General features: G+C 53.1%; 88 protein-coding genes, 6 tRNA genes and 1 pseudogene (2 of these 95 running past the window's edge). 38 read left to right on the top strand and 57 right to left on the bottom strand.

Annotated elements, in window-relative coordinates:
* On the bottom strand, positions 1 to 224 hold the 5' end (the start) of the coding sequence (locus tag HOV93_RS12040; protein WP_207396748.1) for a proton-conducting transporter transmembrane domain-containing protein. The gene continues 1,216 nt to the left of window position 1, outside the view; the window shows 224 of its 1,440 coding nt (coding positions 1–224); it begins with the start codon at positions 222 to 224; its stop codon lies off the left edge, out of view.
* Positions 221 to 3,307, bottom strand: a complete 3,087-nt coding sequence (locus tag HOV93_RS12045) for a DUF2309 domain-containing protein (RefSeq protein ID WP_207396749.1) — start codon at positions 3,305 to 3,307, stop codon at positions 221 to 223. Before HOV93_RS12045 ends, HOV93_RS12040 begins: the two co-directional genes overlap by 4 nt.
* A 339-nt stretch (positions 3,308 to 3,646) precedes the next feature.
* On the opposite strand from HOV93_RS12045, the gene HOV93_RS12050 reads away from it, so the two are divergent.
* The 4 genes from HOV93_RS12050 (at position 3,647) to HOV93_RS12065 (ending at position 7,625) form a co-directional block, all read left to right on the top strand.
* Positions 3,647 to 4,315, top strand: a complete 669-nt coding sequence (locus HOV93_RS12050; RefSeq protein WP_207396750.1) for a carbonic anhydrase — start codon at positions 3,647 to 3,649, stop codon at positions 4,313 to 4,315.
* Positions 4,316 to 4,597: 282 nt separating this feature from the next.
* Positions 4,598 to 5,818 carry a sensor histidine kinase gene (locus tag HOV93_RS12055; RefSeq protein ID WP_207396751.1) on the top strand — a complete coding sequence of 407 codons (1,221 nt, stop codon included), beginning with the start codon at positions 4,598 to 4,600 and terminating at the stop codon, positions 5,816 to 5,818.
* A 4-nt stretch (positions 5,819 to 5,822) separates the two neighbouring features.
* A complete protein-coding gene (locus tag HOV93_RS12060) occupies positions 5,823 to 7,184 on the top strand; it encodes a sigma-54-dependent transcriptional regulator (protein ID WP_207396752.1) in 1,362 nt (453 codons plus the stop codon).
* Positions 7,185 to 7,292: 108 nt separating this feature from the next.
* Positions 7,293 to 7,625 (top strand): zinc ribbon domain-containing protein YjdM, encoded by a 333-nt coding sequence (locus tag HOV93_RS12065; RefSeq protein ID WP_207396753.1) that lies wholly within the window; start codon positions 7,293 to 7,295, stop codon positions 7,623 to 7,625.
* A 253-nt stretch (positions 7,626 to 7,878) separates the two neighbouring features.
* Here HOV93_RS12065 and HOV93_RS12070 read toward each other — a convergent pair whose 3' ends face one another.
* The 4 genes from HOV93_RS12070 to HOV93_RS12085 all read right to left on the bottom strand — a co-directional run bounded on the left by HOV93_RS12070 (position 7,879) and on the right by HOV93_RS12085 (position 10,493).
* On the bottom strand, positions 7,879 to 8,268 hold the full coding sequence (locus tag HOV93_RS12070) for a DUF202 domain-containing protein (protein WP_207396754.1): 390 nt from the start codon (positions 8,266 to 8,268) through the stop codon (positions 7,879 to 7,881).
* Positions 8,261 to 8,506, bottom strand: coding sequence for a hypothetical protein (locus tag HOV93_RS12075; RefSeq protein ID WP_207396755.1), 246 nt, complete (start codon positions 8,504 to 8,506; stop codon positions 8,261 to 8,263). The genes HOV93_RS12070 and HOV93_RS12075 overlap by 8 nt, the downstream gene beginning before the upstream one ends.
* Positions 8,503 to 9,939, bottom strand: a complete 1,437-nt coding sequence (locus tag HOV93_RS12080) for a YeiH family protein (protein WP_235990248.1) — start codon at positions 9,937 to 9,939, stop codon at positions 8,503 to 8,505. The genes HOV93_RS12075 and HOV93_RS12080 overlap by 4 nt, the downstream gene beginning before the upstream one ends.
* Positions 9,940 to 10,016: 77 nt before the next feature.
* Positions 10,017 to 10,493: a MarR family winged helix-turn-helix transcriptional regulator gene (locus HOV93_RS12085; protein ID WP_207396876.1), complete on the bottom strand. Its 477-nt coding sequence runs from the start codon at positions 10,491 to 10,493 to the stop codon at positions 10,017 to 10,019.
* A 193-nt stretch (positions 10,494 to 10,686) separates the two neighbouring features.
* Here HOV93_RS12085 and HOV93_RS12090 point away from each other — a divergent pair, with 193 nt between their 5' ends.
* Positions 10,687 to 12,111 carry an FAD/NAD(P)-binding protein gene (locus tag HOV93_RS12090; protein WP_207396756.1) on the top strand — a complete coding sequence of 475 codons (1,425 nt, stop codon included), beginning with the start codon at positions 10,687 to 10,689 and terminating at the stop codon, positions 12,109 to 12,111.
* A 70-nt stretch (positions 12,112 to 12,181) separates the two neighbouring features.
* On the opposite strand, the gene HOV93_RS12095 is transcribed toward HOV93_RS12090, so the two are convergent.
* The 20 genes from HOV93_RS12095 to HOV93_RS12190 all read right to left on the bottom strand — a co-directional run bounded on the left by HOV93_RS12095 (position 12,182) and on the right by HOV93_RS12190 (position 37,302).
* Positions 12,182 to 12,961, bottom strand: coding sequence for a HoxN/HupN/NixA family nickel/cobalt transporter (locus tag HOV93_RS12095; RefSeq protein WP_207396757.1), 780 nt, complete (start codon positions 12,959 to 12,961; stop codon positions 12,182 to 12,184).
* Between the two features lie 28 nt (positions 12,962 to 12,989).
* On the bottom strand, positions 12,990 to 14,951 hold the full coding sequence (locus tag HOV93_RS12100; protein WP_207396758.1) for a heavy metal translocating P-type ATPase: 1,962 nt from the start codon (positions 14,949 to 14,951) through the stop codon (positions 12,990 to 12,992).
* Positions 14,948 to 16,033 carry a protease modulator HflK gene (gene hflK / locus HOV93_RS12105; protein WP_207396759.1) on the bottom strand — a complete coding sequence of 362 codons (1,086 nt, stop codon included), beginning with the start codon at positions 16,031 to 16,033 and terminating at the stop codon, positions 14,948 to 14,950. The genes HOV93_RS12100 and hflK overlap by 4 nt, the downstream gene beginning before the upstream one ends.
* Positions 16,030 to 17,058, bottom strand: a complete 1,029-nt coding sequence (gene hflC, locus HOV93_RS12110) for a protease modulator HflC (protein ID WP_207396760.1) — start codon at positions 17,056 to 17,058, stop codon at positions 16,030 to 16,032. Before hflC ends, hflK begins: the two co-directional genes overlap by 4 nt.
* 21 nt (positions 17,059 to 17,079) lie before the next feature.
* Positions 17,080 to 18,876 carry an SPFH domain-containing protein gene (locus tag HOV93_RS12115; protein WP_207396761.1) on the bottom strand — a complete coding sequence of 599 codons (1,797 nt, stop codon included), beginning with the start codon at positions 18,874 to 18,876 and terminating at the stop codon, positions 17,080 to 17,082.
* A complete protein-coding gene (locus HOV93_RS12120) occupies positions 18,873 to 20,447 on the bottom strand; it encodes a permease (RefSeq protein ID WP_207396762.1) in 1,575 nt (524 codons plus the stop codon). The genes HOV93_RS12115 and HOV93_RS12120 overlap by 4 nt, the downstream gene beginning before the upstream one ends.
* Positions 20,448 to 20,450: 3 nt before the next feature.
* On the bottom strand, positions 20,451 to 21,365 hold the full coding sequence (locus tag HOV93_RS12125) for an AAA family ATPase (protein WP_207396877.1): 915 nt from the start codon (positions 21,363 to 21,365) through the stop codon (positions 20,451 to 20,453).
* 62 nt (positions 21,366 to 21,427) lie between these two features.
* Positions 21,428 to 23,737, bottom strand: a complete 2,310-nt coding sequence (locus HOV93_RS26400; protein ID WP_207396763.1) for a transglutaminase-like domain-containing protein — start codon at positions 23,735 to 23,737, stop codon at positions 21,428 to 21,430.
* Positions 23,730 to 24,995 carry a DUF58 domain-containing protein gene (locus HOV93_RS12135; RefSeq protein ID WP_207396764.1) on the bottom strand — a complete coding sequence of 422 codons (1,266 nt, stop codon included), beginning with the start codon at positions 24,993 to 24,995 and terminating at the stop codon, positions 23,730 to 23,732. The genes HOV93_RS26400 and HOV93_RS12135 overlap by 8 nt, the downstream gene beginning before the upstream one ends.
* A gap of 1,239 nt (positions 24,996 to 26,234) precedes the next feature.
* Complete coding sequence (locus tag HOV93_RS12140) at positions 26,235 to 26,726, bottom strand: hypothetical protein (RefSeq protein ID WP_207396765.1); 492 nt, start codon at positions 26,724 to 26,726, stop codon at positions 26,235 to 26,237.
* Between the two features lie 49 nt (positions 26,727 to 26,775).
* The gene (locus tag HOV93_RS12145) at positions 26,776 to 27,672 is read right to left on the bottom strand and encodes a DUF1559 domain-containing protein (protein ID WP_207396766.1); all 897 of its coding nucleotides are present in this window, start codon (positions 27,670 to 27,672) and stop codon (positions 26,776 to 26,778) included.
* 98 nt (positions 27,673 to 27,770) lie between these two features.
* Positions 27,771 to 29,216, bottom strand: a complete 1,446-nt coding sequence (locus tag HOV93_RS12150) for a Gfo/Idh/MocA family protein (RefSeq protein WP_207396878.1) — start codon at positions 29,214 to 29,216, stop codon at positions 27,771 to 27,773.
* A 74-nt stretch (positions 29,217 to 29,290) separates the two neighbouring features.
* Entirely contained in the window at positions 29,291 to 30,289 is a 999-nt protein-coding gene (locus HOV93_RS12155; protein ID WP_207396767.1) for a dihydrodipicolinate synthase family protein, read from the bottom strand.
* 363 nt (positions 30,290 to 30,652) lie between these two features.
* Positions 30,653 to 31,390, bottom strand: a complete 738-nt coding sequence (locus HOV93_RS12160) for a GntR family transcriptional regulator (RefSeq protein WP_207396768.1) — start codon at positions 31,388 to 31,390, stop codon at positions 30,653 to 30,655.
* A gap of 445 nt (positions 31,391 to 31,835) precedes the next feature.
* A complete protein-coding gene (locus HOV93_RS12165) occupies positions 31,836 to 32,009 on the bottom strand; it encodes a hypothetical protein (RefSeq protein ID WP_207396769.1) in 174 nt (57 codons plus the stop codon).
* Positions 32,010 to 32,329: 320 nt separating this feature from the next.
* Positions 32,330 to 33,910: a hypothetical protein gene (locus tag HOV93_RS12170; protein WP_207396770.1), complete on the bottom strand. Its 1,581-nt coding sequence runs from the start codon at positions 33,908 to 33,910 to the stop codon at positions 32,330 to 32,332.
* A 48-nt stretch (positions 33,911 to 33,958) separates the two neighbouring features.
* Positions 33,959 to 34,561 (bottom strand): sigma-70 family RNA polymerase sigma factor, encoded by a 603-nt coding sequence (locus HOV93_RS12175; RefSeq protein ID WP_207396771.1) that lies wholly within the window; start codon positions 34,559 to 34,561, stop codon positions 33,959 to 33,961.
* A 67-nt stretch (positions 34,562 to 34,628) separates the two neighbouring features.
* The gene (locus HOV93_RS12180) at positions 34,629 to 34,910 is read right to left on the bottom strand and encodes a hypothetical protein (protein WP_207396772.1); all 282 of its coding nucleotides are present in this window, start codon (positions 34,908 to 34,910) and stop codon (positions 34,629 to 34,631) included.
* 235 nt (positions 34,911 to 35,145) lie between these two features.
* Positions 35,146 to 36,201 carry an alpha/beta hydrolase family protein gene (locus HOV93_RS12185; RefSeq protein WP_207396773.1) on the bottom strand — a complete coding sequence of 352 codons (1,056 nt, stop codon included), beginning with the start codon at positions 36,199 to 36,201 and terminating at the stop codon, positions 35,146 to 35,148.
* Positions 36,202 to 36,294: 93 nt separating this feature from the next.
* On the bottom strand, positions 36,295 to 37,302 hold the full coding sequence (locus tag HOV93_RS12190; protein WP_207396774.1) for a DUF1559 domain-containing protein: 1,008 nt from the start codon (positions 37,300 to 37,302) through the stop codon (positions 36,295 to 36,297).
* Between the two features lie 430 nt (positions 37,303 to 37,732).
* On the opposite strand from HOV93_RS12190, the gene HOV93_RS12195 reads away from it, so the two are divergent.
* Complete coding sequence (locus tag HOV93_RS12195) at positions 37,733 to 40,168, top strand: PSD1 and planctomycete cytochrome C domain-containing protein (RefSeq protein WP_207396775.1); 2,436 nt, start codon at positions 37,733 to 37,735, stop codon at positions 40,166 to 40,168.
* A gap of 26 nt (positions 40,169 to 40,194) precedes the next feature.
* Positions 40,195 to 41,685, top strand: coding sequence for a DUF1501 domain-containing protein (locus HOV93_RS12200; RefSeq protein ID WP_207396776.1), 1,491 nt, complete (start codon positions 40,195 to 40,197; stop codon positions 41,683 to 41,685).
* A gap of 88 nt (positions 41,686 to 41,773) precedes the next feature.
* Here the strand turns inward: HOV93_RS12200 and HOV93_RS12205 are convergent, their stop codons facing one another.
* The gene (locus tag HOV93_RS12205; protein WP_207396777.1) at positions 41,774 to 42,790 is read right to left on the bottom strand and encodes a hypothetical protein; all 1,017 of its coding nucleotides are present in this window, start codon (positions 42,788 to 42,790) and stop codon (positions 41,774 to 41,776) included.
* Between the two features lie 730 nt (positions 42,791 to 43,520).
* Between HOV93_RS12205 and HOV93_RS12210 the strand changes: the two genes are divergently transcribed.
* On the top strand, positions 43,521 to 44,120 hold the full coding sequence (locus tag HOV93_RS12210) for a carboxypeptidase-like regulatory domain-containing protein (protein WP_207396778.1): 600 nt from the start codon (positions 43,521 to 43,523) through the stop codon (positions 44,118 to 44,120).
* 61 nt (positions 44,121 to 44,181) lie between these two features.
* The gene (locus HOV93_RS12215) at positions 44,182 to 47,100 is read left to right on the top strand and encodes a thioredoxin family protein (RefSeq protein WP_207396779.1); all 2,919 of its coding nucleotides are present in this window, start codon (positions 44,182 to 44,184) and stop codon (positions 47,098 to 47,100) included.
* Positions 47,101 to 47,342: 242 nt separating this feature from the next.
* Here HOV93_RS12215 and HOV93_RS12220 read toward each other — a convergent pair whose 3' ends face one another.
* The 3 genes and pseudogenes from HOV93_RS12220 to HOV93_RS12230 form a co-directional block, all read right to left on the bottom strand.
* Entirely contained in the window at positions 47,343 to 47,705 is a 363-nt protein-coding gene (locus HOV93_RS12220) for a DUF1559 family PulG-like putative transporter (protein WP_207396879.1), read from the bottom strand.
* Between the two features lie 35 nt (positions 47,706 to 47,740).
* Positions 47,741 to 48,399 (bottom strand): annotated as a pseudogene (locus HOV93_RS12225) (IS3 family transposase); the annotation flags it as partial.
* A gap of 279 nt (positions 48,400 to 48,678) precedes the next feature.
* Positions 48,679 to 48,752, bottom strand: a tRNA-Arg gene (locus tag HOV93_RS12230).
* Positions 48,753 to 48,942: 190 nt separating this feature from the next.
* Here HOV93_RS12230 and HOV93_RS12235 point away from each other — a divergent pair.
* The 6 genes from HOV93_RS12235 (at position 48,943) to ndk (ending at position 53,669) form a co-directional block, all read left to right on the top strand.
* Positions 48,943 to 49,419: a 6-pyruvoyl trahydropterin synthase family protein gene (locus HOV93_RS12235; protein WP_207396780.1), complete on the top strand. Its 477-nt coding sequence runs from the start codon at positions 48,943 to 48,945 to the stop codon at positions 49,417 to 49,419.
* Between the two features lie 104 nt (positions 49,420 to 49,523).
* Complete coding sequence (locus HOV93_RS12240; RefSeq protein WP_315853397.1) at positions 49,524 to 50,099, top strand: GNAT family N-acetyltransferase; 576 nt, start codon at positions 49,524 to 49,526, stop codon at positions 50,097 to 50,099.
* A gap of 111 nt (positions 50,100 to 50,210) precedes the next feature.
* Entirely contained in the window at positions 50,211 to 51,467 is a 1,257-nt protein-coding gene (locus HOV93_RS12245; protein ID WP_315853398.1) for a M16 family metallopeptidase, read from the top strand.
* Positions 51,442 to 52,677 (top strand): M16 family metallopeptidase, encoded by a 1,236-nt coding sequence (locus HOV93_RS12250; protein WP_207396781.1) that lies wholly within the window; start codon positions 51,442 to 51,444, stop codon positions 52,675 to 52,677. The genes HOV93_RS12245 and HOV93_RS12250 overlap by 26 nt, the downstream gene beginning before the upstream one ends.
* A 127-nt stretch (positions 52,678 to 52,804) precedes the next feature.
* Entirely contained in the window at positions 52,805 to 53,119 is a 315-nt protein-coding gene (locus HOV93_RS12255) for a hypothetical protein (RefSeq protein ID WP_207396782.1), read from the top strand.
* A 91-nt stretch (positions 53,120 to 53,210) separates the two neighbouring features.
* Positions 53,211 to 53,669 carry a nucleoside-diphosphate kinase gene (ndk, locus tag HOV93_RS12260; RefSeq protein ID WP_207396783.1) on the top strand — a complete coding sequence of 153 codons (459 nt, stop codon included), beginning with the start codon at positions 53,211 to 53,213 and terminating at the stop codon, positions 53,667 to 53,669.
* A 267-nt stretch (positions 53,670 to 53,936) separates the two neighbouring features.
* Here the strand turns inward: ndk and HOV93_RS12265 are convergent, their stop codons facing one another.
* The 3 genes from HOV93_RS12265 to HOV93_RS12275 all read right to left on the bottom strand — a co-directional run bounded on the left by HOV93_RS12265 (position 53,937) and on the right by HOV93_RS12275 (position 58,706).
* Positions 53,937 to 55,331: a DUF1501 domain-containing protein gene (locus tag HOV93_RS12265; protein WP_207396784.1), complete on the bottom strand. Its 1,395-nt coding sequence runs from the start codon at positions 55,329 to 55,331 to the stop codon at positions 53,937 to 53,939.
* Between the two features lie 18 nt (positions 55,332 to 55,349).
* Complete coding sequence (locus HOV93_RS12270) at positions 55,350 to 58,256, bottom strand: DUF1553 domain-containing protein (RefSeq protein ID WP_207396785.1); 2,907 nt, start codon at positions 58,254 to 58,256, stop codon at positions 55,350 to 55,352.
* A 258-nt stretch (positions 58,257 to 58,514) separates the two neighbouring features.
* Complete coding sequence (locus tag HOV93_RS12275) at positions 58,515 to 58,706, bottom strand: hypothetical protein (RefSeq protein WP_207396786.1); 192 nt, start codon at positions 58,704 to 58,706, stop codon at positions 58,515 to 58,517.
* A gap of 214 nt (positions 58,707 to 58,920) precedes the next feature.
* Here HOV93_RS12275 and HOV93_RS12280 point away from each other — a divergent pair, with 214 nt between their 5' ends.
* Complete coding sequence (locus tag HOV93_RS12280) at positions 58,921 to 60,000, top strand: peptidase (RefSeq protein ID WP_207396787.1); 1,080 nt, start codon at positions 58,921 to 58,923, stop codon at positions 59,998 to 60,000.
* Here the strand turns inward: HOV93_RS12280 and HOV93_RS12285 are convergent.
* From HOV93_RS12285 to HOV93_RS12300, 4 genes are all read right to left on the bottom strand, one after another.
* Positions 59,997 to 62,216, bottom strand: coding sequence for a tetratricopeptide repeat protein (locus HOV93_RS12285; RefSeq protein WP_207396788.1), 2,220 nt, complete (start codon positions 62,214 to 62,216; stop codon positions 59,997 to 59,999). The genes HOV93_RS12280 and HOV93_RS12285 overlap by 4 nt on opposite strands.
* Before the next feature lie 8 nt (positions 62,217 to 62,224).
* Positions 62,225 to 62,584 carry a DUF2304 domain-containing protein gene (locus HOV93_RS12290; protein ID WP_207396789.1) on the bottom strand — a complete coding sequence of 120 codons (360 nt, stop codon included), beginning with the start codon at positions 62,582 to 62,584 and terminating at the stop codon, positions 62,225 to 62,227.
* A complete protein-coding gene (locus HOV93_RS12295; RefSeq protein WP_315853399.1) occupies positions 62,581 to 63,237 on the bottom strand; it encodes a glycosyltransferase family 2 protein in 657 nt (218 codons plus the stop codon). The genes HOV93_RS12290 and HOV93_RS12295 overlap by 4 nt, the downstream gene beginning before the upstream one ends.
* 269 nt (positions 63,238 to 63,506) lie before the next feature.
* Entirely contained in the window at positions 63,507 to 64,961 is a 1,455-nt protein-coding gene (locus HOV93_RS12300) for an outer membrane protein assembly factor BamB family protein (RefSeq protein WP_207396791.1), read from the bottom strand.
* Positions 64,962 to 65,165: 204 nt separating this feature from the next.
* Between HOV93_RS12300 and HOV93_RS12305 the strand changes: the two genes are divergently transcribed.
* The 4 genes from HOV93_RS12305 to HOV93_RS12320 are packed head-to-tail and all read left to right on the top strand — an operon-like array spanning position 65,166 to position 68,926.
* Entirely contained in the window at positions 65,166 to 66,065 is a 900-nt protein-coding gene (locus tag HOV93_RS12305) for a metal ABC transporter solute-binding protein, Zn/Mn family (protein ID WP_207396792.1), read from the top strand.
* A gap of 19 nt (positions 66,066 to 66,084) precedes the next feature.
* A complete protein-coding gene (locus tag HOV93_RS12310) occupies positions 66,085 to 66,591 on the top strand; it encodes a hypothetical protein (protein ID WP_207396793.1) in 507 nt (168 codons plus the stop codon).
* Complete coding sequence (locus HOV93_RS12315) at positions 66,588 to 67,388, top strand: metal ABC transporter ATP-binding protein (RefSeq protein ID WP_207396794.1); 801 nt, start codon at positions 66,588 to 66,590, stop codon at positions 67,386 to 67,388. Before HOV93_RS12310 ends, HOV93_RS12315 begins: the two co-directional genes overlap by 4 nt.
* Positions 67,388 to 68,926, top strand: coding sequence for a metal ABC transporter permease (locus tag HOV93_RS12320; protein ID WP_207396795.1), 1,539 nt, complete (start codon positions 67,388 to 67,390; stop codon positions 68,924 to 68,926). The genes HOV93_RS12315 and HOV93_RS12320 overlap by 1 nt, the downstream gene beginning before the upstream one ends.
* Positions 68,927 to 68,955: 29 nt before the next feature.
* On the opposite strand, the gene HOV93_RS12325 is transcribed toward HOV93_RS12320, so the two are convergent.
* From HOV93_RS12325 to HOV93_RS12345, 5 genes are all read right to left on the bottom strand, one after another.
* Entirely contained in the window at positions 68,956 to 69,645 is a 690-nt protein-coding gene (locus tag HOV93_RS12325; protein WP_207396796.1) for an ankyrin repeat domain-containing protein, read from the bottom strand.
* A 241-nt stretch (positions 69,646 to 69,886) separates the two neighbouring features.
* Positions 69,887 to 71,203 (bottom strand): sulfatase family protein, encoded by a 1,317-nt coding sequence (locus HOV93_RS12330; RefSeq protein ID WP_207396797.1) that lies wholly within the window; start codon positions 71,201 to 71,203, stop codon positions 69,887 to 69,889.
* Positions 71,204 to 71,250: 47 nt separating this feature from the next.
* Positions 71,251 to 72,813: a sulfatase family protein gene (locus HOV93_RS12335; RefSeq protein WP_207396798.1), complete on the bottom strand. Its 1,563-nt coding sequence runs from the start codon at positions 72,811 to 72,813 to the stop codon at positions 71,251 to 71,253.
* Between the two features lie 225 nt (positions 72,814 to 73,038).
* A complete protein-coding gene (locus HOV93_RS12340) occupies positions 73,039 to 74,358 on the bottom strand; it encodes an APC family permease (RefSeq protein WP_207396799.1) in 1,320 nt (439 codons plus the stop codon).
* A gap of 17 nt (positions 74,359 to 74,375) precedes the next feature.
* Positions 74,376 to 75,143, bottom strand: a complete 768-nt coding sequence (locus HOV93_RS12345; protein ID WP_207396800.1) for an AraC family transcriptional regulator — start codon at positions 75,141 to 75,143, stop codon at positions 74,376 to 74,378.
* 197 nt (positions 75,144 to 75,340) lie between these two features.
* Between HOV93_RS12345 and HOV93_RS12350 the strand changes: the two genes are divergently transcribed.
* The 5 genes from HOV93_RS12350 to modB all read left to right on the top strand — a co-directional run bounded on the left by HOV93_RS12350 (position 75,341) and on the right by modB (position 83,648).
* Entirely contained in the window at positions 75,341 to 76,717 is a 1,377-nt protein-coding gene (locus tag HOV93_RS12350) for a DUF1501 domain-containing protein (protein ID WP_207396801.1), read from the top strand.
* A 24-nt stretch (positions 76,718 to 76,741) separates the two neighbouring features.
* Positions 76,742 to 79,261, top strand: coding sequence for a DUF1549 domain-containing protein (locus HOV93_RS12355; RefSeq protein WP_207396802.1), 2,520 nt, complete (start codon positions 76,742 to 76,744; stop codon positions 79,259 to 79,261).
* A 6-nt stretch (positions 79,262 to 79,267) separates the two neighbouring features.
* Positions 79,268 to 82,075 (top strand): c-type cytochrome domain-containing protein, encoded by a 2,808-nt coding sequence (locus HOV93_RS12360; RefSeq protein WP_207396803.1) that lies wholly within the window; start codon positions 79,268 to 79,270, stop codon positions 82,073 to 82,075.
* Between the two features lie 68 nt (positions 82,076 to 82,143).
* Positions 82,144 to 82,950 (top strand): molybdate ABC transporter substrate-binding protein, encoded by an 807-nt coding sequence (gene modA / locus HOV93_RS12365; RefSeq protein ID WP_261358596.1) that lies wholly within the window; start codon positions 82,144 to 82,146, stop codon positions 82,948 to 82,950.
* Positions 82,951 to 82,952: 2 nt separating this feature from the next.
* Positions 82,953 to 83,648, top strand: coding sequence for a molybdate ABC transporter permease subunit (gene modB / locus HOV93_RS12370; protein ID WP_315853400.1), 696 nt, complete (start codon positions 82,953 to 82,955; stop codon positions 83,646 to 83,648).
* 65 nt (positions 83,649 to 83,713) lie between these two features.
* On the opposite strand, the gene HOV93_RS12375 is transcribed toward modB, so the two are convergent.
* A complete protein-coding gene (locus HOV93_RS12375) occupies positions 83,714 to 86,014 on the bottom strand; it encodes a glycoside hydrolase family 2 protein (protein ID WP_207396805.1) in 2,301 nt (766 codons plus the stop codon).
* 565 nt (positions 86,015 to 86,579) lie between these two features.
* Between HOV93_RS12375 and HOV93_RS12380 the strand changes: the two genes are divergently transcribed.
* The 8 genes from HOV93_RS12380 (at position 86,580) to HOV93_RS12415 (ending at position 91,171) form a co-directional block, all read left to right on the top strand.
* A tRNA-Phe gene (locus tag HOV93_RS12380) sits at positions 86,580 to 86,651 on the top strand.
* 311 nt (positions 86,652 to 86,962) lie between these two features.
* On the top strand, positions 86,963 to 87,589 hold the full coding sequence (locus HOV93_RS12385) for a hypothetical protein (protein WP_207396806.1): 627 nt from the start codon (positions 86,963 to 86,965) through the stop codon (positions 87,587 to 87,589).
* Positions 87,590 to 87,751: 162 nt separating this feature from the next.
* Positions 87,752 to 87,836: transfer RNA gene (locus HOV93_RS12390), tRNA-Ser, on the top strand.
* 11 nt (positions 87,837 to 87,847) lie between these two features.
* Positions 87,848 to 87,921: transfer RNA gene (locus HOV93_RS12395), tRNA-Leu, on the top strand.
* 9 nt (positions 87,922 to 87,930) lie between these two features.
* Positions 87,931 to 88,004 (top strand) — tRNA-Leu (locus HOV93_RS12400).
* Positions 88,005 to 88,119: 115 nt separating this feature from the next.
* A tRNA-Ser gene (locus tag HOV93_RS12405) sits at positions 88,120 to 88,206 on the top strand.
* Between the two features lie 159 nt (positions 88,207 to 88,365).
* Entirely contained in the window at positions 88,366 to 89,862 is a 1,497-nt protein-coding gene (locus HOV93_RS12410; RefSeq protein WP_235990250.1) for a sulfatase family protein, read from the top strand.
* A gap of 169 nt (positions 89,863 to 90,031) precedes the next feature.
* Positions 90,032 to 91,171 (top strand): pyruvate kinase, encoded by a 1,140-nt coding sequence (locus HOV93_RS12415; RefSeq protein ID WP_207396807.1) that lies wholly within the window; start codon positions 90,032 to 90,034, stop codon positions 91,169 to 91,171.
* Here HOV93_RS12415 and pstB read toward each other — a convergent pair.
* From pstB to pstS, 4 genes are all read right to left on the bottom strand, one after another.
* Positions 91,168 to 91,962 (bottom strand): phosphate ABC transporter ATP-binding protein PstB, encoded by a 795-nt coding sequence (gene pstB, locus HOV93_RS12420; protein WP_207396808.1) that lies wholly within the window; start codon positions 91,960 to 91,962, stop codon positions 91,168 to 91,170. The genes HOV93_RS12415 and pstB overlap by 4 nt on opposite strands.
* 26 nt (positions 91,963 to 91,988) lie before the next feature.
* Complete coding sequence (gene pstA / locus HOV93_RS12425) at positions 91,989 to 92,915, bottom strand: phosphate ABC transporter permease PstA (protein WP_207396809.1); 927 nt, start codon at positions 92,913 to 92,915, stop codon at positions 91,989 to 91,991.
* Positions 92,915 to 93,946, bottom strand: a complete 1,032-nt coding sequence (gene pstC / locus HOV93_RS12430) for a phosphate ABC transporter permease subunit PstC (RefSeq protein ID WP_207396810.1) — start codon at positions 93,944 to 93,946, stop codon at positions 92,915 to 92,917. The genes pstA and pstC overlap by 1 nt, the downstream gene beginning before the upstream one ends.
* A gap of 71 nt (positions 93,947 to 94,017) precedes the next feature.
* Positions 94,018 to 95,058 carry a phosphate ABC transporter substrate-binding protein PstS gene (pstS, locus tag HOV93_RS12435; protein WP_207396811.1) on the bottom strand — a complete coding sequence of 347 codons (1,041 nt, stop codon included), beginning with the start codon at positions 95,056 to 95,058 and terminating at the stop codon, positions 94,018 to 94,020.
* A gap of 495 nt (positions 95,059 to 95,553) precedes the next feature.
* On the opposite strand from pstS, the gene HOV93_RS12440 reads away from it, so the two are divergent.
* The 3 genes from HOV93_RS12440 to HOV93_RS26705 are packed head-to-tail and all read left to right on the top strand — an operon-like array spanning position 95,554 to position 97,660.
* Positions 95,554 to 96,654, top strand: coding sequence for an NAD-dependent epimerase/dehydratase family protein (locus tag HOV93_RS12440; protein WP_207396812.1), 1,101 nt, complete (start codon positions 95,554 to 95,556; stop codon positions 96,652 to 96,654).
* Complete coding sequence (locus HOV93_RS12445) at positions 96,651 to 97,307, top strand: vitamin K epoxide reductase family protein (RefSeq protein WP_235990252.1); 657 nt, start codon at positions 96,651 to 96,653, stop codon at positions 97,305 to 97,307. Before HOV93_RS12440 ends, HOV93_RS12445 begins: the two co-directional genes overlap by 4 nt.
* A gap of 2 nt (positions 97,308 to 97,309) precedes the next feature.
* A complete protein-coding gene (locus tag HOV93_RS26705; RefSeq protein WP_449243556.1) occupies positions 97,310 to 97,660 on the top strand; it encodes an SPW repeat domain-containing protein in 351 nt (116 codons plus the stop codon).
* A gap of 109 nt (positions 97,661 to 97,769) precedes the next feature.
* On the opposite strand, the gene HOV93_RS12450 is transcribed toward HOV93_RS26705, so the two are convergent.
* Positions 97,770 to 97,979 carry a hypothetical protein gene (locus HOV93_RS12450; protein WP_207396813.1) on the bottom strand — a complete coding sequence of 70 codons (210 nt, stop codon included), beginning with the start codon at positions 97,977 to 97,979 and terminating at the stop codon, positions 97,770 to 97,772.
* 193 nt (positions 97,980 to 98,172) lie between these two features.
* Here HOV93_RS12450 and HOV93_RS12455 point away from each other — a divergent pair, with 193 nt between their 5' ends.
* Positions 98,173 to 98,685 (top strand): general stress protein, encoded by a 513-nt coding sequence (locus HOV93_RS12455; protein WP_207396814.1) that lies wholly within the window; start codon positions 98,173 to 98,175, stop codon positions 98,683 to 98,685.
* Positions 98,686 to 98,750: 65 nt separating this feature from the next.
* Here the strand turns inward: HOV93_RS12455 and odhB are convergent, their stop codons facing one another.
* Together odhB and HOV93_RS12465 are read right to left on the bottom strand one after the other, a co-directional pair.
* On the bottom strand, positions 98,751 to 99,971 hold the full coding sequence (odhB, locus tag HOV93_RS12460) for a 2-oxoglutarate dehydrogenase complex dihydrolipoyllysine-residue succinyltransferase (protein ID WP_207396815.1): 1,221 nt from the start codon (positions 99,969 to 99,971) through the stop codon (positions 98,751 to 98,753).
* A gap of 18 nt (positions 99,972 to 99,989) precedes the next feature.
* The gene (locus tag HOV93_RS12465) at positions 99,990 to 102,866 is read right to left on the bottom strand and encodes a 2-oxoglutarate dehydrogenase E1 component (RefSeq protein ID WP_207396816.1); all 2,877 of its coding nucleotides are present in this window, start codon (positions 102,864 to 102,866) and stop codon (positions 99,990 to 99,992) included.
* A gap of 778 nt (positions 102,867 to 103,644) precedes the next feature.
* Here HOV93_RS12465 and HOV93_RS12470 point away from each other — a divergent pair.
* A complete protein-coding gene (locus HOV93_RS12470) occupies positions 103,645 to 104,688 on the top strand; it encodes a LacI family DNA-binding transcriptional regulator (RefSeq protein WP_207396817.1) in 1,044 nt (347 codons plus the stop codon).
* A 30-nt stretch (positions 104,689 to 104,718) separates the two neighbouring features.
* Here the strand turns inward: HOV93_RS12470 and HOV93_RS12475 are convergent, their stop codons facing one another.
* From HOV93_RS12475 to HOV93_RS12505, 7 genes are all read right to left on the bottom strand, one after another.
* A complete protein-coding gene (locus HOV93_RS12475; protein WP_207396818.1) occupies positions 104,719 to 105,162 on the bottom strand; it encodes a GNAT family N-acetyltransferase in 444 nt (147 codons plus the stop codon).
* Positions 105,163 to 105,221: 59 nt separating this feature from the next.
* Positions 105,222 to 108,281 carry an efflux RND transporter permease subunit gene (locus HOV93_RS12480; RefSeq protein WP_207396885.1) on the bottom strand — a complete coding sequence of 1,020 codons (3,060 nt, stop codon included), beginning with the start codon at positions 108,279 to 108,281 and terminating at the stop codon, positions 105,222 to 105,224.
* A 56-nt stretch (positions 108,282 to 108,337) separates the two neighbouring features.
* Complete coding sequence (locus tag HOV93_RS12485) at positions 108,338 to 109,567, bottom strand: efflux RND transporter periplasmic adaptor subunit (protein ID WP_207396819.1); 1,230 nt, start codon at positions 109,565 to 109,567, stop codon at positions 108,338 to 108,340.
* Positions 109,560 to 111,005: an efflux transporter outer membrane subunit gene (locus HOV93_RS12490; RefSeq protein ID WP_235990254.1), complete on the bottom strand. Its 1,446-nt coding sequence runs from the start codon at positions 111,003 to 111,005 to the stop codon at positions 109,560 to 109,562. The genes HOV93_RS12485 and HOV93_RS12490 overlap by 8 nt, the downstream gene beginning before the upstream one ends.
* Positions 111,006 to 111,227: 222 nt before the next feature.
* Positions 111,228 to 112,814 (bottom strand): glycosyl hydrolase, encoded by a 1,587-nt coding sequence (locus HOV93_RS12495; protein ID WP_207396821.1) that lies wholly within the window; start codon positions 112,812 to 112,814, stop codon positions 111,228 to 111,230.
* Between the two features lie 215 nt (positions 112,815 to 113,029).
* A complete protein-coding gene (locus tag HOV93_RS12500) occupies positions 113,030 to 114,325 on the bottom strand; it encodes a glycosyltransferase family 4 protein (RefSeq protein WP_207396822.1) in 1,296 nt (431 codons plus the stop codon).
* Positions 114,326 to 114,337: 12 nt separating this feature from the next.
* Positions 114,338 to 115,343 carry the 3' portion of an oligosaccharide flippase family protein gene (locus HOV93_RS12505; protein WP_261358597.1) on the bottom strand. It continues 548 nt past the right edge of the window, so only the last 1,006 of its 1,554 coding nucleotides appear in the window; its start codon lies off the right edge, out of view — the gene reads right to left on this strand; its stop codon occupies positions 114,338 to 114,340.

Raw genomic sequence — 115,343 nt, forward strand, 5'->3', positions numbered from 1 at the left:
CCAAATTCGATTGGGACATGACGCGATCCTGAAGCCAGCATTACCACCAGAATGCCGATGGCAGCTGTTAATCCGGCGATCACGCTGATTTTTGTTAGCCACGACTGACTTACTTCACTTAAGCGTATCCCAATCAAGAGCGGCAGACCGAGTACGATCAATAAGACGCTCGGACTAGCTACCACAATCACGCCCAGGGCATGTAAAACCGATTCGACGTTCATTCCCGACTCTCTGTTTCTGCAATCGAGAAAAATGGTAGGTTCACACGTGATCCTCGATAGCACTCCAGAGAAGATGCCGCTTGAGGTAGATCGGTAGCGCCAACTTCATACGGTTCGAATTGACCATTCCTATAAAGTTGTACTTTGGACGTGTCTGCATCGATAACCGCCAAATGGATCCAATTGCCTCCGCACAGTCGGCCGATGTTCTTGTTACGATGCAGAATCGAAAGCATGGCCTCCGGGGTTGATTCAATCACGAACAGTATTCGTAGCGGCTCGTGGATTTCCACCATCTGCTGATAGAGGCCGGTTCTTAAATCACTGACAGAGCCTTCCATAACGCCTAACAGCGAAACAATATTGTGAGGCAACTTCGATCCGGAACCGTATACTTCATGATCAACCCTTGAAAAGTAATACTCTAGGTTGATGCCAGCACAAACAGGAATCGCCGCCGCAAGAATACGGGCAAGAATGGAGTGTTCTTCGTCGTCCTGGGTCGGGTCGTACGAGGTAAGGAATGCGCGGCGATCGAGGAACATCCCTCGTGACCAGTCGCGTCTTCCCACAATGCAAAGGGCGTTGGTGGCGTGATTGTATTCTGGTCGAGCTTGCGAGATATCTTGCGTACGAGATTCGACGTGCCGAATGGCCTCTCGAGGGGAGATGGATAGCGGTGCGGATATAAACCGTCGGCAGCGTTCATGAGCATTTCGACCACGCGCCGCCTCGATGGCTTCACGAGCGACCTCGAAATCACGACGATGCGACGAGGGCATCGTGTCCAGATCAAAGAATATGACAGAGTCATCGCACGTGTTGTGATATGCACCAACGAACACGGTATTATCTGGAATGGAGATTCCCATTTCCTGAACTTTGGTACGTACTCGCCAGTCATTAGCCATCCGTGCAAATGCTCTGGCATTCGGGCCACCTCGCTTACCCGCGCATGCCCCGCAGCAGTAGGCCGACTCGTGGGGGTTGTTGAGGCTAGATGAGCCATGCCCGCAGACGATAAATAGTCGTGAAAACGCTTCTGGTTTGGTTACCCCGATATCCTGCAATAATCGGACAACGACATCAGCCATTTCGTCGCAAGTGAACCCAACGTGTCCGTTTTCCGGGCCGGGATCTTCCTCGTAACGCTCTAATTGAAGTGTCGTAACAGGAGGAGGCTGAACAAACCTCCCCAAACGATTTCTAATTCGAGCCGTCAAATGGGGAAAAAGAACGCCGGTGACCAGTGGAGCAGTGGCCAGCGATCCGACGATGCCGGCAAAAATGCCCCCGAGAAATGTTCGGCTGCGGGTATGGAAGGCGTGGCTCGCCAGTCCGAGTCTTCGTCTTAACTCGGCCCGCTCTCGATGCATTCCTTCAAATGTGTATCCAACGTCTTCCCGAACGTAGTGACTCGGAGTAATTACGTTCGGACACAGCGGATTGTAGAAACTATCTGCTGCCCCTCGATAGTAGATGGCCACTGCGAAAAATCCTGCGGCGCCAAATGTTTCACAAGCAGGATGAACTTCTTCAAGGTGTCGCCGAAAGGACTCTTCTCGATCGTCAATGCAAGTTAGGACCTGGAAATCTGGACGATGATGCTTTGGTTCAGCATCTAGTTTGTTAAGGGCTTGCGTGTGGTTCACGAAAGCATCTAATGCCTCGCGACGGTATTTTCGCTCGAATGCCTCGTGATAGATCCGACGTCGCTCAATGGAGGTAAAACCATCGACTTCATCATGCAGTTCTCGCCACTGGTCTTTTGTCAGTGTCCTTAACTGCCGTGGTTGCCAACCTAGCTTCTGAGCTACTTGAAACAAAAGAAACGAACGGCCTTCCACGCTCATCGACCGAGGTAGTGACGATTTTGTTCGAGCAAGCTGCAACACTTCCGAAACGCTTCTGCGTACCCCAGTTAACTCTCGACCAACATTGATGATGGCAAATCGCTCAAGAAGCAGTTTAATAGCAAATAACCCGAGCAAAGAATCTTGGGGAATTGAATGAACCATTGGTCCAACTCCCGACTCCAACTGCCAAATCATTCCGGCCCATCCCCGCAGGCTGAGCAATGTCTGGATCACGAATTCTTCGCGCTCGTCGTCAAGAATTCCCATTTCGCCGAGCGACTCTTCGATCGATGCTTCCGGTGTAACACCAGAACTTTGCAATCGACGCAACTCTACCGAGAGCTCTTGTAACCATTGATCGGCAAAACAGTGCTTTTGCGAATACAGTATCAGGAATGCTTCATAAAAGCCCTTTTCACGATTAGGCAATTCCCAGTCGGAATACCCCTGATCGATGTAGGCCGCACAAAATCGGATTAATAGATCTTGCTCTTCGCCATCAATGTCATAACCCAATGCTTTTAACAGCAGGTCGCGTGGGCGTACATAATTATGGAGTGCAAAAGGCGGAGGAGTGGATTGGACGGCGTCACGGCAGATTTGCCACAGCAGGTGTAAGGAAAACGTCTCCCACCGAGAATCTTCCCATAGCGTAAGGTTCTCTCCGAACTTGGCCATCAAGTGAGTCAGGATCTTATTGGGTTGGCTTTCAGAGTGTTCCTCGTGATGTAGCCACTGACGTGTACCGGCGATAATGTGATTGCGAAGGTTTATGGGGACTTCCGCGCGAAACCGATCTAGCACATCGGTTTCCTTGAGAACCCACTGTAATTCCGCATCGGCTCCGACGGGAACAGGATGGCAAAGAATCGCGAAACGAATTTCCCCGCGGGTTCCTAGCCCATTGATTCGTTCGTAATCGTGTTCGCCGAGATCTTCCTTCAAAACGGCTTGGATGTCTTCAGTTGTGATGCGACCATCCTGAAACAACTGCCGATATTCTTGCTCCGGCAAATAGGGGTGAGCACCGTATCGTACCGAGCCCGCTTTGACAGCTTCATGAAAGTCCAGATCTTCAAACGCGTGGAGCGTATTGTGATGGACAAAGACTTCAATCGGTCCTTGAGACGGTAAAAGGTGAGCGGCATGCTCGACCAACGAACGTATCCCGGAGTATCCAGAATGGTCGTCGACCGTCTTGGTCGTAGATTCAATGGTGCGTTCCAAAGCGAAATCGGCCCTGGGCTAACATGTCTATACAAATTGGAGGTGGGGCTAGGCGATCCATGCCTCTAGTGGGGAGGTGGGGCAATCGCAAGGATCGTTGATCAGATATGCAATGGGCATGCCGGAAGAAGTGTGGAACGCTTGCTGCAGGGAATGTGATCAACAAGAATCTTCTGCTAAATAGAGGTTAGACTAAACTTTTGCCCCCAGAAAACGCAAACAAGGAGGCCAATCCTGACTTGAATGGATAGAATCTGAGTACGCGTATCACGCAATATTCTGCAGGTCGAGTGCAAGTATTTGCACTTGACCGACTTTTTGGAACAAAGGAATCGACCGATGCAGCAGTTAGTCCAAGGAATTCATCGTTTTCAGCGAGAGCAATTCAGTCACGACAAAAAGCTATTTGAAACGCTTGTCGAGGGGCAGCACCCGCTGGCATTATTCATCACTTGTTCTGACTCACGAATTGATCCTAGTCGCCTTACTCAAACCAAACCTGGCGAGTTGTTCATTCAAAGAACCGCCGGAAACATTGTCCCCCCCTATGGGTCAATTCTTGGCGGTGAAGCGGCAACAATTGAGTATGCGGTCACCGCGCTCAAAGTTCGCGACATTGTCATATGTGGACATTCTCACTGTGGCGCAATGGCCGGTCTCCTGTCACCAGAAGCGGTCAGTAATATGCCGGCGGTGCGGGCCTACCTTCAGCACGCGGAAGCGACGCGTCGAATCGTTGAAGAAAACTATTCCCACCTACTTTCCGACCCCGCCAAAAGGCTTACCCTTACAGTAGAAGAAAACGTCTTGGTTCAACTAGAGAGTTTGAGAACCCATCCCTCAGTTGCGGCGGCAATCGGTCGAGGAGACTTAAAACTGCATGGCTGGGTCTATAAGTTTGAGACCGGCGACGTTTTTGCTTTTGACCCCGATCAGAGTCAGTTTTTACCTCTTCAAGATGTCGCTTCTCCTGTTAGCGAACAGCAACGAATACTTCCGCCAATCTAGAAGACGGTCTCTTAAACTTTGAGATCGCCCAGTTGCTTGGCCGCGTGGAGTTCTTGTGGAATATTGGCTACTGCATTGCTTGGGACTATTGGCACCAATGGTTGAATTGTTGTCCTATAACACGCTGCCCTACCTGCTTTAATGTTTCGAAATAAACCAGCAAGTACCGTTAAAACTTACCGACTCCTCATTGCGGGATTATTGCTTCTCAGTTTGGCTGCCTTAGCAATTACCCTTTGGACAATGGCAGACTTTCTCCGGGAGCAGGAGATCGTCGAGGAGTTGACACGAAAACTGCCTCGCGATTCGACAGCTACCGCTAAAGAACTGGTGGTGGAATTGGGATGGCAATTTCGTCTTTCCATACTCGTCGTTCTCAATTTGATTGCCACAGGAATGGCATTAGCTTTGTTATCTCGTGCATATCGCACTTCCCAAGAGTCATTACGTGATTTCAAGGCCCTGACAGGGCACATACTCAGCAGTATCGATCAGGCCGTAATCACAACCAATCTTGATGGCATCGTAACCAGCATTAATCGTCAGGGGTTAGAACTGCTCGATTCCAAACTCGACTACGTGAATCGGCACATAGCAGCACTCTCGACAGAATTTGCTCTCGATCAGTTTTTAGCGGACTGGCAACTGGAAAAATCGGCATCCATGACCTGCGATTTTCATTCAATCAAGAACGGAAGAACGGTTCGGGCAGCATGTCAAACATTGAATGACTTTGAGGGAAAGGAGATTGGAAATGTCTTGCAGCTGCGTGATGTAACCGAACGTGTCTTGATGGAAGAGCGAATGCGGCGAATGGAACGCTACATGGGGCTTGGGTCTTTAGCAGCGGGGCTTCATCATGAAATTCGAAACCCACTCGCGGCTCTGTCATTGCATGCACAGCTGCTAGAAGAGCAACTTGAAGAGGACCAAGTATCCGAAGAGATACAGCAGATGTTAGCGGTTATCAAAACGGAAATGACACGAATTGGAGGCGTTTTAGAGGGCTTCCGCGACTTTGCCTCTATGGATAATCTAAGGCTCGAACCGGTCAACCTCGTCAAGCTTATTCAGCGGCAAGTTGATTTGGCAACTCCCCAAGCCAGACAGCAAGAGATCGATGTTTGCTGTCACCTGCCGGAATCCCCTTTGCCAAATCTCTTGGCAGATCTTGTACGTTTGGAACAGGTTTTGCTGAACTTGCTGGTCAACGCGATGCAAGCCATGCCTAGCGGAGGTACGCTTTCCATCGCAGTGTCGGAAACGCCCGACTCCGTCCGTATCGAAATATCGGATACAGGCGGTGGTATCCCCGAAAACCTCCATGATCGCGTGTTCGATGCCTATTTTACGACCAAGAGTGAAGGAACCGGACTGGGACTTGCCTTTTGCGACAAGATCGTCCGACAGCATAGCGGTAGCATCGATTTTTATTGCAACAATAGTGGAACTACCTTCGTGGTGACGTTGCCCATCCAACAAGTTCCTTCTCTTCCGGACTAGTACCATGCAGGAAGCATTTCGCATTTTGATCGTCGAGGACGAACCGAATATCCGCACCGGTTTGGCCAAGGGGCTCGAAAAAGAAGTGGACGGCATCAGCACCGTTGGCAGCGTCAATGAGGCGCTCGAAGAATTTGACGCCGGGAATTTCCAGATCGTAATTGCCGATGTTCGATTGCCAGGAGATCGCGATGGATTGGAGCTTTTGTCTCTGATCCGGCAGCGGAAACCTGATACGACAATGATCATGATCACCGCTCACGGTACGGTCGAGATGGCGGTCGATGCGATGCGAAGAGGTGCCTTCGACTTTATTACCAAGCCGGTTGACCTAAACCTAATTCGCCACCAGATCGCCAAGGCTGTCGAACATCACCGCTTGCAGACCGAAAATAAGTTTCTGAAAGATCGGTTGGCTGAGGCTGGCGAACTACCGAATATCATCGGGAACAGTCGCTCTCTGAACGATGTGCTGCTTCAGATCCGACAGGTTGCAGATACCGATGCCACAGTTCTCATTCAAGGCGAAAGTGGTACAGGCAAAGAATTGATTGCCAGGGCCATCCACGATCTGAGCAAACGTTCCCTATTTCCATTCGTGCCAATCAACCTTGGTGCATTGCCAGAAACTTTGCTGGAAAGCGAACTGTTTGGGCACGAAAAAGGAGCATTTACAGGGGCCTCTCGCCAAAAACCTGGCTGCTTCGAACAATCCATGCAAGGGACTCTGTTTCTCGACGAGATAACCGAAATTCCGATGAAGAGTCAGGTCGACCTGCTGCGTGTACTCGAAACGGGACAGTTCACAAGGGTAGGCGGAGAAGCAACACTTTCGTCCGATGTGCGTATCGTATCGGCCACGAACAGGGACATACCTCAACTTGTGGAAGATGGAACTTTTCGAGAGGATCTCTTTTACCGGCTGAACATCATTCCTATTGAAGTGCCGCCTTTGCGACAGCGTCGCGAGGATATTCCTCTTCTAATCGACCACTTCCTAAATCACTTTTGCGTGAGACATCATCGATCACCCAAAGCCGTCGACAACGAGGCTCTGCAGGTTCTCATGTCATTTAACTGGCCTGGGAACGTTCGCCAGCTTCGCAATGTGATTGAACGCTTGGTCGTCACCGTAAGCGGTAATAGCATCTCTTCAGCGAATCTCCCTGCCGAACTAAGTGCGATCGAGAGGAATTCGTCCACTGGCGAAATACTCTCATTGGCAGAGGTTACGGAAACTGCCGAAAAGGAAGCAATCCTGATTACTCTAGCGGTAAACGATTTTCACCGAGAGCAAACCGCAAAAGTACTTGGAGTTAGCGTTCGTACGTTACATTACAAGATGAGTCGTTACGGTTTGCATTAACGAATAAGAATCGCTTAGCAGACATCAACCTTGGCATTCGATCTCGATTCCAGTGACACGTATCTTCAATAATCGCGAAACAAGGCGACATTAACGAGTAATCAATTCATGAGTGAACTGCCAAATTGCCCTCAATGCGATGGTGAATTTACCTATCAAGACGGACCAATTCTCGTCTGCCCGACGTGCGCCCATGAATGGACGCCGGCCGACGATGCGGCGGACGCTGCCGATGATGGAACAAGAGATGCAAACGGAAACATGCTCCAGAGCGGTGACACAGTTATCGTTATCAAAGACCTAAAATTTAAAGGAGGTGTCGTGAAAGGCGGCACCAAGGTGAAGAACATCCGAGTTGTCGAAGGAGACCACGACATCGACTGCAAGATCGAAGGAATAGGCGCCATGGCTCTGAAGTCCGAATTCGTGAAGAAGGCGTGAACTGCCTGATTCGTTCGGTTGTGCCCATCATTGCCACACCTAGAGGGGCCAATTGTGAGACATTATCCGACACCACTCAATCGCTTCAGGGGCGTCAGTCTAAGAGGGTTTGGTTCAATCGCATCACATAACTTTCCTTGGCAGAACCACTTGCCGGAGGGCCATTCTAAAAACAGATTTCACGGAAAGCACTTATGTGATTGGGTACGGATTACGCAGGCATGAAAGAGTGACATATTCCCCGTGGTGAAGATCAAGGTATCGGCGCGTCTTGCAAAATAAACGAAGCGGTCAGGACGACGGCAACAGCAAGTAGATTGCAGAAAATCATTAGCACCCACCATGGTAGCGAGCTTCGGGCCGAAGACTGACAGTGTTTGGTTCCGCGAGCGTAGCCTGCGAATCCGACCGTGAATGAGAGCATGGCGACAAAAACCATCGTCATTCCTAGGCAAGCCACTGCCCATCTTGGCTCGGCGTTCGGCATTACCTTGGCGATTGCCAGACCTGTCGCCATGGATGCTAAGCCGGTGCGGATCCACGCCGAGCAAGTCCGTTCTTCTGCCATCAGCGCCCGATCAACTCCTGTCATCGGACCTTGGTCTCCTAAAGGACTGGTCAGAGTGTTGTTATCACTATTCATGCGTCGCATCATCCAAAAGTTGTTTGGTTCGCTGCCGCTGCAATATCTCTTCCATGACTTCGAGCTCAGTGTAATACATGGCGCTGGGATCGATACCTTGCTGGTCGAGCCATTGCAGATGCTTGCTCATCTCAGACTGACGGGCGTATGCTGGCAAAATTACCAGCCACACGACCGCCACCGAGGCAATGGCAAGCCCCAGATACAACCACTTTTTCGTTTGGGAACTGAGCATCATGGTGCCACTGACGTTGGAAAGATCACTTTGAACATCAAGTAGGCCATGATTAGGGTCAGGCACAAGTTCAACGTTTGTCCGCACACGTACAGAATTAACGGCTTGCCACCCTGAAGTTGCGGAAGAAGTTGTTTGAAATTTGTCTCCAGACCGATACACACAAACGCGAGGCAGAACAGCCATCCTCGCATCGTTTTAGTGGAGTCCTTAATCATGGCATCGACCAATTCTGGGCCGGCGGTCAATACAGAGTAGAGGACGGAGAACAGGATGGACATCGCTACAAAGCCCAACACAAACTTTGGGAACCGATACCAGATTTCTGAGATCCCTACACTCGGTGCCGATGCGTCACGTTCGACATACGTGACCCAATAAATCGCGACACAAAACGCGGTCACGCCGATCAAGATATTCTGGATCATCTTTACGGTCGCGGCGACCTCTAACGCTTCGTCTCCTAACGCGGCACCCGCGGCGGCAACCGCGCCGGTAGAATCGATCGTGCCGCCTAGCCAAGCACCACCTAGAATCGGATCCATGCCTGTCGCTTTGATGATGGCCGGAAGAACGATCATCATGATCACCGTGAAGCTAAGTGACATGCCGATTGCCAGCGATAGCTCTTCCTTCTTGGCCTTACAGGCAGCCGCGGTTGCGATCGCCGCTGAAACGCCGCACACCGACATATCGGCCGAGATTACCATGTTGAGCGACCGCGACGGTAACTTCAAATACTTCTGTCCAAACCAATAGGTTGTAATCAGAACGATAGGCGTTACGACCCAGGCAACAAACACGCCGGGCAGACCGAGGGCCAACAATCGGCTCATGAGAACCTCCGCACCCAGCAGCACCAATCCAGTTTTGATGAAAAACTCGGTCATAATTGCCGGTCGAAGAAAAGCTGGCGTCCCAATCGTGTTGCTGACAATCAGACCGACCAATAGTGCCCACAATGCATACTCCAGATTGTAGGCCTTGAGAACGCTTTGTCCTGCCATGACGTAAGCGAGAGCGGCGAGCAAAAAGACGCTAGGAAACCCAATCAAAAATCCTTGAACCGACTTGCCGCGAATTCCCATTGCGGCCGCGAAAAGTGCCAGCAAGACCAGAAAGATTCCGCCAATGCCAATCAGCTTTCCGCTGATCGAATTCAGTGGATTCGTATCCCAGGATCCAGGCTTAGCGAGATACGATTTCAATGGGCTTACGACCTTCAGCGGTTCACCCAGCTCAATGCTTTCGATCAGGCCCGTCGGGCGACCGAACCAGACGGCGGCAAAGGCGAGCGATAATAAAAGGGCTCCGCACCATATTGCCCACCAATCTTCGTTCGTTCGCATATCTGTCCACAGACTAGGACGAGAAGGTGGGAGGTCTAGCGAGTCTTCTTCGTTTTCAGGTGGTATAGAGGCTGGGGGAGTGCTCATCGTGATACTCTCTTATTAGGCGGGGGAGACAAAGGCTATCGTTCGGTCGGGCTTCGCGCTACCGGCAAAGGCGTTTATTATTTGTCAGCATTCTTGATGCTTTCACGAACTAGCTGCAACAAATGGATCAACTCCTTTTTGTCCTTCTGCTTGAGACCTTTGAGCAATGTGTTCTCAAAGTCGCGAAGTTCCTCGCTGGCGGGTCCCACTAGATCGCGGCCCTTCTCAGTGATTGCGACATAAACAGTACGTCGGTCCGTTTCAGAGCGACTGCGGGTAACCAGGTCACGAATTAACAAGCGATCAACCAGCGCTGTCACTGCAGGCACGATCTGAACTAGACGCTCGCCGATCTCTCCACATGTTAGCGGGCGGTTTTCCATATCCAGGATCCGCAACAGGTTGTACTGCGAAAAAGTCAATTCGCGTTGGCGAAAGAACTGAGAAAGCTGATTGTCTAATTGGTCGCCGGTACGTGCTAGGCTAACAACCACCTCTTGAGAAACGCTGGCAAATGGTTGGCATCGTTTCAGTTCGTGATAAAGATTTTCCATCAAATTGAGCTTGTCTGAAGGTGGGGCGGAATAAAGGGGCAGGAGACAATACTTCCGTTGACGGATAATAATCTTATGCATAAAATAAAAACCGATCAAGCGATCCTGGATCGTTTTTTGAAATTCGCAATGGTGAATTCCCTCGCATTGCGGGTTTCTTCTTTTTTTCTCCCCTGCCTTCAATTGGCCTGCCATGCAAACCATCGCTATCATCGGAGGCGGCTTCAGCGGAACGTTGGCAGCCGTTAACCTCACTCGCTTTGCCAACTCACCACATCGCATTGTCATTATCAACTCAGGCCGCCCATTCGGTCGGGGTACGGCGTATGGTACGACCCGCGACGAGCATTTGCTGAATGTTGCTGCTCGAAATATGTCTGCTTTTCCAGACCATCCCAATCACTTCGTTGAATGGCTGAGATCTCGGTGCGACTTCGATAATCTGAAGGACGAGGTCCTTCGCGAGAAGTTCATTCCCCGCCGTATCTATGGCGACTATGTTCGCGGACTCGCCACGCACTACTTGGGAGGGGCTGATCCTCGTAGTCAGGTCGAGTGCCAGGTCGTCGAGGATTCCGCGATCGATATCGAGCCCCGTGGCCAAAATGGTGGCATAGTGGTTCTGGCGCAAAGGGGGCCTATCGAAGCTAATGCGATCTTGCTGGCCACCGGTAACCAACCACCATCAGGGCTTCCGGGTAGTGCAAAACTGGCCAGCGATCGTCGTTATTGTGCCAATCCTTGGATGAATTGGCATGAAGAAATTCCCAGTGACGACAAGCATATCGTGATTCTCGGAACCGGTTTGACTGCCGTTGACGTTATCGTGACTTTAAGAAACAAAGGATGGAACGGCAAGATAACCGCGATCTCCCGCAACGGCATTCTGCCCCAGCGTCATTTTCGCGGCATTGAATGGCCGACAGCGATTCCCGACGATGGTCAAACGCGAACGTTGAAGGAACTAGTCAAGCTGATTCGGCAAGATTGCGAGCGATTGCGAAATGCCAGCCAAAATCCCGCCATTGCGGTCGACAAACTCCGGAGCCGAACGCAGGAACTATGGCGTGCTCTGTCAGTTGAGGAAAAGCGTTTATTCCTGACAAAATACGCTGCCGACTGGAATGCGATCAGGCATCGCATCGCCGGGCCGATCCACGATGCGATTACCGATGCGTTGGACTGCGGACAGTTAACCATCACGTCGGCACGAATCGAGTCACTTGCTGCAGGCGAATCTTCTATCGAGGTTCGTTTGGCCACCGGCGAGAATGGTCCTGCAGTGATCAACGGTGATTTTGTAATCAATTGCACCGGCCCTAAGTCGCGGTTTTCCGACTCGCAGATTCCGCTCTATAGCAACCTTTTCAATCGTGGCTTGGCCAAGCCGGATGGGATGGACATGGGCATCGAAATCACGGATGACTTTGCCGTTATTGTTGGCGACAGCCTTCCCTCATCCTGCCTTTACGCAATCGGACCAATTTTAAAGGGAACCCTTTGGGAAACCGTTGCCGTCCCGGAACTCCGACAGCAAGCAATGTCGGTCGCTCAGACTATCCTGAAACAAAAACCGATTCGCTGGTCCACCCAAGACACGATCGAGTACTGTATTTAATCTACTCCCATCTCACGGCGATTCTTAGCGTGATACACCCGCCAGGGACGATTTTGTTGCTTCGTTTGTGTTAGTGAATATGACCCCCTGGATTGGGATCATTCAACAGGCAGACAACGTAGTAGAGCCCTATGCCGAGGATTAAGAACGCACGGATGTGTGACCAAGGTAGATGTTTTGCTTGGTGGGAATACTTTGCCAACCGATCTCCGAATAGCTGAAGACAAACGCCTACGATGGAGAGCGATGTCGCAATTCCAGCTGCGAAGAGGGCGATAATTAAATAAGAAACCCAGGGCTGCCCAGTAGAAAGGCCAGTGAAGTAGGCAGCCAAGGCCGACGGACAAGGAAGTAGGCCCACAGCAATCCCCAAGATGGCCGTTGCCGAAAAACTGCTTTTGGGTTCGACTTCAGTATAGGTGGGTTCCGACGTAACGTTCGCAGGTGCTTCCAGGCTAACCAGGTTATTAGAATCGCAACAATGGTCGTGTTCGTGGTGATGACAGCAGGTTGACTTCTTGCCTGTCACTGCTCTCCACAGCATCCAAGTTCCCACGCTGAGCACCAATACCGCGCTGATCCATTGAAGAACATCTGAAACAAGGGTCTCGTGATAGTGATCGCCTGCCACGATGTGGTGTGCCAAGTGAACGGCGAAAGCGATCGCTATTAACGAACAGGAGTGCGACAATGCGGTACTCACTCCCATGATCACCGGATGCCAGAGACTCCGCTTGCTTTCCGCAAGGTAGACAAGCATTGCTGTCTTGCCATGGCCAGGTTCTAGGGCGTGAAAAGCGCCCAGCATGAATGCCAAGCCAAGCGTCATTTCGTGGGTGTGGTTATGCATACTGTGATCCAATAAGGGAAAGTATCGATCAACCGTTCTTCGGACTTGGGCAGGACGCAACAGTGGCAACAGGTGGTTGCCACTTCCAACGTAAGATGGCGGCGCTATTGATGATGACAAATGCCTCCCCAATATTTTGAAGTGTGGCGCCTGCGACTGGCGTAATTGTTCCTGCGGATGCAAGTCCCAACATCACAAGGGTTAGCCCAGCACCAATCAGCACGTTTCGGTGAATGGTCGCTTTCGTTTTGGCGGCTAGAACCATTGCCATGGGAAGTCGGTCCAATTGATCGGTCATCAAGACAATATCGGCGCTGCGCATCGTGATATCGGCTCCCCCAACCCCCATCGCGATACCAACGTTGCCTGCGGCCAGGGCGGGGGCGTCGTTAATTCCGTCTCCTACGACCATAACGTTGTATCCAGCTCGCTTCTCGAGTTCGACCACTTGAAGCTTTTCAGAGGGGAGCACCTCGGATACGATTTCGTCGACACCCACTTCCAGGCCAATGTTTTGGGCAACGGCTGCCCGGTCGCCTGTCAGCAGAACGGTTCGTTCGACACGCAAGTCTCGAAGCTGTCGAATTACCTGGGGCGAGTCAGCACGCGCACGATCGGACAAGCAGATACAGCCGAGCGTGCGTTTGTTGGTTCCGCTGATCTCAGCGGCCCACACCATCGGCCCCGAATGTTCGATAGACTCGGTCGCGATCCCCTCCTGGTTGAGCCAGCTTTCACGTCCCAAGATGACAATCCTGTCGTCGGCGAATTGAATGCGAATTCCCAGCCCGGGAACCTCCTCAACGTCTTGCACTTCTGGAATAGACTGCCCTTGTTGTTTTCCAAACCGGGCAATCGCCTTGGAAACAGGATGCTGGTTAACTGAGACTCCGGCGATCACCGATTGCAGGACGTCTTCCTCTCGGCACGCCATCGGTATCACTCGACAGACGTCCAACCGCCCTGTCGTTACCGTTCCGGTCTTATCGAATACAACGCAATTAATCTCGCTGAGCGCCTCGAGAAACCGAGCGTTCTTCACAAGGATTCCATGCCGTGATGCGACTGCTAATGAGGCAACCATCGCCGCAGGACCGGCAATCAGAAACGGCCCGGGGCAGCCGACCACCAGCACAGTGATCGCTCGCGTGACATCATGAGTTAGAAACAGCGTGATCCCCGCAATCAGTAACACGCCCAACACGAAGTATTTGGCATACTGCTCGACCAATCGAAGGACACGGGTTTTGGATCGCTCTGCTTCTTGAAACAGGTCGAGCACTTTGGCCAGGGTCGTATCGTCTCCAGCGGAGGTGACTTTGGCCTGCAGCAGGCCGTTCAAATTCATCGAACCGGCAAAGATCTTGGAACCAGGGCTGACTTCTTCAGGCGTCGATTCGCCGGTAATAGACGATTGGTCGATAGCCGCATGGCCGCGTAGCACGACAGCGTCCGCTGGAATACTTTCACCTGGTGCGATGGCAATCGTATCGCCTACCATCAGGTCGGCGGCCGCGATGGACCGTTCAGCACCATCCGAATCGATCCTGCGTGCAAGGTTGGACTGCAAGGCCTGAAGACCGGCGATCGCGGAGTTCGCACCCAGAATACTGCGTTCCTCCAGAAAGAAAGCGACACTCAAGATCACCGGCACAATCACCGCTGTTGCAAAGTCACCCACAGCAAAGGCCGCTAGTGCGGCCACGCTGACTAATTGGGCGCTGTAGTATTCCGGCGACTCACGGAAGAGCCCCACGATGGCTTCCCACAAGATCGGAGCGATCACCAGCAACGCGGCCCCTGCTTGAAACGCGGCCGCCAACGCTCGTTGTTCCATCGGCATGAGACGCTCGATCAGTATTCCCACCACCAGCAGCGACGCCGCGATCAAGGCTGTGCTGAAACGGATACTCATCCGCCACTTTTCGAACGAGGTAAGCCCTGCATCGAGATCGCTATGAATTCTTTTTGATACCGAAACCGAACTCATTGCTCTTGACCTTTCGTCGACTGGCTTCCGGGTGGAATGTCAGTGTTGGTCGTATTACCCGGCGAGATCACAATCCTCGTACCTGGGGCGACAAATTTGAGTTGCCCAACGTTCTGCATGATCTGTTCCATCGCCTCCAGATAAAGTCGTGACCAGACAAGCTCAGGGTTGGCTAGATATTGAGCGTACACCTTGTCGAAGAGCGTCACTTCCTGATCTGCGTTAGTCGTGATTTCAGTTTGAAATCGAGTCGCCTCGTTGACGAGTGTGTAACGCTGCGCCTCGGCTTGAGGGATCGTACGCGCGACGAACCCTTCCGCTTCGCGTTTTCTGGTCTCGATATGAATTTGTTCACTCTGAACATTCTCAAACGCCTGGGCCAACTGGGGCGTAGGGGTGATTTCGCGAAATTCCACGGCATTCACCTCAATACCCAGACCAAGCAGATCAAGACGATCTTGCAAAGTCTGACGAACCACCAGGGGTAAACGTTCAACTACTTCGTTATCAGAGGTGCGCTGCAATCTGAGGGTGTCCATCGCATTCCAACTAGCGACCGTTTGAACGACCGATGCGGTTGCCGCTTCCTCCAAAACACGTTCAGGCCGATCCGCTTGAAAATGATAGGCAACCGGGTCAGCGATTCGGTATTTCACGCGAACGCTCGTCTGCAAGATGTGCTGATCGCCGCATAACACGTATCCGTCGCGAATCGGATCGAGTACCGAAGTCTGATTGCTTGCCTCGCTCAGTTGAAGCCGTCCGATTGCTACTTCGCGTTCCTCTTTGACCGGAATGCGGATGACCTCATCAATGGGGTAAGGCCAAGCTAACAGCATGCCCGGCTGTTTGACTTGATCGCTCGGGGTTGAGCCGACAAGCTTCCCGAAACGAGTCACCAAGGCAACTTCGTTCGGTTGCACCATCGTGATCCCGGAGCACCAGAACAAGATCATGAGCAGGATCGCCATGGCTCCAATGATTCGCATCCCCGCCCCGACTCCAGCACCGATCTGTTCGGCACGTTGAGAGCGATTGTTCTTGGGAGATGGCGGCTGGGGGAACGTTCGCTTTTCACTCATGGTTGCCCCTCGATGTTCGTTCGCGGATCCACCTGAGGTAGTCTTACAGTGCGGTCATTGGAAGTGGTTGGCTGCGTGGGCGGAACTGCGGCGTTGGGTACCGGAGGAGGCGTGGTCAGCAGGTCCATGAACCCCTCGTTTGTACGCAGAATCACAGTGGAATCGCTGCCCAAACTTCGCTTAAGCGACTCAAGTGATCGCCAGTAGCGATAGAACTCCGGATCACGCATATGTGCTTGAGCGTAAATCTCGGAAACCTTTTGCTCTGCATTGGCGCGAATTTTACCTGCTTCCAACCTTCCGTCCCGTAATATTTCTTCACTGCGAACCAAAGCATCGTCACGGATTGCGTTCGCATCTTTGTCACCCACTGCTCTAAGCTGCTTGGCTGCTGATTCCCGTTCCGCTTTCATTTGGGCTAAAACGGCCGAAACGTTCGAGGCTTCGTAGGCAATTCGGTTAATGCCAATTTGTCGAATCTGGATTCCGAACTTGTCGAGTGCGTTTTGCTGAACGTCTGCCAATAGTTGCTGTTCGATACGCACGGTCTGCACTTGGTCTGAGTTCGTTGAGACCAACGCAGATAGGTCATAGCCCCCCATTCGGTTATTTTTGGCGGCGGTAACCATCCCATCGATTTTGGCTGATACTGCCTCTACGCTTCCCGAAGACTGCAAAAACAGAAGCGGATCGGAAACATCCCAAACGACAAACGTTGAAAGAACCACGTTACGTCGATCGCGAGTTAATGTCGCTGTATACGGCGTGTTGAAGACATGCTGCCGCAGATCCACCACGCGAGCGTCCTCGATCGGCCAAGGCAACTTGAAGTATGCACCTGGCTCCATCCATTGACGCGTTGGTTTTCCAAATCTCGTTACGACGACCGCTGTTCCTTCAGATACCTGGACATAACAGGGATAGGCAATCAAAAGCAAAAGAATCGAAATGCCTAATCCAATTCTGACAAATCGGGTCCATAGTGCTGTCGGCGGTATCGGTTGGTTATTGGTTACGTTATCCATGAGGACTTTCAATTCGGCAGGCTACTGTGACTGCAATGAGAGCGGTGGAATCATGTTGGGCGAGATCGCTGCGTTCGGATCAGTCAACAAGACATCCTGGAGTTCGGTATCGATGACATACACTCGACGACCTGGCAGTGCCTTTTCAAAAGTGTCAAACCACAGCCGAGCACGATATGTTTCCGGGGCGGCTTGGTACGCTTTGTTGGCCTCGGCGAAGTGCGATGCTTCCTGACCGGCAAGTCCCACGCGTCGTGCGGCTTCTTGCCGGGCGGTGGCCACCAATGCAAACGATTGCTTTTCGGCAGCAAGAAGTTTAGCGGCCGCGTTTCCGCGAGCTTCGATGATAATTCTTTGGGCGTCGCTTTCCGCATTGCTGACATCCAAGTAAGCATCGGCAGCTTCGACTGGAGGATGCAAGCTAAGCAGGCTTACGTCGACGAGATCAATTCCTAGTTGCATCTGCTGAGACTTTTGAGCGACCTTGGCAGCGATTCGATTCGCGAACGCCTGACGATCTTCGGTGAGAACCTGATCGAGTGACGCGTTTTCCGTTTCTTCACGCAAAACTTGATATGCGATTGCCTCAAGTGCTGCGACAGGGTCGGCATGCCGAATCAAGTAGTCCTTCAACTGATCGACTTGCTTACCTACCTGAAAGTAGATCTGGGCATTCACGGCCACAAGTTCCGATTGTGTTCCTAGAACCAAGGCAAACTCGTTGGCGTGTGGTTCCGTCCAAAGCAACGAGCGAGGCTGGTCCGCTACAACTGCTTTTTCGTCGACGGTCTGCGAAAATCCAATCTGGAGCGTTCGGATCTCACCCACCGATACACGTCTCACCTTGCCAAAGGGCCAGGGTGCGTTCAGATGGACGCCCGGCTGTAGCGGTTCCGCTAGGACGGTTCCTAGTATTTCCGAGAGGGCCAATTGATCAGGCTGGACAATCACCAGTGAGGTCGAAAGCCAGAACAGTAGACACGTCAAGACAATCGCTACTGGTGTCGTTCGGCGAAAGAAGCGAATCGACCAGGAAGAGCGGAGACTCAGTCCAAAACGCTTCTCGGCGATCTCAAAGAGTGTATCAAGTGGATTCCACGAGGAGAGCAACAGCTCTCGAAACAAGGAATCGAATGGGGTAGTCGTGGTCAGGTCATCGGTCTGAGTTTTCTGTTCCAACTGAAACCATGCGACCAACAATCTCAGCAGGCTTTCGCTGATTATACAGATCAAGTAGACATGGAGCACGACTGCCAGCCATTGTGGCGTCTGGGGCAATACCGACGAAGTCAACTGGGCTATAGCGGCCAAGAACCAAGCAACGCGCGTTTCATGAAGCGTTAATTGGATCGTCGATAGCGTACCCGTGTCGCCATGAATTCCCTGCGTCATCTTTCCCAAGGCAGTCCATAAACTGGCAGCCAGAATCGCTAGGATTGCCGAGGTCGCAATCTCTTGCGGGGATAGGGGGCGTGCGACTTCTACCCGGCCGATTAAAAGTGAAAATACGACTCCGATCAACAGGACGACCAATGGTCCCGCAATGAAAATACATTGAAGTGACCATCTCTCGACGACCTGGCGATGGTCCGAAGACGGTATCGCCTGTAACTTGAGTGAGCGGCGGGTCGACCATAGTAGCACACTGGTCAGTAACAACTGGATACTAAGACCGCGAAACAGTGCCGATTCACTGAAGAATGCGTAGCCGAATGAAAGGGCCGCACTTACTCCCACAATCCATAACAGTTGCCCTAGCCAAGCATTGACTTCGGGGGATACCGGTGAGGAATGATTTTGCTGGGATGGTTCACTCATGGCTGCTCTCCCGTGCACGCCTTCTTGCACGTATGAAATTGATCGATGAGATCGGCTCCCTTTTGTCTTGCTTCCACTGCGGTTAAATCGGTTTGGGTCATCTGTTGGCTTGTTTCCCAGAGCAAAGCACGTAACTGACGAATCTGGCTAGCCTGTTCGTTATTCGGAACACTGAGGCGTAATACCCAGCCGACTGGAAGTCTGGCAGCGACGGTATCCCATTCGGCCAGTTTCTGCCGAGCGGCTATTGGGCGATTCGTTTTCACGGCGATCGCCGCATCGGCCGAGATCTTCTGCATTTGTGCGAAAGACTCGTCAACGCTCGGAAACAGAGAGTACAACAGCATGACCGATCCTAGGGCAATCATCCCGACCATTGCCAATCCGATCTGGCCAGGCGTCAGTTCGACATTCCAGCGACTCGGAGTGGCTTCCACCTCATTCGTTGGCTCTGGATCCTCTCGGAAAGACAGTCTTTGCCAGCGAACGACAACGCCCCACAACATAAGGATCACCAAAAAGGTTGAACCTGCCAGCATGATGACATCGGTGTGTTTTAGCTGTTGGTCTCGTGCCATATTGAATTGAGAAAATGTTGCGTGGTAGGGCTTGGCAAGCGTATCGAGACCATGGGTTTCTTCTTCTTCGCCAACAGACGGGGGAAATACCGTATAGGTTCCATAGCTGAGCGTCGCAGAGAAGATCAGTGTGGCCAGCAGAAGTGCTATCGTTCGCTGGGACCCCCAGATTGTTCTCATCGCGAACAACGTTCCCCCACACCAGGCGACACCCAGTAGTTGCAGCGCAATTGCACACGCAAACGCGAGATGCGTATGATGAATGGCGGATATGGCCATCGTAAATGTGATCGGAGTTACTATCTGAGGCCCAGTCAACGCCATCGTCTTGAGTGGACCACTCACATTCTGATAGGAAAAGATTTGTTCGAACGCACCGGAAGGGATCATGCCAATCACCATGCCAGCGATCACTGTTCCCAGCATGATATAAACCGCCGACCAACCCGTAACAATGCGCCCTGCGGCAATAGTGGCATTCCACAGCCGCGTTGTACCATGCGTCGCCACCGGCACAGCCTCGATTGAACTCGCTGCTGACTCGTCTTGAAAACGACCTGCGACTTCCGCGACCAAAACGGCATAGAGACACGCTACCAGCAGAAAGACCCCACATTGCCAGATTGGCAACACGCTGATCGCGTATAAGATCGCCAATGGATTGACCAAAGGGGCTACCAGCCAGATCACGGCTATGTCACGTCGTGGTAATCCTCCTTCGTAAAGTTCCTTTACGATCGGCAGTACTCCGAAGGCGCATACCGGCACGCAAAGGCAGCCTGCAATCAAGCGAAACGTACGCCCAATCCTTCCCTCTGCTCCAAGCCAACGCTTGAGAAATTCGACTCCTCCAGTTACACGAAGTCCTGCGGCACAAAGGACACCGACAAGGATCGTGGCAGATGACTCCACAAGCACGCGGATGATCGTTATCAACAGCGTGACGACCCATTCTTCCGGAGAAAAAGTGTTCCAGAAATATGCCAGCGTCATCGATTAATCTCGCGTCACAGGAACAGGGACTGTGCTCAGCATTTCGTTAATCAACTCCCGAGCATCATCGAACTCACCCGACAAGCGAACGTTTAAAACGGGGTAAGCCATCTCTTGAATATCGTCCGGGGTTACGAAGTCGCGACCATTGAGGTGTGCCCAGGCCTGGGCAACACGCTGCAGTGTCAAAAGCCCGCGCGGACTAACGCCAAGGGTGACCTCGCTACGCTGCCGGGTGAATTCCGCCAATTCCACCATGTATCGCAGCAGATTTGTTTCAATATGCACCTGAGACACGTGGTTCTGAAGTTGTTGTAATTGCCGCGTCGTCAGGACTGGTTCGATCGCAGTTCGGTCCCGATCAGAGTGTCCGATACTAGAGGCCAGCATCTCGATCTCATTTTGCTTGCCAGGGTAACCAATGCTCAGCCGCATGGCAAAGCGATCGAGCTGAGCTTCCGGCAAGGGGTACGCCCCATGACTGTCGATCGGGTTCTGTGTCGCAATGACAAAGAAAGAGTCTGCCAAGCGGTGGGAATGCTTATCGATAGTGACCTGACGTTCGGCCATCGCCTCGAAAAGCGAAGATTGGGTTCGTGGCGTGGCACGATTGATTTCGTCTGCCAGCAAGACGTCTGAAAAAACTGGCCCAGGGACAAACTCGAACTCGCGGCTCTTCTGATTGAACATATTGAACCCGGTTACATCGCTCGGCATCAGGTCTGGCGTGCACTGAACCCGAGCGAAGTCGCCACCAATCGAAGTAGATACGGCCTTGGCCAGGGTTGTCTTTCCTAGCCCAGGTAGGTCTTCCAGCAATATGTGCCCTCGGGCCAACACGCAGGCAATAACCTTCTCGACAACGTCGGATTTACCCTTAAGGGTTTGGTTCAACGCCTTACGGATGCCGTCGATCATTGGCTGAAACTCGCACTTCCCCTCATGGTCAAGTACTTGTAGTTCAGTTTCGGGCGCAGTTTTCACGATGGCTCCTTGGAAGCAAATTCAGAAGTCTTAGGGGATTTCGAATGGACAAAGACCGTGAATGCTTCGTCGCAAACACGGCTGATATCTAGTTGCGAAATAGGGCAATGGACGGCCGCCGAATAGAGTGCCCAGTTGATGGCGACAACAAACTCTTGTGATACCGATTGACGATCTGGCGACTGACAACGGGCAACAAGCCACCTGGTGAAGGTCTGGCCTTGGGGACGTTTTTCGCCGCGTAGCCAAGCTCGCCACTGCATCAGATGAGCCGTCCACAATATTCGGTTTCGCTCGCTACCCTGCCAGGGAAGTCGATTGGCAAATCGCAAAGCAATGTCTGTCAGACGCGCGAAGAACATCAATAATGCTGCCATACAGTCTACTGCGATCCCAAGCGACACCCAGTGCCGTACACACCAGTTTGCCACTGCGGCACAGGCAGCTTGAAGTTGCTGCCATACCGTGAGTCGTGGTGCCAATAGTTCGTAGCCAGGCGTTGGTTCGAGTGGATGCCAAACCCGACCATCCCACGAGACTTCCACCCAGAAGTGGACGCTGTCTTGGAATACCGGGGTTTGATACGTTCCTGCATCGAAGTGCTGAGGGTCGGCATAGAATCCGCTCACCACGCGCGACGTGTAGCCCAGCTCTCGCAGCAAGAGGGAAGTCGCCGTGGCAAAGAGAAAGTCGGGCCCTTGCTTCGTTTCAAAAAGAAACTCTTCAACTGGAAACTCGGTCTCTTCATTCATTAGGCTATTAGGCGAATGTGTGTAGTCGCTTTTTAGGCGATCTCGGATAGCACTAACTTGCGCCCAGCCAGGCGGCAGCCCGGCGGTCCATTCCAATGCCAATTCCCGAATTTTCGGAATGGACATGTCTTCTTCAGGAAGGGATAGACTTTGCCGAAACTTTTTAGTTGCGTATTCATCCTGCAAAGTTGATTGGCTTACTAAAAATGACTGTGTTCGCATCACCGTTAGTTGCGGAATAAAGTCAACGGTAATGCGAGGATGACCGTCGTTGGCCAGTGCGAACATGTCCTCGCGATCGACATCTTTGATCTGAAAACGAGCCATTCGCGGAGGTGAAGGGACACGGTCAGTCTTCAGGTTAATGAACTTCAGCAGGTGCTCTTCGGTTGAATGTATGTGCTCGTCCGACAGCGGACACGAGAGGTTGTACCAGGGCTTGCCATCTTCCTTGATCAGCTGAATAGGAGGTTCCTGGTGACCATCGCGGGCCAGGAGGTTGACGCCGTCGAATTGATCGTAGATGGTAGTCCGTAAATGAAGGGGCACCCTACCTTTGACGTAGAACAAAGCAGGAGACTTTTTATCGTCGAGCCGCTTTTGCCGACGGGCTTCGTTTCGTCGCAAAAGGCTAAAGTCGTTCCCTTTGGATTTGCTCGTGGCGACCCGCGAGTGGCGATGCTCAAGCTTTGAGGGAGGAAGACTGACCGCTTTTTGGAGAGACCTCTTTTTCACGACAGGCGCATCGTATGTGTCGTCAAATACGTCAAAGAGGCTCGGCATCTTAGATTCGAGAAAGATCTCGCTCTCGGTCGGACCGAAACTCATCGCATCCTTGGTGCCTTGAACCAGGTCATCTCCATCCCCCACGCCCCCTTGCGAACGAACATCCGAAACGCGATTTCCCCCAGAACTGGGCATGAATCCAGCCAATGCGCGGGTAGCATGGTCGGTACCGGCGAGACCTATCGCCGCTGCGGCTACGAGTATGGCCAGAACAAACGCGATTCCAACTGCGTCACGAGGAATCTCTGACTTGGTCCCTTCTGGGAATTTTCCTGCAATACGGTCCCAATACGAAGTGACCAGCCAACCGACACCCAGTACCGCATACACAATCCCGCAAATGGTGACCGACCAGTAAACACTCATGAAAACACTGAACGCCATCAAGGCCAGGCTTATTAAAGTGCTCAAATTGGCGATTCGTTTTTCGTATCGGAAGGCCAATGAGGCAATCATCAAGTTACGTAGAGCGAGTGAGAACTGTCCCTCAAGCAGCTGACCTGACCTGGGCTGTACCTGGTAAATAACCTGTTCGAAGATAAAGTGCCCTACGACAACCCCGACCAGCAACGTGATTACGCGATGATCATGTGAAGGATAGGACGGTGAGAAGTAGCGGGCACATTGCCACGCCAAAGCGCCAACAACGGCTACCTCGATCCACTGCCACCAGAAGCCAAGGCCACCGTGACTGATTGCCAATTGCATGCCTACTGCGGCCGTCAGCACCATTGTCAGATGGAGTTGTTTTGTAAATTGATCAGTCACCGCACCAGGCCTCTCTACCTCGAGAATTCCACTGAGAAAGCAACTGGCGGGCCGCCGTATGAGGATCTTCGATGTGGATCCAGGATCGACATGGCTTCAACGTTTCGGACGTGCTAGGTTCGCTCGGTGCCGTCAAGAATCCGTCGCTTCGCAGGATGACTGCACGCGGGGTCGGCATCTCGGACGTGCTCAGATCTGTTGTGATGGCAACCGACCAGTCGCAACCCGCATTGGCTCGCAGCAACGGAGTGGCGGAAGCAATCGGGCTTAGACGTGCCAATCGATCCATCGTCTTATGGATACTTGATTGAGCGCCCGTCATATGCTCTTCGTGGGTACCAAAATCGAGGACCACGACGTTGTGCTGCTGGACAAGCTCCAATGCAATACTCGCGGCAATGCGAATAGCCCACTCAAAGGTTCCTTCGGGACCCTGACCAGAGTGCGAATCGCGCCGAAGATCGACGAAAATACGAGCTCGCGTTTGAGCGCAGCCTTGACGTTCCGATACGATAAATCGTCCATGCCGAGCGGTTAGCGACCAATGGATCGTGCGGAGCGAATCGCCTTGGCGAAAGGGACGTACCCCATTGCGTTCCCCTTCCTGACCGATCCGTTGACTGCTGGGCGAGGTGATTGTTTGATGTTTACCTTGAGGCAACGGAAAATTAGAGAGCCGAAAGGTCCTCGGCCAAACCGTCAAATCATGCTGCACGGATACGGGTTTCTTGGCCTTCCACAAGCCAAAAGGAAACTCGGTCACTATCCGGGGTGATGAATGTGGATAGACACCACGTTGCGGGGGGTGAAACTGCCAGACAAACTGACAGCGAGACCAGCCAGGAATACGTGCCAGGGCAATGGCCGAATGCTCCTCGCTACTGTTCCGCATCTCGGCGAAGAAACCGTTCTCGATAGCCAGCCCCCAAACAGGAATCGGCCAGCGATTGATGATCTCTACGGTGACTTCGGCCTTTTCCCCTTCGCGACAACGGCGGGTGCGAAACTTCAGCTCACAGGCAATCCCACGCAGTCCGACCCACGGCCAGACTATTCCGAGGCCCACAACCGACAGAATGGTCAACATCAGCACGTAACCTTGCGGCGTGACAAAAATGCCCATCGTCAGGGCGACTGCGGCTAGGGCCAGCAGAACTCCGATGGGTGTCTTCAGCCAGTACACATACCGATTCGCCCACGGCGTGTAGTCGGTCGTCAACCAAGCCCAGCGGTTGACAGACATTTGATCGTTGCTCATATGCGTTGATTCCCAAGCAAGCAGCGCACAGCGTCAACGCCGTTGCGCCAACTCCTGCTCACGACTTGTTCTCACCTATTTAGAGTTGCATCACCACTTCGCAAAACTGATCGCAGCGGTTTCTCTGAATGGACAGCAATTGCTTCTATGTCTCCCTGCTGCCGTGCGACTCAGAATGAGCCAGAACAGTGAAAGAGTGTCTTCAATCGCTAGTGGAGAGACCAAATAGATATGTCGTTAGGACGTACGTCTCGCGCACGAAAAATTCGACACACTTATCTGACACGGAAGCCTTAGCAGATGGGCGGCCCGCGCGGAGAAGGAAGCCCGTGTGGGCTCTGAGATTGTTGCGATTGTTCGCAAACATGAAGCTGATTGGAATTGCAGAAAGAGGAAACAACCGGCTGATCAAGTAGTAGCGTTCCCTGGTGAAAAACCGCAATGATTTCGCAAAGAGCACAATCATGCCCAGTGGTCCACTGGCTCTTGCCTAAGTCGACATGCCCAACTGAGTGAGTCGAAGCGATCTCATGCGTGTGCTGATGATGTTCATGAGCGTGCCCACATTGAGAGTGCGTATGTGCATGGCAGCCCGTCGAGACATGACCGTGCGAGGAGCAAGTGTGATTGTGATGCCCCAATCCAGGAATCGCGTGCAGCACATGAGCCCCACCAGATCCAAACAGGATCACGGTCAGGCAAAGCCATGCGGCAATGCTTCGGATTGAGGGAACCTGTTTCACAAATATTATCCTAGCCAGGCTGACTTATCTCACAGAAAGTATTTGCATTTTGCTTTGCCGTGCCGCTATGCGTCAATTGTCGTTTTGCCGGAGAACCAAAACTTCACCGACTCATCACAACGCTTAACCATGCAAGTCAGGTTAGACGAATTCACTACTACTTCTCTTGGGATTATAGTCCACAGGAAGCATAAAAGGCAATAAACTCGCTTATGCGAATAGGTTGCATCTCCGAAACTCGCCGAAGACTTAACCTGCCATTTACGCTTCTGCATGGTCACTCTCAGCTGAAAAGGCCTTGAGGGCCGCATGGCCGCACTCCCCCCGTTGTGGTTGCGTTTCTCCGCCATGCGTTAGCCAATCAGCCGACGATTCTCAAAACGCCTGTGCATGTTGTTCCGCAATCACGCGATTCGCTAGGCCGTAAGAAGTCTAAAAACGTTCGCTTTGAGCTTCGATAAAGAGAGCATCGTCAGAAGAAATAATAGAAGGCCACTTATCTTCCAGATGGTCGCTGCAACTCGTCGCTCGTAATTGCAAAGTCATGCGTGGCGTCTTCCATCGGCAGGTCAACCTCGGTTTTGTAGTTATCCACCAGCACCTCGATGCTACTCGACTCCGACGGGTCGGCTGATTCAGGATCGACTACCTCACCACGGTAGCCTTCAATTCGGACCCGATGCGGCCCACCAATGATGCCTCGTCCCCCTTCGGTGTTGGTATCAAAACGGCCGTCACGGATCCTTGCGATTCCCTGCGGGCCGGTGTGGCCTTTATTGAAATCGGGTTCAAAGGTGATCATGCCATTGGGAATCGGTTGCCCATCGAGCGTCACCGTACCCGAGACACGATTTCGTGCGGTGCCATCCCCCCCGCTGCAACCCACGCACAAAGCGAACGTTGCCAGGATTCCGAATGTGGCAATTATCGAGGAGCACGCTCGGCCCACACGATGAGAAGCGGGCTCAAGCGAATTGGTTTCCACCATCGTCCAGTCTTTCGTAAAGTTAAATCGCAGCCAGGGTATCGAAAGCGGGTTATTCGGAGGTGACCGTCTCGCCGCCATTGCGGCTCGCCATCGCCCGATAGACGGTCATCGCGACACTTTCCGATACACTGCGGACGGAACCGTCACCCAGCAGAAACTGTGCGACACCTGGATGCTCGCTGCCGAAACTGGCATCATTCCAGTTTGTACTGGCCGAGACATAGCCGACCGCATTGATCGCGTTGAAAACATTTTTGGCAGAAGCGGAATGCACGCCACCACTCTGTGTTTCACCACCACGGGTCCACGGGCGATGACAGCCAGCATCCTTCCAGCTAATTTCGCCAATGGCCAACGTGTTGCTTGTGCCATCGGTAATATCAGCGAATCGCATTTCTTTCTGCCATTGAAAGAAACCCTGAAGCGATGCACCACCTTGACCGCCGAGGGTATCCAATTCGTAGTCGTCCCCCGTCTGCACGTTTTCACCTTTGGGACCTAGCACACCATAGTAATGATTGGTGTATCGATCACTTTGTCCGCTGTAGGTCGAATTCTGAATGGTGCCGCTTGGGCACAGCAGCGCATCGATGCGATTAGTGGCACGCACGTCGTTAGACGACGTGATCTGCAAGTTACCCGAGGCATCGCGTGGGAAGAGATCGTAAAGGTTGTCCTGCTCAATGAAAGGCAACAGGTGCACGACATAGCTAATGTTGATACTCCCGGCGGTGAACGTTGGAAAGTTCCCATAGGTATCGTGATGATTGTGGAGGGCTAAACCCAACTGCTTCAGATTGTTCTGGCATTGCATCCGTCGGGCGGCTTCGCGAGCCTGTTGAACGGCCGGCAAAAGCAGCGCGATAAGAACTCCAATAATCGCAATCACGACCAGCAATTCGACGAGTGTAAACCCTCGTGATTTGCTCGAATGAACGTTCAACATGGTGATTTCCTTTTACGATCCAGAAAAGTTAAATGGAAGGATGAGAATCAAATTAGTAAGAGCTGAGTAATTTGTGCTTTTACACACAATGAAATGTGCTAACTGTTGACATTCGGCAACTCGAAACCACTGCGCGAAGGTCTGGCAAGCAGTTGATTCGCTTCGGGCGAGTCGTGGAACTGTTCGGTCTGGGGGTTGAACTGCAACGTCGGACCAAGTTGATACGTGGCGTTCGATAAATTTATGCCGGCTGCGTCGACCAGATGGCGCTTCATCTCGTCGAACGATTCCGCAGCTATCTGGTTTTCGGATAGACCTTTAGGTGAGTTGTTGAATGAAGTCTTCTCGCCCAGGCGATAAGAAATATTGCCCAGGTGAGCCACCACACCTGTACGATGCCCATCCAACATGTCCGAGGCCAGGTCTTCGCTTTTGCGGCTACGGACACAATCGACGAAGTTTTGAAAGTGAGCGCGGGCGTAATTTTCGGGAAGTCCGCTTAGAGGGGCTCCCTCGATCACTTCCCCGGTTTTCTTTCCGCGAGGGTAGAATTTTCCATCTTTGATCGTCCCTTCGTCGGTGTGAAAATCAATGCCCATTCTCAGCGGCTTGTCGAAGTGCAGTCCCCGTTGTTGGCAAACCAACTTGGCGTCACCGAAATCGTAAAGCGTTAGCTGTGTATTAGGGGTTTCGGCCTGGTCTTCGTATCCGAAGCGACCGCCAAGACTAACAACGGACTTCGGGTCGGCGTTCTCGGGCATCGCCCAACGTGCCATCTCAAATTCGTGAGCACCAAGATTGCCGATCTCACCGGCACCATAGTCCCACATCCAATGCCACTGATAGTGAACCAAATTTGTCCGAAAAGGCTTCATCGGGGCCGGCCCAGTCCACAGGTCGTAGTCCAACTCGCGGGGCGGCGGGACCGCAGCCTTGAATCCGATGCTCGTTCGAGGACGAAAGATTTGAATGTTGGCCGTCTGCAACTTGCCGTACTTGCCTTCGCGGATGTCGGTTGTGTAGGCCTGCCACTTGGGATCGGAACGCCACTGCGTACCGTGCTGCACGATACGGTTGTACTTTTGGGCCGCTTCCACCATGCGGCGGCCTTCCACGATGGTGTGGCTACAAGGCTTCTCGACGTAAACGTCTTTGCCTGCCTGACATGCCCAAATGGTCATCAGGGCATGCCAGTGATTGGGCGTCGCGATTGAGACCGCGTCTAAGCTCGCATCATCAAGTGCCTCGCGGATGTCTTGCACGCAATGCGGCTTTTTTCCTGTCTGTTGCTCTACTAACGCGCTTCGCGATTTGAAAAGACGACTGTCGGGATCGACGAGGTGGGTGACCTCAACATCCTTCATTCCCCCGAAGACAGCCATATGGATTTTTCCACGACCGTTGATTCCGGCCACGGCAACACGAACCCGATCATTGGCTCCGAGGACTTGGCCGGAAGACTTGGTTCCGGAAATCGTTATCGAGGCAGCAACGCCGCCGGCAGCCACCTGCTTCAAAAACTTGCGACGGGTAGGTCGATTCATGGTCGATCACTTTGAGGAGTTTTATGCTGGCGAGATTCGAAAAGGACTTGTTTTCTTAACGACGACACCACCGGCTAGGAAAGATCAGGCGTCACTTCTTTGAGGTAAGGATGTAGAGCCTCGAAGTGCTTTTCAGCTGCTGCAACCTGTTCATCGCTAAGCTTGAGTTCTGAGATTTTGGGTGTGGTAGGAGTTGACTTGCCTGGCCCGTAATTGCGCGACACTAAGTTTTTAAATACGCCTCGCTTCTTCCAGATGTACAAGTTGGCACCGCGAAGACTACCAGGCTTCACTTTGACCATTTGAATGAACTTATTAAATATGTCCTTCAAAGTCTCCGAATCTTCACCACTTTGCTGTAGTTCCCAGATTTGGGTGAGAACGTCCGCATAGGCAGCGCGTTCTGTAATCACACCTTCCGAGCCGAGGTCCGATTCTTTGAGCCAATGAAGCCCGCCACGCGCACTAAACACACGACGAACCGGAGGCATCTCGGCAAGCGAGGCCCGCATTCGCCCTAACACATCGCCGGCCTCTTCCTTGATATAGCCAAAGTGCGGATGCTCCTTAGCCAAATCAATCATCAGTTGCGGCGAAGGAAGTGGCCCTTTGTAGGCAACACCACCGGTTGTCTGGAGAATCACCGGACGCTTGGCCACTTCCGCCAAGGCGTTCCAATATTGACGCAAATCGTCTTCCGTTTTCCCAGAGTCAGGCGGTCGAGAGATTATCGCCTCGGGCGCCAACTTTTCAGCATGCTCGGCAAATTCGAGCATCTCTGCGGTATCCTTCCCCTGGACGCCGAGGCATAGCGAAGTAGGCAGACTTCGGGCAGTTTCGGCCAACACCTCCATCCCCTTCTTCTTCTCGTCCATAGTCAGCAGATCGACGCTATCTCCTGACTGGGGCCAGATCATCCCTGGGCAGCCACCCCAAGCAACGAACTTGGCCTGCTTAGCCAAGACATCGTAATCGACCTCTCCTGACTCTGTGAACGGAGTGGACAGAATCGGAAACGGTCCCCGAACCTTGGGGTCGGCCTGAGCAGCGGTGTCGTTTTGTTCAGCAAACAAAGGTTTTCCCGGCAGAACCGCGCTGGCCACGACCCCAGAAAAACCAGCTACTGCGCCTTTAATTACCGCCCGACGGGATATGTTCTGCTTAAACACCATGGTGCTCCTTGGAGTTCAATTTAAATATTGCATATTGCATATTACAGTAACAGTGCTCGGCCTAATGAGCAAGAGAAAGCTCTTGGAAATCATTAAAAACAAAAAGATTCCCTTCCATAAGTTTTCTCAGATGGAAGCTCGAGGGCCGAATCGTATTTCCACGATAATCCAAGGTTGGCATTTGGTGGGAGAACGCAGGACTCTAATGAAAAAGGCAAGCGGCCCAGTAGCGGGACGAGGCGTATTACCTAAAGAGATGCCCGCTTAACCGGCTTCTTCTTCCGGGAAGTGATTTTGAATGAAGTCTTCCAGGAAGGTGTCCAGGTGTGACTCGATTGCTTTTTGTGAAGCGTCCGAATCCTCGGAAAGAAGGGCTTCGACGATCACCAGGTGTTCCTGGTTTTCTTCTATTCGGACAAAGCGGTCCGAAGCACGCAGCAAGATATAATAAGCATCCGCCATTGCTTTGCAGATTGTCCAGCAGCGAGCTATTTCTTCTTGCAAACGTCGATTTTGGCAATATGCAGCAATCATCGTATGCAAGCGAATATCGAGCTCTCGAGTTGACTCGCTGGATGTCGCGGTCGGAGCTTCACTGATGACTTGTATCAATTCGTCGTGCATCAGCTCCAGTTGTTCTCGTGGTATTTTTCCACATGCACAACGGATCGCTTCACGTTCCAGTATTTTCCGAAATTGGATTAGGTCCCGTGCTTCTTGAGGACCAAATTCGCGAACCAATGCTCCTTTATGCGGAAGGACCTCCACCATTCCCAGCGATTCCAGCTCCATCAGGGCTTCTCGAACCGGCGTTCGACTCACTCCGAACTGCTCTGCGAGTGGCTGTACGGTGAGTTTCTCGCCAGCTTTGAAGTGACGCGCAAAAATACCAATGGCCAAACGCTGGCTGACTTGCGTTCGCAAACCGCCACGTTGAAGGGGTTTCGTAATGTCGCTCACCGAAGCAAGTGACAATGGCTGAAGGTCCGTTGCAGATTTCATGCTGTATATTGTATACAAAAAGCGATTTGATTTGCCAGTCGATTTACGAGTGGTTGCGCTATCTTAACCAGGAGCGGCCAGCGACGCATATTTGGAATGCAAGAGAATCTCTTTCACGACCGCTTCGCGAAATGCTGCAGTGTCGGGGAATCGACTTTCCAGTAATAAGAGCGGAGCGTACTGCAGATAGAAGACGAGCAACTCAGTGATCTACAATGGGAGTGTCTCGGCTGGTCCCGTTACCGCCAGAGGCACGAGACCCTGCTGACATGTAAAGCCGGCCAGGTTATTTGAGTGATCCGATCCGAATGTCACTCATCGGAGCCATTCGGGCTTAAGTAGTGGCCATCTTATAGCTTTCGCGAATACGGTTCGTTTGACAAAGCAGTTGGCGTAACGCAGACGCACGAAACTATGAAACCTGCGGAAAAGTTTTCTCGTTGGACTACGGAGATACGACCGGCACAACAACATAAGGCGTTTCAATCTGCCAGTTGGGCCAGAACTCGCCTCCGGAGTCATGTCGCGCTTCGAGGTAATATTGGAAATCGAATTTGGGGTCGAGTTCCTTGGCACGGATAAACGCGTGGTAATTTCCGTCCGGAACATGTTTGATCATCGAAATGCGTTTCCACGCGTTCGTTTGATTGAGGGGGCGATAATATACCGACACGTTGTTCAGCGGCCGATCACTTTCTATTTAAACACTTAGCGTGAGATTTTTCCCCGGCAAGGCTGTTTCAATTCGCTTTCGGTCACATTTCGATCTTCTATCGCATTCTGGTCCCACTGTGAGGTAGATCTCGGTAAGATTCGAAATAATAAGCTGAGGCCCAATTACTGTTCATTACTTTGTACTAAACATGTTTTCAGGCTAATGGTTCGCCAGCAGGCAGTCAGGGCTCTCTAGCCTTACAGATTCTTAATTTGTGCTCACCCTTAGGGACGCAGACCGACAATTAGCACGGGATCGATTCCGCCGGTTGCTTCAAGGAACTCGAGTTTTCTCAAGGACTCACCTTCGTCGTAGCCTAGGTCACTCAAGTCAATGGAAACGGCTAATGCACGCGCGTCAATGTTGACTTGGCGTCCGTGCATGAATTGATTGTTCTTCAGATCGTCCACGGAACGTGTTACTTCCTGCGAGCGATAGGTGCAGTGTGGAAATAAGTCCAGCGCGAACGGAGAATTTAATCCGATATCGAACTGCTCGACGGTTAGAGTGCGCTTGTTGGTACGTTCGTCGCCGGATCGTAAGATCAGTTTATCTCCATTGGGATCGTATACCAGAAGCTGCAAATCGAAGATGACGATATCTGGTCCAGGTGCATTTACGATCGGTTCGTCGAATTCCACACGCATTGGGACTTCATGAGTCGAATGGGCGATCGGGTTGATAATTCCCGTCACCAGACTAAAGTCGCCGTGCAGTAACTTCAGACGATCTTCGCCCTCCGGAAGTGAGTCGCCCATTCGGGTACAAAAGGTTGCTACGTTCTTTCCCGATTCAAAATGAACAACGCGAGCTGGGATCAACGCATCTCGTTCGATCGTGCTGGTGACTCCGTTTCGCTGAACGGTAAGGCTAACCAATTCGTCCGCGTATGAGTCGCTCATAGTTGCTTCATAACGGATGACACGGTCTGGTAGCCGGTCCATGTAGGAATGCGAGTAAAGAGGATCCTCTAAGCGGCGTGGAGGTAAACCAGGATCAACCTGTGCGGTATCACCGCTGCGAAGATGCATGATTGGGCGTGTGCCCGGCTCAAGGGTCGACATTGTGGCTTCTCCCTCGATCACCGCTAGATGTGTTTCACCGGTTTCTGCGATGTTCACCACGAAGCGTGTTCCCAGGTCGATAATCTCCGCAGAAGGACTAAGCAGTTCAAATCCCTCAGCTCCGGGAGGAGCGTATACCGAACATTTCCCAGACCGCACGAGCAATGATTCGGTTCCCTTGGCTGTGAATACACTTGGAGCCTGAATGACAGCACGGGCACCGGATTGAAATTGAAGACTTAGGTATCCTTGGGTGAGGACATATTTTTTACCAATGGTCACCTTCTGACCGGGACTTGGGTCGCCTCCTTGGCCGAAGAGACTTGCGTTGGCTACCTCAACAATCACCGGAGAATGATCCTCATGATTTCGCTGTGGAGCAACTGCTAATGGATCCTGAGATGCTGTCACGAACAAGATAGATCCGATCGAGAGCAGGGCAAGAATGCTTGCCGCTAAGCCTGCCAGGAAGAGCCTATTCCGCCACCCCTTGCCATTGCCAGATGCCAGGATAGATCGCGAAGCCGAAGCCGAAGCCTGAACCGTTTCTAATATGTCATCATCCGAGCGACTCAGTTGGTCCAAATCGAGGTGTACACTCATGGCTTGTAAATAGGCGATGCGGAGTGCCTCCGATTCAGCGAGGGCACTTTCCAGATCTGCTTTTTGCTGTGGAGTCAACGTGCCAGCGAGACTCGCCTCGAATAACGATGAAACACGTTGATGTTCAGATTCGCTCATAACGCCCTCACTTTGGGCAAGCCTTTGGGACTCAATGGGAAGTGGAAATTACTCAGCTTTTAAACGTTGTGCGACACACTTGGACAGGCGACGCCTTAGCAAGTACATCCGGTTGTAAAACGTGCGGACCGAGCAGCCAAGCGTTTTCGCAATCGAATCGAAGGAACGACCTTCCCAGTAAATCTGACGAATGAACGATTGCTCTCGCTCGGGCAGCGCTTGCAGGCAATTCCGCAGGGCCGCCAACCGTTGCTGGGAAGGGTCTTGATCGAATTTCTCGAGCGTGATCGCTAAGAGTTCTGATAAATCGTTTCGCGAAAGCATGCGATCCGCCACGCGTGCCCGGCGAAAGTTATAGGCCTCAAGTCGTGCAATACCACATGCCCACGATAGGAAACTGCGGTCGCGATCGTATTCAGAGTACTTTTGCCACATCACTAGGCTAATTCGCTGACAAAGGTCTTCGGCATCAGCGACATTACTCACCAGCGCGACCAGATAGAGCATGAGTTTTTCGCGAGTAGATTGCAGCATCTGATCAAATTCCTGGCGCAACTCCATCTCACGGGCTTCAGGGTCATCGTTCAATTCTTCTACTTTTCGATTCAATCCATCAGCATCCTTTGTCGCCGACAAATCAAGCTCGGACATGGCAACTCTCCGATCGCGTGTCGACAACGTCGGTCAATACTCTGTAATCACCGTACCCAACGTTCTGTTACTCACTTAGGGTGAACTCATAAACATTGGAACCAGAGCTTACGGAATACGTTTCGTTACTAGTCATCGGATTCCAATATTTTCGTGGTACCATATTCCATTCCGGGGGCACTGTCTCTGGCGTGATCTTCAACACATCATCATCAATCTCTCCAGGAGGACGGATGTTGACGACATAGTCACCGACGAGAACGTCCGGACCATCACGCATGGTCATTGTGAACTTGCCGGTCGAATCGGTGATCCCCACAGCGGGGATTCCCGTTCTTTTGTGAAGCATTACGATTGACGAACCTTCCGGAATGGTTCCAGAACCGTAAAGGACGCGTCCTTCTACTGTTCCTGTTTCTCCAGGAAGATTATGCGCTCGGGTACATCCTAAGAGTAAGCAACAGGTCGTAGCAATCAGAAAATAAGAGACGAAGCGATTTGATTTCATGACACTAAATCACCTAAAGAAGCGGATGAGATGAAGGGCAATAGGTAAGTGTTGACTTCTTGAATACATAAATGGGTCATTCGTCGACAGACGATTTTCGTGTTGGCCGTCGATGATTGTCCAGCCAAGCACAAGCCGCTTCGGCAAGACCTTCATGACCTCCGTCGAAGATGGTCAGGCGGGCATTGTCTGTCTTCCTACGCAGCTTGATATCTCGTCCATAAGTTGAATCCTTTGCCGTGTCCAGCGGTTGGGGATTCGAGAGTTTTGCCTGATCCCATAATTGCTGCATTTCTAGGTTGCTTACGACCTCGGCGTTCTGGCTCTTGGCAATTTCGTTATAGAGTCGTACTGAATGCTGAAAAGGCACCGAGCCTGTCTGGCCATCGTGAACTCCGGCTGCGATGTCCAATGGTAAATCACCCAACTGCGTGATCCAGTGAATGGGAGATCGCTGCAAGTACTCGTTGTCAACCGTTCGACTGTCGCCGGGAGCCCCGCCACAACATTTGACAATCATCTTGGCATAGTTCTGGGGATTTCCGTTGGGGGAATGATCTTGATACCATTGACCCAAGTCGCTGATTCCTACCCATGCAGAGGCTGCGGTAAATCGTTCCGGATGACGCCCTGCCATCAGCATGGTCATGTGACCACCGCCCGAAGCACCCGCGAGGTAGATTCGGCTGGTGTCGGCATTCAATTGTGTGATGGCGAAGTCGACCGAATCTAAGACATCGGCGCGCGCGGCCGCCGAACCACACGCCTGGGGATGATTATTGGGACCGCGGAAATTAGGCTCGATGAAAATCCAACCGCGATCCAGAGCAGCGTTAAGCCAATCCTTTTTATGTAAATGATAAGTGCTACTCCATGAGTGTAAGAAGACTAAGACAGGCCGTTTTCCAGTTTGACTAGTCAGGGGTAACGCATAACGCAAGGGCTGCTTGGTCTTGTCGAATGAGCTGACAAATTCTGTTTCAACGTATCGCTGACCAACCGACGAATCGGGCACCCCGGCAGATGTTGGATCAACTGCTTCTACTTGGTTCTTTATCACAACAAGTACGACGACAAGTCCAAGCAAGCAAGTAGAAATGTGGCGAGTTGCGAGCAAAGTAAAGCGTGGCATTAGGAAAACATTCAACAAAGGAATATGGATGTCTCAGAGTCAGACATAAATTTGCGTGTACTGACTCCGAGTGTAGCATTTTCTGGTCAACGACTAGAATTCGCCTAGCACTTGGCCATCATCGCGTGTCGCCAGGAGCTTGAGCGTTCGCAGCTCTAAGTTCTCGCTCAAAAAGCGAACCGATCCATCACTGATAGCAACTTGGGCCCCGCCTGGGTGAGCTGCAAAGATCCCATTGTTGGTTCCATCGTTGTTCTTTACGCCTGTTAGGCTCAGGGTTGCTCCATTGATCGGATACATAATGGTGGTGGTGTTGAAGGTCCGTTCCGTAAAGCCAAACGATGTTTTGTTGATGCCACACATGAACCCTTGATGATTGTTGATGGTGGCAGTTTTGTTTCCATTGGTATCGACAACGAAGTCCGATTGTTCGCCAACAATGATGGTATTGGTCAGGCCATCGGTAGCATCACGCATCTTGACCGATTCAAGAGGAGTCAGCATACCCCCTAGGGAAACGATCCCACTTTGGTAGCCTTCCCATTCCCGGTTGGCTGGATTCAGGTTAAAGCCCAGCGAATCGTTGGCAGCACCCGAGATGCCGGTGTACTGCGGACAGGTAATCGTGTGGGAATAACCCGAGCTTCGAACGGCCTGCAGGGGACTCGAAGGACAGATCATCGCGCTGATTTCATTATCATTAACGATTGGGCCATTCACGGCATGTCCGTCGTAGGCACCACCCCCACCGCTAGAAAGACTGCCAGGGTGATTTCCATCAACCGTTAATTGGTCGGACAGATTACCTTGTTCGATAAAGGCCAATAATCCCAGCCACCAAGAAACACCAAAACCAGGATTGGCAAGAGTACCGACCGCGTGCCTCGAGCCGATAGGAAACGATTGGTAAGTATCGTGGTAATTGTGCAGTCCCAATCCAAGTTGTTTCAGGTTGTTACTGCAAGACATCCGCCGGGCTGCTTCGCGGGCCTGCTGCACTGCGGGAAGTAGTAGTGCGATCAATACGCCAATAATGGCGATCACAACAAGTAGCTCAACCAGGGTGAAACCACGTGGGCGGAGAGGATGGAAGCGCAACATAAGTTACTCCTCGAGAATAGTAATGAAAGATGGAATAGAGTCAGGGTGCCGAGCACTTCGGCGAAGGAAGAGAAAAAATAAACAGGCATTCGTTACCCCTAAGTCGTCGGGATCTCATCAGGTTCACGGCACAATCCGCAGTTTTTTTTATTTTTTTCTAGTCTGTCCGCGTGTGCAGTTTCCTTCACCTTTCATCGACGTTCTTTAAGTTACTACTGTCAAAGGTGTTGCCGTGTTTTTAGGAGGTACGCGACGGCACATGCCCGTTCCTATCCTTACCGTTCGTTCGACAAAAATGCGGTGTTTTTGCCATGAAGTAGGCGCTGGTCAAAACGACCTATAGGTGTAGCCCGCCTGAAATTCGTCGCTGGACTTAACCTTGGCGACCTTGTTCTTGAACCTCATGCGATTTTGCAGAATTACCGCCCTCATGGATCTTCGAGCTGTAATTGTTCCGATTCTGATTCTTTCTGCGCATTCCGTGTGTGCCGAGGAGACGCCGGACTTTGCGAATGATGTTCTTCCAATTCTCTCCCAGCATTGCTTCGCCTGTCATGGGCCGGATGAAAGTGTACGCGAGGGGGGACTTCGTCTCGATATCCGCGATCACGCTATCCAGGAACTCGACAGCGGCAGTACGGCTATCGTTCCGGGCAATGCCGAAGAAAGCGAATTAATTGACCGCGTTGTCTCGAATGACGAATTCCTGCAAATGCCTCCACCCGGGACAGGTAAATCCTTGAAGGCCGAAGAGAAGGAAGTTCTTCGGCGATGGATCGAGAGCGGAGCAGGTTATTCCGTGCATTGGGCATTTCAATCGATCCAAAAACCAGAACCACCGCGAGTTGAAAACGGTGCCTGGCTACGTAACGAAATCGATTCGTTTGTTTTGTCGAAACTCGAAGAGGGCGGTCTGTCACCTAGTCCGGAGGCCTCGCCCGAAGTTCTTGTGCGTCGTCTGTATCTAGATTTGAACGGTCTCCCACCGACGTATGCAGTCGTCCAACGTTTTGCAAACGATCCAACCGAAAAGGCGTACGAGAAGATCGTCGACGAACTCCTCGCGTCTGAGCATTTCGGCGAACGTTGGGGGCGACACTGGCTGGACCTGGCCCGGTATGCCGACAGCAACGGCTACTTGGGGGATGAGTTGCGGCCTGATGCGTGGCGATACCGAGACTGGGTAATCGACGCCATCAACGACGACATGCCTTACGATCAGTTTACGATAGAACAAGTCGCAGGAGACCTGTTAGAAAATCCGACGACTTCCCAACGTATCGCTACCGGCTTCCACCGCAACGCCATGGAGAACACCGAAGCTGGTGTCGATAAAGAAGCCGATCGTGTTGTGCGAACGGTCGATCGGCTCAGTACGTTCGGAACGATCTGGATGGGTATGACAGTCGGTTGTGCCGAATGCCATACCCATAAATATGACCCTATCACGCATCAGGAATTTTATCAGCTATACGCGTTCTTCAACAATCTCGAGGCCGACAAGGTCGTGCTCGGCTATCACGATCATGTTGCCGAAGATTCCCAAGAAGCTAAGCAGCGAGAAGAAAAGATCGAAGAGATTATCTCGAAAGTCCATCTCGACGGTGGTTCGCTGAATCCCACAGAAAAAGCTTTGGTCGATCAACATTTGGAAGTCTTGGCCCAACCCGTTAAACGCCGAAGTGAAGAAGACAAGGAATCGCTCGAACATTGGCTGGCAGATCTTCCGGATGATACGCGATCGCTTTTGAGTAAGTACGAAGAACTCACCAAGAAGCGACCGGCTCCCAAGCAAATCGTGGCGCCTGCGATGGAGGAACGCCGTAAGCCGCGCAAGACATTCATTCATTATCGCGGAGACTTCCGGCAACCGACCGTCCAGGTTCAACCTACAACGCCTGGGTTTCTTCCCTCTTTAGAATCACGTGACCAAAACGGAGACCGTTTGGACCTGGCTCATTGGTTATTTCGTCCCGATCACCCACTTACCGCGCGAACTGCGGTAAATCATCTTTGGCAGCATTTATTTCTGGAGGGGCTGTTTCGCACCGAGGACAACCTTGGCATCGCGGGCGAACCCCCTTCCCATCCTCAACTGTTGGATTGGTTGGCGATCGAACTTCAAGAGAAGCGTTGGCATCGAAAGTCGCTGATCAAGACGATTGTTCTATCGTCCACCTACCGGCAAAGCTCTCGCCAGACCGACCAATTAAAGCAAGTCGATCCAGAAAATCGTCTGCTCGGACGGCAATTTCGCTATCGTCTGGAAGCGGAAATCGTTCGTGATCTAGCACTTTCTACTAGCGACTTGATCAGTAAAGAGATTGGTGGACCCGGCATTCGACCGCCGATGAACAAACGCCTTACCTCGATCAGTCGAAATCAGGATTGGGATATCAGCAGCGGCAGCCAAAAGTACCGTCGAGGAATGTACATACTGTTTCGTAGGGCTACCCCCTTCCCGATGCTTTCCACGTTCGACAGTCCCGACTCTACCTCGGCTTGTGCTTCTCGCGAGATTTCGAATTCGCCTCTTCAGTCCCTCACCTTATTGAATGATCCCGTCTTTTATGAGTGTGCCCAAACGCTAGGGCAGCTGGTCGGTTCATCGAAATCCACTTCGAAACAACAGTGGATCACAGAAATGTTTCAGCGCACCCTCTCGCGAAACCCGACCAGTCAAGAGCTAGAAGTATCCCAGGAGTTCTATCGAGAGTTGGTCAAATCTCTACAGGATATCGAGCCATCGGCGTTGAACGATATTTCTGGAGAGGTGAGGTCTGATTTGTCGCTCACACAGCAAGCTGCTCAGGTTCTTTTCGTACGAAGCCTGATGAACCTGGACGAATTTATCACGCGCGAATAGCGAAAGAATTGGAACTTACAATCAGCATGAACGAACAAGCATTGCAGGCAGCCAGTCAGACGTCGCGACGCAATTTCCTATTCAATTCGTTGTGGGGCATGGGGGCAATAACATTATCGAATTTGCTTGGCACCGACGGGATCACCTCTTGTGCAGCGGCCGAGGAGAATGTCGATCCCTTGGTCGTGCGAAAATCGCACTTTCCGGCTCGAGCTAAGAATTGCATCTATATTTATCTCGAGGGTGGTCCTAGTCAGATGGATCTTTACGATCCGAAGCCCACCCTGAACAAATTGGATGGCCAACCACTGCCTGATTCGATGCTAGAAAACATGCAGTTTGCATTCCTGCAAAAGGATACTGCACGCATCATGGGAACGCCGCGCAAGTTCACTAAGCACGGCGAGTGCGGTATGGACTTCTCTGATCTACTTCCCAATTTGGCAACTTGTGCCGATGAACTCTGTATGATTCGTTCGGTACACACCGATCAGTTTAATCATGTCCCGGCGCAACTGTTGATGAACTGCGGATCGGCGATCGCCGGACGTCCAAGCATGGGCTCTTGGCTATGCTATGGACTAGGTAGCGAATCGCAAAACCTACCTGCCTACGTTTCGTTGGCGACGACAGGAAGGGGAATTCCTGGAGGATCTTCGAGTTGGTCTAGCGGGTTCTTGCCCTCTTCGTTCTCTGGCGTGCTATTCGGCCGAGAAGGTCAAACTGTAAACAATATCCAAAACCCCAAGGGTATCACGCAAGAAATTCAACGCTCATCGATTAATTTTATCAACGCATTGAATCGCCAAAGGATTGAGGAGACAGGCGACACCGAGCTTATTAGCCGAATCAAGGCCTACGAGCTTGGATTCCGACTGCAGTCCTCTGCGCCGGAACTAACAGATCTTTCCAGCGAGACGCAAGCGACGCTTGATATGTACGGTTTCAATCGGACTGAGCCTGACATTAAGAGCAATCGAGGAGGAAAGGGCCTATTTCGGGATTTCGCCTACGACTGCCTGATGGCACGACGTTTAGTGGAACGTGGTGTGCGAGTGGTCAACATCATTCACTCGTCGTGGGACCATCATTCGCGATTGGAACCAGAACTGGCGCATAACAGTTTGATGGCGGATCAGCCGATTGCGGCACTTATCAAAGACCTGAAGCAGCGAGGCCTTCTCGACGATACGCTGGTAATCATCGGATCGGAATTCGGGCGAACACCGTTGGGTGAGAACCGACCTGGGTACAAAAAGGTAACAGGCCGTGACCATCACCCAGGGGCATTTACCATTCTCATGTCCGGCGGAGGTGTGAAGCCAGGCTTTACTTATGGCGCCTCGGATGACATTGGTTGGAACGTAGAGAGGGACCCGGTTCACGTCCATGATCTTCACGCTACCGTGTTGCACTTGTTTGGTCTTGATCACACTAGGCTTACCCATCGCGTCCAGGGACGCGACTTTCGCCTTACAGACGTGGCCGGACGCGTTGTTAACGATATTATTTCGTAGGACCTGTGGGAGTAACCGAATGAAACGCAGGGCCACCGCCTAGCCTCTTTCTGTGCGAAGCAATCACAAGTTTTCAAGCGATGCGGAATCAGTTCGCGTATTTTGCTTCGGTCAAAGCATTAAACTTTTCGAGAGCCTTGTCGTAAGTGTGGTTCTCGAATTCATAGTTCCACGGTTCGATGTACCGCATACCAAGTTCTTCCACCTGCTTGAAGACGGCGGTGTAGTCGCCTTTTGGGAAGCGATGTTTCTGGTCGGAGCGGCCGATGACCTGACCGTACAGGTCGCCATCGTAATTTTTCAATAGAGCGATCAGGTTCCCCTGATAATCCGTCTTACCCGAGATCCACCATATGCCGATACCAACTCGGTTTTGGTACTCTGGCTTTTGAAACTCGGCAATAGTACGTGCCGGAATCTCGGTACTACGAAACAGTTCGTGCACTTCAAACGCGACCGCTTTGTCGGGAAAGGCTTCCAGTACGCTTTGGGTGGTTTCGGCGGAAGCTTTTACCCAGAGATCGCCGAACATCTTTTCTGCAGTTTGTCCACGATGATTGATGCCGGCGGCTTGTAGCAGTGATTCGGCTGGGACGCCGTTGAAGTGCCCTTCCAAGCCGTTGCTCGTCATCTGTGGAACGAAAACGAGTTTCAACCGTTGGTCCGATGCGTATTTCTTGCCTATTGCCTGCAACATTTCTTTCAGCCTAGTTTGCACCACCGGGTCCCAATACTTGGGCATCTGCACCGGGTTGCCACGAAAGTTCATCGAAAACGTTTTGACGTGCAGATCGGAAACTAACCACTCAGGAGAAAGCGATAGCGTCCGTCGCCTACCCCGGGGAGCTCTCTCCTGCTGTTGCTTCGAAGTCCAACCGCCGTGAATAGCCAGCGTCCAGTTCATCTCTGGCTCGAGCAACCGTATCTGTCGTTCGATCGCGGCGAAATCGAACCGCCCTGGCTTCGGTTCGATCTCTGACCAGGTAACGCGCACCAAGCCCCCCTGCATCTGCTTATTTTGCACGGCCCGAGGCGTGATTTGGCTGGCAAACGTTCCCGTCGGTTTCTCGACTTCCTTACCCACAACAACCGAGGCGAGGACCATACAGAACAGCAGCGGCGATAGTAATTGAGGAGTTTTCAGGGTGGTTTTAACTCCGCATGTAGGAACAGGTTTCGGTTCAAACCCGAAAAGCCAAGCAAACTAGGACGAATCACCTTCGTTCGACGAATTTTCCGCTTCCCTCTTCTTGATCCGAGACTGCCTGCGTAAAGTGCCAAGCGACCATCAGCCACAGCCCGTCACGCTCCAAACAAAAACAGCGAGCGAAACGGACGAATTGAAAGTGTTAAAACACCAGTGGAAAATATTGCATTGGCAGGCGAATTCAAGTGGTACTTGGTGAGTCACACAGCAGATGGAATTTAATGCTAAAACCGCCACGACTGCGGCCTAAGTCTACTAATGGCCTACTCATACCCCCTTTCACGGCTCTGGCAGCAGCACACTTGTCGGCCTCAAACGGTCGTTTCATGGGGCGGTGCGGCCAGATCGTTGTCAGGCAGTTGGACGGTCGAACTTTAGTCAACAGAGGCAAGCGGTAAGGAAACCCCAGTTCTGCGGCTTAGGTATGCTCATTTCTTAAATTGCCCTGGCCGTTTCTCGTTCCGATCCACGATCTTGGATCGGTCTGTTGCATCGCGCGGCCTAGTAGGAAAGAGTTCGCTAAAAATACTCGCATGGGGGATCGGACCCGCCTATACTGCCGGGTATCGAACGGTAGTTAGCTAATGGTTTCAGGCTGGATTGGGTCATGTCTGGAAAGGATTGTCTCATGCGACTAGCAGCTTGCTTGTGCGTGTTTATGTTGGTTTGGACTTCGTCAGTATCGGCCCAAACTCGGCCGGACGAGAAGTTGGCAACGATTGTCGGCAAGGTGATCGACCAAGATGGGAATGGGGTCGAGAGTGTCGCTGTTACCGTGCAAGGCTACGACCACTCCGCTCACGCAACAACCGACCAAGAGGGCCAGTTCCGCTGTGAATTCGAGGAACGAAAGCTGCGAATTGCCCGGATTTTAGCCGACGACCAGCAAGCCGATCGGCTAGGCATCTTCACGGTCGCTTATCGTGATCCGCCTACGGCCGACAAACCGATCACCATTACCGTCGAGCCATTGGCCGGCGTGACGGTAAGTCGATATCGTCCGGTCTATCGCGATGGCTCGCAACGGTTTACACCGGCCTGGGGTGATTCAACGACAACCAATGAACAAGGAAAGTTTACTCTGACAGACTTGGTGGTTGGACAGAAGTATTTCCTCTCTTGCCGAGACGAAGAACAAGAGGTCCATTACCAAGGCCTTCCCAACTACATCCCCGTTGAGTCTGGCACCCACGACTTAGGCGAAATCAAAGTCACCCCTTCCCGGTAGGACCGATAGCGACGCGCGGCCGCCTGCTTCTGCTGCCCAAACATGAATGAAAGGTTATTCCATGCGACGCTTTTCGATGGTATTGAGCGTGCTACTGTTAACCGCCTCGATGGCTTGGGCCGCTGAGCAGAAAGAGGATAAGAAGAAAGATCCGCCGAAGGTGTCGCTGCATGGCGAGGTGGTCGATGCAATAGGGCAACCGGTCGCAGATGCGAAGGTGACTTGCCTGACATATCTGCCTAATGGCAAGAGCGAAGCAACGACCGACGCCGATGGCAAGTTCACGCTAAACGTTTACGAAGGTCAGCTTCAGTATCTGCCGCTGCTAGTCGATGATTCAGCTGGCGATCGGATGGGCGTGCACAAGCCCGAGTATAAAAATCCGCCCAAACCTGGGGACTCGGTCAAGATTTCGCTCGAGCCCAGTCGTACCGTCACATTGCAAGTCACCGATGCCAGCGGTAAGCCTTCACCGGAAACGAAGGTTGGGGGCATGGCGATGAACTTTATCGCTTACGATGCCACGACCAACGAGCAGGGTGAAACAACGCTGCGGTGGCCGATTAGTTATCCGCCGGATAGACTTTTCGCGTTTAAGGAAGATATCGGTTTCGACTACCGTGTGGTGTCGACACGGCGAGATGCGGCCCATGTAGCGCCTTGGTTCGACGAACCGATTATCACGCTACAGTTGGCACCATCGCAGACAATTCGGCTTCGTCTGATCGATCGGGATGGTCAGCCAATCCCCGGCATTCAGGCTTACAATTGGCTGCTACGAAAACCGGGCGAGCCAGACAGTTTTAATTTGGGAATGACGCAGGAATTCTACCGCAGTACGTCGAATAAGGACGGCGTGGTTTCATTTCCTGGTACGCCAACATGGAATGAGCACCCGTTTATTTTATGGCCTAGCTCTCCAGACCATATCCATCTGCGTATTACCTACGACACCGAGCAGCATGCGGATGGTCCTATGGAAGTGGTCCTGGACAAGTACGAGACCATCAGCGGTCAGGTGGTCGATGTCGGTGGCAAGCCGGTCGCTGGGATTAAGGTGGTCGGCTATGGCAGCGGAGGCACGACCGACCGTCTCAGCGGTAGTTGTCAAACGGACGACGAGGGAAAGTTAGAAATGAAAGTCCCGCCTAATGCGGTCTACGCTTTGGTAGCGACCGACGACAAGAAACGACTCGCCTCGAAAGTAGTGAGCGATATCGTCGTTAAGCCGAAAGCGTCCGTCCAAGACGTGACCATTACCGTTGGTCCGGCCACACGAGTTTATGGCAAGGTTGTCTCCAACGAAGATGCTACGCCCATTCCCGATGCCTCTGTACAAATTTATGCCTCCGATCTTAAAGCGCCTGACTTGGAAGCTTTAGGAATTCCGACATCCGAAGAATCTCGCTGGTCCAGCCCACCTCCGTTGCGATGGTATGCGCGAACTTCGGAAGATGGTACTTACGAAGTCTTCGTCGGCCCCGGAGGATACAACGTGGAAAGTACCGGGACTCCCTCGCGTCACCGTTTCACCGTGACCGATCAAAAGGAACTTGAATTCAACTTCGTCAAAGAGATACCCAGATCGGGGTCAATTCAGGGTAATGTCGTCAACAGCGAGACCGGCGATCCGGTAGCGGACGTGGTGGTGGATGGTGTTTATCGCAACGAGCGGCACGTGGCCGACTTTCGGGCACGCACCGACGACGATGGCCAGTTCAACGTTCAGCGGCAGCTTTATCCGATCACCATGTATGTGGCGAGCAAGGATGGGAGCTTAAAGGGGATCGTCGAAGTGACGGCCGATCAAAAGAGCGTCACCATACCAATTAGCCCGGTTGCTTCTGTGAAAGGACGCATGATCGACCGAGATACGAAGGAGCCTAAAGGCAACACCGAGATCGGCTGGGGCCGCCGGATTTACCTCGGCTACGAAAGCTCACTCTCTCGCACGTCCTGGGGCGGTAAAGTCACCACCGATGCCGACGGGAATTTCACGGCAACCGGCCTCGTCGTGGGGCAGGAATATCACTTCACCGTTGAACAGGTCAAGCATCGCTATTCTCGCCTGACCGACTTCACTCCTGAGACGCCTGGGCTGACCGATCTGGGAGATCTGTCATTGGCACCACCCTACAAGCCACCGACATTCGAAGAGCGTGTCGACCGATTGTTCGCCAACAAAAAGACTCTTGAAGTACGAATGGCGGAAGCCAAGGTCAAAGCCGAGCAACGACGGCAGAATATCTTGGTTCTGTTCGTAGATCGTAAAGTCCCGTTGGCAAAGCAAGTGTTCGAATTGCGGCTCGACAACCATGAAGCGATGTTGCAGCTGTTTAACTATCAGCACCTTTTCGTCGACTTGGATACCGAAGGAGCTGGCGTTCTGGCTTCTACGCTCGGAATTTCATTGGACGAAGCTGAACTGCCGAGCGTGTGGATTGGCGATCCGAGTGGTTCTAGGATTCATTCCACCTCCCTGCCCCGCACGGAAAAGGGAGACGAGATCAACGTCGCCGCGACGATCGAACTGATGAAAGAGTACACGCCGGAGCCGCTCGATGGACGAGATCTTTTACGCGAAGCTTTGGCCGAAGCGAAAGCCTCGAACAGACGCGTCATTGTGCAGGAAACGGCTACCTGGTGCGGACCTTGTCACATGCTTGCCGACTACTTGGAGAAGCATCGCGAGACGTGGGAGAAAGATTACATCTTGCTGAAGATGGACGACCGCTGGACTGGTGCGAATGAGATTATGGACAACATTGAAGATCCCAAAAATCGAGGTGGCGTTCCCTGGGTTGCCATCCTCGATAGCGACGGCAAAATGCTAACCAACTCGAACAGCTCTGACGGCAACATCGGTTTTCCTTCTAGCGAAAAAGGAATCGCACACTTTATGACGATGCTCAACGATTCCAAAATTCGTTTAACCAAGGAAGACCTGCAGACGTTGAAGATAGGACTGAAGAAGAAGTAGGAAGCGTCAATAAATCCCCAACATGGATGGGGCCTGTCATCTGACCGAATTGCCGGGACCTTTGGAATAGACGGCTTCCCCATTTCCAACTGCTCATCGTTGAGCAGCACCTCATGCTTACCAACCATAGAAGCACTCCTGTCGATGGTTGGTGTAGCTTAAATCCTTCGTGACGCAAGCTTATAACGTCGAGGTTTTGAAACAGCCTCTAACAAACTGCAAAATCCTTGTGCGGATCGAGATTAGTATTCGCCGATAACCTGGCCATCAGCCCTGGCTCGCAGCCACTTATACTTATTGACGTTTATGTTCTCGGGAATGAACCGTACCGAGGCATCGCTAAGAACCGTCATAATGCCGCCGGGATGGGTGCTGCTGTTGGTCCAGTCGTCGCCCCAGGCCTGATTCGATCTACCAATCAGGTAGGTCGAATTGCCGCCACCATAGGTGAATACATCTGTGGCAAGAACGCCCGGGTGCCAACCGACTGAATTGCCCTGGTGTCGACCGCCAATCCACAGCCCACCTTTGAAGTCACAAACCGTTCCTCCGCAGTTCAATTGGGTACTCGAATCGGCAGTTGCTGAGCTTTCGACGACCATCATTGTGTTCGAGGTACCATCGGTAATATCTCGAAACTTCGTTTCGGAACGCCGTGCATCGGGAACAGTTCGGCCAGCGTGTCAATCGCGTCCTCGCTCGTAATGCTGCGGCCCACTTTGATCGCCAGGCACTGACGCGTGTACTCGTCGACGATGTTCAAAAAGCGAATCGTCCTGCCGTCGATCGTCGACGACTGAATAAAATCCCACGTCCAAACATCGTGCGTGAATCCCGCTGGCTGCACGTGACATGCGTTCGTCGAGACGCCAGTTGCCCGCTTTTTTCGGCGTTTTTGCGGAACTTTCAGTCCGGCCGCCTTCCAAAGTCGGTACATCTTTTTCATGTTCAAACTCTCCCCCTCGCGCCGCAATAGTTGACAGATCTGACGATAACCCCAACGCGGTCGCTCGCGCACCAGCTCCAAAATTCGCTTAGTCAGGCGAGCGTCTTCGTCTTTCGGCTTCCCCTCGAATCGTTGACTTGAACGAGGTTGATCAAGCACGCGACAGGCCCGTGAATACTTCTCCTGAAGTTGCTTGACCGCCTCCCGCCGCAACTGAGGGGTAGTCAGTTTCCCTTGGCGATATCCTTCAGCATCGAGATGTCCAAGGCCTGATCGGCAACGATCTTTTTCAGCCGGGCATTCTCTTCTTCGAGCGACTTCAGGCGTTTCGCCTCTTCGCTCTTCATGCCGCCGTCGCTTCTTGCTCATGAAAAATTCCTTCGCCAAAATCGGCTCTAGATCTTTCATAACAACTGGATCAGGATTTGGGGAGCACTCCACAATGACGCGAGCGAGCTCAGACGGCTTATGTAGACGGTACTGTGGTGGTGATTTAGGGCGGGCCAAGACACACTTCTCCTATGTCCCGAGAAGTTAAGTGGTAAAATTACCACTTAACTCAGGTTTTGAGGAGACGCGATCCGTCCAACAGGGCCGCCAAAAGCGTCGATATTGCAATAAGTTAGGTCAAGTATCCCCGGGTGGGTTCGAACCACCAACCTTCGGCTTCGGAGGCCGACACTCTATCCAGTTGAGCTACGGGGACTTGGCTTACCTGTCATATTAGAAGCTCGATTCTTTCGTTGTCAATGTTCCTTATGCTGGAAGTTAAAAGCTGGCAACCAGTACGGTCAATTGCCGAAGATATTTCTTTCCTTGGGGGATTGCTTGTCCTTAAGCAGGAAAAGCGAAACAATCGTCTGTATTGAAAATTAAGGTCGCTGGTGGAGTTCGCGATGATTATCCGCAAGGAATACAAGTTTTACGCCGCGCATCGAAATGAAGAGTTGCAGGACAAGTGTCGGAATTTACACGGGCACCGGTACGGGATCGTTTGTCATTTTGAGGTGCAACGGACCGGGTCTTATTCGACCCTGTTTTCTGATTTCGATGACAAGATTGGTCCTTTTCTTAAGGAAAATTACGATCACGGAATGTTGATCAACGTGAACGATCCTCTGTTCGCGACGCTCAAGAGTCACATGGCGACCCATGGCGAAGAGTTCAAGCTTTGCGAATTTCAGGGCCCTACTTCGGTCGAAAACCTAGCCTACAAGCTCTTTACCGAGATTACTCGCATGGGGTTCGATCTGAGCCATTTGGAAGTTCAAGAGACCGATACTTCGGTTATCAGCTACAATCGAGAGGATTGGGCTCGGGATAACGAGGCCCAGGTATTTTCCGCAGCGCATACCATCGATACTGCGCAATAACACTCATATCCCGGAAACGTTCGTCGCTTTTTTGGGCGTAAACGTATACGATAGTTGGTGATAGCGAGCATTCTCGCGCGGTCACACTCGTGGAAAGAGATCCGGTGGCGCTAACCTATTTCAAACGATTTCGGATGGAGATCTCGCTGGCAGATCTTCCTGAGGAGCCGCCCCTTCCTCCAGATTTTCGCTTTCAGCCCTGGTCTGGCGAGATCCTGAAACGGCACGCCGAGGTCAAGTATCAGAGCTTTCGCTTCGAGGTCGATGCGAATGTCTTCCCTTGTCTGGGGGATTCGGAAGGGTGTTTTCGCCTGATGCGTGAGATCACGATGCGCGATGGTTTTCTCCCTGCAGCAACTTGGCTGATCGAAAATCACGATCCCGATTCCGGCCACTGGCGGCCCATTGCGACCGTGCAAGGGGTCCGCGACCGCGAGGGTAAGGGTTCCATTCAGAACCTCGGAGTGGTACCCGGTTATCGTGGGCTAGGGATTGGTGCAATCCTGCTTATACGAGCGTTATATGGCTTTCGCGAGCAGGAACTGCCCCAGGCTTCGCTGGAAGTCACTTCTCAGAACATCGGAGCCATTCGGCTGTACGAAAGACTCGGATTCCGAATTGCATCGACCGTCTATAAAGCGGTCGAAATGGGGGCCGTTCAGACCAGCACGCATGCTTAGCCGTTGGGACTGGGCCTTGTCGCCACATCTTCTGGCCGTTTAAATCAGGGATTAGCCCAACTCATTTACCTTCGGACTTATTTGCAACAGCGGGAAGCGACGGCAAAAAACGTGCGTTCCACTTATTACTCCGAGAGTTTCGACAACGGACTGACCCTCCTCGCCGAGTCCATGCCGTGGGTGCAATCGGCTGCTTTTTCGATTGTTATCCCGGCCGGCGTCCAGCGCGAAGTAGAAGCCAATCGCGGGGTCGCCAATTTGCTTTGCGATTGGGTCCAGCGCGGATGTGGTGATCTCAATAGCCGCGAGTATGTCGAGGCGCTCGACAACTTGGGCGTTGCCCGCGGCGGAGGCGTTTCGTCGAGTCATCTTTCGTTCGGCGGAGCCTTGCTGGCCGATAATCTGGAAGCCACGTTCGACATTTATGCCGATCTTGTCCAGCGGCCTCATTTTCTGCCAGATGAATTTGAAGACGCCAAGCAGGTATGCTTTCAGGAACTTCGCGCTCTCGAAGATGACCTACATCAGCAAGCGATGCTCTGTCTACGGCGGCAAATGTACCCCGATCCCTGGGGCTGGCATCCGACCGGTACCCTGGCCAGCGTAGAAGGTCTGACCCAGGATATCGCTAAAGAATATTTCGATACGTGGGTTCGTCCCGACGAGGCGATCATCTCGGTCGCTGGCAATTTCGACTGGGACCGACTCAAAGACACAATCCAAAAACTATTTGGTAGTTGGCAGTCACGACCCGGCCAGAAAAGCTATCTGGGTTCGTCACTGCCAGAGTACGTGCACGTCCCCTTTGAGTCGAGCCAAACGCATGTTGGTCTCGGTTTTGCAAGCGTACCGATCTCAGACCCTGACTTTTATCAGGCTCGTGCTGCGATTGGCATCATGAGCGATGGGATGAGCTCTCGCCTGTTTAGCGAAGTCCGCGAAAAGCGGGGCCTTTGCTATACCGTTTATGCCGCGTGCAACTCGCTCAAGACGCAAGGTTCAGTTCTTTCCTACGCGGGGACAAGCACTGAGCGGGCTCAAGAGACTCTCGATGTGATGATCGAGCAGTTCAACCAGTTGCCCCAAGGGGTTCGGCAAGACGAACTAACGCGGCTGAAGGCCCGCTTCAAGAGCGGTATCATCATGCAGCAAGAATCGAGTTCGTCGCGAGCGTCTTCGCTGGCGGCCGACTGGTATCATCTCGGTCGGATTCGAACGATGGAAGAGTTGGAAACGATACTCGACGGAATCAGTGTCGATACAATCAACGCCTACCTCGAAACGAATCCGCCCAAAAATTATCGGGTTACAACCATCGGTGCAAAAAGTTTGGAGGTTCCGAGTGAAATTTCGTCAGGCGACGCTTGATAACGGCTTGGATATCGTTGCCGAAGTAAACCCGAATGCATATTCGCTTGCCACGGCATTTTTCGTAAAGACCGGCTCTCGTGACGAAGCGGCGGAAGTCGCCGGCGTGAGTCACTTCCTAGAGCACATGGTCTTTAAAGGGACCGCGCGCCGCTCGGCGGAAGATGTCAATCGCGAACTCGACGAACTCGGCGCCCAGTCGAACGCATTCACCAGCGAAGAACAGACGGTCTACTATGCGGTTGTTCTGCCTGAACTGCAGAACCAGATTGTCGATCTGCTGGCCGACATTATGCGGCCCACGCTCCGGCAAGAGGACTTCGACACTGAGAAAAAAGTGATTCTTGAAGAGATCATGAAGTACGACGACCAGCCACCTTACGGCGGTCACGAAAAAAGCATGGCGGCCTGGTACGGCAAGCATCCGCTAGGCAATAGCGTGCTTGGTACGCAGCAGTCCGTTGACGATCTTAGCCAACAGCAGATGATGGATTACTTCGAGCAGCGTTACAGCCCAACCAACATGACCCTGGTCGCCACCGGAAATGTCGACTTCGATGCACTGGTAGATCAAGCCAACGAGTTGTGTGGAAGCTGGCGGAAGCACGACGTTTCTCGAAATACAGCGCGGCCCACCGGCGAGTCGAATTTTCAGGTCTTCACCAAAGAGACTTCTATTCAGCAGTACGTCATCCAGTTGGCCGAATCGCCCGGCTCGGAGGATGAAGACCGATACGCGGCGAGACTTCTCGCGACGATCATGGGCGACGATGTCGGCAGTCGTTTCTTTTGGGAACTGGTTGACCCAGGCGTCGCGGAATTCGCTGCGATGGAGTCGTACGAATTCCAAGGCTGCGGCGTCATGATGAACTATATCTGCTGTGCACCTCAAGACGCCCAACGTGTGCTGGAAGTGGTCAACTACGAAGTTGAAAAGCTGATGACTGACGGCGTCACGCAGCGAGAACTCGATTTGGCCAAGAACAAGTATTGCTCGCACGTCGTGCTACGGAGCGAGCGCCCATCGAGCCGCCTGTTCTCAGTGGGCTCTGGTTGGACGCAGCGTAAGAAGCTTCGCACTGTCAAAGAAACGGTCGAGGCCTATCAGAAGGTTAACTTGGACGATATCGGCCGACTTTTAGAGACGTACGATCTGCGTAAAACGTCGACGACCGCCGTTGGCCCGCTGACGACGTTAAATCTTTCGTAGCTCGATTAGCCGTTACGACTGAACCTTGCTTTCGGCCAGATGCTGCCAAAAGCATTGCTTGCACTGCCAGCGGTGTGACGATGACTGATCCTAGTAAGGTGCCAGTTATTGCATGGGAGCCCACGGCGTGACAAATAAAATCTACCTAACGACAGCCCTCCTGCTTCTCGGTTTGGTGGTTGCTCCGATGCCGGCCGAAGCTGGCATTAATGCCTGGTTGCGATTTTGCGGTGAATTCTGGAGCGACGGATATCATTCCAAGGGCGATCCCTGGAACAAGCCAACCAAGCATGCTCAGCAGTTGTCTTCCTATCAGCCCTACTATCCCGCATACGAAGCCCCGCAGCCGGTAATGGAAGAGCAAGTGCCGGTCCCCGCCAAACACCGCGTTACGGCGGTCAGCAGCGGTGTGCCCGGTTTTATCCATGCAAAATCAAATTAAGTTCACGCGTACAACGAAGCCTCCTGGTTGAGCAGAGTCCGCGAATTCGCTAGAATCCGCCTTCTCACAAGTGATCCTGGAGTTTAATGCAATGCAACGTACGCTCGTTCTTCTGAAGCCTGACTGTGTCGAACGCCGCCTGATTGGCCGCATCATTAACCGATTCGAGGACAAAGGGCTGAACATCATTGCGATGAAGTTGATCCAGGTCACCCCTGATCTGGCCAAACAGCACTACGCAGAGCATGTCAGCAAGCCGTTCTACCCCGGGCTGGAAGCTTTCATCACGGCCGCTCCTGTGGTGGCTTTGGTTCTCGAAGGCCTCGAAGCGATTCAAGTGGTTCGCGATATGCTGGGTGCGACCAGCGGTTTGAAGGCGTCGCCCGGAACCATTCGCGGCGACTTCAGCAGCAGCCGCCAGATGAATCTGGTTCACGCATCCGACGGTGAAGAAGCATCAAAGCGTGAAATCGATCTTTACTTCCAGTCGGAAGAGATCCTCGAGCACAAGCCAGTCCTCACCCCATGGATGCGGGCCGACGACGAGTAAGCCTCCTCCAGTCGCAGCTCGGTGTTTAAACCATGGTTGGCCCAGAGATTCATCTCTGGGTCGGCAAAGCCGACAAGCGGCTCATGGACAGAGCTTAAAGAAGAATAGGTAGTGCCACTTGGTACATGCCGGGAGCATTAGCCTCTTGTGGCCTGCGGCCACCCAGAGATAAATCTCCGGGCCACCCGCTTGGTATTGCATTCGTTAGCACCGAGGTGAGACTTACTTCCCTCGGTGGATAACCCTTCTACCACCGAGGTAGTCTCACTAGGCCAAGATTGGTTTGACGACGTGTCCATGCACATCGGTTAGGCGAAAGGCCCGGCCTTGATGGCGGAACGTTAGCCGTTCGTGATCGATTCCCATCACGTGCAGGATCGTCGCTTGCAAGTCGTGAATGTGAATCGGCTGATCGACAATGTTGAAACCATACTCGTCGGTCGTGCCCAGGGTGACGCCCCCCTTAATGCCACCACCGGCCATCCAGACGGTGAAGCAGCGCCCATGATGATCGCGGCCGAAGTTGGTCGGTCCGAGCTTGCCTTGGCAGTAATTGGTGCGGCCAAATTCGCCTCCCCAGATGACAAGCGTGTCGTCGAGCATGCCTCGCTGCTTAAGATCCTGAAGCAGCGCCGCCGTGGGTTGATCCGTTTCCTGACATTGCTTCTTCAGGCTGCCTGGCAACCCACCGTGATGGTCCCAGCCTTGGTGGTAAAGCTGAATGAAACGGACGTTCTCTTCGGCTAGGCGGCGGGCCAGCAAACAATTAGCGGCGAATGTGCCAGGGGTGCGGGCATCGGGGCCGTACAGATCGAGAATGTGATCGGGTTCGGCTCCTATATTGGTGACGTCAGGAATCGACGACTGCATACGGAACGCCAGCTCGTATTGCCGAATGCGGGTATCGATCAACGAGTCGGAAGCCTGAATACGGTGCAGCTGGTCCAGGCTCGCCAAGGCCTTTTCACGGCTGGTACGGTCAATCCCTTCCGGGCTGTTGAGATAAAGGACTGGATCGCCGCCGCTACGGAACTGCACACCTTGATGATGGGACGGCAGAAACCCGTTTCCCCACAGTCGAGCGGCTAGTGGCTGGCCCCCCTTCTCTTTTGTGACCAGTACCACGAACCCCGGCAGATTATCGTTCTCGCTTCCCAGCCCGTAGTTCAGCCACGAGCCAATACAAGGCCGCCCGGGAATCTGCGAACCCGTTTGAAAATGGGTCACGCCGGGCCCATGATTGATTGCTTCGGTATGAGCCGAGCGAATGAAGCTGATGTCGTCGACGACCTTTGCAGTATGCGGCAGCAACTCGCTCATCCACGCGCCGGTCTGCCCGTGCTGGGTGAACTTGAATGGCGATCCAACTAGAGGAATGCTCGACTGGTTGCCGCTCATTCCGGTCAGCCGTTGTTCACCGCGCACCGAAGCAGGCAACTGCTCGCCGTGCTTCTCGTTGAGCAGCGGCTTGTGATCGAAAAGATCGAGCTGAGATGGACCGCCTGCTTGAAACAGAAAGATTACTCGCTTGGCTTTAGGGGTGTGATGCAGTTTGTTGAGCACACCGTCGGCCGCCGCCGACTGGGAAGCCATCAACTGGCCGAGCGCCAAACCACCAAAACCCCAAGCGGAAGACTGAAGTATTTGTCGTCGTGTGAACATAAGGTCTTCTCGTTCCTGTTACCGGCGCGTGACACTGCCGTCGAAATTCATCACCGTATTGGCCACCACGGTCAGTGCCGCCACTTCCGCCGGGTCGAGATTATCAGGCACGCTTGCTTCGCCGGCGGCCAATAGTTTCTTAGCGGCTTCGGCTTGAGATTGAAAGTGTGTCTTCTGCTGAGCGAACAACTCAACGAGCAAAGCTTGCTCTTGAGCGTTGGCCTCGCGGCTGGTCAGTAAACGAAACACGGTTTGAACTTTGTCGTTGTCCGACGCTGCGTGCTTCTCGTCTTGCAGCACACGAACGGCTAACATCTTGGCCGCTTCGACATATTGCGGACCATTGAGCAGCACCAACGCTTGCAGCGGCGAAGAGGTTCGCTCACGCTTCAATTGGCAGACGTCACGTTTCGAGGCATCGAAGGTCATCATCGCCGGCGCGGGACTCGTTCGTTGCCAGAATGTGTAGAGCGAACGGCGATAAAGCCCCTGGCCTGTATCGTGTTTCACTGGTTTGAAGGAGCTGGAAACCTCGTACGGCTTCGCCGGAGGTCCGCCTACCTGATCTACCAGCAGTCCACTGGTGGCCAGCGCGTTGTCGCGAACCATCTCGGCCGACATTCGGAACTTGCCGCCGCGGGCCAACAACTGATTTTCCGGATCGCGTTGCATCATTTCGGCAGAAGCCGAGGAAGCTTGACGATAGGTCGACGACGTTACAATTTGCTTTAGCAGTCGTTTGACGTCCCAACCGTGCTGCATGAAATCGGCCGCGAGCCAGTCCAGCAGTTCGGGGTGCGTCGGCGGCTTCGATTGGTTGCCGAAATCTTCCGGCGTGCGAACCAACCCTTCCCCCATCAGCAGTTGCCAATACCGATTCACGGCAACCCGAGCCGTCAGTGGGTTATCACGGTCGACCATCCACTTGGCCAATCCCAAACGGTCTGGCGACCAATCGTCTTCAAAGGGAGGCAAGACTTCCGGCGTCTTCGGCTCGACGGTATCGGTCGGAGCATCGTATTCGCCACGAGCCAAGATATGCGTCGGACGCGGTGAATCGAGTTCTCGCATCACCATAATTTCTTGGGTCTTATCGTAGGCCTGGTTCCGCTCGTTGCGGGCTTGCGTCAGTGCTTGTTGGGTCGTCTCCCAGGTATCGTATCGACGCACGAGATAATACTCAGCTAATTGTTCAGGCGTAGGCTTGATGCCACCTAATATGGCCACTTCTGCTGGCGTTAGTTTCTGATCGTAAACGGCAAACTGGTCGACTTGGCCATCCTTAAAACCACGATCGCGGAAACGTTCTCCAATGGTGATGTGATCGTGTCCGCCTCCGGTGATCTGCTTGGTAAGTTTGTCGCGTACGACCTCGGTTTCGATCAATTTTCCGTCGATGTAGATCTTCAAACCATCGGCCCTACTCGAGCCGTCGTAGGTCACAACCACTTGCTGCCAGGCATTCACGGGAAACGCCTGCTTGGCCTGAATACTGATGGCATTACCCGGCCAAAAGTGAATCAGCGACCATTTCAGTTTTCCGTCTTCTAATAGCAACTCGTACCCACGACTGGCCGCGTCGGTCCATGCTCGTGAGCGATGGAAGATCACGGCGCGGTCTTTCACGTCCGGGGTGTTCATCCACAACGCGACCGAGAAAGGCGCGTGCCGTGAAAAGTTGCCTTGCTTTAGGTTGATCGCATCATCTCCGGTCAGTTGAACCGCTTTACCCTGGGGACCTTCGACGGATTGGTTCCCGCCGACTTGAGCGTCTTCGAAGTCGACCTGCTCGATAGGCTGTTTCACGGTCACATTGATCTTAACGTCCGCGACCTTAGGAACTTCCAGCTTCGCAAGTGCTGCTTCCAGGTCTGCTACCTTTTGGTCCAATGCGTTCAGCCCGGCTGCTTGCTTTTCGTCGGCGAGAAGCAAGGTTGGCGTCGGGACCGAGGGAGTGAAATACGAGTAGAGGCCCGCTTCGTCAATGCTATTGAAGAACGCGAACATTTGAAAATACTCGCGCTGGCTGAGCGGATCGTACTTATGGTCGTGACAACGGCAGCACTCCATGGTCAAACCGAGAAACGCCGTCGAAACCGTCTGCGAGCGATCGGCTACATACTCGACGCGAAACTCTTCCGGGACGCTGCCCCCTTCTACCTTCTGTGGATGAAGCCGACAAAAGGTGGTCGCTAGAATCGTGTCCTTAGTGGCATCGGGCAGCAGGTCGCCGGCGATTTGCTGGGTAACGAACTGGTCGTACGGCATGTTGGCATTCAAAGATCGCACGACCCAGTCTCGCCACGGCCAAACGTAACGATCGCGATCGACCTGGTAACCATACGTGTCGCTGTACCTCGCCGCGTCGAGCCATTCGGCGGCGAGTCGCTCTCCATAGTGATGCGAACTTAACAGCCGCTCGAGATGGACCTGGTAGTTAGCTTCGCTCGGATCGGCCTCGAACGCATTAAGTTCCTCTAGCGACGGAGGCAACCCATTCAGGTCGAACGACACGCGCCGCAGCAATCGCCAGGCTTCCGCTTCGGAATTGGGCTGAACGGCTTCCTCGCGAAGCTTCGCCAGGACGAACTTATCGATCTCGTTGCGTGACCATTCATCGTCCGCCAGCTCTGGCACGTCAGGCTTTTCAATACGCTTGAACGCCCAGTGTTGGTCGTACTCGGCTCCCTGCTTAATCCAGCGACGAATCAGTTCAATCTCTTCGGACGAAACAGAACGATTCGAATCGGGCGGCGGCATCCGTTCTTCCGGATCGTGGGCCGTCATCCGCAGGAAGACTTCGCTGCTTTCCGGCTCGCCAGGCACGATGGCATAGTCGTGTGCCGCGTCGGCATCGTCGAGACGCAGATCGGCAGCACGACTTTGCGCGTCCGGTCCATGGCAGTGGAAACACCGGTCCGACAAGATCGGGCGAATCTGGGTTGCAAAGTCGACTTTATCTTCCTCTGCAAGCGCGAGCGAGGCGCTGATGCAAAGTAAAAGAGCTACAAGAAGCAACCGCGATGGTGATCTAACGCAGGGCATAACTGATGCTGCTGAGTGGATGGGAAGAAGCCAACTTTAAATTGGCAATTCGGGCAGGACAATGAATCCTAACATTCCCAGCAGGTTACTTCAAGCGATTTTTAGAGCTGATAGGGGGCCAAGAGCAGGCCCGGCGCTCTATTGAAACTGCTTAGCGGCGAGAATCACGACGCCGAAAAGACCGGCTCCCGCGACAATCAGCATTCCTAGCGTGCCGAAGAAAATACCGATTGCGTTATCGGGACGCTGCTTGTCGGCGACCCACCAAGCCCCTGGAAATCCGCCCGCAAACGCGACCATCGAAAGTAGAAGTAGGAGCAAATCTTGCATAACGAGGTATTCCTGAATTCCCGATTTAGGAGTTTAGGATAATTGGGAAGTTAGTAGGTTTCAATCGCTAGCAGCCAAACAAGCTGCAATAAAGTAGTTGCCATCAATGCAAATTGGGCGTAGAACAAGCATTATCGTCACTTCCCGCCCTATCTGGGCCGCGTCTTGGCTTTTCAGCCGACGGTTCTTCGCCTTATCTATTCAAGTCTACCCCATGCCTACACGCCGCGAAGCAATTTTGGCCGGATCGGCCGTAACTCTTTCTGCGACCGGTTTTTTCCCCTCGCCTATGGTTCATGCGAGTAACAAATCGGGCACGCAGAAGATCATCGGTCCCGAAGGATACCAATTTGAAGTCACCCACGATTGGCCCGCACTACCAGAAAAGTATCACTGGCAAACCACCCATAATGTGGCGGTCGATCGCGAAGAGAACCTGTACGTGATTCACGAAGGTCACGCCAACCTGAAAGATCATCCCTCGATCTTCGTGTTCGACAAAGACGGCAAGTTCGTCCGAGCCTTCGGCGAGCAGTTCCAAGGAGGGGGCCACGGGATTGAAGTTCACCAAGAGGGTAACGAGGAGTTCCTCTATGTTTGTGCGTACCAGCAAGTGAAGTCATTCGCCAAATTGACCAAACAAGGCGAGACTGTTTGGCAGAAGCATGCCCCGATGGAAGCGGGCGTCTATGCCGCAGGGGAAGCGACCAACCCCCAAAAGGTCTGGGGACGCGATCGCTTCATGCCGACCAACTTTGCCTTTCTGGACGACGGCGGTTTCTATCTCGCCGATGGCTACGGTTCCTTCTACGTCCATCAGTACGACCAAGAGGGGAACTGGAAAGGGAAGTTCGGAGGTCCCGGCAAAGGGGAAGGAACCTTTGCCACGCCGCATGGAATCTGGATCGATCGCCGTGACGCGGATAACCCCAAGACCGTGGTGTGCGATCGGGCCCACCACATGCTACAGGTCTTCGATGCAGATCAGAACTATGTCCGCACTGTTCGTGGTTTCGGATTGCCTGCCAATCTAGATACCTGGAACGATTGGATGATCGTGCCGGAACTTCACGCACGACTTTCGATTGTCGACAAAGATTACCAGGTGCTCGCCCAACTTGGCGATGACGTGAAACGCGTGACGTCGAGCAAGCAACTACGTAGCCAACCTGAAAACTGGACCTCCGGCAAATTTGTGCATCCCCACGATGCCTGCTTCGGACCCAACGGCGATATCTTCGTCGCAGAATGGGTATCGACCGGGCGCGTCTCGAAGCTCAAGCGTTTGACCTAACGCTTAGCGTCTGGCTCTGGCAGAAACACCTGTCGATCTTGCTGAAACCGCGAGATCAGCAGGTCGAGGTTTTGGCGAACCTCAGCCTGTGTTTCGGTCGTTTGTTGGCGGAGCGATTGCAAGAGGGCGATCGCTTCTGCAGTGTGGCCTGCGTTTCCTAGAGCCATCGCTTTGACTTGCTGAATTTCGAACGCATGTTGAGCAAAGGCGCTAATCAGTTGATCGCAGCGTATGACAGAGGCCTCTGGATCGCGGATTTCATCGGCGGGCGCGGCAGCCTGAATACGTGCCAACTGGAACTGAAGTGCCAGGTCCTCGGGATGGGTTTGAATACTTTGCTGTAGTCGCTGAGTCGCCTCGGCGTAGTGCCCAGCATCGATAAGTAGCAAGGTGTAATCGCGGGCAACGTCGACGCGAGTTGGGTCTAGATCTAAGGCACGCTTCCACCTGACAAGGGCAGTGTTAAGATCGCCAGTCTTGCGATAAATGTGGCCGGCCATCGCATACCATGAGGCCACATCAGGGCGAAGTTCAATGGCCAGATCAAACTGCTGGGCAGCTTCGCTGGGACGCTCCAGGAGGTCTAAGAGGGCCCCGAAGCTTGTTCTCGTTTCGGCCAGTTTTCGGTTACGTAAGAGCGTGCGATACTCGCTGATCTTAGCTGGTGGCGAACCGGCCGCTTCGAAGGCCATTTGAAATCGCTGGTAGGCCTGCTCGAATTGACCTTCATAGACATAGACCTCGGCAAGGTCACCATGAAGTGGAAACGACTCGTAACCGTATCGTTCGCAATACGCAATCGATTGCAGCAGGAACTGCTCGGCCTCTGGCAACCGGTCGGCATCGCGAAGTTCTTTGGCCAGGTTGTGATTGGCTCGCAGGTTCATCGGACGCGACTCGACGGTGCTTGTCCACAAGGCGATCTGTGAATGATAGTCCAGGTTCCGGTAGACCGTTCGCGTACCAAGCAACACCGCAATCGTTAAACCAATCAAGAAGAGAATTTGGTACTTAGACTCTTTCGACTGCCGCGGACGCCACGTTTCGATTGTCGCTACCAAACCCATCACCGCAAGCACGCAGACGCACGCCAGAGGCAAATACATGCGATGCTCGAAAGCCACATCTGTGATCGGCACGATGCTGGAAGTCGGTGCCAGAACGAAGAAGAACGTGATCGCCACAAAACCGATCGCCGGCCGCTTAACGACAGTCCAGAAAGAGAGCACGAGTAGACTGAATATAATGATCGCCGGCAGCAGGTACTCCCCTTCCCTGCTGGCGACCGGCCAATCGTAATCGAAGGCCAAGTGATCAGGCCAAATCGATAAACGAAGGTAATGTACGATCACGCCTGATTGGGTCCATAAATAAAGCCATGAAGAGGCCGTTTCATGGGTACCCAAAACGGAATCATGCGCTGGGGCGTCTCTTTGGAAGACAGACAAGCTTTTGACCAGCAAAATGGATGACGGCAGCAAATACATGGCAAAGACCCACCCACGCTTGCTAAACAGTTCTCTCCAAGAGTGCGCAAGTACGCACCGATCGTAAAGCAGCGCCACAAGCAGAACGGTCACCATAACTTCTTTGGATCCCATTCCCAGCCAGCAACAAAGGATGCTGGCGAGATACCACGGCCAGGCCTTTTCTGCCAAATGTCCGCAAAGCAGGCAATAAAGGGTCAGCAAGTAAAACATGGCCATCAGAGATTCGTGACGCTGCACGATATAGGTGACGGCCATGGTCCCCAGAGGATGAACTCCCCATAACAGTGCCGCGAAGAATCCTGTCAGATTGGCGTTTAGGTAGGGAGTGTGGTTTCGGTTCCACCAATTGATCGAGCCACGAACTAACTCGAAAAGCGTGACCACCGAAACAACGTGAACTAGCAGATTCACGCAATGAAAATAGAATGCCGATTTGCCAAACAAGGCCGCATTCAAAGCGAACGACAATTGCGTCGTTGCCCGGGTATTGAGCTGCATCATCGAACGCAAGGCGTTCGTTACGTCAGCGATGTTTTCCTTCTCGACAATATTCGGAATGTCATCGAAGACGAACGTTCCGCCTAAAGACGTGAGATAAACGGCGACCACCGCAACGACAAGCACGACGCGTAACCATTGCGGTCGGTCGACGAGTTGGCTTGCCCACTGTTCTGTCGGCGAAGACGCAGCGGTTTTCTTGTTGGTGGCGTTTGGCCTTGGGGACACTTCAATACTCAGTGGTCACGATCGGCCAAAGATGTCTCGGGCTGCTTTGCTTCATGAATGGCCAAGTACCGCGTCAGGTCGGTGATCTGACGCTGTAGCCGCATATACCGCGAGTAGAAATAAAACGTGGTGGCAATGAACGTTAACGTCACCACGTAGATTAAGATATCCGCACCACGACCGATGCCAATGGTGTGCGCTAAGCGTGTGACGATGCCTGGGTTTAACACGCAGATCGCCGCGGCGATCCAAATGGATATGCGAAACGATTTCGCCCAGTTCATTCGCTTACTGCGAACCGCGCGAATGATTTCTACCATCAGAGAAGCGGCAATGAAGGTTATCGCGACCCATTGAAATAAGTTCATCGCACCATCCTTCCCAGCAGGAATTGAGCAGCCACTTTAACGGCGGCAGAATTTTGCTGGCCCTTCTCCAAGACAACATCGCTGTAGTGGACCGTAACGGGTACTTCTTCAAATTTCAGACCCAGATATTGGATCTGATCCAGAATCTCTGAAGCATGGGCCATTCGATTTTGGGTGATCCGCAGCTTCGTAGCGGAACTGCGAGAAAGTGCACGCAATCCGTTATGGGTATCGGTGACCTTGATACGTGAGCATACTCGTGTGAACAACACGCCCAGTTTCAAGATAAACCAGCGACTGGTCGGCATATTTACGGCGTCGTTGCCGAGGAATCTCGAGCCCAGAGCGACTTCCGCGCGTTTCGCAACAATTGGTTCTACCAATCGTTCAATATCGTGCACGTCGTGCTGGCCATCAGCGTCGAATGTAACGACAATATCCGCTCCGTGCCCAACGGCAAAGTCGATCCCTGTTTGCAGGGCCGCCCCTTGGCCTAGATTGATCGGATGACGCAAAGCCCAAACCGGAAGCTCTTGCAGCCGGTCGAAGGTGTTGTCCTTCGAGCCGTCGTCAACAACAACCACATTGCGAAAATGGTGGATTAAACCTTGGAGCGTAGTTCCAATCCGCGCGGCCTCGTTATAAGCCGGCACGACAATCCATATGCGGGGACTTGGGGGCGCCTCTTGCGGCATATCGGCAAGACTTTCGAATCGTGTAATAAGCTGCGTTTGCCAGTGCAGACTGACTTAACCGGTTGAACGAGTTAAGCCGCTATAAGCAATTCAGCCAATTTTCGCCGAAGGTCGTCGCAGTCGGATGAAGCCAACATGAAGACTTCGTGAATACACTTTTCGCTTCTGAAAGGAAGGTCGCTTGCCTAAATGACTTTCAATGGTGAGGTTTAGCGGGTAGTTGGTAATTATTTGGTTTGTTGCATGCAGTAAAGGTGACCTTCGCTTCGCAGAAACATCAGGTCTCCGCTGAAAGCAATCGATGCGTCAATCCCTTCTGCTAACTGATTGACTGCCAGCACTTTAAATTCAGGGCCGTCCTGCAAGACGACCGTGGTTCCGTCTCGGTCAGAAACATAGACCTTGCCATCGGCCCCGACCAACGAAGAGTACAGCGTCGAGGCTTCCGGCAAACGTTCCGGGCCGTAAATCGTTTCGCCCGTGCTTGCGTCGAGGCAGTACAGGACACCATCTCGCGATTTGGTCACATAGAGACGGTTATTCAAAAGCGTCGCTGACGAGATATACGGGCCCACGTCCGACCGGCTCCAGGCAATATAGTCGTCGTTGTCGGTCACATCCCCGGTCGCATCGAGGTCAATCGCGTAAACAGCATATCCGCGATACCCGGTCATGCAGATCGCTTTCCCGTTGTCGATGATTGGGGTCGCGATCGGGTTAGTGGCCTGTCCGCCGCATTCCCAGAGGAGCTTACCGGAAGTGACATCATAGCTGCGAACGCGGGTAGAACCGTTCAAGATCACCTGAGCCGCCCCGTTATGCTCGGCAACCACTGGGGTCGCCCAACTGGTCGCTTCGTCTCGATCTACTTTCCAAAGTTCCTCACCGGTGGTCGCGTCGAGCGCCAACACAAAGGAGTCTCCTTCATGGTCCCACGGAATGATGATCGAGTTTTTATAGAGAGCCGGGGTGCTTCCTTCGCCAAACGCATTTCGTGTCTGTTGCTTTCCCAGATCACGTTTCCATAGCAACTTGCCATTCATTGCATAACAGAAAATGCCGCGAGAGCCGAAGAAAGCCACCAAGATTTCTCCGTTGGTGACGGCGGAAGCCGAGGCAAACGTGTTGGTGTTATGTCCCGATTCGTGCGGGGTCTCTTGAACCGCAACGTCTGACCAGATCTTCTCTCCGGTCAACTTATCCAGGCAGATCACTGTGAAAGCCAGCGGCGTCGTAGGAGCTGCATCACGGTCGCGTCCACCACGACCACGGCCCCCGCGACTTCGACCGCCAGGACCACCGGGCGAATCCCCGGGACCACGTCGGGGGCGTTCGGTCGAACTATCGCGCGGCGGCGGGGTTTGCTCTGGGGCGGCTTCCCCTTCGGGACTTTCCGCCTCGGCACCTTCGGTTGGTACCGGCACCGCCGTCAGCACGAACAGCTTGTCCCCCCAAATAATCGGCGAGGAACTACCCTTCCCCGAAATGGGGACCTTCCAGCGAACGTTTTCTTCTTCGCTCCATTTCACTGGCGGCTTCGCATTGGTTGAGGTGCCGTTGTAATGGGGACCTCGCCAGTTGGCCCAATTTCCGTCGGAAGTTTCGGCTGCGTTAACCGCCGTCGCGGCAACACTAGAGAGAGCTAAGGCGAGCAAGAACAAAGCGAAAAGCGAAGATTTCATAACCGATCTCTTCCAGGGGATGTAGGCGATTGCAATGGCATGGTTACCAGATGAAACCAAACTGGCTCCGCGAAGTTTCGAGTGTTGTCCGTCAAAAGTCAAGTTTCTCCGTCGATTATGCCAATTAATAAGCCCTTGTTTTTCTCCATGACCCAATCTATGATGTTTTGGGTACTCAAAAACACTGCTTTGGCTATACAAACCATGAACGCATATCGACTCGCTTCAGCTTTCGTTCTGACGTTATTGCTTCCCTTGACGTTGCTCGCCCAGCAGTCCCGCCCGGTGATTGTTTGTTCGACAACTCAAGTCGCCGACTTTGCGCGGCAAGTTGTGGGGGACCGAATGGAGGTCAAATGCGTACTCGCAGCTGGCCAAGATCCTCATCTTTATGAGAAGAAACCAGGCGACGCCCAATTGGTTTCGACGGCCGACCTGTGTGTCGAGAACGGATGGCACCTCGAAGGCAACGATTGGATGCGTAAGCTGGCCGCTCAGACGGGCCGCCCGATTGTCTCTTGCGTTGAAGGCTGCCAGCCGCTGGAAGTTCCTGGCGTAGACGAAGCGATGCAAGATCCGCACGCGTGGTTCTCGTGCACCAATGCGGCCATCTATGTTCGCAATATCCGTGATGCGGTCATCCAGCTTGATCCTCACCATGCCGACGAATACCGAAGTCGCGCGGCGCTTTACTTGGACCAACTGAGAACTCTTCACAGTTGGATCCTGCGAGAGATCAACCATATTCCCGTCGAGCAGCGTGTGCTTGTCACCAGCCACGATGCATTCAATTACTTTTGCCAGGCCTATGGATTGAAGTCGGCAACGCCGGTCGGATGGTCGACCGGCAATGAAGTCGGTGCAGGGATCACCCCCCAACGACGGCAAGAAACAATCGACTCGATTCGAAAGCATCAAATCAATGCCATCTTTGTCGAAACCTCTGTCAATCCTACGATGGTTCGCGAGATTGCCCGCGAGGCGGGGGTAGCGATCGGTGGCGAGCTTTATTCCGACTCGATGGGAGCACCCGATACGGCCGGTGAAACCTACATCGGAATGATGCGAGAAAATGTCATCACGATTGTCCAGGCGTTGAAATAGTTCCGTAAGATTGTTACTTATGCGCATTGTCGTTGCTATCCTGAGTGCCTCGATTGTCTTGGGCCTGACTTGGCTCTATCAACAGACACTCGCCGAAAATCAGCTTCCGGTGATTTCAAGCCAGCCTAGCGAAGTGCTGAGTACTTATCGCCTTCGAATTGTGGCGACCTTCGACGCCGGTATTGATCTGTTTGCCGAAGACGTTTCGACCGCTTCGTCGCTGCGAGTCTCTTTACTTGGTGAAAATGTCATTGTGATCGACGAGCCCATTGCTGCCGGCCAGGCGATCGATACCAATTTGGATTTGAAGTTACGCCAAGGCGCGAATGAATTTCTCATCGAGATGACACCGACGAACGCGGCCGACCTCGCTCCTAAGGCCATTCATGTCGAACTGTTTCAAGGAAACAACAGGCAACCCCTGCAATCGCAAACCATCTGGGCGGAAGGCACCGAGACCAAGTTGGTTGGACGCGTTTTGTTTCAAGTCGACGCCGATCTTTCCTCGACGCAGGAGGAAAAATGATTGCTTCTGAATCGTCTCCGCAGTCCATTGATACTAGCGTACCAGCCATTGAAGTCGAACACTTAACGGTCAGCTACGGGGCCGTTCCGGCGCTGCTGGATGTCTCGTTCGCGATTCCACAGGGGCAACTCGTCGGTGTGATCGGTCCCAATGGTTCCGGCAAGTCGACCTTGATCAAAGCCATACTCGGCTTCTTACGTCCCGACGTCGGTAATGTGCGAATCTTTGGTACGCCGGTCGACCGAACCCGCAAGTTGGTTGCCTACGTTCCTCAGCGTGGCAGTGTCGACTGGGACTTCCCGGTTACGGTGGAGGAAGTCGCGATGATGGGCCGCTACGGAAACATCCCTTGGTGGCAGTGGGGACCCTCGAAGGACGACCACGAGATTGTGGAGGAGGCCCTATCGATTGTTCGCATGTCGGATCTGAGGAAACGCCAGATTGGCGAGCTATCAGGCGGCCAACAACAACGCGTGTTCATGGCTCGAGCGCTCGCGCAAGGTGCCCGGGTAGTTCTGCTTGACGAGCCGTTTGCCGGTGTCGATGCGGCCACAGAACGCGCGATCTTGAATGTGCTGGAAAACGCCAAAAAGTCAGGTCGTACGCTCGTTGTGGTGCACCATGATCTCGCTACGGCGGCCGAGTTCTTTGACGCGTTGATTCTGCTCAAACAACGCCTCTTTGCCTTCGGTACGCCGCTCCAGATTTTACAGCCGGAACTGCTCAGCGAAGTGTACGACGGAAATGTTCGTGCGTTCGAGCACTTGCGACGCGTTGTCGAGGAGAAAGCGAAGTAATGGACGCTTTCTATACATTGTTCGTCGAGCCTTTCCAAGGCAACAGTTACCTGCTTCGCGCGGTCGTGGCTGGGTGCCTGGTGGCCATCGCAGCAGGGGTGGTGGGCTGTTTGATTATTTTGCGGCGGATGGCCTTCCTGGGTGATGCGATTTCGCACTCGATGCTGGCAGGCGTGACCGGCGGCTATCTTCTGATGAAAGTGGTCTACGGTCACGAGGCCCACTTTGCCGGAATGATCTTGGGGGCGCTGATCGCTGGTTTCACGACGGTTCTGATGGTCAGCTTTGTCTCGCGCGTGTCGCGGATTAAAGAAGATACGGCGATCGGAATCATGTATACCGGCATCTTCGCGCTGGGCGGGGCGCTGGCGAGCATGTTTTCGCATTACATTCATTTAGATCTCTTTCATTTCGTGATGGGAGACGTCCTGGCCGTCGATGCCGAACGTTTGTGGATGATGGCTGGAGTCACGGCCGTTGTGTTGTTTGTGATCATTCTTTGGTACCGACAGTTACTGCTCACGTCGTTCGACCCGATCATGGCTGCTTCGCTCGGGCTACCGGTGCTGTTGATCCATATGCTCATGACGACGTGTACGTCGCTGGTGGTTGTCAGTGCGGTGCAGATTGTGGGCGTCATCCTTGTGGTTGGTCTTTTGATTACCCCAGCGGCAACGGCCTATCTGCTGACCAATCGGCTAAGTCACATGATGGCTCTGTCGGCGCTATTTGGCGTTTCGAGCGTCATCTGCGGTGTTTACTTGTCGGTGTGGTTGAACGTAGCGACGAGTCCGCCGATTGTGCTCTTCAGTACGCTTCAGTTTATGTTCGTGCTGGTCTTTTCGCCCCGCTTCGGGCTGCTTTCCACGTGGCTTCGCAAACGGGCGGCAATCCCTCATACCTTGGCCGAAGACATCTTAGGATGCATGCGCCGCAGCGGAGGCTTGGCGACATCGTTGTCGACGATCATTGCCAATGTGCCGACCGACGGACAGCGTCTGCGTACCACGTTAGATCGGATGGTGACCCGTGGACTGATCGAGCCCAAAGCCGACGACGCCTATCAGCTAACCGAGGCGGGGGAGCTGGAAGCGAAACGCTTGATGCGTGCCCATCGTATTTGGGAAGCGTACCTGGCACGGCTGGGTACGCCGGAGGAAGAAATTCATGACCGTGCCCATCTTTTGGAACACGTGAACGATGAAGCGGCCGTCGATTACCTCGACGATCGACTTGGTCACCCGATCACTGATCCGCATGGCCAGGAGATTCCGGAAGACTTTCTCCACCTCGTTCCCGGCGAGGAAGTGCCGGCGAGTTTGTTGCGAGACGGCCATATAGCGGAAGTCACGCGGCTATTGCCGGAAGCAAACTTCGATCTGGTGATTGGCGATCACCTGACGACCGGTCCACGAACCGATAACGAGCAGACCTGGACGTTCAAAATCAACGATAGCCATCAACAACTTAATCTCGATCACCACCAAGCCGACTCGATCATCGTACGTCTGGTCGATTCCTCAAAGGCCGAGAGTTAAGTTGATCTGAGGTTTCTCTTTTAGGCGACCTATTTGCCAAACCCGAACAGGAACTTGTTAAGCGTACCGGTTTTCGTATTGGCCTTGGTTCGTTGGTTCTGAATATACTTGGTCGCTCTTTCGACAGAAATCAAGTAATCTCGCAGTTCAGGCTGGTGAAACGATACAGCGAACTGAAGTGGTCGAAGACCGTTGCGGTTTTCAACCCGATAGTTTGCCCCGCCATCGACAAGAGCTTTCGCGACTTCGAGATACCCCTTACGAGCAGCCCAATGCAGCGGCGTTGTTCCGTCGGGATCTTGGCAATTTGGTTGGGCACCCCGCTCTAGTAACCAACTCACAATCTTAGAGTTGTTCTCGCGAGCCGCGTAGAAGAGTGGCGTTTGGACGGTCTTCGACGCGCGGATTTCAAAAGAAGCACCGTGCTGAATCAGTTCTCGGCCTGCGTAGAGCTTACCGTAGAACGAAGCGATATGCAGCGGCGTATGCCCGGTGTCGGTTTCTTGGACATCCAGATCGGCACCGCTTTCAGCCAAGGCGATGATGACCTCGCCATCGTTTCTCCGAGCCGCTAGAAAGATACCAAGCTTTACGCGTTCTTCAAGCGACTGATCGGGGATAAAGAAATGCTCTCGGCATTTCAGGCACAGTACTTCATGCCCGCGAGCTTTATCGGGCACGACCCCATTGGTCTGACACAGTGGACAGCGATACTGCATGGTATCTGGATCCTGAAGGATCTAGCAAATGGATACGTTAGTATTCTGTGATTGCTGCCCGAAGCGATTCCTGGTTGGTATGCCTTGCCAAAGAGCATGATATGCTGAGACGAAGCCTATAGCTCCGCAGATCGCTTAAACTCCTTCATAACTTTATTCAGTCTTAACCCCTTCACTAAAGACAAAAAGAAATGCGTAAGATGCAGCAACTAGGGTCTGCATCTTGACGCATCCCTGCTGGTTATTGCTTCACGGTTGGGTTCCACCAGGCATTCAGCTTTTTGTCTAGCCGGGCGGCGATTTCTGGGTGCTTTGCGATCACGTTGTGCTGCTCTTCTGGATCTTCAGAGACATGAAACAACGCGAGTTTGTCAGGCCCATATTCCCCATCGTCTAAGCCGCTGGGAACGATCAGCTTGTAATCGCCATCGATGATCCAGCGATAATGGAGCCCTAATTCAGGCTGGCGATAGTCGGGAATATCGTGTGCAAAGATCTCGCCGAATATGGCTTCGCGCTGATTGACCTGGGCTTGATCCAACAGGCTGATACCTGGGAAATTGTAATCCGTTTTAATGCCGACAGCGTCTAAAATGGTGGGGACCACGTCGATGCTGCTTGCCAGGTCCGTCTTGTTGCTTGCGGGCTTCACGTGACCGGGATAGCGGATCATGATTGGTGTTCGCGTACCACCGTCGTAGACCGAGCGTTTGCCTCGTGGTCCCCCCACGGCTCCGCCCCCTTTGTCGGAAAGCTGAATCCAACCGTTGTCGCACAGATAGATCACGACGGTGTTGTCAGCAATCTTTTTCTTGTCGAGGTGATCGAGTACCTGACCGCATGTTTCATCCCACCAATCGCACATTGCGAAGTACCTTGCGACTGCAACCGAGCGTCCCGCCGGCTGGGTGTACTTTTCAAGGAGCCGCTGAGGAGGGTTGTGCGGCAAGTGGGGCATCATCGGTGCGTACCACAAGAAGAACGGCTTGTCTTCGGCGACTGCTTTATCAATGAAGTCGTAGACCGGTTGCATCGTCTTGCGGCCGATTGTGAGTCCTACGTCCCCGTGGCGGCCCCCTTTGGTCACGTCTCCGTGAGACATTCCTTCGGTAAAACCACCGGTTGAGAAGTTCCCTTCCCACCATTTACCCGACTGAAAACTGAGGTACCCGTGCTGACCGAGGATCTCAGCAAGTCGGGGGTTCTCTTGGAATCGATTGACCAAGACATCGCGGCCCGCTTGGGTTCGTTTGTCTTCAGCCGGATCGTTACCGGTGATCCCATTCTGATGCGGATACAGGCCCGTAATCAGGCTTGCCAGCGATGGCCGACAAAGCGAAGTAGGCACGTAGCCGCGTTCATAAACCAGCGACTGACTGGCCAAGCGATCGATATTCGGCGTTTCGATCACATCGTGGCCGAGGAAGGAATAGTCATCCCAGCGTTGATCATCGGAAAGCAAAATCACAACGTTCGGCTGGTCGGCCGCATGGGCCTCTGCAGTAACCAGGCCGACGACAATCGCCAGGGCTAATAAGGAAGTAGTCACAAGACGCATGAGGTGTTTCCCAAAGAAGGAGTGTGGATATCGAGATGAGTGCCGGTTTACTGTTTGGCTTCTTTCTCACGAAGTACCGTTTCAGGGAACTCGGCAGCTTTCGTGCCGGACTCTCTTCGCAAGTTCGCCCCGGTGCCTCGTTTGGCCCCAAAGGGTACTTGCATAGCCTCACGCTGCTTAAGCTCTCGATTCAACGCATTTCGCATGTCACGCGCGGTGCTTTGTAGGCCCGGTTCGTTGATCAAGTTATTCATTTCGTGAGGATCATTTTCAAGATCGTACAGTTCGTCCGTGTCCCATATTCCATGGTACTGAATGAATTTATAGCGTTCTCCCCGCAGTGCGAACATGGTCGGCGTGTGCGGGAAATTCCATTCCCAGTTGTACTCGTACAGCAGATGCTTTCGCCAATCTTTTGAGTCCATCTTGCCCGAGGCGATACGGACGAAACTCATGCCGTCCATCTGCTCTGGCGTTGTTTGTCCGGCCAGGTCGAGAACTGTCGGACCAATATCGATGTTCGCCACCACCGCGTCGACTGTCGTGTTGGGCGACAGAATCCCTGGGGCTTCGATCACCAAGGGAACTCGCATCGATTCTTCGTACGCATTGCGTTTGTCGATCAAGCCGTGTTCGCCAAACAGAAAGCCATTATCGCCCATCAGCATGACCACCGTATTGTCGGCCAGGTCATGTTCTTTCAGGTACTCTCGCACGCGTCCCACGCTGTCGTCAACGGCATTCATGCAGCGGCAATAGTCGCGGTAATAGTCCTTGATATTCAGCGAAGAGTGGTAAGGGAAATCAACGCCGTGCCAGCTGTTGCGTTGATTCTTTACCCACATCGGCTTGCCGGCGTAGTTCTCCTCGGTATCGGCCTGAGACGCAGGCGCTTCGATTTCGACGTCGGAGTAAAGATCCTTGTGACGTTCGGCCGGTTCAAACCGAGCATGAACGGCTTTATGCGAGAGATACAAGAAGAAAGGTTTATCACGATCGAGCGTATTCAACCAATCGACGGCGTAGTCGGTCAGTTCGTCGGTGATGTATCCCTTCTGCGGAACCGACTTGCCGTTGATGTTTAAGGTCCATTTGGGGCCCGGCGGTGTGTAATGTCCTTGCCCACGAAAGCTGACCCATTGATCGAAACCGGGGCGAGGCGCGTCGGTCCCTCCGCCCATATGCCACTTACCGAAGAAGCCTGTTTGATAACCGGCTTTCTGTAAGTACTGCGGGAAGAAGATCGTTTCGCTCATGTCCGTATCGTTGTTGTCGACGACACCATGGTTGTGCATGAACTGTCCGGTAAGAATCGAAGCACGGCTGGGCGAGCAAAGCGAGGTCGTGACAAACGCGTTGGTGAAGTTGGCTCCGTTAGCCGCCATGGCATCGATCTGGGGTGTCTTCAAAAAGGGATGCCCCATGAAGCCCATCGCGTCGAAACGCATGTCATCGATCAAAATAAACACGACGTTCGGTGAGCTGTCAGGCTCCGCAGAGTGTGCCCTGTTTTCCAGGCCCAATGACAGGCCGACAAATGATAGCGCAACCAGCAGCGACGCTAGTTGACGGTGTGGGTTGAAGTGGTGGAATGGGATCGACGAGGGCATGATCTGAGGTTGCTCCAGGAAAATCGGGGTTGGGTGGGGGGAGAGCAGGCCAACTTAGTATCGTATGCGCCGACCCACAGGTCAACTTTGGTTGGCGCATGCGTAAGCATCCCGATTACCCCCTCGCTAAGGTCCCCAAGAGGATAGGGGTTTCAAAAAGATAGTGCGCCCAGATTGTCTTGGGTGGCCTTTATGCCCTGTCGAGCGAGGGCGTTGGATCGAGGGTTATTTTGCTGAATCGTGGCCCGCCGTGTTGCGCCGCGTCAGTTGCCGAGCTACTTGATGCCAGACAAGCCCTGCCCCGAGTAAACCGATTCCGACAAACCACATCTCGCGTTCGACCCAAAAAGAAAGCGCCAAGCAAGAGACCAATCCTAGAACGGGAATGATGCGAGGATAAAGGCGTTCATCGGCTTTCAATTGCAAAGCACACAAGTTGGTGATCGCATAATAGATTAATACCGTGAACGCACTAAACGACCAGGCCAGCTTCACGCTACCAACGCAAATGATTGCTCCAATCAAGACAGCTACGGCGATTGTCGCCGTCCACGGAACGCCGCTGGTCGGCGTCACCAGGGAAAGACCGCGCGGCATGTCTCCGCGGCGTCCCATAGCCAACACAATTCGCGAAAGCCCTAAGAGTAAATTCAATAGCACGCCCAGCATGGCCGTTACCGCGCCGAGGGTCATCAGCGCGGCCGAACCAGGAAGATCAAACTGCCGGGCCACCATCTCTAACGGGGCCGCGCCTTGGCTGGAATATTGCGAAAATGTTTCGGTATCGACGTTTCGCAGCGCCGTGATCGCCACGAGAAAGTAAAGCAGCATTGATATTCCCAGCGTCACAATCACGGCGATGGGAATGGTTCGCCGAGGGGCTGTGACCTCCTCACCCAGCGTGGCGATTCGACCGTAGCCGGTATACGCTACGAACATTAATCCGACTGCCTGAGCAAACGCAGCGAACGAGTGATTGGCTGGCCAAAATTCGTTGAAATCGAGCGAATGGGATGAAGAAGAGGAATAGTTTCCTAGATAGACGAAGGCCAGCAAAACGAAAATCGTCATTCCCACGATCAACGCATTAATTTGGGATGTCCGCCTGATTCCCCCCAATACGATCACTGTCAGAACGATCAATCCCAACAAGGCCAGTGGAATCAAGAAGAAGCGACTGTCGCCGATGACAAGCGGCAGCAGATACCCGGAAAACCCCAGCGCCGCAGTGGCTGCGGAGGCCGACTTGGCCCATAAGAACATCCAGCCGGCGAGAAATCCTAAGCTAGGGTTCAACCACCGATAGCCATATTCGTACGTTCCTCCACTGACAGGATGATTGGCTGCCAGTTGAGCGCTGCTAAGTCCATTGCAGATGGCCACCAGCGCGGCGACAACAATCGCTATGACAACCGATTCTCCGGCCACGCCAGCCGCGATGCCGATGCTCACAAAGACTCCGGTGCCGAGAATGGACCCGAGTCCGGTAATGACCGCCGCTGGGATGCCAAGTTCGCGGCGGAGTTCGCCTGGGGGTTGCGTCATTGCGTCAAAGGTTGATTTCAGGAGGGGAGCAGCGGCGTGAGGCCTAGGGAATCGGAAAGTTGGCCCGGCGAATCTTGATACCTTACTCGATAGTCGCTGGGCGAGACCCCCAAGTGCTTGCGAAATTGTTTGGTGAAGTAGCTTTGATCGTAGAAACCACAGGCCGTTGCAATTTGGGCGATCGTCCCTCGCGAGGCTAACAGATCGTGACAAGCTGCGTGAAGTCGTACGCGCAATATGTACTGCTGCGGAGTCATGTGATAGAGGGCTTTGAAGCGACGATCAAACTGGCTTACCGAAAGATGAACCATTCCGGCAAGCTCGTTCACGCGTAACGGCTGTTCATAGTTTCGTAGCACGTAATTGACGACCTTCTCGAGGGCATCAAACGAGATTGCCACCGATTTGACCTTCTCCAAGTCGCGCATCACCCCAGAAATACCGATGATTTCGCCAGTGGCCGATCTCAGCGGTGTCTTGCTGGAGATGAACCACTTCAGCTCGCCTGGTTTGCCGGGAACGAGCCAGATTTGATTCGGCAGCGATGTGCCAGACTCCATCACCTGTTGATCTTCCGCCATAAACCGCTCGGCCAGATAGCGTGGATGAAGATCGAGATCGGTCTTGCCGAGCATCTGGCCCTCGGACTCGAACCCGCGAATTTTCCACAGAGACTGATTCGCGGCGATAAACCGACCTTCACGATCCTTAACGTAAAGATAAACGTCGGGAAGATAGTCAAACAATTCGGCAAGGGCCAGTTCGGCACCCATAGAAGATTTCATTTCATACACTCCGACTTTTCCTGCGGTGCGCAAATAATACCACACAATGCGGAAAAATCCCTAGCATTTCACGTATCGGGCGAGATACATTAAAAACTTCTCGCACGTATCGTGTTCGAAGAAATGCGAGTCCCCCAACCCGACCACCATCCAAGCCAATCCTTTTCTTCCTGGCTTAACCCAATAAGAGAACACGTATGTTCACCTTTCAAGGGCGTGGCAAATCGGTCACCTGCAATGGACAAACACGCCGTGACTTCCTGCAAGTCGGAACGCTCGGCGCGTTAGGCCTGAGCCTTCCTCATTTGGCGGCGGCCAAAGCCCAAGGGGCTGTGAAGCCAAATCATGACGACCGCAACTGCATCATGATTTTCAATTTGGGCGCACCCAGTCAGCTCGACCTGTGGGATATGAAGCCGGATGCCCCTTCCGAAGTGCGCGGTCCGTTTAAGCCAATCGCCACCAACAACCCAGACCTGCTGATCTCGGAGATTCTTCCTCAGCATGCGAAGATCGCCGACAAGTTTTCGCTGGTTCGTTCAGTTCATCACACGGGTGCCGCTGTGCACGATGCCGGCTGGCAAATGATGCAAACGGGACGGTTGTTTTCCGGTGGGGTTAACACGCCACATATCGGTTCGGTGGTCAGCTTCGATCGTGGCCGCAAGACCGACCTCCCGGCGTTCGCCGTTCTGCCGCAGTTGATGGGTCGCGGGGGTGGCAACATGCCCAACGGTCAGTCGGGTGGATTTCTGGGCAAGGCCCACGATCCTTTCGCCCTGAATGCCGATCCCTCACAGGCAAACTTTAAAGTTCCCGACCTGCTTCCGCCGGTCGAGATCGATTCGAGTCGTCTGGAACGGCGACGGAGAATTCGTGATCTAGTTGATCAGGCCACCGCCAATTTCGAGGCCAGCGAGAGTGCGGACCTTCTGGGAAGCAACTTCGAGTCGGCCTTTCGGTTGATGACCAGCCCCAAGGCGCGAGAGGCCTTCGACCTCACCAAAGAGCCGCAAAAGGTTCGCGAACGCTACGGCATGAACCGGTTTGGGCAAAGCTGTTTGCTTTCGCGGCGACTGATTGAAAATGGTGTCCGCTTTGTAACGATCAATACGTTCCTGACCGTCTTTGGCGAAATCACGTGGGACATACACGGGTCGAAGCCGTTCACTTCCATCGAAGGAATGAAAAACATTGTCGCCCCCCTCTACGACCAAGGCTACTCGGCATTGATTGAGGATCTCGATCAACGGGGGCTGCTCGATTCAACGCTCGTCTGCAATCTTGCTGAATTCGGTCGGACTCCGCGTGTGAATCCAGCCGGGGGTCGCGATCATTGGCCGCAATGTTTTACCTGCGGCTTTGCCGGAGGTGGCGTGCAAGGAGGCCGCATTGTTGGTGCCAGCGATCCGATGGGTGCCGTGCCGGCCGATCGACCTGTGCAGCCCGCAGATGTCGCAGCGACCATATTTCACAGTTTGGGTTTCGACATGCACAAAGCGCTACCGGGACCAGGCGGACGCCCTTTCCCCATCGTCGATTCGGGGCATGCGCCGATTCACGAGCTGTTCTAGATCATTCTCCTTGCTGGACAATCCATGAATATGCGGCTTCTTATTCCCCTGGCGGTGGTGATTTATGCTACCTCGCTGGCATTAATGCCCCGGCCAGCGATCGCAGAAGATTCCTCGTTGGTGATCTTGCCTGAACAGATCCAACTGCGCACCACGCACGACCGGCAGTTGGTGGTAGTTCAACGGCAAGAGGGCGAGCAGCGTCTTGGGCAGGTTGCCAACGGGTTGGAGTGGACTTCAGCGGATCCTTCCGTGGCCACCATCGAAGCTGGCATCGTTCACCCGGTTTCGAATGGAACGACCACGCTCTCGGTGAAAGCAGGAGATCAAACGGCAACCGTGCCAGTGGTGGTGTCCGGGCAAGAGGAACCCACGCGATATCGCTTTCGAGAAGACGTGCTGCCTATTTTGTCGAAGCGTGATTGCAACGCCGGAGGCTGTCATGGGGCCCTGGCTGGCAAAGGTGGCTTTCGCCTATCGCTCAACGGCTATGATCCGGATTCTGACTATTTTAATATTGTGAAGCAGGATAAAGGTCGCCGCGTTGAATTCGCAGCACCAGAGGTCAGCCTGCTGCTTAACAAGCCGTCGACGACCGTTCCGCACAAAGGGGGATTGAAGCTTCCCCGTGACAGCGAAGACTTTCAGGTGGTGGCCGAGTGGATTGCCCACGGAGCGATTCCACCGGATTCGGACGACGCCGTGACCGAGCGGCTGGAAGTCTTTCCCGATGCGGCGATCCAGAAAATCGGAGAGAGTCAACAGTTCTCGGTTCGCGCCTATTACAGCGACGGAACCTCGCGCGATGTGACCCGCTGGGTACGCTGGTCGAGCACCAACGATACCGTCTCGCAGGTGAATGATCAGGGCTTGGCGACCATCATGGGCCCAGGCGAAGGGGCGATTGTTGCCTGGTACGACAGCAAGCTGGCCATTGCCCGGACGACGGTTCCTTATTCGGCCAGCACCGATAAGTCGGCCTTGGCCAGCGTCGACGACCGCAAGCCACGTAGTTTCATCGACGAGCATATCGACGTGCAGCTGCAGCGACTCAACCTGGTTGCTTCGCCAAACTGCACGGACACCGAATTCCTCCGCCGGGCTTATCTCGACACAATCGGTCGCATTCCGACCTTGCAGGAGACTCGCAATTACCTGGCCGATACCAGCGCCGACAAACGCGACAAGCTAATCGAGACTCTTTTAGAGAGCCCCGAGTTCGTCGACTATTGGTCCTACAAGTGGTCGGACATGTTGATGCTCAATGGAACCTTGCTTCGCCCGGCCGCTTTAAAGGCGTATTACCAATGGATTCATGAGCATGTCGAGAAGAACACCCCATGGGATCAAATGGTTCGTGAGATCGTTACGTCGACCGGCGAAAGTACCGAGAACGGCGCGACCAACTTTTTCGCGTTAAGTCAAACGCCGGAAGAGATGACCGAGAACGCCTCGCAGGCCTTTATGGGTTTGTCGATCGGTTGTGCGAAGTGCCATAATCATCCCCTCGAGAAGTGGACCAACGATCAATATTACGCCATGGCCAACATCTTCTCACGCGTCAAGGCTAAAGGCTGGGGAGGTGAAAGCCGCAACGGAGACGGCGCGCGGACCTTGTACGTGTCGACCTCCGGAGAACTGGTGCAACCCAGAACCGGCAAGCCGCAGCGGCCCACGCCGCTCGATGGCGAGCCCATCGCTTTCGATAACCCGGAAGACCGCCGCATCAAGTTCGCCCATTGGTTGACCTCGCCGGACAACCCCTACTTCGCCAAGGCAATCACCAACCGAGTATGGGCCAACTTCTATGGGGTCGGTCTGGTCGAAGAAGTCGACGACCTACGGATCTCGAATCCACCTAGCAATAGCGATCTACTGGATGCCGCCACCCAGCATGTGATCGATAGCAAGTTCGACCTGAAATCACTCATGAGAACGATCTTGCAATCCAACGCCTATCAGCGATCGAGCAAGCCGATTGCCGGCAACCAAGCAGAGTCTCGGTTCTATAGTCGCTACTACCCGCGGCGTATCATGGCGGAAGTCTTGCACGACGCAGTGGTTCAGGTCACCCAGGTGCCATCAAAGTTCGATACCGTCGCGTTCCCTGGCAACGACAAGCAGAAGACGGACTTCTACCCCGAAGGAACCAAGGCAATTCAGTTGTATGACTCCGCCGTGGAGAACTACTTCCTGAGCACCTTCGGCAGAAACCCCCGTAACATTGTGTGTGAATGCGAACGATCGTCCGAGCCGACCATGGTTCAGGTACTGCACATATCCAACGGCAACACCATCAACGACAAGCTGCGGTCCCAAGCAAGTCGTGTCGAAAAGCTGCTTCAGCTTCGGCGGAGCGGGCTCTCGGATGAAGCGATCATAGACGAGATCTACCTGATCTGTTTTTCGCGTTACCCATATGCTGAGAGACGCCGCGAGCTGGTCCAGTTTCTTCCGCCTATCAATTCCCCGGAAGAACGCTCGACGATCGAAGACATGTTCTGGGGATTGATGAGTACCCGCGAGTTCCTCTTCAACCACTAATTGACCATGAAAACCGCAAGCTTAATTTCGCTTTCCTTGATGGTGGTATCCTGCTTTTGGCAGCTCGCAGTAGCCGAATCGCCGACCTACCAGAAAGATGTCGAGCCAGTGCTTCGCAAATATTGCGTGGGCTGTCATAACGATGCCGAGCCGGAAGCAGACATCTCACTTCAATCAATTAAGTCGCTGCAAGGCGATACATCGCAAGGGCTGCTGCTGAAACCAGGCAACCCGATAGCCAGCCACTTGGTGACGGTCATGCTGGGATCGGCCGAGCCTAAGATGCCGCCTGAGGATGAGCCTCAACCTAGCCAGGATGAGATCAACCGGATCGTGCAGTGGATCGAGGCCGGAGCATCTCACGATGATTCACCATCAGACTCGCCGTGGAAACTGCCGGTCGAGCCCATAGCGTCGAGCGTCGATACCCGTCCGGTCTCTGCGATTGCCGTTTCCCCTGATGGTCAACGAATTGCCATTGGACGTTACGGGCAGGTTCGGTTCTATCAGCTCGACAATCAAGGCGTCTATAACGAGGACAACTCCGTCTTAGAGATTGCGAAGCTCCCCGGCAAGGTAACGTCTTTGCACTTCAATCAGGACGGGACCCGCATTGCCGTCGCGTCCGGGGTCGCCGGGCTTGCGGGCTACGCGGCGATATTCAATACGGATAACGCCCAAGAGGTTCAGGCATTCGAGGGACATTCCGACATTCTTTTCGATGCCGAGCTTTCCCCTGATGGCAAAACACTTGCGACCTGTGGTTACGACCGCAAGATACTTCTGTGGGATATCAAAACCGGCAAGCAGCTTCACGAAATGACCGGGCACAACGGAGCCATCTACGATGTGGGCTTTAGTCCGGACAGCCAGTTCCTGGTCTCAGGCAGTGCCGACGACACATGCAAAGTCTGGCGAGTCAGCGATGCCGTGCGGCTGGATACCCTGCCGCAACCACTGAAGGAAGTCTACTGCTGCGCGTTCTCGCCTGACGGAAAGACCATCGTCGCGGGTGGTGCCGATAACAATCTCCGGGTCTGGAAGTTTGTCTCCCAGGACGGCCCCAAAATCAATCCCATGATTCAGGCTCGGTTCGCCCACGAAGGCCCTGTGCAGCGTCTGGCGTTTGCCGACGATGGCAGTAAGCTCTTTACCATTGGTAATGATCTGACCGTGAAACTGTGGGATACATCGAATTATTCGGAGCTGAAACTCTGGAGCGACCGGCCTGAGGTCGCAATGGCCGTCGCCTATGCGGCTCCTTCGCAAGCTCTCTTTCTGGGTCAAATGAATGGCAAGGTCCAGCGTATTACTTGGAACAGCGAAGAACTGAACTCGCAACAATCACAGCAAGTCGCGTCGATTGACCCGATGCCCATCACCGCCACCGACATGAGCACAACCGAAGAGGCCGAAGGGAACGACGCTCCCGATACGGCTCAACCGGTCACCTTCCCCGCGAAGATCAAGGGTACTATCCATAACGAGGCCAGCGGTCCTGATGTCGACTTCTACCGCTTTTCTGCCTTGGCAGGTCAGACGTGGGTGTTAGAGACCAACGCGGCTCGCTCGAAGAGCCCGCTCGACTCGCATATTTCTGTTTATCATGCCGATGGAACGCCGGTCGAGCGTATCAAACTGCAGGCCGTTCGCGATTCTTACTTCACGTTCCGCGGTAAGAACGACTCGATCTCAGACGACTTCCGAATCTTCAATTGGGAAGAGATGAAGCTGAATCAGTTTCTATACTCTAACGGCGAAGTTGCCCGGCTCTGGCTTCACCCACGCGGTCCAGACAGTGGCTTCAAAGTCTATCCAGGCGAAGGTAAGCGATGGGGTTACTTCGATACGACCCCGTTGGCACATGCCCTGGGCGAACCTTGTTACGTGGTCGAGCCAGTGATTAGCGGACAATCGATCGTTCCCAATGGCCTGCCGGTATTCACGCTTTACTACGAGAACGACGACGAGTCGCGCCGTACGATCGGAGACGACTCGCAGCTCTACTTCACCGTCCCGGTCGATGGCGATTACCTGGTCAAGGTGCGTGACGTGCGGGGATTTGAAGGAGAGAATTTCTCGTACGAACTGATAGGCCGAGCACGCCAGGAAGACTTTCGCGCGTCGAATGCCACTCGGGAAGTGAAAGTTGGGGGAAAGAGCTACCGCGAAGTACGCTTCCGCAGTTCGCGAATAGATAATTTCGATGGACCGATCGATGTGCGTGTCGAAGGTCTGCCTGAGGGATTCACGATCACATCGCCGATCACGATCGAAGCGGGACAGATCGAAGCCATGGGCGTCTTGCACGCCGACGAGTCTGCCAAGACCCTTGATGCCGAGCAGTTAAAACAGGTCAAGATTACCGCTACGGCAAAGATTGACGGCAAGGACGTCACGCACGACGTGGCTGGATTCACAAAGATCGAAGTGCGGGACAAAACGAAGTTGGGACTCCGCATTGAGCCGGCTGCCGAAGGAGCCGTTCCGATCAATCACCAAGAGGACGACCTGCTGGAATTCGAAGTCAAGGCCGGCGAGACCATCATGTTGAAGGTGGTCGCCAATCGCCAGGGCGAGAAGGGAAACATCAGTTTCGGAAAAGAGGGATCCGGTCGCAATCTTCCTTTCGCGGTCAACGTGGCGAACCTGGGACTCAACGGCCTGATGATCATGTCCGATCAAAACGAGCGGGAGTTCTATATCTCAGCGGATGAAGTCGCCCAGCCTACTTCCCGCCTGTTTCATTTGCAAACGGGCTCAGACGGAGGGCACGCGACGCAACCGGTGCTGCTGCATATACGACCGAATTAGGTCGGCACCTTTAAGTTTCGGTGCCTATCTGACTAAAATGTTCGGATTCCTTAACCGAGAGTCCGAACATGTTAGCCTTGGCACCTAAGCACATTTCTCGATGGTGGATTGGGATCTGTGTCCTATCTAACCTTGTAGCCGGATGTTCGAACCGAAGTGAACCCCAAGGAAAGCCGGTCGTTATCCTTGGAGCGGCAAGCACAAAAGATCTTTTGGAAGAAATCGCCGCCGTAGCCCAGAAGTCGCTGGAGGTTCCCGTAGAGATTGAGCTCAGCACGGGGCCTTCTCATGCGTTGGCGCAACAGATTCTTTCGGGTGCCCCCGCAGACCTTTATGTTTCCGCCAATCGACAATGGGCAGCCGAAATCAGAGATGCCAACAGGGCAAGTCAGTCCGTTGATTGGCTTACCAATTCGATGGTGGTCGTCGTGCCTGCGAATTCCCGCTTGCAGATTACGCGTCTTGAGGATCTTACTTCGGATGAAGTTCAGCGCATCGCGATCGCCGGCAAAAACGTGCCTGCTGGCATCTACGCGCAACAGTCGCTTTCGTATTATCGACTTTGGGAACCGCTCGGCGCTGCCGGTAAGATCATTCGTGGGCACGATGTCCGAAGTGCGTTAGCCTATGCACAGCGCGGAGAAGTCGACGCGGCGATTGTCTACGCCACCGATGCTCGACTAACCGATCAGGTCCGCGTGGTTTTCCGGCTCGATCCGGTCTCGCACGCGGCGATTGTATATCCCTTAGTAAAGCTGCGTTCTGACTCAAACGCAGCAAACCAAGTTTACCAGTTCTTCCTGGGTAACGAAGCGAGACAGATTGCTGAAAACTTTGGCTTTCAGCGACTTGAACCTGGCAAGGCGAAGGAATAGCGGTGGATTCCGATCAAATAGCTGCCGTGCTGCTAAGCCTCCGGGTGTCACTGATTGGAGTCCTGCTTGGGTTGCCGCCCGGTTTAGCGTGCGGATGGCTTCTGGCTCGTAAGTCGTTCTGGGGCAAGACTGTCCTGGAAACGGCCATCAATCTGCCACTTGTGCTGCCGCCGGTGATCACTGGCTATTTGCTATTGGTGGCATTCGGGCGAAACGGCGTACTGGGCTCGCCGCTTCAAGATTGGTTTGGCATCTCGATTGTCTTTGACTGGAAAGGGGCTGCCGTGGCCGCGGCTGTCGTCGCGTTTCCTTTGATGGTTCGTTCGATCCGCCTGGGAATCTCGTCGGTCGATCCGACCTTAGAGATGGCCGCCGAAACGCTCGGAGCAACCCGCTGGGATGCGTTTTGGTCGGTGACGGTACCATTGGCTCGCTCTGGAATCATCGCCGGATGCATCCTGGCATTCGCGCGCGGCTTTGGCGAGTTCGGAGCGACAATCATGATTTCCGGCAACATCCCTGGCAAAACGCAAACCATGCCCCTATATGTGTACGATCAGATGGAAACCCCTGGCGGTGTGCAAAATGCAACCGGAGTGATTGTCGTGTCGATCTTGATCGCGGCGGCAGCCCTGTGGGTTAGCGAAAGACTCGAGCGAAAGTCACGAACAACGACAAAGCAAGAGTCGGATGGCTAATAAAAAACTCCGGGATCGCCCGAAGCGATACCGGAGTTGGCCAGAGCAATTCGAATTGGTCAGCGTTACTTCGTTAGCGGCGCGTGAATCGCCTTGAGTTCCTCGGCCGGAATCTTGATGACCTTGCGGTCGTAGGTCATCAAGCCGTTGATCTCGCTTTCGACGTCGGTCGTTTGGGTATAGACGGCTCCGGCGATGCCTTGGTCCTTCAACTGAACCAACTTGTCGATCGATTCCTCGTAGCGAGCCTGATACTCTTTGACCGATCGTGGCAGGCCACCGTAACCCCAGTTAGATTTCGTCTTTTTCCACAAGTGTCCTTCGACAGGCCAACCGTGACCGCCGAACTCGCCGACGACCTTCACCATCTTATCGAGACGCTTCTGCTGTAGTGGAAACGTGGGGTGAGGGTAACTGTGTTGGTCGGCGATGTGCCCGATCGGCCAGTAGTTACCGCCACTGGCAACATTGACCAGCCGCGTCGGATCGCGCTGCATGATCCACTCGCCGGTCGCGACTGAGCGATGCTGGCCCCAGGCCTCGTTGAAGGGTACCCAGACCACAATGCTGGGATGATTTTCTAACGCACCGACCATCTCGTCGAACTCGCGCAAGTACTGGGCGTGATCTTCGTCAGTCCAATCTGCGTCGACAGGATCGGGCCGCATTCGCGTCCAGGCTGGGCTCTTTCCGCCGCTGACCTGGTCTTGCCACACCATCATTCCGAGGCGATCGCAATGATAATAGTACCGGCGTGGTTCGATCTTAATATGCTTGCGGATCATGTTGAATCCGGCGGCTTGCAGGTATTCGATGTCGAACCACATCGCTTCATCCGAAGGGGGCGTCAGAAGTCCGTCTGGCCACCAGCCTTGATCGAGCGTTCCCCAATGAAAAATCGGGCGACCATTCAGCGTAAACCGTAAGTCGCCATCTTCGTCGCGGACAGTCCCGACCGAGCGAATGCCTGCGTAGGTACCGACCATGTCGATGACCTCACCCTTATCATCGAGCACGGCCACGCTGATATCGTACAAGTGAGGGCTACTTGGCGACCACAACTTGGCGTTGGCAATATCAACGACCAGATCTTCATCTGCCGAGGTCACATCCGCCACGACGCTACCGTCGTCGTACACGGTCGCTTTCAGCGAAACTTTCGCAGCTCCATTGCCTTCAAGAATGGGCGACACCTGAATTCTTCCGGTTTCAGGATCGGTGAGGATCTTCACTTCGGAAATGTAGGTACTGGGAACCTGTTCGACCCATACCGTTTGCCAAATCCCAGATACCTGGGTGTACCAGATCCCTTCCGGGGTGAGCGTTTGCTTTCCGCGTAACTGCGAGCCGCCACTTTTGTCTTCAACACGGACCACAATATCATTCAGCCCCGATTTCGCGACCTTGGTCACATCGATTCTAAACGGCGTGCTACCACCGACATGGCTGCCAACTTCCACTGCATTGACAAACACACGACAGGCATAGTCGACCGCCTCGAAGTTCAGCAGGGTGCGTTCCCCTTCTTGCGGGACAAGCTCGACGCTGCGGTGATACCATAACGCCTCCGATGGACGGAGGTTTCGCTGAACGCCTGACAGCTTCGACTCGAGGGCAAAGGGAACCAAGATCTGCCCGGCCCATGTTTCGGGGATGTTGTCTTGATTCTCCGAAGTGATCGCGTAGTTCCAATGACCGTTCAAGTTCTCCCACTTTTCTCGCGTCATTTGTGGACGGGGATACTCTTGCCAGGCGTTTTCGGCAGTGACATCGGAGCCCCACTGAGTGATCAGATCGGACTGATAGGGACGCTCAGGAATTCGCGCCGGAGGCAACATCGGCACGTGGTCTTCATCGATCAAGTGAATGTCGATGTACTGCCCGCCGGCGTCTTGTCGCGTGTGGGCAGCGAGAACATTCCGGCCAACCTTTAACGCTTGACGTCCCTCGTCGGTGAGGGGATAGACGCTGTACTCGGTGGACCAACGTGCAAAATCGGCTATTTGCACTCCGTTGAGGAAGACCTCGGTCTCATCGTCGTGGTGAATCAATAAAGCTGGCTTCTTGGGGATGGTTTCCAGGTCATAGCTGCGGCGTACCCAAATATGATCCGTATCCCATACGGTTCCGACGCGGGCGTTGGGAGTCCCACGCGTTCCGAAACCACCGTAACCCTCTTGCCACTTGGCGTCATCGAAGTCCCCTTTCTGCCACCCGTCAGACGGCGGAACAAGCGTGTACTTCCATGGTCCATCGATGCTTTGCGGGTCTTCTTCCGCTGCCTTGGCCGAAAGTGGCAACAGCAATAGGACAACGGCAAAAAGCCAACTCAATTTCCGAGGATGAAGCACATCGCGAAGGTTCATAATTCTTGTCTCCGTTTCAAGATCAGGGGCGAAGAGCGTGATGTGGCAGGAACCTCTATTCTGCCATACAAAGGCCTTGCCGCTTATGAGTTGCCGCGTAAAGATTTTGAGTTCCGTTGCCACTTTTTCGCACTTGCCATTGTGCGTAAATCATTACTACTGCGCCACCGTCATCAACCAGTCGACAGCCCTGCCGCGTGAACTCGACCATCCTGTCGCCTGTTAGAGGAGAGGCAAATTTCACCGATTCACGCTGGAAAGAGATCTGCGGTATTTTTTCCGCAACGAGCGAACCTAGTGCGGACACGTTCGTCTAAACCTGTGAACAAACGATTCGACGGTTGGTGTGTTTCCAACGGCTATTGAAGGAATTGATTCCCATGTCACGCCGCAATTTCAATCTGCTTTTAGGTTCATCGGGCGAACCATTGCGCTGCGAATCGCGATTTCTATTCTTATCGCGAGAACCAAGTTTGCTTTGATTCCGCGTCAGAAGCTCGAAAAGACCTTCGGCCTGGAGTCCACGCGACCTCGGGCTTTTTTCGTGACGCAAGCAGACAACGCTGGACTGGTAGCTGAGACGGCATAGCGGCGGTTTGAAGAACCGCAGACGAGGATTCGAGCGCCTCCCGGTCCACTTATGAGCGTTAGCAAGTGAAACGTGCATCGCCAATCGCATAGGCCTGTTCGACTTCGGGTGAGGTCACCGGTCTTTCAAGCCGGTCAGGTAGGGTTCGACTCCCACATTGAATCTCCTAAGTCTAAAAGCCAGCAGGCTCCGCTGTGGACATCGAAAAGAGGTTGCGAGATCCGATCGAGCGGAAAGGGCAGGTCATGACTCCCGTGTTTCTTATAGTGCTTGATTGCGTACTAAGTTGTCGATGGATTCCCTGGCAGTTAGTTTAGGGGTACTGCCTCATTTGAATTTGCTACCAATGAGAACGTTCCGTGATCGAAAAAATGCCTAAGGTCAGCAACCCGTTGACCATTATTGCCATCTTTGCCGGCCTAGCCGAAGTCGCCATGACTGTTACTGTGGGGCTTCTCGATGGATGGAACCAAACGATTTTTATGTGGTTTACAGCTGCGTTTCCCATCGGGATCGCTATTGGCTTCTTCGCTGTCCTGATACGCAAGCCGGCATTGCTGTACGCCCCCAGCGACTGGCAGGACGAAAGTAACGCGTTTCGGTCCTACCACAATGAGACCAAATTGGTTACTGACGTTCAGGAACTGGTTTTGACGATGTCCGATCGATTGAATCAGTCTACTGAAACGATCTCGCCAGAGGAAATCTCTCAACTTCGTAAAGACGCTGATGAAGCACTTGTTCAGCTTGCTGAACTGAAAAAGCGAACCCCGTTACCAATGAACGAACTGCAGGAAAAAATACTGGAAGTGTTTCACCAGAATCCCGAGCAAAAATCCACAATGCGAATTAATCAGCAATTGCAACAAAATGGCCACTACGTGTCGCTACCAATTTTAAATCGCGAGCTAAACAGGATGCGTGTGACAAGGTTACTAGGGGGAATCGCGAATGAGGAAAACCCGATATTCTGGGTTAATAGTTGAACCTCTCCGCCTACCGACGGGTCATTCTTCCCAGACCCTCAAAGCGATGCTTTTCTGATGCGATGCATCAAATCATGCATCACTTTTTTCGAGCCTCGCCAAAACCCTCGAAATAAAGGTGCGAATGGCGATCTGTTCGACTCCCACACGGGTCACTAGATCGGAAGTCATCCGGAAGGATGAGGACACTGTTTTGAAAACAGCTGACGGCTTGCGTCGTTTGTGGGTTCGAGTCCCACGGCTTCCGCTTGAAACTTTGGCTCGGTAGGCAACTGGCAGACCACCTTCGCTTAGAACGAGGGATGCTGTGGGTTCGAATCCCACTCGAGCTACTAACAAACGGCTCAGTGGCAATTGGTTGACCGCTCGAACTTAAAATTCGGGGACGCTGCGGGTTCGAATCCCGTCTGGGCCACTGCTGCGGTGATGTTAGTCGGAGATCAGGTACGCAAATGGGAAAAGCGGCCACGGTGAGAACGTGGTAAATTTGTGGGTTCGATGCCTACTCTGATCACTGTTGCATCTAGACTGGAAGGTAGTCGAATACGGATTGTCGGGCCGGTTTGCTAAACCGTGCGGCCACAATGGCCATGTGGGTTCGAATCCCATGCCTTCCGCTCCTTTTAGATCTTTTCCTGCGGATTCTTCTCGATTTCGTCGTGAAATGCCTTACCCGACTGGAAAGTCGGCAGGTATTGACGCAAATTAGTGGGTGAACCCCTTGCCGGTTTTCAATCGGCTAACCCCTGCTTCGCCCCAGTCTACGAGGACTCTTCATGATGACCTTCGTGCGTTTTGTTTTTCTATTGGCGTTTCTATTGATCGCTCCGCTTTCTTTCGCTGTCGCAGCGGATGAGGTGAAGAAGCCTAATATTTTGTTCGTCTTGTGTGACGACCTGCGTCCCGACGCGGTCGGCTGCTTAGGTAGCGAGCATGTGAAGACGCCTCACATTGATAAGATCGCCCAGGAAGGCATCCTCTTCAATAACTCGTTTTGCACCACTTCACTGTGCTCGCCGAGCCGAGCGTCGATCTTGACGGGGCTTTATGCTCACGGGCACGGCGTTACGAACAACTTCACAGAGTTCCCGACCGAGATGGCGACGTTCCCGAAGCGACTGCAGGACGCCGGGTATGAAACGGCCTACATCGGCAAGTACCACATGGGAGAAGACAACGACGAGCCTCGCCCCGGTTTCGATTGGTTCGTGACCCATAAAGGTCAGGGAAAGTACTTCGACACGGCTTTCAATGTGAATGGTCAGGGTGCCCAGGTCGTCGAGGGCTACTACACGCACGTCGTCACCGACATGGCGATTGACTGGCTTGCCAAGGATCATGGGGACAAACCTTGGTGCCTGATGGTGGGCCAGAAAGCGCCGCATAGCTTTTACTTTCCAGAACCGAAGTATGAACATGCGTTCGATGATGTCGAAGTTAAGTACCCCAAAACGGCCTTCGACCTGGACGACAATCCGAAGTGGATCAAACAACGCCTTTCTACCTGGCACGGCATTTATGGACCGCTTTTCGATTGGCGTAAGGACTTTCCCGATGACAGCCCGGAAGGTGTCCAAGATTTCGAGAACATGGTGCACGCCTACTGGGGAACGGTACTCAGCATCGACGATAGTATGGGGCGTCTTTATGCCTGGCTGGAAGAATCGGGACAACTCGATAACACGGTCATTGTGTTCATGGGAGACAACGGGCTTCTGGAAGGCGAGCACGGCATGGTCGATAAACGCACGGCCCATGAAATGAGTATTCGTGTTCCCCTTATCGTTCGTTACCCAGAGCTAGGCCAAGGTAAAACGGTCGACCAACAGGTGCTAACCGTCGATATGGCTCCGACTCTGATCGACCTGGCAGGGGCCAAGCCGATCAAGAGTATCCATGGAGACTCTTGGGCGAAATTGGCGACCGTCGGTGACGACGATTGGCGAAAGTCGTGGCTCTACTACTACAACTACGAAAAGCAGTTCCCGTACACGCCGAACGTCAGAGCCCTGCGAACCGATCGCTGGAAATTCATTCGCTATCCACATGGTGACGGGACGCCTGATCGTCATATGGCCGAGTTGTATGACCTGCAATCCGACCCCGGCGAAGGGACCAACCTTGCCGAGAAGCCAGAAAATGCTCAATTGGTCCAGAAGCTTCGTCAAGAATTAACAAAGCAGATGGAGTCGGTCGGGCTGACCTCGGCCACCGACAAGATGCCCATCGACCAAGGCATCGGGTCGGAATTGCCAGATGAAAAGATCCGCTGAGTAACTTCTGACCAAAACTCTGGTAAACTGATGACACTTGAGGACGTGAGACGGCGGAGTCTCGCGTCTGTCGACGGAATCGCATCATTCGCAGCATCGGTTAACTAACACGGAAGGTTTCTGAACTTTGGTTGAGCCAATCGAATTATCTCAATCGACATCCTCGGCGATGCTCAAGCGTACCAAGGTCGCTGCAACGCTCGGTCCTAGCACATCGCGACCGAGCGAGTTAATGAAGCTTGTTCGTGCCGGAGCGGATGCCTTCCTGTTAGACTTGTCGAAAGATGACCCGTCCGTATGGGATGAGCGTCACGAGGCAATTCGTGAAGTCGAAGGGAAAGTTCAGCAGCCAATCACGTTGCTGGTGGACACACCGTGCCGTGAAGGCTCGACTGCCAATGAGACGTGCATTGCCTCCAACCACATTAAATGGATTGCCAATCACGAGGTCGATTATGTTTTGACTTCGGTTCCCCGGGGGGCTCATTCCTTAGCCGAAGTCCGTAAAGTGCTGACGGCGTCTGGTAGCGATGCCTCGGTTATGGCACGCCTCGACCATGCGGGGAACTATCGAGATATCGACAGCATCATTCAATCAGCCGATGGGGTGGTCGTCACGGGAATGGGTTTCTCGGACCTGGAAACCTGGTCGATACCTGTGATGCAAAAAATGGTTGCCCGACAATGCCAAATTGGGGCCAAGCCCTGCCTTGTTGATCGCGGCATTTTGAAGAACATGCTGCAGTCGGAGGAACCCAGCAATAGCGAAGTGTTCGATATTGCGAATGTCGTCTTTGACCATGCCGACGCTATTGTATTGGGTGAAGAGACGGCCTATGGAAGCTATCCGCTCCAGGCTGTTGAAGTTCTCTCGAAGACGGTCATCGCCACCGAGAGCCTGATGGAAATTACCGATCGTCCTATTAAGGTCGGATTTGGTCAGCCGCCCAATACGGCTGCGATGGCCTACTCGATACGGCATATCCTCAAGATGCAGGAAATTGCTGCAGTGGGAGTTTACTCGCACTCGAGCATGACGGCCCGGCTTATCGCCAAGAATTGGATCGACTGCCCGATTCTGGGACTTTCTGATTTACCAACGACCGTTCGCCAGATGGGAGTCTACCATGGCGTGGTCTCCCGACAGATGAAGTCGCCAGGCAGCACGGCTGAAATGCTCGCGACGACGACTTCGATCGCCAAGAAGCTGGGGCTCGTGGTGCCAGGAGATCGAATGATTGTCGTCTCGGAACTACCAATTCGTTCGACCAACAACGCAAACGCGTTTGTGATCGAAACAATTGACTAGCTGAATTCACCGCGGATGTATTGCCGGGTGTACTCTTCTTGTGGATCTTCAAAGAGGTGCTTTGTTTCCTTACGTTCCACCAGGTAGCCGGTGCGGCCGCCTTGGGTGGTGTCGACGTAAAGGAATGCCGTTTGATCGGCGACACGTTGGGCTTGTTGCATGTTGTGAGTCACGATGGCGATCGTGTACTTCTGCTTAAGCTCCTTCATCAGCTCTTCGATTTTGCGGGTTGCGATCGGGTCGAGTGCCGAACAGGGTTCGTCCATCAGAAGGACTTCCGGTTCCACAGCAATTGCCCGGGCAATACACAGACGCTGTTGCTGACCACCTGAAAGGGATAAGCCGCTTTGCTTGAGCTTATCTTTCACTTCGTCCCACAACGCGGCCCCACGCAGAGCATTCTCGACGACTTCGTCGTAGTTACCGCGGTAACCGTTGATGCGAAGCCCGTAGGTGATGTTCTTGTAGATACTCATCGCGAACGGATTGGGCTGCTGAAAGACCATTCCAATGTGGCGGCGAACGGCGACCGGATCGATGGTCTGACCATAAATATCTTGGCCACGAAAATGAACATGCCCTTCGAAGCGGAAACCTCGAATGAGGTCGTTCATGCGATTCAAGCAACGCAGGACGGTGCTCTTACCGCAGCCGGACGGACCGATGAAAGCGGTAATCTGTCCTTGCTTGATCGGAATACGCGTGTCTCGAACTGCTTTGAATGTACCGTAGTACAGTTCCTTCACATCGCAGTCGATGACCGTGTCGTCAGAAGCTTGGTTATCGATCATGTTGTTATCGATCCTATTTCGGCCGTTTATCGTGTCGGTCCGCTCGATGAGAGGCTTTTACCAATCAGATTCGTCACCAGCACCACCAGCACTAAAACTAATGAGGCTGACCAGGCCATTTCTTTCTGGTTGTCTACGAACGAAGAAGAAAAATTGTAAATGAGGACCGCCATCGAGGCAGTTGGCTCAGCAAGTTCAATCGACGTTGGTGACCAGTTGGACATGGACCAATAGTTACTAAACAGTGCGGTAAACAACAAAGGTGCCGTCTCACCCGCCGCACGGGCCACTGCCAGCATAACCCCCGTTATGATCCCCGGCAATGCAGTTGGCAATGTGACAAACCACAATGTCTGAGTTTGCGTAGCTCCCATTCCGATCGAAGCTTCCTTCATCCGGGAAGGAACCATACGAATTGCTTCTTCGGCGGTCAGGATTACTACAGGAAGCATCAGAATGGACAACGCTACCCCCCCTGCATAGGCGGAGAATCCTCCGGTAACCAAAACAACGGCACCATAGGCAAAAACACCGGCCAGGATGGAAGGAAATCCGCTCAAGACTTTGGCACAAAAGCGAACCACACTGGCCGTTCGGCTTTGCGCACCTAGTTCTGCCAGAAAAACCGATGCCATGATTCCAAACGGCACACTAATCAGCGCCGCCAGGACGACCATAATGATTGTCCCGATCAAGGCATTTCCGAACCCGCCCCCTTCCTCAAATGCCGTGGGAGGCAATTCATAAAAGTTGGATAGCGTCAGCTTGGATGCCCCTCGATAGAAGAGCATGAACACCACGGAAACAAGGGGCACCAAGGCAGCGAACGTAAGGACAGAGGTGAATAAGCTGAGAAACATGCTCAGCAAAGTTCGCGGTTTCCGGAGCGACCGTTCCAATTGACGGAGCTCAATTTCGCCCAATGGCGACGATTCATTTTCAGGAGATGCCATTAACGCATTCCTTTCAGGCCAGAGGTTGCCCGTTGCAAGATCAGTGCGCCCAATATATTCACGACCAATGTGATGGCCATCAGGACCATCCCGGCGTACATCAGGACGCCGACCTTCATTTCGTCGCTTCCCGCTTCCGAAAAGTTATTGGCCAGTAGTGCAGCCAACGTATTGGCAGGTGAAAAGATAGAAACATCGACGGTATTCATATTTCCCACGAGCATCGCCAGGGCCATCGTTTCACCCAATGCCCGACCGAACGCCAAAACGATACCACCAAAGATGCCACCGGAAGCAGTTGGCAGTACGACGGATAAAATAGTTTCCCAGCGCGTCGCCCCCAGACCGTAAGAGGCCTCACGCAGTTTTGGCGGAACGGCGACAAGCGCGTCACGGCTGATCGCGGAGATGGTCGGGAGAATCATAATCGCCAACACAAAAGACGCGGTAATCATACCGGGGCCTTGGTAGCGTGTACTAAAGAGGGGAAACCACCCCATATTTTCGTGAAGCCAATTGCATGGTTCACGCAGCATGGGCATCACCACAAAGATTCCCCACAGACCGTAAACCACGCTGGGAATCGCAGCGAGCAATTCCACCAGGTTTTTCAGGGCACCTTCAGACCAAGTCGGCAGCTTGCCCCAGAATCGATGAAATTGAATTCCAAACAGTCTTAAAATTTGAAATACGAAGTTGCCCAGGTAGCCTTCGCTGAGAAACACAGCCACGGCGATTCCGAAAAACGAGCCGATAAATAGGGCCAGAAGCGAGCTATAGAGTGTTCCCCAGATTTCAGGGAGGATTCCGTATTCGGACGTGTTCGGGTCCCAAGTACGGCCGGTGAGAAAGTCCGTCCCATACTCTTGAACGGCTGGGCTCGCCTTCCAGCTAATCTCGAAGACGATGTAAGCCATGACGATAATCGTCAGCCAGGCAAAAGACGAACAGGCAAATCGAAAAACTCGATCGATACCTCGCTCGACAGCCGTCGGAGGTCGAGAGATCGGCGACCTTGTTGGATGATCCATAGATGTCGCAGCATGTTGTTGGTTGAAAGAAACGGGCTTGGTGAGTTACTCACCAAGCCCGGGCAAATATTCTACTTTGCGGTGATGTTATCCAACGCGGCCGTAACCTTGCTGGTAACTGTCTCTGGAAGAGGAATATATCCGAGTTCCTCACTCGATTCTTGTCCTGTCGTCAGACAATATTTGATCATTTCCTTGAACGCTTCCATCTTCTTTGGGTCGTCGTACGTCTTGTAGGCAATGATCCAGGTATAAGTAACGATCGGCCACGAATCCTCCCCTTCCGGGTCCGGTAGAAACGCGATCAACGAAGGTGGAAACTCAACGGCTGAGAGAGCAGCTTGAGCCGATTCAATCGTCGGCTTGATGAACTTGCCGGACTTGTTTTCCAGCGAAGCCATTGAGAGGCCCGTCTTTTCGGCAAAGCCATATTCGACGTAGCCCAGCGAACCGGGCGTCTGATTTAGCGAAGTGGTGACCCCTTCGTTACCCTTGCTCTTGGTACCAACGGGCCAGTTTGGGGCCTTATTAACGCCAACATCACTGTTGAACTTCTCGCTGATCGCGGCCAAGTGCTTGGTGAAGACGTAGGTCGTACCGCTAGAGTCCGATCGAACAATGACGTTAATATCTTGGTCAGGCAGTTCCACGCCTTCGTTGGTGGCGGCGATCTTAGGATCGTTCCACTTCGTGATTTCTTTGAGGAAGATACCAGCATACGCTTCTCGTGAAAGCTTCAATTCGTCAACACCTTCTAAGTTGTAGGCGATCACGATTGCACCAGCGGTCATCGGAAGTAACTGAACGCCGCGTTCGACCTTGGCCATTTCCTCTTCACTCATCGCAGAATCGCTGGCACCGAAATCGACAGTACCATCGATTACGGAACTTACACCAGAACCACTGCCCACCGATTGATAATCGATTTGAACGTCGTCGTGTTCGTTGGAATAGGACTTGAACCATGCTCCATATAAAAGAGCTGGGAAGCTTGCCCCGGCCCCCTGAAGCTTAACTGCGTCGGGATTGCTCCCACCGCTACAGCCCACCGTGGCAACCATCATGGCAGCCAGTGCGACATACGAGCCCAAGATTGATAGAGTGTTTGGCATACTTGGTCGTTTCCCCACTAAAGGATTACCAGGATGTTATTCAAGATCGTGATAAGAGACTTGCCGAGCCCTTGCAATTCACCCCCATTGGCGGGGAGACTTTTAACTCGACATGCCTCCGGCGAATTGCTTTTTTGAGCCCCTCAGTTTTTTTAAGAGAGATCCCCAAAGCATCCGCAAATTCACCCGTCAGACACAAAATCTAAGTGGTGTACTCAAGCATCACAACCCGCTACGAGAGATGCTCGCAAAATCTTAACATTGACCTTAACATTTAAGGCCTTTAAGTGATATCGCCGGTCGAATTCTGCACTGCTAACCCCTTGTCTTGAGCAGGGTCCTTGCAATCATCAGCCACTACCTTGATTTTCGTTTGTTGGTTTTCGTCCCTTCATCTTTACAAACTGCCCAGCGAGATTGCAGGAAAAAGCTTGGCATTGAACTTGCTCTTTTTACTACCGATTACCTATTTCGAAGTAAAAGGAGGGACCATAAGTGAATACGGCACAGATTCAACGTCCGGTAGTACTGGTAACTGGAAGCGGGGGACTTATCGGGTCGCGAATTGTTCCGGAACTGCGGAAGTCATACACGGTTGTGGGCATGGATTTGCATCCTCCTGAGCAGAAAGCGGCGGACGTCGATCATTGGATTCAAGTCGACTTGATCGAAGATGAGAGCGTTGCCGAGGCATTATCCGAACTTCGAGCTAATCATGGCGATCATTTGGCCAGTGTTGTTCATTTAGCGGCCTATTACGACTTTAGCGGGAAAGAAAGTCCTCTCTACGATGAGCTTACAATCCAAGGAACACGGCGGTTAATCCAAAATTTGCACCCCATGCATGTCGAGCAATTCCAGTTCACCAGCAGCTTGCTTGTGATGAAGTCGGTCGCGGTGGGGCAGTGCTTGACGGAGCAATCCCCCACCGCGGCGGAATGGGCCTATCCTCAGTCGAAATTGGCCACCGAGAAACTGCTACGTGAGGAACATGGCGACATTCCGGTTCTCATCCTCAGAATCGCAGGCGTTTACGATGATGCGGGGCATTCGTTGCCTATCTCGAATCAGATCCAGCGCATTTATGAAAAACAGATGGAGAGCTATTTTTTTCCTGGGGACGAAAACTGCGGCCAATCATTTATCCACTTGGATGACCTCACCCAGAGCATCGTGGCTGCCGTAGATCGACGTAATCAGCTACCAAACTTCAAGACTTTGCTGATCGGCGAAGAAGATGTCATGAGCTACGAACAGCTGCAGGACGCCATTGGCCAGCACCTCCATGGCAAAGATTGGCCCACCATACGAATTCCTGCCACGATGGCCAAAGCAGGCGCTTGGATCAAGCAAAAAATGGCCTCGTGTGAAGAGGAAGAACCCTTCATTAAACCTTGGATGGTCGATCTGGCCGATCAGAATTACCCAATTAATGCGACCGAAGCAAAACAATGCCTAGGATGGACGCCCAACCATTCTCTTCGCGAAACATTGCCAAGAATTTTGGAGCGGCTCAAGGAAAATCCGATTGAATTCTATCAGGTCAACCACTTGGGTTCGTTGGAACCAAGTGAGCCCAAGGGGATGAACTCATGAACTCCCCTCTTCCCAATACCGTGATACAAGGTTCAATGGATCACGCCCCCGTAAGTCCGTGGTCTTATAATCCGTCGGCCTGGTCCCAACGGGTTCCCGTTTGTGTATTGGCATTTCTGGCCGCGTTAATTGCTTCGCACTTAGCCGCATTTCAATGGGGATTGATCAGTTACGTCTGGGACCCTGTATTTGGTGAGCAAAGTGCCAAGGTGATCGGCTCAGAGATCGCCAAGAAAATGGATCGTTGGGTAGGCGTACCCGATGCGGCACTGGGTGCGATTGCGTATCTGGGAGATGCCATCTTTGGCTTGGCCGGTTCTACGCGACGCTGGTACGAGCGTCCTTGGATTGTCATCTTGTTTGGCATCGATGTCATTCCTCTGGGCGTTGTCAGCGTCATTCTTGTCATGCTGCAGACATTCGTCCTTGGACAGTGGTGCTTTCTCTGCCTGGTTACGGCGGCAATTTCACTGGGGCTGATCTACCTGGCATATGATGAAGTCTATTCCTCGCTTCTTTTCCTTTGGAAAGTGTGGCGACGCAGCCGACGCGTTGGCACCTTGTGGATGGCCCTTTGTGGTTATCCGACCGAGGAAAGTGGCCGAGTTATCGAAGAAATGACATTGCCGTTAGCTGAAAGAAATGGTGAATAACAATGTGGGCCCGAGTCGTTGAATTCATGCTTGGCTGCTGGTTACTGTGCAGCCCATTTATCTTCCGAGCGAATGACCGAGCAGGCGTCGATTCGCTGGTCGATTTTGGATTGGGCGGGTTGGTCATCCTGCTTGCCACATTGGCATTTTGGGAACCAACTCGTTATGCCCACTTGGTAACACTTGTAGGATCGCTATTTATGATCCTGGTCCCTCGGTTTACCCTATCTCCCGAGATCCCCCCAGCGGGGCAGAATTTTATGATGGTCGGACTACTACTGTTGATGTTTGCGATGGTGCCTAATCAGGCATTTACGACACCGAGAGCGTGGCAAAGCAGTCTGGAGAGATGATTACCGCGTGATAGGTCGTTAAGCGATCAATGCCCACCCAGTCTTAAGACCTTAGTTCATAAAGAAAGCCATCCGCAATGGATGGCCGATCGGGGTTCTAGAAGCTGAACTAGCTGGCGGCTACTGCTTTAAGAAACGTGTTCATATTGATTGTGTTGAGCAGGAGCCCCACTTGTTTCATTTCGGCCAATTGCTTGCGACGAGCCCGCTCTTTAGTACTCCAAGAGCGTCGTACTTCGCGACATGCTTCGGCGAGCGAGCGATTGGTAAGACGTTGTTCTTCGGTCGATGGCGATTCAGGGCAGACTAGCGAGCTCATATGTCTAAACTCCGTTTTGAAGAAAGCGATGTGGTTTTCCCAGAGAATTGCAATTGCCGTACCAATTGGACGTAATTATCTCAGAAATTGCTCGCCAATCTGGTTAAAGGCATGACCTTTGCGGCTCGTTAGATAATGAAATAAGCGTGATTCTCACGTATTATTCCGCTAAAATTCGGTAGGAGGGTAATCCATGTCCAGACACTGCATCGTCGCGATTTACGACGACTTTACGGCAGCTCAAGAGGCCGTCAACAAGCTCGATGAGAGCAAGTTTCCTTCGGAGCAAGTCTCGTTGGTGGCAAACAGCGTTCATCAAGATCTTTCGTCGACCAACAACCTCCAATATGGGGACGAGTCGGATAAAGACGCCGTTCTCGGCGCTGGCGTGGGTGGTTTGCTAGGTTTCTTTATGGCAGCCCCACTTCTGACGATCCCAGGCTTTGGACTGATGTTGATTGCAGGCCCAATTACCGTGGGGCTCACCGGTGCAATCGTGGGTGGGTTTCTGGGTTCCATGATCGGCTGGGGGGTCCACGAAGACCACGTCTCCCAGTACGAGGATGAAGTGCGTCAGGGGGCTTTCCTCGTCGTTGCCAATGGTGATCCGTTCGAGGTCGACTTTGCGAAACAACTGCTTGATCAAACGGATGCGAGATCTATCGTATCGCACGTTCGAGAAAGTGCTGATAGCGTCGAGCCGTGATGCTATAGCGCATTAAAAAAGCCGGTGAATATCACCGGCTCCTTAAATCTCTTTACATCGTGCGATCAGGCTTCAATCAGCATTCGCGATGGTTCCTCGATTGCATCTTTGATGCGTCGTAGGAAAGTGACTGCCTCGCGACCATCCACAATCCGGTGATCGTAAGTTAACGCCAAGTACATCATTGGGCGAATCACAACCTGACCATTCACGGCCACCGGGCGTTCTTCAATCGCATGCATACCGAGCACACCACTTTGAGGTGGATTGACGATCGGTGTCGAGAGCATCGATCCGTACACACCACCATTGCTGATAGTGAAGGTACCGCCCGATAGCTCTTGCGGCTTCAACTGGTTGCTTTTGGCACGACCTGCGAATTCTTGGATCGACTGTTCGATCTCAGCAAAGCTCATTCGTTCCGCGAACTTAAGCACTGGAACCACCAAGCCCTTACCCGATCCAACGGCGATACCGATATGGAAGTAATTGCGATAGACGATATTAGTCTCGTCGCGAATTTCGGCATTCAGTTCCGGGTGCGCTTTCAAGGCGTCGATCAACGCTTTGGTGAAGAACGACATGAAGCCGAGCTTGACGCCGTAGCGTTTCTGGAAAGACTCGCCATGACGTTTTCGCAAATCCATCACGTACGACATATCAACCTGGTTGAATGTCGTCAGCAGAGCTGCTTTCTGCTGGGCTTCGACCAGCTTTGTAGCGATACGGCGACGAATGAGGCTCATCGGAATGACCTCTTCCATCTCCGACTCATTTCGATTACCAACATCGGAACTGGGGCGGCTGGAGATCGAGTTAACGTATTTCTCGACGTCCTCGCGGCGAACAGTCTTGCCCGCTGGCGAAACGTCCGAAGCCGAGAGGCCGTGTTTCAGCAGTTCTCGACGTCCTGACGGTGTCGCTTGGCTATCTTCATCGCTCGACGAGGACTTCGCGTTACCGTCTTTTGGAGAATCTGTCGGGGCTTCGGCCTTTGGCTGCGCGGCTTTCTTTTCTTTCTTGGCCGACTTTGCAGCTGGTTTGCCGGAACCTTTTTCAAAGAGCGCGATCACTTCGCCAACCGAAACGATCTCGCCCTCTTGTTTCAAAATCTTCTGGAGCGTGCAATCGGCCGGAGCAGCGAGATCCATGGAAGCCTTATCGGTTTCCAATTCGACAACGTCTTCGTCTTCTGAAACGTTGTCCCCTTCGCTCTTCAGCCACTTTAGGATCTGCACTTCCTGAATCGACTCGCCCGATTCAGGTACTTTCAATTCGATGGTCATCTTCCGCAGCTGTCCTTTCTAGGTATCGTTAAAGGCTCGTTCGAGTAGTTGTTGCTGCTCGAATTCATGAGCCGCTTTGGATCCGGTTGCCGGGCTGGAAGATGTTTCCCGGGCGATGACCGAAAGAGGGAATCGCTCGAACATACGATGCCCGTATCGTAGTTTCCAGTAAGGCCACACGCCCATATTGTCAGGTTCTTCCTGGACCCAATACAAGGGGACGCCGTCTTCATATTGATCGAGGACAGCCTGAACCGTGTGATTCTTCAGCGGATAAGGTTGCTCAACGCGAATAATCGCTACATCGTGACGTTGATGTTCTTCGCGATAGTGAGCCAGATCGTAGTAGACCTTGCCGCTACACATAATCACTCGCGACGTCTTTTCGGGGTTCTCGCGGTTGTCTTTGATGATCCGCTCGAACTTGTTGCTGGCCAGTTCCTCAAGCGAAGATACGGCCGCCGGATGACGCAATAGACTCTTAGGGGTAAACAAGATTAACGGCTTCTTCCACGATCGCTTCATTTGTCGGCGAAGAACGTGGAAGTACTGGGCTGGCGTAGTCGGAATGGCAACTTGAATGTTATCTTCCGCGGCCAACCATAGAAAACGTTCCAAGCGGGCACTTGAGTGCTCTGGCCCCTGGCCTTCGTAGCCGTGCGGCAACAGTAGCACGAGACCACTCAAACGACGCCACTTGTCTTCCGCACTGGCCATGAACTGGTCGATGATAACCTGGGCGGCATTACTAAAGTCGCCGAACTGTGCTTCCCAGGCCACCAGGGCCGTGGGATAGTCCAAGCTATACCCGAAGTCGAAGCCCAATACGCCAGCTTCGCTGAGCGGGCTGTTGACGATCTCGACGGGGGCCTGCTTGGGCGACAGATTCGAGAAGATGTTGTGTTCGTGGCCGTCGTTGGTATCGTGCAACACCGAATGGCGTTGATTAAATGTACCACGCTGACAGTCCTGGCCGGAAAGCCGAATGCGATGCCCTTCCATCGAAAGAGTCGCAAATGCCAAAGCTTCCGCAGAAGACCAGTCCAACAAACGTTCGCCGTTGGCCATCTCTTTGCGTTGTTCAGCGATCCGGCTTAGCTTGCGGTTGCGGTGAAAGTCCTCCGGCACAGTAGCCAACATCCGTAGAATCTCAGCCGAGCGATCGACCGGAATCTGCGTCTCGGGGCACTCGTCGGCTGGATCATGCTCTGGGTCTTCCGCCGTGGGCTCTAGGCCGCCGTCGAATTCTTCCCAGACACCTTCAGGACGACGCAAGGAACGTTCCTTCATCTCTTGGGCGATGTCATATTCGCCCTTGAGGAACTCCTGGTACTTGTCCGACATCTCGTTGGCTTCTTCGACCGAAATCCGATCTTGCTCAACCAGTCGATCAAGGTAGCTTTCACGAATGGGCGCTTGCTTGTCGATCGCCTTGTACATCATCGGCTGGGTGAAGCTAGGTTCGTCCGCTTCGTTATGACCAAGACGTCGGTAGCAAACCAAGTCGATAATGACATCACGCTGGAACTTCTCACGGAAGTCCATCGCCATCGAAACCACATCAGCCACGGCTTCGGGGTCGTCGGCATTGACGTGGAAAATGGGAATCTGCAGCATGCAAGCGATGTCGGTACAGTACCGTGTGCTGCGCGATTGATCGACGGAAGTCGTGAAGCCGATCTGATTATTGACAATAATATGGACCGTTCCACCGACCTTGTAACCATCTAACTGGCTCAAGTTAAGCGTTTCCTGGACGATCCCTTCGCCGATAAAGGCCGCGTCGCCGTGAATCAGCACGGCCATCCCTTTGCGGCGATTGATATCCCCGGTTCGGTCTTGTTTCGCTCGCAGACGTCCCAGCACCACCGTGTTGATAAACTCTAAGTGGCTCGGATTGAACGAGAGAGACAGATGGACTTCAGCTCCGGAAGTCGTCACTTTATCGACGCTATTGCCCAGGTGATATTTGACGTCGCCACCACCAATGAACTGGTGGAAATCGACATCGTTGAACTGAGCAAACAGTTCTCGCGGGGGTTGCCCGATGATGTTCGTGAGCACGTTCAAGCGGCCCCGGTGGGGCATCCCCAGCACCACTTCCCGAACGTTGTTGGAAGCCGCTCGGTCCACCAACAAGTCGAGCATCGGAATGAGCATTTCCGAGCCAAACAGCGAGAACGTCTTGGCCCCGACGTACTTTTTACGAACGAATTCCTCGAAAACGGTCGCTTCGGTCAGACGCTGCAAGATTAACTTCTGAACGGTGTTGGGCAGCTCTTTGATGTGCGATTGCCGCTCGATGCGATCAATCAGCCACTGCTGGACGTTCAGTTCGTCGATGTGAGTGAACTGATAACCGATGTGATTGCAATACAGGCCATCCAACCGCTGAACGAGTTCTCGCAACGGAATCTGGTCGATTTGCTCTCCGCACGTATAGTAGACTCGTTCATCGAGATCCGACTTCGTCAGACCGAATGATTCGAGGGAAAGAGGCGTTCGTACCTGCTTATTAAGCTTGAGCGGATCGAGCTGGGCGTTGTAGTGCCCACGCGTGCGATAGCCGGTTACCAGCTGGTCGGCGCGATATTGCACCTTTTGGAGCTTGATGTTGCCTCCGACTCCACTAACCGGGCCTCCGGAATCTCCCCCGGATTCGCGGAAAATGCTGCGAGGCTGAAACGAAGGTGCACGGCCTCCCAACTCATTGGCAGATATTCCATTCTCTGCCGCCTGCTTGTCGAAGAAGTCCCGCCAGTTTTCGGGGACACCGTTCGGGTCGTCCTGATACTTTGACAGCAATTGCTCGACATAACTAGCGTTGTAGCACGCTAGGTCGAGCTCTTCTGCCGACTCCGCTTGGGACTGCCTTGGGGAACTATCTGAGATCATTTTTCGCGATGCCTCTTGAACTTCTAGTTTTACGCGATTCTTCCACGGAGCATAGGTAGCCTAAGGTCTGCACACCCTGACAATTCAAAGATTTTCGCATCTTTTAGGATTCGAAAATGCTTATATCGAACCATGCCTGTTCCTGCCGGTTTCGGGACATGCAAAAGCTTGGCTTGAGCTGAAAGGTCCTGCCAGAAGTTGCCATGGAGGGATTCATCTTGGGGTACCCCGCATCCTTTATCGGGGAGCCTGACCGCTATGTGATGAAAGGAGGGACCTAATTAGTATTCGAGAATGCGAAATCCATCTATTAGGATTTCTGCCGCAATAAAAACGCATTAGCGTACAACGTGCCAACCTAATCGTCTATTTCAAATTTACCGGTTGGGTAAATTTTGCTCAAAATGAAGATTGCGATGGCTATTTTATGTACCTTGAAAGGCAACTCACAGGAGTTTTTCGACCAGTTCGATGGGAAGTCGAAAGCACTACACCACTTGTTTCGGCTTATCGTCGTAAACTGTATCGCAATTCTAACACCTTGCAACGAGAGTCAACGCTGGATGCATACTCTTAAAAGAGCAAAGTGTTGACCGGACTGACACGGTCGTAGCTGGGGTTAAATCTAGTCCTGTCGTACGGAAAGCGGGAAGTCTTGGATTTAATGTTTTTTACTTGCCGAATTTGAGGCAATGGACTAAAAACAAGAGAATATCGCGGGATAGTCGATGCGAATCGCGTTCCACCCATTTGAAGTAATATAACAAGCGTAATGACGATGGCCAAGAAGACTGCACGAACTGCTGTCCGCATGAAAGATGTCGCTGAAGTGGCAGGCGTTTCGCGCATGGCCGCTTCGGCTGTGCTGATGGGGACCGGCAACGGACGAATTCGTGTTTCGGAAGAAACCGCCGAAGTCATCCGAAAAGCAGCCGTAGATTTGGGGTATCGACCCAATATCGCTGCTCAGCAGTTGGCCGGCAAAAAAAGCAACGTGGTCGCACTGGTCGTTCGGGAAACTCGTAACTTCTTAACGCAAAAAGTCACAGCCGAACTGCAACGCGAAGCGGAAGAGCTAGGGCTTCGCCTGCTATCGGTGGGGTCGTACCCCAAACTAGACGGGCTGAAACGGGTCGTTCAAGACCTCGACGCCGGTTGGGTCGACGGCGTCATGTACCTCGCCTACGAAAATGAAGAGCAGTGGGACGAAGTTGGTAAGCTATTCGAGTCTCGGCAAAACGTGCTTACGGTCCTCGAGAATCCTGGGGGGAAAGGAACTTGCCGCGTGATTAGCGATGTGCGTAGCGGCGCCATGGAAACGATCGATCACCTAGTCTCAACAGGCCGTAAGAAGGTCGCTCTGCTCACGGAGCAACGCAAATCGCCATCGATTCTCGATCGGATCGTTGGTTATCGAGAGGCACTTGCCAAGCATGACAAGGAACTATGCGAAGACCAGATTGTCGTCGATACGCAGGGGTGGCTGGTCAACGATCCGACGACCTATCCTCGATTCGACAAGATTTGTCGTCACTTAGTCGAAGACATCGGCGCGGATGCGATTCTATGTGATACCGACTTCAATTCGGTCGCTGTATGCCGGTCATTACGTCGTCTTGACCTTTCTGTCCCTGATAAGGTAGCTGTCATCGGTTGGCATGACCTTCAATTTTCCTCGTTGCTTGATCCACCTTTGACCACAGTTGCTCACGATTTGCCTGCCCTGCTCAAGGCGGCCGTGAGTGTTATTCAATCGGAAAGCGATGAAAAGCCATCTGAGATCCTCGTTCCGACCAAGCTAAGAATTCGCCATACTTCCTGACGTCAACGCTTCAAGTTGTTGGACACTTGGTTAATCGGTGGAAACGGCAGCAGCTTCTCGCCAGAGGAGGAAGTAAGTTCCGTGGTCGCTAGTGCCTGTTTCAAGCTTCTTCCAACCGCGGCGACGATAAAATTGGATCGCTCGATGGTTGGTTGCCAGGCACTTGAGTTTCCAGGGGAACGACAACCACGGGGCAAGTGATTCAAGCAATTGGGTACCAACCCCCTGCCCTTGATAGTCAGGATCCACAAACAAACAGTGGATAAAAGATTCTGGCTCCCAAACGGAAACTGCTCCGATCAGTTGGTCTGATTCTGAGACCGCCACAAATACGCGTTCCCCCTCACTTGTCTTCGCAAAGTCTGACTCTTTGTCTGAACCTGGGGGAAGCCAGTCTGCGCTACGGACGAAACGCTCGAATAGCGTTTGTAGTTTGTTCAAATCTGATGGCTGGGACGGGCGAATGGTGACCATACCTTCCCAGAGACCGAAGCTTCTGACTAGGTTCGGTCGTCCTTCGTCAAGATTTGGAACTAAGCCTTCTTAGTCGCAAAGCAATTGGTTATGTCCTCCAGAATCAGGTAAAGGCACGGCACCAATACCAGAATGATGCCGGTCGCAAAGAGGATCCCGAAGCCCAGCGAGATGGCCATAGGTATGATGTATTGCGCCTGCAGGGAAGTCTCGAAAATTAGTGGCACAAGGCCGCCGAACGTAGTCGCCGTCGTGAGCATAATGGGGCGAAACCGCCTAAGACCAGCCTGGGAAATCGCATCGAAAGCAGAACCGTCTCCTCGGTAGCGATTCGCGTAGTCAATCATGATCAGAGAGTCATTGATCACCACGCCGGATAACGCGATCACTCCCATCAGGCTCACAAGCGAGATGTCGTAGCCCAGCAAAATGTGCCCGACAATTGCTCCCACGATACCAAACGGGATCGCCACCAGAACGATCAGCGGCTGCAAGTAGCCGCGGAAAGCGATCGCTAACAAAGCATAGATCACCCCTAACGCGAGCCCAAACGATCCCCATAACGAGGCCGTTGCCCGCCGCATTTCAGCGTCGCTTCCCTCAAAGGTCCATGTCAGGCCGGGGTAGTCTTCCCGCAGGTTGGGAAGTTCCTCATTTTTCAACGCAGTAATTACCTGGGTAATCGCCCGCTTTGGCTCAATATCCATCGAAACATTGATCACGCGACGACCATCACGGCGGTTAATCGAAGTGAATGCCTGGTTTCGCTCGACGTCCGCTACGTCTAAGAGAGGAACCTCGGCACCCCTGGGCGTTCTTATGACTAAGTCTTCCAGGTGATGAACATCCTCGCGCTGATGTTCGGGAAGTTTTACGCGAACTTCGATCTCGTTGGTCCCCCGCAAGAGACGCAGCGCGAGCGAACCAAAGAAGGCTCCACGAAGTTGATCACCGAGTTCCTCGTCGGTCAAACCCAATGCTCGTCCTTCAGGCCGAAGCTTAAAGTCAAACTGCGATTTACCCTTGTTGTAGTTGTCGCTTACATCGCGTGCATTGGAGAACTTTTCGGCACGTGCGACAAATGCCTCGGACGCTTTGCCCAAGACCTCTACATCGCTGTGGCTGAGGTCGACGCTCACATCCTGGCGGTGACCACCGGGGCCACTTTCAGCTTCAAAGGTTACCTGCGACACGCCGGGCAAATCGCCGATGGCGTCGCGCCACAGCTCTATCACTTCATCGGCGGTCATATCGCGTTCATCGGGTGGCTTCATGACAATTTCGACATCGATGAAACTCTGGCCCCGCACGTTTGTCTTGATGCCTTCGGCAACCTCGTGGAGGTTATGCTCTTCGAACATCCGAGTACTAGCTTTGGTGACAATTTCCGCGATTTCAGCGGCCTGATCTTGAGTCGTTCCGACCGGCATGCGAATGCCGGCCTCGATCTCATCGGCAGAGACCGCCGGCATCAAGATCATTCCCATATGAGCACTTGTAGCGTAGCCGCCAACTACCAGGAAAAGTCCGATCGCAACGCTCGCGGTGACATACCGAAACCGCAAACAAATGTTCAGAATCGGACCGTAGATCATCTCGACAAATCGCTGAAATCCACGCAAAAAGGACTGTTGGCAGCCGTGTAGCCAGGCACCCAGTCCCCCCTTCTTTCGGCCTGCCGCGCGAGCGTGTGCCAAGTGGGCAGGCAGAATAAACAGCGATTCGAATAGAGACAGAGTAAGGACGACAATCACCACTACGGGCAACGGTCCCCAGAACTTGCCTGTTTCCCCTGGGATAAACATCAGCGGAACAAACGCCACGATGTTGGTCAAAATACTGAAGATCACTGGCCCCGAAACTTCGCGGGTACCCATGATCGCTGCTGTTAGGTAGTTGCTCTCTTCTTGTCGCTTTTCGTAGACGTTTTCGCCTACCACCACGGCATCATCCACCACGATGCCCAGTACCACCAAGAAACCGAATAGCGAGATCATGTTGATACTGACGTCCACCGCCGGCAGGAAAAGAATTCCACCGATGAAGGACACGACCATTCCCATCATCACCCAAAACGCCAGACGAACTTCCAGGAATAAGGCCAAAATGACCAGCACGATCACAACCGCTAGGACGGCGTTCTCCATCACAAGATAAAGGCGGCGTCGGAATTCCTCGGCATTGTTTCGATCGATCCGCCACTGGACGCCCGGTGGCAGAACGCTTTCAAACGCCTTCATCGACTCTTCAACCGCATTGGCGATGTCGATGGGCGACTGTGATCCGACGCGAAAGATATCGATTTCAACCGAAGGGGATTGGCTGAACTGCGAATGAAATCCCACCTCATCGAATCCATCACGAATCGTGGCAATGTCTTCGAGACGAACGACCGAACCACCTCGATTGGAAACGACTTCAATATCGGCGAATTCTTCGGCCCATTGTTTTCGGGCTTTCACTCTCAGCAGAATTTCACCGGCACTGGTGGCTACAGAGCCTGCGGCAACGTCCGAACTAGAAACGCGAATCGTATCAGCCACATCGGACAACGTCAGGCCATACTCTCGCAACCGTTCCCGTGGAATTTCGATATGCGTGACGTATTCTGGTACACGTCTTAGCTCTACCTGCGTAATATCAGGATGAGCCTGCAATTGGTCGCGAAGTTGTTCGGCCAGCTTTCGCAAGGTCCATACGTCGACGGGGCCGTATAGCCCGACCTGCATGACTTCTCGCTGTCGCGATTGAAGCCGGACTTCGGGTTGGTCGATTTGATCTGGGAATGTACGAATACGGTTGACGGCCTGATCGATATCCTGAAAGGCCTTCATCCGGTTCTCGCCGGCGACCAACTCGATAAGCACTTCGCCGCGCCCTTCGCGTGCTTCGCTGGTGATCTCGCGAATTCCCTCCACTCCGCGAACGGCCTCTTCGATCGGTCGTAAGATCCCCTGCTCAACCTCTTCGGGGGCCGCTCCGGGGTAGCCGATATAGACTTCCACGATGTCGAGTTGAAATTGAGGAAATACCTCCTTTTGCATCACCATCGCCGTCCAGATGCCGCCGACCAACAAGATCATCATGAGCAAGTTAGCAGCAATCGAATTCCGAGCCATCCAAGCGATGGCACCACCTTGTGGGGCTTCCTTTTCTTCAGATTCGCTAGGTTCGCTCACTCTTGGGACTCCTCGCTTTGAGGTTCCGGCGACGCATCCATCTTTTTCAGCCCGATTCCCGTGGCTACGGTGGCGAGCGTGGTTGTCACGACCTCGTCTCCCGACTCAAGCCCTTCGTCAATGTAGGCATATTTTGCGTCACGAAAGACGACCGAGGTTTCGCGAATCTCCAACTTGTCATCCTTCATTACCCAGACGGTATCCCGGTTATGGACGAACTCGCGTTTCAGACGGACGACGTTTTCGATCGGACGGCCCTCGATATGCGTTTCAATCAAGGTGTCTAAGATTAACGGCGGGACATCCGACTTCATCGCCAATGGGTCGGCAACCACAATCAAGACACGTGCCAGCCGCGTTTGCTGATCGAGACTTCCTATCATCCGCGCAACCGATGCGTAGCGTTCCACCCCACTGGGCCACGTGTCGGGGTCACGCAATGTAACCAGTGAGCTTCGTCCATCATGTTCAGGAAATTGAATCCACTTCAAACTGCGGACAGGCACCGAAGCCATAATCCAATATTCGTCGACTCCTACAAGCCGTGCCAGGTCCTCGCTAGGAGAAACCTGAGAGCCGACATTGACGGAACGCTCGAGAATTTGCGCGTCGAACGGAGCAGCGATACTTGTTCGCTTAAGATCAAGCCGGGCACGTTCGATGGCCGCTTTGGCCGCATTGACCTCCGCTTGAATCGACTCGTATTGCGGCTCTCGAAGTACTAAAGCACGATTCGCCTCGTCGATGGTTCCTTCGAGTAAGGCCAGCTCTTTTTTCGCCAGCGATTGCCGACCACGCTCAATATCGAGTAAAGCGACCGCTTGTTGCAGTTCGCTTTCACGCATAGAGATCGTGTTCTCGAAGTCCGCAGGGTCAATTTGCAGGAGAAAATCACCCGTCTTGACCATGCCACCGGGAACGAATTTTGGTGACATCGATACTACCTGGCCGTTGACCCGAGGACTTAGTGTAATCTCTTGTGCTGCCTGAACGGTACCAAGTACAACGAGCGTTGGCGCATAAGTCCCCTTTTCAACGGTTACTGTTTCGACGATTGCGGCTGACTTGCGAGTCGCTTCAATCTGCTGGGCTTTGGGTTCGGTCTGATTGATCACCACAATCGTAGCCACAGATACGCCCAGGATCGTAAGACACACGATGGCTGTGGCCAAGAATTGCAGGACTTTCAACTTGATGGACGTGGGCTTAGAGGGTGCGTCATTCATCGATTTCGTTCTCCTCGGGTAGCTCCAAAATGATTGCTGGCGGAGCGTCTTCAATGATTTCGATGGGAACGCCGTCTACATATTCCAAGGGGATATTTGCCAAGGGGTAGGCTTGTTGAGGGTCAAAATCACCTGCGAGGGCCAGGTAGAGTGCGATGCGGTTAAGTATCAAGTTTAGTCTTGCGGACAAAACCGTTCGCTGCAAGCTTTGTTCCTGCTGCATCGAGCTTAAAACATCGAGGTATTCTGTCTCGCCGATTAAATACTGCTCGCGTAGTTGTATCGATGCCTGATGGGCAAGTTTGGCCTGAGCTTCCAGCTTTTCAATTCGCTGACGTTGGTACCGCTCGCGCGTTAACGCGTCCTCAACTTCCTGATAGGCAATTAGCACCGTCTGGGAGAACTCGGTAAAGCGAAGCCGGACCGTCGCCATGTTGCGATTGACCTCAGCACGACGCTCTCCACCATCGATCAGCGGGGCGATCAATTGCCCCGCAACTGAGAGGTACCATTCGCGAAAAAGGTTCTCGGGGCTTTCGGCTGCTGTTGTAATGGATCCGGCCAAGTTCAAGCGGGGATATTGCGCACTGACGGCCGATGCCAAGTCACGATCGGCGGCCCACAGAGCGAGGAATTCGCGACGAATGTCGGGGCGACGATTTAACAACTCGGAAGGTAATCCGGTTTCTGGCAAAGGGGGAAGCATGGGCAACTGAGCTCCCGGCGAGAAGCTTGCCTCTTGCGGTGGCACCCCCTGCAAGACCGCCAAAAGATGCTCCAGCACTTCAATCCGCGAGGTAACGACCACACGCTGCTCGCGAGTCGCTTCGACTAATTGACGTTGTCTTAAGACGTCGGCACTACGAATTTGTCCGAGACCGAAGCGTGCTTCTTGGATTTCTAGCCCAGTCAAGTTGGTCCGAATCTGTTCATCTAATAGTTCTATTTGGGCGTTTGCTTCAATCAAGGCATACCACGTTCGTGCGACATCCGCGGAAAGTGTTAGTGCGACGACATTAAAGTCGGCCTCGGTAGCCGAAGCACGCAGCCACTGGGCATCGACCCGGGAACCGATTTCTCCCCATAGATCGACCTGATAGGAAGCATCCAGCCCCAGAACCCAACGAGCCGTGTTCGGACCATCGGTCCGAACGTTACTCTCGGCCGAGGCGACCCCGTCCACGTCAGGCCACAAGTCTGAAGCCTCGCGACGTGCGACCGATTGAGCCTGAAGAATTCGTTGAAGGGCCCCTTCCAAGTCAAAATTGCCGCGCAAAGCGATATCGACTTGTTGATCGAGTTCTGGATCGTCGAATGTGGTCCACCAGAATTCTCGTAGCGGAGCCTCGCCGCTCTCCGAGAATGGGGGGGGAGCTTGCGTCGGTAACGTGACCGCCGATTCTTTCCCCGCGCAGCCGCTACCTAAAAGCTGCAGCATTATTAGCAGCAACCATCCTGGTAGCCTGCGGGTTGAAAGTAGTCCCTTCATGGGTGGAGATATTAGCTTGCTAACTTAATCCAAGGCAAGATCAAATTGAGACTTGCGCAAAGGCTAGCAGCAAAAAGCTACCTACGTACTGCCAAATCGGTTTTCAGAATGTGATCCCAGGTATTCTGCAAGCGCAATCACTATTGCTTCCACCTTGCTGGGGCCTGCGTTCTAGCCTGTCACTAAGTGATTTGCTGGCTGCTCTGGACTGTGCATCTCCCGCAGATCCGCATCGTAAAGTCGCATCCTGGCCGATTCTAAGTACACGCCAAACTGCCCTGCAGAGAACGTAGAGTCAGCAAGTGATAGGATAATTCGACCATTGACGGAAAACTCGATGTAATGACCAAACGCGATTAAGCAAATATTCGCTTCCCCTGGTGTATCGCTCCGCCAGTTGCCACTTTGCAGCGCTTGGAACTGCATCATATGCTCGCCACTTCCCGGTTCACCGGTATGCCAGGCACGTAGTTGGGCCATTCCCTTGAGCAGGTCCAAGGATAAGTAGTATCCATCGTGCGTCTCGGGGTCGACTCGAAAAATAATTCCACACTTTCCGAGACCGTACAAGTCGATTTTCGCGGAGAATCTGGCAGACTCGATCGAACCGTCAAACACGTAGGCCTGAAATCCCGCTTCGCATCCCAGGTCGAGGTTGTTCCCATCGATCGAACAAAACTGTTGGCCAATGCCTTGCTGAAGTTGGTGGACGCAGCGTGTGTCAATTCGCTCGCCGACAAACTTGTTGAGGCCCTCAAATGTTGTCGTGCGCAACATTCCATCGTCGGTAAGATGGAGTCTTTTCGGGGGTGGCATCAAATTTCTGGCGGTTCGATCGGGCCCCCCGAGCGTGAAGAAATTCCACAGCAGCCATCCTTGGTCGTCGCGGCATACGCGGCCGGCATAGTTTCCTTGGGCGAGAAGTACATTGTCGTAATAACTTCGCCACGGGTTGCCAATCTTGTCGGTGTGCCAGTAGCGAATTTTGGCGTCCTCGCGAATGCTGCCGATCAAGTAGTATTCGTCGTCCAGTTTGAGGAGGTTAGGAACCTCGATATCGTCGTACAGACCTGGATGATGAAGGGACGGACGAGCCTCAAATTTCTCAGGAGCGACTTCTTCCATCACGCCGACGCAACCTCGTCGTACCACTGGCCCTTCTTTCATGCGGGCCCCCATGATGAGCCAGCCACGATCTCCCTCGTGGTAATAGTAAGGGTCTCGAAAGCTGACCCAGCAGCGTCCCTCATCCAAAGAAGACTCGTAGAACTTTGGATCCGCTTCGACGGGAAGGTGACTCTCTGGGTCGTACATCGCATGGCGACAACTCGTGGTCTGCTGTCGAGAAATTTCGCGGGCCTGCATGACCTTGGCCGGATCGCTCGGTCCTCGTTCATCCTTCCAATTCACAGGCAACTTGCGCCAATGAAAGAGGTCGTCACTGACCGCCAGCCCGATTCTTTGGATGTTGCCTTGCTCACGTCGTGAGAGACCGGTGTAGAACATACGCCACCGTCCCGGCTGGTGCGGATCAGGCGAGACGGCCATCGTCCACAACATGAGATCATCCCACGAGCCGGGATCGCCAATGAAGAGGGCATTATTCACACGTCGCCAATCGATTCCGTTTGTGCTGACGGCGTGGGCGATAAAATCGTGATTGGGTAACACCAAGTGAAACAGGTGATATAGTCCATCATGAAAGACGATGTCAACGTCGCCGATTGCCTTTCGGCTGCCTTGGGTTTCCGTATACATGGTGCCGATCTCTCAGAAAAGCATAGTCCTAGAAGCTGGAATTACCGGAATGTTAAGATGCCAGCTACCTTCGCAGCTTACGCGAAACGCCATGCGGCCGCGAGAGCAAAACCTTATGACGCAATAGGCTAGACGAATGACCTTACCTCACGTCCAGCGGTCCTAATCAGCGATGGTGAACTCGTGAAAGTCTTGCCGTGCATCCTGTTCAAACTCTACGACTTTATAATGGAACCCAACTGAAACTCGGCGATCAAGCTCTCAGCGTTTTTAACCAGATTAAAATCTTTTTCGACTCGTGCCCGGCCATTTGCGGCGATTTGACGTCGCAATTCGACGTCTCGATAGAGTGTCTTGATACTCTCAACGATTGACGGTACGTCTCTTGGATTGGGTAGAAGGCCGCAATTATCACCCAGCAGTTCCGGAATCCCTGATAAGTTACTGCCGATGCAGGGAACACCGCTGGCCATAGCTTCCATGAGAACAACCGGGATTCCTTCGCGCTGTCCGCTCTTGGTTAGTACACTCGGAGCGACGAGCGCATCAGCGGTGGATAGATGCTTGACGATCTCATCGCGTGTTCTCGGTCCCCAGAACACGACGTGCTTTTCAATCCCGAGTTCTTTGCATTGCGTTTTCAGCTTTTCCATATCAGGGCCACCTCCAATGAAATGGCACTGCACATCAAACGACATCTCGCGGAGTTGGGCACAAGCCTGCAAGAGATACGTTTGTCCTTTCACCTCGTGCAACGTCCCAATGCAAAGCAGAACCATGGGGCCGCTGCCTAGGTCGAAGCTAGAGGGAGTACTCCGAGGCAAAAACTTAGCCGTATCTACCCCACAGTGAATCACATGTACTTTGGACGAGAATTGCTGCCCGCATTCTTCTAGAATCAGATTCCGGTTGTAGTCGGAGATCCCGATCACCGAGGAAGCATCGGCGACCTTCTCGAATAGCATGTGGCGATCGCAGTGGAGATCTGTCCCATGCGCCGTAAAGCTGTAGGGAATGCCGGTGAGCCGGTGAATGATATAGGCCGAAGCTGCTGGGTGACTACAAAAATGCGCGTGGACGTGCGTGACCTTGCGTCGTTTCATGTCGCGAGCCATCCACACCGATTTGGGAAAGTAAAATATTGCTCCGGCGAGATAGCGAAAGCTTCCAAAGTTGGCTCGAATGAGTGTCAGCCACGTTCCGAGATACGTGCCTGGCATCTTTAGCAGGTAGTGCAAATTCGCTAGTAGGATGGCGATCGACAACCAACCGGTGAAGTGCGCTTGCGCGACAATCGGTACTGCCTCATTATGCATTGTCTCGCATTTTTCCCGGCGGAGTGGATAGACCTCGACCGGAACCCCTGCACGCCGGGCAGCTATTATTTCGTACAGGACGAAAGTTTCCGTTAGTTTTGGAAAACGAGACATGATATAAGCTACCGGCGCATGCGTGACGACGGGTTCTTCGTGCGCTGTCTCTGGTTTCTGGGATGCTGCAGCAATCGCCATAAAGATCTTCTTTCAACCGGTTTGTTCCGTGCCAAGCAAGCGTCCCAACAAAGGAACCCGGGCAACCTCGGGAAACACGTTCGCGACTTCCAGGTCTTCGCGACACAAAAAGGCGTACAGCATGGATGCCGCCACAAGCAGCGCCGGCATCCAAAACGGATTCACAAGAGAACTGCTGACTCCGGCCCACAGGCACCACGTAAGGATCCCGGCCAGAGAGTAGGCTCGGATCAATCGCCAAGCGACAGGGTTCACATCGACGGTCCGAGCAACTGCCACCATACAGGCAATCCCTTGCAATCCAAAACCAATCAAAATTGCCCAGGCACCACCGACGGCCCCGAACTTGGGAACGAACAACAGGTTCATGACGACTGCTCCCGCCAAGCTAATGACATCGACCATGATCAGCGTTCGCAAGCAACTAACAACACGGATTAATCGTAAGTTCATTCCAACGATGGTATTGATGAAGAACCCCAGTGATAGAATCGCCAGGGTCGAGGCAGAGTCTGCGTATTGAGAACCAAACAGCAGTACGCAAAGCTGCTCAGGCATCAGAAAGCACGCCAGAAAGAGTGGAAAGGAAAGCACCGTCGTCCATACGGTCGTTTTGCGAAAAAGGTGATTCAACGAGTCAATTGCGCCCTCCGAAAACAAACGGCCAGCACTGGGCATGAAGAGCATTGAAAATGTGGCAATGACGATGTCGTTCAGCCGTGCCGCCGGAAAGACTGCCTGAAACCCCGCGACCTCTGCAGGAGAGTGGAAGTAACCGATGATCAAAACAACCATCGCTCCACGCATAAGGAATCCGACGTCCCCGAAGATTAGCGTAAGACTATAGCTAAACACCTCCTTGGCGGTAGATTTCATGTCCTTCCAAGTAACGCTGACAAAGTCCTCTCGCTCGCGAATCAATGAGCGAACCAAAGTCACATATACAAGGACGCCAATAAGCGAGGCAATTAACTGACCCACGGCGAAGGCAAAAATTCCTCCGCCTGCGAGCACCACA

The organism is Bremerella alba, from assembly GCF_013618625.1.
Taxonomy (GTDB): domain Bacteria; phylum Planctomycetota; class Planctomycetia; order Pirellulales; family Pirellulaceae; genus Bremerella; species Bremerella alba.

What these genes read in the sequence shown, in the direction of transcription:
- HOV93_RS12050 (WP_207396750.1), top strand. Translation starts at nt 3,647, where the DNA reads ATGCAGCAGTTAGTCCAAGGAATTCATCGTTTTCAGCGAGAGCAATTC.
- HOV93_RS12060 (WP_207396752.1), top strand. Translation starts at nt 5,823, where the DNA reads ATGCAGGAAGCATTTCGCATTTTGATCGTCGAGGACGAACCGAATATC.
- HOV93_RS12065 (WP_207396753.1), top strand. Translation starts at nt 7,293, where the DNA reads ATGAGTGAACTGCCAAATTGCCCTCAATGCGATGGTGAATTTACCTAT.
- HOV93_RS12070 (WP_207396754.1), bottom strand. Translation starts at nt 8,268, where the DNA reads ATGAATAGTGATAACAACACTCTGACCAGTCCTTTAGGAGACCAAGGT.
- HOV93_RS12075 (WP_207396755.1), bottom strand. Translation starts at nt 8,506, where the DNA reads ATGATGCTCAGTTCCCAAACGAAAAAGTGGTTGTATCTGGGGCTTGCC.
- HOV93_RS12080 (WP_235990248.1), bottom strand. Translation starts at nt 9,939, where the DNA reads ATGAGCACTCCCCCAGCCTCTATACCACCTGAAAACGAAGAAGACTCG.
- HOV93_RS12085 (WP_207396876.1), bottom strand. Translation starts at nt 10,493, where the DNA reads ATGGAAAATCTTTATCACGAACTGAAACGATGCCAACCATTTGCCAGC.
- HOV93_RS12090 (WP_207396756.1), top strand. Translation starts at nt 10,687, where the DNA reads ATGCAAACCATCGCTATCATCGGAGGCGGCTTCAGCGGAACGTTGGCA.
- HOV93_RS12095 (WP_207396757.1), bottom strand. Translation starts at nt 12,961, where the DNA reads ATGCATAACCACACCCACGAAATGACGCTTGGCTTGGCATTCATGCTG.
- HOV93_RS12100 (WP_207396758.1), bottom strand. Translation starts at nt 14,951, where the DNA reads ATGAGTTCGGTTTCGGTATCAAAAAGAATTCATAGCGATCTCGATGCA.
- hflK (WP_207396759.1), bottom strand. Translation starts at nt 16,033, where the DNA reads ATGAGTGAAAAGCGAACGTTCCCCCAGCCGCCATCTCCCAAGAACAAT.
- hflC (WP_207396760.1), bottom strand. Translation starts at nt 17,058, where the DNA reads ATGGATAACGTAACCAATAACCAACCGATACCGCCGACAGCACTATGG.
- HOV93_RS12115 (WP_207396761.1), bottom strand. Translation starts at nt 18,876, where the DNA reads ATGAGTGAACCATCCCAGCAAAATCATTCCTCACCGGTATCCCCCGAA.
- HOV93_RS12120 (WP_207396762.1), bottom strand. Translation starts at nt 20,447, where the DNA reads ATGACGCTGGCATATTTCTGGAACACTTTTTCTCCGGAAGAATGGGTC.
- HOV93_RS12125 (WP_207396877.1), bottom strand. Translation starts at nt 21,365, where the DNA reads ATGATCGACGGCATCCGTAAGGCGTTGAACCAAACCCTTAAGGGTAAA.
- HOV93_RS12135 (WP_207396764.1), bottom strand. Translation starts at nt 24,995, where the DNA reads ATGAGCAACGATCAAATGTCTGTCAACCGCTGGGCTTGGTTGACGACC.
- HOV93_RS12140 (WP_207396765.1), bottom strand. Translation starts at nt 26,726, where the DNA reads ATGGTGGAAACCAATTCGCTTGAGCCCGCTTCTCATCGTGTGGGCCGA.
- HOV93_RS12145 (WP_207396766.1), bottom strand. Translation starts at nt 27,672, where the DNA reads ATGTTGAACGTTCATTCGAGCAAATCACGAGGGTTTACACTCGTCGAA.
- HOV93_RS12150 (WP_207396878.1), bottom strand. Translation starts at nt 29,216, where the DNA reads ATGAATCGACCTACCCGTCGCAAGTTTTTGAAGCAGGTGGCTGCCGGC.
- HOV93_RS12160 (WP_207396768.1), bottom strand. Translation starts at nt 31,390, where the DNA reads ATGAAATCTGCAACGGACCTTCAGCCATTGTCACTTGCTTCGGTGAGC.
- HOV93_RS12165 (WP_207396769.1), bottom strand. Translation starts at nt 32,009, where the DNA reads ATGATCAAACATGTTCCGGACGGAAATTACCACGCGTTTATCCGTGCC.
- HOV93_RS12170 (WP_207396770.1), bottom strand. Translation starts at nt 33,910, where the DNA reads ATGAGCGAATCTGAACATCAACGTGTTTCATCGTTATTCGAGGCGAGT.
- HOV93_RS12175 (WP_207396771.1), bottom strand. Translation starts at nt 34,561, where the DNA reads ATGTCCGAGCTTGATTTGTCGGCGACAAAGGATGCTGATGGATTGAAT.
- HOV93_RS12180 (WP_207396772.1), bottom strand. Translation starts at nt 34,910, where the DNA reads ATGCTTCACAAAAGAACGGGAATCCCCGCTGTGGGGATCACCGATTCG.
- HOV93_RS12185 (WP_207396773.1), bottom strand. Translation starts at nt 36,201, where the DNA reads ATGCCACGCTTTACTTTGCTCGCAACTCGCCACATTTCTACTTGCTTG.
- HOV93_RS12190 (WP_207396774.1), bottom strand. Translation starts at nt 37,302, where the DNA reads ATGTTGCGCTTCCATCCTCTCCGCCCACGTGGTTTCACCCTGGTTGAG.
- HOV93_RS12195 (WP_207396775.1), top strand. Translation starts at nt 37,733, where the DNA reads ATGGATCTTCGAGCTGTAATTGTTCCGATTCTGATTCTTTCTGCGCAT.
- HOV93_RS12200 (WP_207396776.1), top strand. Translation starts at nt 40,195, where the DNA reads ATGAACGAACAAGCATTGCAGGCAGCCAGTCAGACGTCGCGACGCAAT.
- HOV93_RS12205 (WP_207396777.1), bottom strand. Translation starts at nt 42,790, where the DNA reads ATGGTCCTCGCCTCGGTTGTTGTGGGTAAGGAAGTCGAGAAACCGACG.
- HOV93_RS12210 (WP_207396778.1), top strand. Translation starts at nt 43,521, where the DNA reads ATGCGACTAGCAGCTTGCTTGTGCGTGTTTATGTTGGTTTGGACTTCG.
- HOV93_RS12215 (WP_207396779.1), top strand. Translation starts at nt 44,182, where the DNA reads ATGCGACGCTTTTCGATGGTATTGAGCGTGCTACTGTTAACCGCCTCG.
- HOV93_RS12220 (WP_207396879.1), bottom strand. Translation starts at nt 47,705, where the DNA reads ATGATGGTCGTCGAAAGCTCAGCAACTGCCGATTCGAGTACCCAATTG.
- HOV93_RS12235 (WP_207396780.1), top strand. Translation starts at nt 48,943, where the DNA reads ATGATTATCCGCAAGGAATACAAGTTTTACGCCGCGCATCGAAATGAA.
- ndk (WP_207396783.1), top strand. Translation starts at nt 53,211, where the DNA reads ATGCAACGTACGCTCGTTCTTCTGAAGCCTGACTGTGTCGAACGCCGC.
- HOV93_RS12265 (WP_207396784.1), bottom strand. Translation starts at nt 55,331, where the DNA reads ATGTTCACACGACGACAAATACTTCAGTCTTCCGCTTGGGGTTTTGGT.
- HOV93_RS12275 (WP_207396786.1), bottom strand. Translation starts at nt 58,706, where the DNA reads ATGCAAGATTTGCTCCTACTTCTACTTTCGATGGTCGCGTTTGCGGGC.
- HOV93_RS12280 (WP_207396787.1), top strand. Translation starts at nt 58,921, where the DNA reads ATGCCTACACGCCGCGAAGCAATTTTGGCCGGATCGGCCGTAACTCTT.
- HOV93_RS12290 (WP_207396789.1), bottom strand. Translation starts at nt 62,584, where the DNA reads ATGAACTTATTTCAATGGGTCGCGATAACCTTCATTGCCGCTTCTCTG.
- HOV93_RS12300 (WP_207396791.1), bottom strand. Translation starts at nt 64,961, where the DNA reads ATGAAATCTTCGCTTTTCGCTTTGTTCTTGCTCGCCTTAGCTCTCTCT.
- HOV93_RS12305 (WP_207396792.1), top strand. Translation starts at nt 65,166, where the DNA reads ATGAACGCATATCGACTCGCTTCAGCTTTCGTTCTGACGTTATTGCTT.
- HOV93_RS12310 (WP_207396793.1), top strand. Translation starts at nt 66,085, where the DNA reads ATGCGCATTGTCGTTGCTATCCTGAGTGCCTCGATTGTCTTGGGCCTG.
- HOV93_RS12315 (WP_207396794.1), top strand. Translation starts at nt 66,588, where the DNA reads ATGATTGCTTCTGAATCGTCTCCGCAGTCCATTGATACTAGCGTACCA.
- HOV93_RS12320 (WP_207396795.1), top strand. Translation starts at nt 67,388, where the DNA reads ATGGACGCTTTCTATACATTGTTCGTCGAGCCTTTCCAAGGCAACAGT.
- HOV93_RS12325 (WP_207396796.1), bottom strand. Translation starts at nt 69,645, where the DNA reads ATGCAGTATCGCTGTCCACTGTGTCAGACCAATGGGGTCGTGCCCGAT.
- HOV93_RS12330 (WP_207396797.1), bottom strand. Translation starts at nt 71,203, where the DNA reads ATGCGTCTTGTGACTACTTCCTTATTAGCCCTGGCGATTGTCGTCGGC.
- HOV93_RS12335 (WP_207396798.1), bottom strand. Translation starts at nt 72,813, where the DNA reads ATGCCCTCGTCGATCCCATTCCACCACTTCAACCCACACCGTCAACTA.
- HOV93_RS12340 (WP_207396799.1), bottom strand. Translation starts at nt 74,358, where the DNA reads ATGACGCAACCCCCAGGCGAACTCCGCCGCGAACTTGGCATCCCAGCG.
- HOV93_RS12345 (WP_207396800.1), bottom strand. Translation starts at nt 75,143, where the DNA reads ATGAAATCTTCTATGGGTGCCGAACTGGCCCTTGCCGAATTGTTTGAC.
- HOV93_RS12350 (WP_207396801.1), top strand. Translation starts at nt 75,341, where the DNA reads ATGTTCACCTTTCAAGGGCGTGGCAAATCGGTCACCTGCAATGGACAA.
- HOV93_RS12355 (WP_207396802.1), top strand. Translation starts at nt 76,742, where the DNA reads ATGAATATGCGGCTTCTTATTCCCCTGGCGGTGGTGATTTATGCTACC.
- HOV93_RS12360 (WP_207396803.1), top strand. Translation starts at nt 79,268, where the DNA reads ATGAAAACCGCAAGCTTAATTTCGCTTTCCTTGATGGTGGTATCCTGC.
- modA (WP_261358596.1), top strand. Translation starts at nt 82,144, where the DNA reads ATGTTAGCCTTGGCACCTAAGCACATTTCTCGATGGTGGATTGGGATC.
- HOV93_RS12375 (WP_207396805.1), bottom strand. Translation starts at nt 86,014, where the DNA reads ATGAACCTTCGCGATGTGCTTCATCCTCGGAAATTGAGTTGGCTTTTT.
- HOV93_RS12410 (WP_235990250.1), top strand. Translation starts at nt 88,366, where the DNA reads ATGATGACCTTCGTGCGTTTTGTTTTTCTATTGGCGTTTCTATTGATC.
- HOV93_RS12415 (WP_207396807.1), top strand. Translation starts at nt 90,032, where the DNA reads ATGCTCAAGCGTACCAAGGTCGCTGCAACGCTCGGTCCTAGCACATCG.
- pstB (WP_207396808.1), bottom strand. Translation starts at nt 91,962, where the DNA reads ATGATCGATAACCAAGCTTCTGACGACACGGTCATCGACTGCGATGTG.
- pstA (WP_207396809.1), bottom strand. Translation starts at nt 92,915, where the DNA reads ATGGCATCTCCTGAAAATGAATCGTCGCCATTGGGCGAAATTGAGCTC.
- pstC (WP_207396810.1), bottom strand. Translation starts at nt 93,946, where the DNA reads ATGGATCATCCAACAAGGTCGCCGATCTCTCGACCTCCGACGGCTGTC.
- pstS (WP_207396811.1), bottom strand. Translation starts at nt 95,058, where the DNA reads ATGCCAAACACTCTATCAATCTTGGGCTCGTATGTCGCACTGGCTGCC.
- HOV93_RS12445 (WP_235990252.1), top strand. Translation starts at nt 96,651, where the DNA reads ATGAACTCCCCTCTTCCCAATACCGTGATACAAGGTTCAATGGATCAC.
- HOV93_RS26705 (WP_449243556.1), top strand. Translation starts at nt 97,310, where the DNA reads ATGTGGGCCCGAGTCGTTGAATTCATGCTTGGCTGCTGGTTACTGTGC.
- HOV93_RS12450 (WP_207396813.1), bottom strand. Translation starts at nt 97,979, where the DNA reads ATGAGCTCGCTAGTCTGCCCTGAATCGCCATCGACCGAAGAACAACGT.
- HOV93_RS12455 (WP_207396814.1), top strand. Translation starts at nt 98,173, where the DNA reads ATGTCCAGACACTGCATCGTCGCGATTTACGACGACTTTACGGCAGCT.
- odhB (WP_207396815.1), bottom strand. Translation starts at nt 99,971, where the DNA reads ATGACCATCGAATTGAAAGTACCTGAATCGGGCGAGTCGATTCAGGAA.
- HOV93_RS12465 (WP_207396816.1), bottom strand. Translation starts at nt 102,866, where the DNA reads ATGATCTCAGATAGTTCCCCAAGGCAGTCCCAAGCGGAGTCGGCAGAA.
- HOV93_RS12470 (WP_207396817.1), top strand. Translation starts at nt 103,645, where the DNA reads ATGGCCAAGAAGACTGCACGAACTGCTGTCCGCATGAAAGATGTCGCT.
- HOV93_RS12475 (WP_207396818.1), bottom strand. Translation starts at nt 105,162, where the DNA reads ATGGTCACCATTCGCCCGTCCCAGCCATCAGATTTGAACAAACTACAA.
- HOV93_RS12480 (WP_207396885.1), bottom strand. Translation starts at nt 108,281, where the DNA reads ATGGCTCGGAATTCGATTGCTGCTAACTTGCTCATGATGATCTTGTTG.
- HOV93_RS12485 (WP_207396819.1), bottom strand. Translation starts at nt 109,567, where the DNA reads ATGAATGACGCACCCTCTAAGCCCACGTCCATCAAGTTGAAAGTCCTG.
- HOV93_RS12490 (WP_235990254.1), bottom strand. Translation starts at nt 111,005, where the DNA reads ATGCTGCAGCTTTTAGGTAGCGGCTGCGCGGGGAAAGAATCGGCGGTC.
- HOV93_RS12495 (WP_207396821.1), bottom strand. Translation starts at nt 112,814, where the DNA reads ATGTATACGGAAACCCAAGGCAGCCGAAAGGCAATCGGCGACGTTGAC.
- HOV93_RS12500 (WP_207396822.1), bottom strand. Translation starts at nt 114,325, where the DNA reads ATGGCGATTGCTGCAGCATCCCAGAAACCAGAGACAGCGCACGAAGAA.